The following is an 89787-nucleotide window of genomic DNA, read 5'->3' on the forward strand; positions in this document are numbered from 1 at the left end:
AGCCGTTTTAAAGGTCTTCGTTCGTTGGCAATTTATGGCGGACAAGATATTGGTCGCCAAATCCGTGGTCTTAAGAAGAAACCACAAATTATTATTGGTACACCTGGACGTTTGCTTGACCATATCAACCGTAAAACCATTCGTTTGGATGATGTTCAAACTGTTGTATTGGATGAAGCAGATGAAATGCTGGATATGGGCTTTATGGAAGATATTCAGACAATCCTCAAGCTCGTTCCTGAAGAACGTCAAACTATGTTGTTCTCGGCTACAATGCCTCCAAACATTCAACGTCTTGCACAGCAATTCCTGAACAACCCGCAACACGTCTCCGTTATTCCGAAACAAATCAGTGCTCCGCTGATTGATCAAGCATATGTTGAAGTACCTGAACGTCAAAAGTTCGAAGCGCTTAGTCGTTTGATTGATATGGAATCACCTGAGCTTGCAATCGTGTTCGGACGCACGAAGCGCCGGGTTGATGAGCTTGCAGAAGCTTTGCAAAAACGTGGATACTCTGCTGATGGATTACATGGTGACCTGTCTCAGAACCAACGTGATGCTGTAATGCGTAAATTCCGTGATGGCAGCATTGATGTTCTGGTAGCTACTGACGTAGCGGCTCGTGGTTTGGACGTATCCGGCGTTACTCATGTAATTAACTTTGACTTGCCGCAAGATCCAGAAAGCTATGTACACCGTATCGGTCGTACTGGTCGCGCTGGTAAAGAAGGTACAGCTTGGTCTTTCGTTACTCCACGCGAAATGGATCACCTGCATTTGATCGAACGCGTTACTCGTCACCGTATTACTCGTAAACCATTGCCAACTATGGCTGAGGCTATTGAAGGTAAACAACGCGTAACAGCAGAACGTTTGCTTGAAATGGTTGAGAACGGTGAATTGAATGAGTACAAAGGTATTTCTATTCAATTGCTTGAGCAATATGATTCCGTTCAATTGCTGTCAGCTGCAATGAAGCTTCTGACTGGTGATAAGAAGGATTCTGCAATTGAATTGACTCCTGAAGATCCAATCCGTGCTAAACGTCGTGGTGGTAAGAACGACATTCGCAGTGGCCGCAAACCTAATGGTGGTTACGGTGGTAACCGTGGTACTTCCGGTGGCAGCACTGGTGGATACCGTGGAAACCGTGACAACAACGGTGGCGGAAGTCGTGGTGGCTACAGCAGCGGTGGTAGTAACTATGGTAGTGGCAGTGGCGGTTATGGCGGTGGCTATAAAGGCAACCGTGATGGAGCAGCTAGCCGTGATGGTGGAGCGAACCGCAGTGCGGACCGCAAACCATCTACTCGCCCAAGCAGCACAAGCACGCGTCCAGCAAAACGCGAAGATTTCGATAATTAATACTTGATCAGAACCCGCGGGTGATGATTTATCAAAATACAAAGAAGACGAGATGCCGAATAGCGGTTCTCGTCTTCTTTTTGCTGAAATATAAGGGTGTTTATTGAATTAGCAGCTTATTTAAATGAAAGTACGAGTGATGATAACTAGCAGGATAAACAATACGAGGATCGTACCAGTGGAAGTCCAGCCGCCGTAGCCAACAGGTGAGGACATATAATAACCTCCTTTAGAATGTGGTGATTTTGGAAATTCTTATGGTCACAATCCCAATATATGGACTTTATAGACTTAATGTATAGACGATGACCTAGAATTCAGAAAGTTGGGCTATGGAAAAGAGTAGGTCAAATGAGGTATAGTTAAGATAAGCAGTATGCAAGAGACAGAGGAGGAAGGGAATTGGAGTTTAAAGGAGCAATGGGTGGTTTATACCGCATCACAGAATGGATTACACGTATCGCAGCTAGTAATATCTTATGGGCACTATGTTCCGCCCCGTTTTTATTTTTTGGATTGATGAAATTGATGATGCTTGGGACAAGCTCAGGTGGAGTAAATGAGCAGCTCACATTGAACTGGGCTATGGGGATTCTGGCGCCATTTACAGTATTTCCTGCTTCGGCGGCTTTATTTACCGTTGTGCGCAAATGGGTTATGGGGAACACGGATGTAGGAACTTTTCGTACGTTTTTTCAGGGGTATAAAGAGAATTATTTAAAAAGTATGCTCGGTGGAATTATCTACACATTGATGTTCGTTATTATGTACGTCGATGTAACGGTTTACATGACACAAATGCCTAACTTCAGAATTGTTGGTATTTTGATGTTAGTGCTCATGATTATTTTATCGGTGTCCATGTTTAACTTCTTTTCTATTGTCGTTCATTATCAAATGAGCTTTAAACAAGTGATGACTAACTCAATATTGCTGACTATAGCACGTCCAATTCGCGTGTTCTCAACTTTGATTGCAGCTGCAGTGCTAGCTTATATTGGTCTTAGATATCCAGCACTGTATTTCATCTGTATTCCAACGTTGATTGCGATGGCTGCTTTCTTTAACTTCTATGCTACCTATAATAAACTGCAACTGCAGGTGGAGCAGAAGAAACTGAAAGAGGAAGAAGAGCGAGAAGCTGCTTTGAACAATCAAGAGGATGACGACGATGACGATGATGATTTTGAAGACGATGTTGAGGATAAAGATGTAAAACGTATTTAACAAAGACGAGTATTAAGCATTGGAAATCGTCAGTAATTTAATTCCAGTGTAAAATAAAGCGCATACAGGTTTACTTTTTCGTTAAAACGCAATATAATAATAACAAATCCTGCGATGTTCGTTACGGTTGCTCGTTGTTTTGAACCAATGATAATGTCTTGGGAGATCTACACGAAGCGCAGCTGAACAGCCCTGTCTATATGACTTGGGGAATTCAAAAACGTTTTCTGCGATCACCCACCTGCTCTAGCAGGTTCAGAAGACACTGTAGCCGGACGGCATAAGCGGGTTTTCTATTGTTTAGGCCAAAGCGCCCTGTATCCCGTGAAAGTTGGGAACGGGCGCTTTTTTGTGTGTCTGGAACAAGGAGAAAGTGAGTAATACCCTTTTGTTCCTGAGACAAGAGTGTTACACTTAGAATAATGAACTTGGGATTTGTAGAGGGGGAAGAATTTTGTCGTTAAAAAGAACCTTGGTCGGTTTATTCCGTAGTCATGATGGAACAAGCGACCGCGCAAAAGATCCGACATTAAAAACGCGTTATTACAATCTAACGAAAGACAAAGCTTGGGAGGAAGTTTCATCAACGCTTAAGAAGATTCCTGGATTCAAGGTGCTTCATGAAGTGGAGTCAGTAGGTGAGATCACTCTGGAGAAGAGAACGGCATTCGGCCGTACACTGGACATTACTGTCTCTGTGCTCAATACCACACCTGTACGTTGTGGCGTAGATATGTACTCTGCATCAAGAGGTTCGCTAGGTGATTTGGGTGCTAATTACCGTGTCATTCAGCGGTTATATGCGTCCTTGGACAAAAAATTAGGAAAATACAAAGCAGACTAATTTTCAGAGATTCTTACTAAACCTTCTTACTTAGGGATTGTATGAATGCGTTTACGCAAATGTTGACTGCTCTGGATATTATCGATAAATCTTTCTATTACAAAAAAAAGCGGGAGAAGGATGGACCTTCTTCCGCTTTTTTCAAAATATAAGAAAGTATAAGTTCTACACCTATACTTTATGTCTTATATTTCTCGCATAAACACTTTGTCGCCCTTGTAAGGACGACAAAGGCATTTATGCTTGCAGTGATAAGTAAGTATTGTCGAAAATGGCCGCTAACTTGCTGTTCTAGAGAATTAGAGCAAGCTCTTCACAGCAGCTATAGCATCTTCGTAATTAGGGTGCTCAGTCATTTCACTCAAATATTCAACATAGGTGAGTGTGTTGTTCTTGTCTAGTACAAAAATAGAACGCATATCTAACCGGAATTCTTTGATTAGTACGCCATAAGCTTGTCCGAATGAGGCTGCTTTGTGATCGGATAGAGTGATTACGCGATCGATCCCTGCAGCGCCACACCAGCGGGCTTGAGCAAATGGTAGGTCCATACTTACCGTGAGGATAACTACATCGTCACCTAGCTCTGCAGCTTCGCTATTGAACCGGCGGGTCTGTGCATCACATACACCAGTATCTAGAGAAGGTACAACACTGATCAGCTTGATTTTACCGGCATAATCACTAAGAGACACTTCTTCCAGTAGATTCTTACTTAGAACAAAATCAGGAGCGGGATCACCAGCTGTAAGCTTGGGTCCTACGAGAGTGATGGGGCTGCTTTTGAAAGTAGCTACGCCTGTTCTTTCTTGCGTCATATCCTTGTTTTCCTCCTCGAATTGTAATATTGGCTCTTACTGCCACAATAAATTATAATCTTATTTACAGGGAGATGTCCAACAGAGCAAGATATAAATGTAAAGGGATGGGTGTAATGATATTTATTCGGTATGAAAATTGGAAAAGTTATCTCCGGTATTACCCAGTAACATGTCTTCTCATTGTAGCTAATGTGATTATGTTTATGCTCATGGCGTTCAATGGTGGATCCACCAATATACAAACACTTGTTGATTTTGGTGCTATAGTTGATGTTAGCCCGTATAAAGAGGAACTGTGGCGTTATGTGGCGGCTATTTTTTTACATAATGGGTTTTCCCATCTATTCTTTAATAGCTTCGCTCTACTGGTATTTGCACCGCCTCTGGAGCGCCTGCTTGGCTGGTGGCGATATGCAATTCTTTATGTGGTAGGTGGAGTTCTTGCGAATTTTCTAACGATTGCAATCAGCAGTCGCTCAGTATTAGAGGTAGGTACGGTCTCGGTAGGTGCTTCTGGAGCAATCTACGCCGTCTATGGCGCATTTTTATACATTGCTGTTATTCAACGGGCGATGATGGACGAAGGCTCGCGAAAGACGTTATACGGTTTGCTTGTAATCGGGATCATTATGTCGTTTGCAACACCAAATGTGAATTGGGTTGCGCATATCGGAGGCTTGGTTTCTGGCTTTTTCCTATATGGACTTATTATTCGTATATTTAAAAAAAGCCTAAGACAGGGGCGATGATGGAGTGGAGCTAAGACAGCTGCAATATTTTCTAAAGGTAGCCCAAAAAGAACATGTAACAAGAGCGGCGGAGGAACTTCATGTAGCGCAGTCTGCGGTAAGCCGTCAGATTCATCAATTGGAGCAAGAGCTTGGGGTTGACTTGTTCATGCAAAAAGGGCGTAATTTGCAGCTTACGCCGGTTGGACAGCTCTTTTGCAAGCGGGTGGATAGTATTCTTAAGGAATTGGAACATTCGGTAAATGAAGTGCATGAATTTCTAGATCCGGAACGTGGAGAGATTCGTATAGGGTTTCCTCACAGTCTTGGAACGCATCTTATCCCGACTATCGTTGCAGAATTCCGCCAGCACTATCCCCATGTTAAGTTTCGCTTTAAGCAGGGCTCTTACCCTTCGCTGATAAAGGACGTATTATCTGGAGAGGTGGATTTAACGTTTATTTCGCCTTTTCCGGAAAATGATGAGCATGTCTCTGGAGATATTGTTATGACTGAAGAGTTATTTGCAATACTTCCTCAGAATCATCAGCTGGCAGGAGAATCTGAGATCCGACTGGAACAGCTTCAAAATGAAAAGTTTGTTCTATTCAGTCAAGGTTATTCTTTGAGACCGATCGTTTGGCAAGCGTGCTTGCAGGCGGGATTTCAACCACAGATTGCATTCGAAGGTGGGGAGACTGATACCATACGTGGTTTAGTGGCGGCAGGGATGGGTGTAAGCCTTCTGCCGGAGATGGCGTTCTATCAGACGAATCCTCTCCAGCCAGCTCAGGTAAGGGTTGTGGAGCCTGCTGTGACGAGGACGGTTGGTTTGATTTACCGAACAGATAGTAAGTTGCCGCTGGTTGCACGTTCGTTTCGGACTTTTTTGATATCCTATTTTAAAGCGAGGCAAAATAATACCCCGGTTGGCTCTTAGCCTTCCGGGGTTTCTTTTTGTGCTGTATTTTTGTATTAGTCGCGGTTACCTAAAAAGACAGTAATCAAACGAAGCAGTTCGAGTAAGGAGACTAGCGCGGCGGCAACGTACGTTAATGCAGCTGCGTTTAGGACTTTGGCTACTCCGCGTTCCTCTTCGTTACGAATGTAGCCTTGCTCTACCATGACTTGACGTGCCCGGTTGCTGGCATTGAACTCAACTGGGAGTGTCACAAGCTGGAAGGCAACAGCGGCCGAGAAGAAAATGATACCAAGGCCTACAAGATTAAAGTAACCGAATATAAATCCTGCCATAAGCATGAATGGTGCTATACCTGATGCAAAATTAACTACTGGGAACATCCGGTGACGTAGTGTTAACATAGGATAACTTACTTTATGCTGAATGGCGTGACCCACTTCGTGACAAGCGACTGAGACTGCTGCGATAGAACTCTCATAATAAACAGGCTCTGATAAGCGTACAACTCTGTGAATCGGATCATAGTGGTCAGAAAGCGTACCTCTTACAGGCTCAATCGGAACATCGTGAAGTCCATTTGCGTCGAGCATGCGTCTAGCTGCTTCATATCCTGTCAGACCGTTTAAGTTGGCCACCTTGGACCATTTGCTGAATGTCCCTTTAACTCTGAACTGGGCCCATAATGAAAAAATAAAAGCGATAATTACTAATAGATACATTCCCATAGCTGCATTCCTCCACTGTATTGTAAATATGGTATTTACATTGGCGGTCCTTGCGTAAGCAATAGAAGCCGAATCGCCTCCATGCAGGCCACTCCTTGTGGGAGTAAGTTAGAGAGCGCGCGTCTGGCCTGTCCCGGCTTCAGACCGCTTATAATGGGTTCAAGTGCCTTTACTTCACGTTCTAGTCGTTGCATATGCTGCTCAAGCTCGACTAATTTATCGGATACGTCAGTTTCAGGAGTAGCCTCGCTCCATTTGCTCATCATGGATTTGATTTCTTCCAATGAATACTTGTCATGCTTTAATTGATTAATACGTTCTAAGTCGACCAAGGTTTCATGACTGTAAAGTCGGTAATTTTTGGTGCTTCTTGACTCTGGGGAGATTAACCCCAATTTCGTGTAATAATCAATGGTGCGCTCACTGATGTGAGCAGCCTTAGCTAATTCTCCAATTCGATATAGAATCATATCCCCATGCTACCTCGCCTCACTAATCGAATTCGACTGTCCATAAAGGATAGTCGTCTCCTATATTGGTGGTTTCTATTATGCTATCTGTAATGATAACAAACTGGAAACCATACAGTCAAACGTCATACTTTCATAAAGTATATGCATTAAAGAGAGGTTAATTCATGAAATGAAATGCGTTGTTTATATACAATACACTCAAACTCCATGTGATATCAAATTTGAACCGATTATGCTCATTAATAAATCCTAACTATAAACATGACATTTAATGTTATGTTTATTGGAGAATTAATAAGGATAATTCGATAAAAAAGTAATATTAGAGCGGATCTTTACGTAGTTATTTCAATGAATTCATAGCTGTATGGGCCTAAAATACTGAGATAGTCCAAGTGTACTATGGAGAATTTGTGAGTTTGGTGAAAATAAAATAAAAACATTACCAAAAATAGTCTTGTCAATTTACCTGACTTCTGATTATAATGACATTAAGAGTTTCACGCTTTGTTAGAAAATATAACATTGGGGAGTGGGGTAAAAATGAAAAAGAAATGGTTGATGATGTTACTGGCCATGATTACGCTGATGGTTTATCCGGTAAGTGCTTTTGCGGCGGACGGTCCAACAAATGCAGATTTGCAGGTCGGATTGGATACCGCGTTTACCTTCCTGGCATTCATCTTAGTTTTCTTTATGCAAGCAGGGTTCGCGATGCTTGAAGCAGGATCAGTTCGAATGAAGAATGCAGGTCACGTAGCCGGTAAGACGGTACTGACACTAGCCATTGCGAGTGTATGTTTCTGGGCCGTTGGCTTTGGACTTGGCTTCGGTAACGGTAACGGCTTCTTCGGTACTACAGGCTTCTTGTATGGCGGAGATTCAACAGCATCTTCATTTGAATCACTTGCATTTTCTGATGTTACTTTAAATGTTAAATTCTTGTTCCAAATGGCGTTTGCAGCAGTTTCCTTAGCTATCGTATCTGGAGGCATGGCAGAACGTGCAAAGATCAGTGTGTACATTATATTCGGAATTTTATTCTCAATTGTAATTTATCCTGTCGTAGCACACTGGGTATGGGGCGGCGGCTGGTTGGCTGAGCTGGGAATGCAAGATTATGCAGGTTCTACGGTTGTCCATCTTACTGGTGCCACTGCAGCGGTAGTAGCAACCATATTACTTAAGCCACGACTTGGTAAGTTTAATAAAGAAGGTAAACCTGTTATTATTCCAGGTCATAACCAAGTATTTACTGTACTCGGTGTGATTATCCTCTGGTTTGGTTGGTTCGGATTCAATCCAGGTAGTGCTTTGTCCCCAATGGGAGGTTTCTTCGGTCACGTAGCATTAACCACTAATATCGCAGCAGCAGCAGGCGGTTTGGCGGCATTAATTGCTTCTTGGTTGTATTTTGGTAAATCTGATATTCCAGCAATGCTGAATGGTGTTCTAGCTGCATTGGTTGCGATCACTGGTGCATGTGCTTACGTTGAACCATGGGCGGCAATCATTATTGGTTTAGTAGCGGGTGCGTTCACATTCATGACTTCCCAATGGCTGGAACGTGCAGGACTTGATGATCCAATCTATGCTTTCTCGGTACATGGTATTGCGGGAATGTGGGGCGCGGTTTCCACGGGTCTATTCGCTGCACCGGATCTTATTACTAAAGGTGCTTTGGTAGGGGAAGCCGGATTGTTCTACGGTGGAGGTTTCCACCAGCTGGGTGTTCAAGTGCTTGGGGTAGTAGGAACATTTGCTTTCGTAGCCGTGCTTTCATTCATTATCTTATATGTAATGAAGGTAACAACAGGACTTCGTGTTACGGAAGAAGAAGAATTGATGGGCCTAGATATCAGTGAGCATGGTACTTACGGATACCCTGAACAAATGAAATTAATTGCAGAATCGGAATCCAAAACCCTTAAACAATAATATGAATCCTCAGATAGGGAGGCGGACCGTGTGGCTTCGATGGAGTTAACAGACGGGTATGATGAAGAAAGCTTTAGTACCATCGTTTTAGCCGGTTCGCCACAGGAACTTAGGGAGAGGCGAATTGCCTGCCAAAGTATTCTACTGGAACAGTTGAATGTAATTCCGATTGAGGAATGGATGTTTCGTGTGAATACAATGCATGATCTTATTGCAGAGACTGCAGTACTAATATGTGAGGCGCAGATGAAAGAGGCGGGCTATGGCCCGCCTCCCTGTGCTTATTCATTTATTGTGTTTGGCAGTAGTGGAAGGCAGGAAGCTACACTGTGGAGCGATCAGGATAATGGTTTGATCGTTGAGGGTGAACCGGATGGGGAGAAGAATAGATACTTTGATTTTTTTGGAATGATGTTATCCGATCTGCTTGAAGAAGTGGGATATGAGAAATGTGCAGGCAAGGTAATGTGCTCCCAAGGGATGTGGAGGAAGACGTTATCGGAATGGAAGGAGCAGCTGAAGGAATGGAGAACCCAGTTGGAATGGGAGCCAATTCGGTATCTTATCATTTCTTCAGATATGCGTCATGTTGCGGGAAGTACGGAGTTATCAGCATTGTGGCAAGAGGCTTTCTATGAGGGTTTTATTGACAATGAGGAGTTGTCTGTGGCTGTTCTTCGCAATACAGTCCGCCATAAAGCGACTTTAAATCTGCTGGGACAGGTGTTAACAGAGCGCTTTGGGGATTATGCAGGTGGATTTGACATTAAGTATGGAGTCTATATACCGGTAGTGAACATTGTTAGACGCTTATCGTTATTGCATCATATTAGAGCTAGCTCGACCTTAGAGCGAATTGAAGAGCTTGAAAGACTTCACAAATATCAACATCTGGATGATATTCGGCGAGCTTTCTTATTGGCGATGCGGATGCGAGTGAACACGCCATTTAGTGTCCAGAATGGCTTGTTAATCAGCAGTGATTATATTGCTGAGAGTGAACTGAAGAATAAGCAGCTATTGTCTGAGCTGCGTGAAAGCCTGCTGCTTGTTAGACGCCTTCATCGGGCGTTGCAGCGTCAGCTCCGCTCAGCGGAAAGGTGGCGAACATGAGGGAGCCAAGCAAGAATGGAGGATTCTGGAACAACCTGAGACAAGGTGGAATGCCGTCGGCAATCGCTTCGATGAGAGGGGGAGAAACTGCTCATCAGACTGCGCAGCAAATGGCCTACATCCGATCTCTCATGCGTGAGAAGCGTCGTCCTGAGGTGCTGCGTACTCCGCTGTCTGAACTGGAGACGGTTATATTTGATTTAGAGACGACGGGATTTTCTCATCAGCATGGAGATGAAATTATGTCGTTTGGTGCAATTAAGGTTGTTGGAGAGGAAATTAAGGAAGATGAATGCTTTTACACCTTGGTGAATTGTCAGACGGCAATTCCAGAAGATATTACGAGGTTAACAGGGATAACGGAAGAAATGACACAATCCGCCCCTTCCTTAATTGATGGCCTTCATAATTTCATGTCCTTTGTGGGGCAAAATGTGCTAGTGGCACATGCAAGCTCGCATGATAAAGCTTTTCTCAATGCCGCGCTATGGAGAACTTCTAAAGTTCAGCTTACACACCGGGTGCTGGACACGATGATGCTTGCACGTTGGCTTGAGCCGCAGCGAAATAACTATACACTCGATGAACTGTTATTTGTCCATGAAATTCCGATTCATGGACGTCACAATGCATTAGAGGATGCCAAAATGACAGCCCGGCTGTGGGTGGCTTATCTTCGCGAAATTTCGGAGCGGGGCCAAGTAGATACCTTAGGCGATTTATATGCTTATTTAAGTAGAACGTGAAGCGGGGCTTGAGATAGTTCAGGGAAAGGGAAAGATGTTCCTTGTTCATTTGAATACCGCTCAATATAAAATCCATTCAGAAATGGAGAGCAGCTATCTTCAGGTCTGGGAGAACCAATAAGGTAGACCTTAAATTCAGGTCCAAGTGCTGCTAATCCTTTATAATCGGCAACCGAAGGTATAGGTTCTGAATTTGGGTGGGAATGAAATAAACCGATGAGTGTCGGCTCATTGTAAAGAACATGAATCCATTCTTCAGGGTGGGGAGTGAATGTGTGCAGCGGGTCTGGCGCTACGTTGCGCATAGGTACGTAAGTATCGATGAGCATGCCACCCGCTGCGGCAGCACCCAGCAGGACTCCGCATGCTTCATGCGGGTAACTGGACAGCAAGTGCTTCCCCAGTGCTTGCTGTACGGAATATTTCAGTCTTATAGGCTGGACATTTCCCTGTAATGCTGCCATTTGTTCACCCCTCTCTCTTCATTAGGGTTTCGTCGCTGACGATACCCTCTTTTTATTTTTCTTTTTGTCTAAAAAATGGATGGTTTGAAATTGAAGTTAATGAGGGTACAATAGTAGAAAACTATTCCATTCGAAAAGGAACAGATCCCTATGAAAGCAGTAAATAAATTGAATATCACGATAGTGATTCTTATTGTATGTGTAGCTGTGTTTGCGGTGTGGCATAATCGTGAGCCGAAGGCTACCGCTGTTTTTGGACAACAAGATGAGCCGCCAATGAAAATAGGACCTAAGGCTGGACTGCTCGCTCCCTCATTTTCACTCCAAGGAACGGATGGGACTACATATGTAGTTGACGGGCCGCGAGAGAAGGCAGTCCTCGTTAATTTCTGGGCTTCATGGTGTGATCCCTGCAAGGAGGAAGCTCCGGAGCTTAACACCATGGCCACTAAGTATAAGGATGTTCTAGATATTTACGGTATTAATGTGAGTAGTCAGGATTATAAACCCAATGCAGAACGTTTTATTAAGAAATACGGTCTTGTGTTCCCGGTTATGTTTGATGTGAAAGATGAGGTGTACAGCAAATATAACGGGGCAGTATTTCCTACCAACGTGCTTATTGACAAGAATGGAGTGATCTCAGAGATTATTCTGGGCATTCTTAGTCCGGAAGAGCTGGAGAAAAAAATTATCAAGCTTACCGAATCATAAAGGATCTACACCAAAGAATTATAAAAGGCCCCCTTCATTACAGTTAAACTGTTGAAGGGGGTTCTTCGTCATATGAATGCTTATGAAAGGTATGAATTAATGATTTACCAGGCCTCTAGGTTCAGTACTTCCAGACTGTTCATTTTCCAGCGAGAGTTGATTCAGAAGTGCGTAGCGCATACTGTCAACAAGCGCTTCCCAGCTGGCTTCAATGACGTTACTGGAGACGCCTACCGTACTCCAAGTGTCTGTGAAGTTCTTGGATTCAATCAATACCCGTACTTTCGCAGCAGTCTGATCCTGTTCATCTATAACACGGACTTTATAGTCTGATAGATGCATTTCCTTCAATTGCGGGAAGTAGGTCTGCAGCGCTTTACGAAGAGCGTTGTCGAGTGCATTGACCGGACCGTTACCTTCAGCAGCGGTATAAAGGTTCTCATTGCCAACCTTCAGTTTAACGAAGGCTTCAGATACAACTGGATGCTCTGCGGTTTTTTCGACTAACATCTTGAAGGATTCAAAGGTAAAGGTTTCATTCATCTCGCCGGTAGCTTCCCGAAGCAATAGCTCCAGCGAGGCATCAGCACCTTCGAATTGATACCCCTGATGCTCCATCATTTTGATCTTCTCGATCACCCGGCGAGCTTGCTCGCTGCTTGGATCCAAATTCAAACCCATATCTTGCGCCTTGGAGAGCACATTGCTCTGTCCAGCCAGTTCAGAGACCAGCACACGTTGTTTATTCCCGACAAGCTCAGGAGCGATGTGCTCATAGGTCCGTGAATCACGCATGATGGCGGAGACATGGATTCCACCTTTGTGTGCGAAAGCTGCATTTCCGACATAAGGTTGATTTACCGGCAGATTAACATTGGCAACTTCACTAATATAGCGTGCTGTGTTCGTAAGCTGCGGTAAAGAATCACCAGGAATACAGTGGTATCCCATTTTGAGCTGAAGGGTAGGGATGATGGAACATAGGTTGGCATTGCCGCATCGTTCGCCGTAACCATTAATGGTACCTTGAACTTGCCGTGCTCCAGCACCGATGGCGCTAAGTGTATTAGCTACCGCCAGCTCACAGTCATTGTGAGTGTGAATTCCAAGATTTGCTCCAGGTAGCTGCCCAGCCAGAGCGGTAACAATCTCATGAATTTCAAAAGGCAATGTTCCACCGTTGGTATCGCACATTACAAGCCAATCTGCTCCGGCTTCCTGGGCTTTGGACAGAACGGCTGCTGCATATTCAGGATTGTTCTTGTATCCATCAAAGAAATGCTCGGCATCAAAAATTACTTCAAGGCCTTTGCGTTTCAAGTAGGATATGGAGTCGCCAATCATGGCGAGATTCTCCTCAAGCGTAGTCTGTAATGCAGTGTGTACATGAAAATCCCAAGATTTTCCGACGAGTGTAGCAGCAGGAACTCCTGCATCAATCATACGTTTTAAATTGTCATCGTTTTCGGCCAAGGAATTCTTCCGCCGTGTGCTGCCGAACGCTGTGATTTTGGCGTTCAGATGAAGCTCCTTGACTCTTTTAAAAAATTCAATGTCTTTATTGTTGCTTCCCGGGATGCCACCTTCAATATAGTGCACACCCAGATCATCGAGCTTCTTGGCAATCTTCAGCTTGTCGTCAGCCGACAGACTGATGCCTTCACCTTGGGTGCCGTCGCGTAATGTAGTATCGAAGATGGAGATGGACTTAGACATGAGTGTCCTCCTAAAAGTTTTGTAAGCTTCGTCTTCCGGATTCACTTCGTGCAAAACTCACATCGGAAGCATTGGCAAGGGAAATGAATTTATACATTATAGCATTTTTACGCGGGAATGTAACAAAGAACTTTACAGCCTCTTAAGTTGACCTAACCGCAGCGGAGAGGTATTCTAAATTGGACAATAGAGACCCTGAGGATAAGAAGGTAGATATTGTGCAGAATGTTGATCAGTATTATCCAACGAGTGGCAGGGTTATCCTGCATGTGGATATGAATGCTTTTTATTGCTCGGTACATGAGGCAGAGGATCCTGACCAATTCAGAGGTAAGGCTACTGCGGTTGCGGGTAGCGTTGAATTACGGAAAGGGATTATTGTTACTTGTTCGTATGTCGCCCGCAGATTGGGGATCTCGACGGGTATGCAGGTTCAGAAGGCGCTTCGTATTTGTCCATCGCTTATCGTTATTAAGCCGGACTTCCATTTATACCGCAAATATTCTAATGCGTTTATGCAGATTGCTTATAGCTATACACCATTACTGGAAGCAGTGTCGATAGATGAATGTTACTTAGATATAACTGGCTCTCGACAATTCGGTACGCCTATGGAAATTGCGGAAACTATTCAGCGCCGTATAATGGAAGAATTGGGCTTGCCATGCTCCATTGGTATTGCTCCAAATAAGCTCCTGGCGAAGATGGCTTCGGATTTAAAAAAGCCAAATGGTATTTCGGTGCTGCGGCTGCGGGATGTACCTAAGATTTTATGGGATAAGCCATGTAATGAAATGTTCGGTATCGGTGGAAAAACGGCAGAGAAGCTCCGTAAGCTGGGAATTTACAGCATTGGTCAATTAGCGGCGTCTGATGAGAAAATGCTGGTTGAGAATTTTGGAGTTATGGGCTCATGGCTAAAGCGTGCAGGGAACGGCATCGATCATGGGATAGTAAATCCTGAGCGAGAGCAAAGTAAGTCGATCGGACACACCACTACACTGCCGCGGGATGTTATTGGCCTTGCTGAGGTACGCCCCATTTTGCTGAATCTAAGTGATCAGGTAGCGCGGCGCTTGCGAAAGCAAGGGCTTGTGGCTTCAGGTGTGCAGCTTACCATTCGGACACCGGATATGAAGACCATTACTCGTTCGCGGCAGCTTGAGGCGCCTTCAGAGAGTGGAGAAGATATCTACAAGTCTGTCTGTGATCTTTATGTTCGACATTGGAATGGTGAGAAGCCCGTTCGACTGCTTGGTGTGACCTTGCAAGGATTGATCGCTAAAGAGGATTCTGCAATTCAGCTGGATTTGTTCGATTACGAACAGCAGCCTAAGAAAGAGTCACTGACCAAGGCCATGGATATGCTTCGCAATAAGTTTGGTGAAAATGCAGTTTTGACCGCTGGGATGTTAAGTGACACCCATTCTGCAAGGCTACGTAATCATAAGGAACGAGGCACCTCACTGCAAAAGGATAATCTGTTGTCTGTTGAGTCAGATAAAGATTGATAAAACGTGTCGAAATTGATACTATAGAATGCGTCAGAAATGCAAACGTATTGAAAATCAATTGAAATTGTATTCTTTTTATATTAATATGAGAAAAATAAGACGCTGGTTCAACAGCGCAGCATTGCTTAACGGGAGGCAGAGAAAAAAATGGCTAAGTACACTTGGGTCGAAAAAGACACTTGTATCGCTTGTGGTGCATGTGGCGCAACGGCTCCTGATATTTTTGATTACGATGATGAAGGTTTGGCAGAAGTTATTTACGAAAATGACAGAAACTGCGGTGTGACAGCGATTCCGGACGATTTGTTTGATGATCTCCAAGATTCCTGTGATGGTTGCCCAACCGACTCCATTAAAATTGCGGACGAACCTTTTAACAAAGAAGGTTAATTACTCGATAAAGAGTAACGTGCGACACCAGATAAAGACATCTTCTGCGAACATTTTGTTCGGTTAGGGATGTCTTTTTTGCTGTGTCTGACCGATATTAATAAAGTAGGAATTATAAACTCTCGGAGGTTCCGATGAAGAACTCACAGCACCTCAAAGCATATGTACAGATGCACCCTGATAACAAAATGGCATGGTACTTGCTGGGGAAGGAATACTATAAGAACGGTCAACATGGAAAAGCTAATTATTGCTTCAATCAGGCTGGTGAAGTGTATGAGGCTTTCGAGCATAGTAAAGTACCTGCTGAAATGCTGCGCGAATACGAAGATGGATTGCTGCAAGCGAGTCGCCAGCGTGAGCGCGGCCAACAAAGATTGAGATACATATCACTGGCGCTAATGCTTCTTATACTTTTAATGGTACCTTCAGCAGTGGCTCCGGGTATTGGTGTTACTGAAGAACAAGAAGTCCTTCAAGACACGGCAGCTCCAGAAGTCAAAGATCTGCCAGATCCAAAAGACTCCGTCCAAGAGCCAGTTATTGAGGCGAAAAAAGTGATGTATACAGCGCAAGAAAATGCAACTGAGGCTTCGCAAGGAAAGTTAATGGCGAAAATGCTAATGCGTAAAGAACCTTTTGAAGCTGCTGCGTTAGGGATGGAGCGAGAGGGGAAATGGCTGCTCTGGAAAGAAAAGCTTCCGCTAAATTTCACACTGCAAAAGAATGGAAAGGGACGGCTGGTATATCAGTCTTACGATCCTAAGGAATGTGCATGTGAGCCGCCAGAGCAAGGGCAACTCGCCAAGGATGGAGCAGAATGGCAGGGTGACCAAGAGGAGCTTGCCACACTATGGAGTGCAATTCGGGCTTATCAAGATGCTAAAGGGAAGCTTCCAGATACATTAGCGGATTTGACGGGATCTTTTCCTGAGAACTGGATAGGCGGGACGACAACCGTCATGAAGCGGGAATTCAGCCCTCTTAAAGCGGTGGCTAAGAACAAGATGGCACCGGGAACAGAAGACATAGCGGAGCCTTCAAGCTCATCTAACGATGGTGTGAGGACTATACCGACAGCATTAAGTGTGAGTGGAAGTGTTGCGAGTGACGTTCCTTTTTTTGATCAGCCGCTGAGGGTCGTTGTGGATAAACAAAATCATCGGTTGGCGGTAGTCAGCGGTTCTATTATTCTACGAAATTATGCGGTAGGACTTGGCGGAGATAAGACACCAGAGGGGAATTTCGTGATTACAGATAAAGTCGTCAATCCAAATGGTCGAGATGATGGGGATTTCGGCAGCAGAGGGCTTCAGCTTTCGGACAGTAATTATGCTATTCATGGTACGAATGAGCCTGACAGTGTTGGTAAGGATGAATCCCTTGGATGTATTCGAATGGGCCGAGAAGATGTGGAGGAGCTCTTCGCGCTGATTCCTAAAGGTACAACAGTAGTGATTAGTAAAGGGGTTCTGCCTGAAAAGCAGCTTGTGCCGGCTAAACGCTTCAGCTCTACTGCTAAGCATGATCAGACCAACCCCCACAAAGTATACCACTGGCTGAATTAGTTTCCTGCAACGATAAACAGAACGATGATTAGAAGAATTAGTAAAGTTAAACTGACGCCAATCCACATTAGCGCTTTACGGTTAACTTCTTCTTTCTTTTGCTGCAAAGTTGGTGGTTTACGTTTAGTAGACATACTGGGCATACCTTCTTTCTCTCTTAATCGCTGATTACACCTATATTGTAATGCGTTTACAACAAAATTACTATACTCTACGTTATGTACTCAATATACTCGCACTGTAAAATACTTTTCTTTTGTTCAAGAAAAGGCTAAAATTAAGAAGAAACCTACAGAAACGGGTAGACACGTGGATTAGTGAAGTACCCCTTAAGGAGCGAGAACGGTGTTGTATCGTAATTTTGGTAAACCAATTTTTTTCAAGATTGATCCCGAGAAGGCTCACCATCTCGTCATAGGTGGATTGGATAAATCGTCATCAGTGCCAGGTGGAAGCGCGGCGCTACGTTTAATGTACGGAGTTCCTGAAACGGCGGATTTAGCGGTTGATCTGTTTGGCACGCATTTCCCGACGCCAGTTGGACTTGCTGCAGGTTTAGATAAAAATGCCGATGCGGTAGTCGGATTCTCTTCGATCGGGTTTGGATTTATGGAAGTGGGCACGGTTACCCCTAAGGGTCAACCAGGTAATGATAGCCCTCGTTTGTTCCGTCTTCCTTCGGATGAAGCGCTGATTAATCGAATGGGCTTCAATAATGAAGGGGCTGATGCTATGGCACAGCGTCTGAAGAAAATAAAGAATCGGAGAATTCCTATAGCAGTTAATATTGGCCGGAATAAGATAACTAGTAATGAAGCGGCTCATGAAGACTATCGTCAGTGCATCCGTACGCTTTATCCGTACGGTGATTTTTTTGTGGTCAATATTAGCTCGCCGAATACACCTGGTCTTCGCAATCTCCAGCATGGCAGTGAATTATCGTTCCTGCTGGCTCAAGTGAAGGAAGAAATGGAGATTCAGCGTAAAGCGACCGGGATTACCAAAAGCTTGTTGGTTAAGATAGCACCAGACGTAAGTGATGAAGAGCTGGAGTTTATGGTTCAGACACTGACAGAAGCTGGTATGGATGGTATTATTGCTACGAATACTACATTGAACCGTGATGGACTTAGTCATGAAAAGGCTAATGAGACGGGGGGCTTAAGCGGCAAACCGCTGCGGGACCGCTCAACGGAGATCATTCGCAGTATTTATCGCCAGACGGAAGGAAAGATGCCGATCATAGGATCAGGCGGCATATTCACCAGTCAGGATGCGTATGACAAGATAAGAGCAGGTGCGAGTCTGGTCGAAATTTATACAGCTCTCATCTACGAAGGACCGGAGGTTAACCGCAAATTGCATGCCGGATTACGGCAGCTATTACGGCGGGATGGATTCAGTCATATCTCTGAAGCAGTGGGCGCTGATCATCACTGAAGGAGACGAAAGGACAGGAGGACGAAGGCGATGGACGGCAGGGACTGGGGAACTTTTTTGCTTCCATATGAACAGACTGTGGAAGAATTGAAAGTTAAATTCAAAACAATGCGTTCGGAGTTGAAGAAAAGAGAGGAATACACGCCGATAGAATTCGTAACGGGGCGTGTAAAGCGGCTGTCAAGCATTCTGGAAAAGGCTAAACGGCTGAATGTGAAGATGGAAGATCTGGAGACGGGGATTGAAGACATTGCAGGAATTCGGATCATGTGCCAATTCGTGGAGGATATCCGCAGAGTGGCCGAATATATCCGGGCCCGTAAGGATCTTGAAGTACTCTATGAGAAGGATTACATCACTAATTATAAAGAGAGCGGCTACCGCAGCTTCCATATGATTATTAAATATCCTGTGCAAACAGCGCTTGGCCAGAAAATTGTGCTCGCGGAGATCCAAATTCGTACGCTAGCTATGAATTTCTGGGCTACCATAGAGCATTCCCTGAACTATAAATATCGGGAGAGTCTACCCGATGAAATGCGTGTTCGACTAAAGACGGCAGCTGAAGCAGCATCGATCCTCGACAGTGAAATGTCCAGTATTCGGGAAGAGATTCTGGAAGCACAGAAGACATTCGAGGAAAACTCGAATATGACCACTCAGATTCTCAAGGCCATTCATCAATTGTATTTCTATCACTTGGTGAATGAGGCTATAGATACGCAGGCTCGCTTTAACGAAATATGGCAGGTTCAGGATATGGAAGCGATGAAGGAACTTCTTGATCATGTGCGGGGACTTCTTTCCGCAGCTAAAAAGGATAGTTTGCCGGATGGCTTATGAACCATTGTACTTGGAATACCTAGTGTACTTTAATCGTGACAGGGATTATTTCGAATGTCACGAGGTACTCGAAGAACTGTGGCTTGCCCAGGAACGAAATCCTTTGTACAAAGCACTTCTCCAAGTAGCGGTAGGGTTATACCATTTTCGCAATCAGAATGTGCGCGGTGCAGCTATTATGCTGAGTGGTGCTTCTGCCAAACTGGAGGAATATCCAGCAGCGACACTCGGCATTAATCTGGCGAAACTCGTGGAGGAAGTGAAAGATTATGTTCGGCGCTTAGCATCATATGATGAGCGGCCATTTTCTTATTACGATCTGACCATAGAGATTGTTGATCCGAGTCTAGCGGACCAAGTGGAGAATGCAGCTGTAGCTATCACACCGAATAACCCTCAACGACGTGGTCCTCAGAGACCGACATCCTTTCATCGTAAGTAAAAGATCCTCTATATATGAGTATTGTATAAGGGACACCCGTAGGGGTGTTCCTTGAATCTTTAAACACCTAAATTTTTGCAATACTATCAGGAGGACGGCATCATGGCGGCACAATTGCCCAGTTCTTTCAGCGAGCGTATGATGGACATGCTGGGAACAGATTATAATCAATTTGCGGATTCTTATAAGGAAACCCCATACGGAGGCGTCCGTGTTAACACCTTGAAGATTTCCGTGGAGAGCTTAAAGGCTCTTTCTACTTTAGGACTGGAACCCATTCCTTGGTGTCCGACAGGATTTTATACAGAGAATGGGGTTAGACCTGGTAAACATCCTCACTACCACGCAGGTTTGTATTACATTCAAGAGCCGAGTGCGATGGCACCTGTGGAATTGCTTAATATTGAACCAGGTGATCGTGTACTTGATTTATGTGCCGCCCCTGGGGGGAAATCTACGCAGATTTCAGCCAAGCTGTTAGGTGAAGGATTGCTGGTTAGTAATGATCTTCATCCAGAACGGACTAAAGCTCTAGCTAAAAATCTGGAGCTGTATGGGGTTCGTAATGGTATTGTTTTGAACGAAAGTCCAGATCATATCGCGGCTGCATTCCCGCTTTTTTTTGACAAGATCTTGATTGATGCTCCCTGCTCTGGTGAAGGGATGTTCCGTAAAGATGAAGACATGGTGAAGCAGTGGGATTCAGGTACACCTGCCAAATATGCTTCCATGCAGCGGGATATTTTACGTTCTGCTGCAACAGCATTGGCACCGGGAGGTACACTTGTCTATTCCACCTGTACCTTTGCTACAGAAGAAAATGAGGAAATTATAGCGGAGTTTATTTCTGAACATCCACAGTTCTCAGTGGTAGCGGTAGGAGGTACAGGCTCATTCGCTCCTGGCTTCGGAGAACTCTCAGGTACAGCAAGACTGTGGCCGCATAAGGTGAAAGGCGAAGGACATTTCATGGCTGTATTGCAACATGGGGGAACTAAGCGCTCAATGGAGGAACGTGATCACTTAGAGGTCAAGTTAAACGAATCTGCAAGAGCAAGAACTACTACTCCAAAAAGTGCAGCACACGTTAAATCATCCAATAAATCAGAAGGAAGACGGGGGAAAGAAGGGAAACCCTCTCACAAACCTACTGGTGGCGCTGACCGTGGTCGGCAAGTTTCAGGTGACGAGCAAGCTTTGACTGCGTATGGAAATTTTGTGCGAGATCAGCTTGGTTGGGAACCGCAAGGATATCCGGTTCTGTTCGGTGACCATCTGTACATTTCTCCACTTCCTAAGGAAAGACTAAATGGATTAAAGACGATCCGCCCGGGATGGTATGTAGGACAAATCCGTAACGGAAGATTTATTCCAGGGCATCCAATGGCTACAGCTTTGCATCCGGAAGAAAGCTGCCGAAGTGTCTCACTCTCCAGTACGAATCATGAAGCTATTTCCTATCTTAAAGGAGAGACGTTGTCGATTTCTCAAGAACGTCTCTCTATTAGAATAGGAAGTGCCCAAAAGGGATACGTTCTGGTCTGCATTGATGGCTACAGCGCAGGCTGGGGGAAGTGGCAGGATGGCATACTCAAGAACGAATATCCCGCAGGCTGGAGGTGGATGTAACAATGAGCCAATCAGGTAAGCCCGCCAAAAAACAACGATTAGATAAAGTGTTGTCCCATATTGGAGTGGGGTCGCGCAGTGATATCCGTAAACAAGCTAAACAAGGCTTAATATTGGTGAACGGGACAGTGGTAAAAGATAGTGGGTACCATGTGGATCCTTATGCCGATAAAATAGAGGTAGGGGGAGAGGTTGTTACCTACCGTGAATTCATATATCTTATGATGAACAAACCCCCGGGTGTCCTGTCAGCTACGGAGGACAAGCGGGATCGGACAGTTTTGGATCTTTTAAAGCACGAATATGCACAGTTTGAACCGTTTCCTGTAGGAAGGCTAGATAAGGATACTGTGGGACTGCTGCTGATCACTAATGATGGGAAGCTTGCCCATGAATTGCTGTCGCCACGTAAGCATGTCCCGAAAACGTACGAGGCAACCATCGAGGGCGATGTAGACGCGGATGATGTCGCGGCTTTTGCAGCAGGGGTGGAGCTGGAAGATGGCTACGTTACTTTACCTGCACACTTAACCATTCTTGGAAGAGAGCGCGGCAGCAAAGTGATTTCCCATATTTCACTTATCATCACTGAGGGGAAATTTCATCAGGTGAAGCGTATGTTTCAGGCGGTAGGCAAAAAAGTCACTTTTCTGAAACGTGTATCTATGGGAGAATTGAAGCTGGATGAAAGTCTGCCGCTTGGAGCTTGTCGGGAACTGACGTTAGAGGAACTGGCACTCTTAGGCGCAGATGGGTCAGAAGGATAGTAGAGAAAATGATATATAAATTGATATATATATATTGAATTTGGAAACTTGGGATAAGAGAAGGGAGAGACGGAGGGGAATTTTGGAACTGTAAGAGCGATAGCGACCGCCTTTGTTTCCGGATTTCATCCGCTTTTAAACGGTATAAATTAAGAAATCTGGAAACAACAGCGGCTGGAAGTCCAAACATTCACCATAGTTGCGACTGACACTTAACACAAAAAGCCTCAAGTTCAATTATATATAGAAAAAGAAAGACAAGGATGGTGGAGTATGAGATACAAACTGATTGCACTAGATGTGGACGGTACGCTATTAAATGATGATCACCACTTAAGCTCTGAGAATAAGGAAGCTATTGCTGAGGTTACACGTCTTGGCGGTCAAATCGTATTGTGTACGGGACGCAGTCCACAGAACTCGATTCCTTTCATGGAGGAAATGGGGCTGACTGGTTACGTGCTTGGTCACAATGGAGCAGCGACGGTACGAGTGGAAGATCGAGAAGTGCTGCACCAATATGGTATGGATGCACGTGGTCTTGACCCCTATATTGACTATTGCCGTAAGCACAATATTCATTATGATGTGAATACTGCTTTTGATATGTATGTTGATAATGTAGAGAATCTGACTAAAGAAGCTAATTATATGTATGAGCACTTCCGTATTGTGCCAGCGACGCTGCCCGCATGGGAAGATTTCCGTGAACCGGTTGTTAAGTTTACTGTATTTACACAGCCAGAAATCCTTGACGAAGCTGAACGTGAATGGCGTACTTGGGCTCCTGAGTACAATATTTTGCGGAGTGGTGAATTTTTCGTTGATTTGATGCATCCCGAATCTTCTAAGGGAAACGCATTAAGAAATCTCGCTGTGAAGTTGGGAATTCCGCAAGAAGAAGTCCTCTCAATCGGTAATTATTTTAATGATATTTCTATGCTTACCTATGCGGGGATGGGCGTGGCGATGGATAATTCTCCTGTAGAGGTAAAAGCGGCAGCGAATGCTGTTACGGGTTCGAACAATGAGCATGGTGTGCGTGATGCGCTCGTTAAATATTGTTTATCCTAATAATGGAAAGCATAAGGCGGACTTGAGTCCGTTCTATGCTTTTTTTGTTATGAAGGAAATAAAAGAGATACATAACAGAATTGATTCTATCCAAAAAATAACCCGCCCTTAGGATTAACTAAAAAGGGCGGGACAATAGATTAACTTCCTGTATTAAAGTTTAATTTCCTCGTTCCGGCTAGGAGCGCTATATTTATAGATACCAGGGTTCAGTTCGATTTTTTCGTCGAAAGGAATATCTTTGTAGCTATCAATATTAGTTCCTGTAGATATCATGCCCTTAGGTGTAATTTCAGGCACCACTTCTTTGCCATTAATCCGTAACGTAGTTTGGTTAACGCTTTTGAAGTGAGGAGATTTGGATGATGATTCAACAATCAAATTTTCGCCTTCAGTATAGTACGTGAATTCAATGTCTAATCCATCGACATCAAGTGAAGTGAACTGTTTTTCTTCTTTAGGTTTGTTTATTGTGATCCAATTCTTACTGGTATCACGTTTCTCAATGACAGCATCCTTTAATATAAGTTTCATTGGAACATCGGACCAGTTGTTATACCATTCCGGAGATTCAAATTGAAATAAATGCTGGTAGCTTTCGGAATGATCTCCTTTCAAATTCCAACCCCCAGTGATTGTTTTATCACCTATAACCAACTGAGCGGTATTATAGTGGACAATTCCTTTTTTAAGCGAATCATTTTCATCTATTAGAATTTGGATATCCAAAGGGGTAACCACTAGCTGATCTAAGGTTATACCGGTCTTTTCTTGAAATTCAGGACTGTTATACAGTTTCTTAGTGTAAATCGCCTCACTTGCTTTTTGTCCATCTGCTTTAAAATCGAACTTCCATGTACCTGAAATACGTTTCGCTTCTTCAATGTAACTAAAATGAAGACTAGCTTCCTTCCAATCTGATTCAGTTATATTGAAAACCTGTTCAATAAATAAATCCGATCCTTCGTTAGGCATGATGGTTGGAATTGCCTCATTCTCTTGACCTGCAGTACTAACTACCAAATGTGGGTTACCCCGTCCTAAGTCAGATGGTGATGCAGCGACTTTGTAACGGATAATGGTTTGATTGGAAACATGTCGAACGGATTCGATTTGAATGCTTGGATATTGCTTAACTCCAGTATCGATTGTATCCCCTGCTTGATGATTAGATTGTAAGGGAATATTCTGATTACGGTAAAAAATGAGATTCCGTGCTTCAAACTTGTAGTCCTTTTTATCATCCTTTAATGTATCAGGTGTCTCATATACTCCAATGAGTTTCTGGCTTTCAGGATCGTATTCTAAATAACCGTATACCTTTGCCTTGGCACCGGATTCACTAGTCATGGTGTTTTCCTCTGTAGCAAATCCAGTATATTGGGATAGATCAGATTTAGTATCAAGTGATAACAGCATTTTCATTTTTTCTCCGTCAGTTACAACACCGTTCAAATTCATTGTTACTCCTGAACTGGAAGCTTGAAGATTATACTGTTGACCGATGCCGTTATTTAATGCATTGCTCACACTTCGCCCACCAATTTTATCCCAATTAATCGTCATACTAGCGAATACAGGAATGGCGACAAGTAAGAGGCAAGAGAAGACGATGCTGATAGGAACAACCTTTTTATTAGGCCTAGGAGTATTCTGGGAGGCATTCAGATTTCTTTGACGTTTATATGCTTCTTGTTCAATGGTAGTCCACATCAAATCATAATCCGGTCGGGGAATATGTCTATCTTTTTCAATATACAGATTCATTACTACTCAGCTCCTTTAGTTGAGTTCCACCCATTCTATTTAGTATTTTAAGTCCCTTGTTCAGTCTGGATTTTACAGTTCCTTCGGGTATGCTCATAACTTTAGAGATCTCGGGTACAGTCAATTCGTTTATAAAACGAAGGACTACTACCATTCTGATTTTGTCGGGAAGCTGACTGTATAACCCTTGTAATTCTTTTTTAGTTTCCTGTCGATCCAACCGTTTTTCTACAGGGTTTGATTCCTCAGACCTGGATAGTAAATAATTACGTACTTCTTTCATCCACCCCGTCTTACGCCTTTTAATCACACTGTGGCACTCATTCGAAGCAATTCGTAAAATCCAAGATTTCAAGTTTCTTACCTTAGACTTATCCGCTAAGATAACCTTTACAAATACCTCTTGGCAAATATCCTCTGCATCTGCCTGATTTTTCATTAAGTAGTAACAAAAATAATATACTTGTTCTTTATAGAGCTCGAAAATTTCTCGGTCACACATTTTGCTGCACCCCCTGTCTTTGCTGTTCTCATTAATAAGACTTATAAGCGTATGTAATCGTTCATTTTTCATTTTGAGTGAAGTATTTCTTCTGAGCATCATAGCGAATTTGAATGGAAGATAAGTCGTTTACAGGTAATTATAACCATGATAAAATTAGCGGTGGGACATGCGTCCGTAAGCTAATTAAAACTAATTGAATGTCCGCGTTAAAGGTAAAATCATCGAAAGATGATGACACAAAGCCATGGGTCTAAAGCCTTTCTACAGAAGGAAATGATCGCCAGGCCGCCATAGGGATGTCTTATGAAGCATAAAGGATAGCTCTAAGAATATGTAGTCTATTTTGAGCTCTTTTATTATTTCGATCTATACGGCGTTACATTATCGCAAGGGGCTGAAAGGGGAAGTACATGAAAAGTTTTTTCAAAACAATAGGCACTAGTTTGGCAGTAGGTGCTTTATTGCTGTCCGGAACGATCGGATGGATGTCTAATCCTGAAGTCGTGTCTGCAGCTACCACAACAGCAGTAACCGCGGATCAAATGATTAGCAAAGTAACGGCGGCCTCTAAAGCAATAAAGAATTTTCACTTAGATGTGATCAAAAAACAGGATATTCAGAGCGGTGGGGTACGTATCAGCAACACTAACACACTGAAGCTGGATATTAATCGACTGCCGAATTTTGCTGCAGCTGGCACCGTTGATAGTAGTCTTTTAGAAACATCGTACAGTCTATATGCCAATGACAAGGAGTTTTACTATCTTGTAGACGGAAGTGAACTGATCGATGAATCTGAAGATGAAGGTTACGACGATGACGGTGAGCCAATCGATCCTGATGCGCAGTATTGGATTGGACTGGAGAAGATGGAGTGGGATTCTTTTTATTCTAAAGGTCAATACGATCCTGTTTCCATGCTTGATTCGGTAAAAAATTATAAAAAATCTATGAAAGTCAGCACTGCCGGTGCTCAGACCGTCCTGCAGTTCACGGTAACCGATCCGACAGCAGCTAAGGGAATAATCAAACTCTATGACCAGGAGAACCTCTGGGATGGTGAGACTGTTCAACCTAAAAGCGTAACTTGGAAATTATTCGTCAATACTAAGACCTGGCAAACGGAAAAGCTGACAGTCGATCTGAGTTATGTACTGACAAGTGACGGAGAAAAAGATACATACAACACGAAAATCGAAGCTAAATATTCCAAGAATAACAAAGGTACAACCATTGTAAAACCGGCCGAACTAGAATAATAAGGTCGATTTCATATTGAGCAAAAAGCGCTGTTCTGTAGAACAGCGCTTTTTGCTGTATTCTCTATTTTAATAACGTTTCTATTCCTTCTTTAAGATTGTTGTCGTATGTTTCAACATTCGATTCATGAGATTTCGCCGCTCTGTTTTTATGTCGGTGGCGCTTCTCTTTAATGCGTCGCGGATGGGGATGATCTCTGTAATTTTCCTGCCGCTTTTTATTCTTCGATCTACACAAGTCGGGATGTAACCTACGTTAGTTATACTCGTGTGTCCTTTTTCATCCTTCTTTATTTTAAGCGTAAGAATGATACCGCTTTGTGTATAAGGAATATTCATTAGTTTAGTCGAAACAAAATTCCCCAATGAGTAAATAACGAATTGTTTTTTTCCACGAAGCGCTAACGGTTGAAGAACATGTGGGTGAGACCCCAGTATGATGTCGGCGCCATTTTTAAAGAAGAGATTGACCAGCTCTTTTTGCCTCTTGTTTGGAGTGTAACGATATTCGCTTCCGAAATGCAGATAAAGCAAGACTAGATCGACTTTCTTTTTTAAATCTCGAATCTCCCGAATGATCTTGGGCGTAGATATCCGGTTAACCAGCCATGGCTTACTCACTGGTACAGGAATTCGGTTGGTTCCTGCTGTGTAGGAGAGGATGCCAATCGTAATTCCTTTGACGTTTTTAATAAGCGTTCTCTTGGATTCTTCTAATGATTTAGCTGTTCCCGTGTGGTCGATTCCATTACGGTCCAGAACTCGTAACGTCCGAACCAGACCCGGGGCACCATAATCCATGCAATGATTGTTGGCCGTTACTAATACGTCGAATCCGGCTTCCTTAAGTGCAGGGGCCAGTTCGTCTGGACATTTGAATATCGGACCGCCTGATCGGGGACTTTTCCGGCATTCGGGGCCACTTCCAGCAAAGGTGGTTTCGAGATTGCCAATCGTCAAATCAGCCTGTTTCAGATAAGGAGCTACTTTTGCAAACAGGGGGCTGAACGAATAGGTTCCGTCAGGCTGTTTAGCATCCGAAATAATATAACGTTTGACCATTAGATCTCCCACAGCAGCTATTTGTATTTCAGTCATGGATATCCACCTTTTTATTATTTTCATTAGGATATGGCATAAAGTTGTTATGGGTTATTCTTTCTTTAAGGCGAAGTGCAAACATTTGTGTGGCTTTTTATTTAAAATGTGACCCAACGCATAATCACTTTATTTAGATCGTCTAAATTTAAGGTGTTCATTTTTTTCAAACTTTCATAATTTGATTCAAATCCTCTTTTTTGTTTGGCAGCCATAATAAAATAAGGTTGTTGATAAACATTATCAATCAAACATTGGAGGTTAAAGAAATGAGTACACAATTCAAAAAAATCGCCGAGGATACTTACTGGATAGGCAAAATCGATAACCGCCAGGTTCCATTTCACCGCCTGATTCTGGCAAAAGGAACTACCTATAATTCTTATTTATTAAAAACAGGTAAACCAACTGTCATTGATACCGTAGATATGGAATTCGGACGTGAATATGCCGAGTGTCTGGGTGAAATGATTGATCTTCTAGATATCCATTACATTGTAATTAATCATACAGAGCCTGATCACTCTGGTGGACTGGCAGCTCTCGCTGCCAAGGCTGCAAATGCTACGATCGTATGCACCGAGATTGCTGTTCCCGAATTGCAGGAAATGTACAAGCTTCATAGCCGGAACTTCCTGGTGGTTAAAGACGGAGATAAGCTGGATATTGGCGGGAAAACGCTGCTGTTTAAAGAAACACCGTATCTCCATACCGCAGAAACGATGATCACCTATTGTATCGAAGATCAAATCTTATTTCCTTGTGATATTTTCAGCACGCATGTTGCGGTGGAGAATCTATTCAGCGATGAAGCCGGGTTTGATATTACGGAAGATTTCCAGGGCTATTACGCAGCAATTATTCATCCTCACAGAAGATATGTAAGAACCCTGTTAGAGGCTGTTAAGGATCTTGAGATCCGGATGATCGCTCCTTCCCATGGGTTTGTGATCCGGAAGGACATACGTAAATATATCGGGATGTACGCCACATTGAGCCGTAAAACGACGCAAGGAAAAAAGGCAACCATCGTATATACCACCATCAAAAACAGTACCAAGAAGATGGCCAAAATCATACAGGATTGCTTGCAGGAAAATAATATAGAGACAGAGGTCTGGGATGCAGATAAAAGTAGTGCCACTGATATTCTGAACAGCATAACGTCAGCGGACGCGGTCTTTATTGGCAGCTCCACTAAATACGCGGACATGATTGGGAACCTGGAGAACATTTTGAAAGAATTGCACAATATGAATCTGGAAGGTAAACTTGCTGCAGCCTTTGGCTCCTACGGCTGGAGTGGTGAAGCCGTTGAAGTCATTCAGGATTATCTGAATGGAACAAACATGACGGTGCAAAGCACATCTGAGGTTATTAAAACCACGGGGATGACACATGTAGAGTTCCCTGTACGAATCAGATTTTCCCCGAAAGAGCCTGAGAAAGTTCAAAAAATTAAAAATGCGGCTGAATTTGTTTCGGATTTGCTGCTGAGTTCATTTTAGGGAGGAGGAACATAGGATGACAAAACATTACGTTATTGTTGGCGGAGGAGTAGCCGCCGTTCATGCCGCCAAAGCCATCCGTGATCAAGACGCAGAATCGGAAATTTCGATCCTCGGGGAGGAAAGTCAACTGCCCTATAACCGGATTAAGCTGACCAAAGGGCTGTTTACCGACCTGCACAGTGAGAAGGTGCTGATTAAAAAGGAAAAATGGTACCGCGATAACCGTATCTCCGTAAAAACCTCGACCCGAATCCGTTCTGTCCACCTGGACCGGCAAATAGTTGTGACAGAAGATGGGCAGAGTGTTTCTTATCATAAGCTTTTATTGTGTATGGGAGCGAAGAATCGTGCACTCTCCCTTGAGGGCTTCGCCCTGAACAATGTTCATACCCTCCGGGATATGAACGACGCGGACAGATTGAAAGAAAACCTGCAGGATGGCAGCCATGTAGCCGTAATCGGTGGGGGAGTGCAGGGAATCGAAACCGCTTGGGCGCTGCATGAAGCTGGATATCAGGTAACGGTGATCGAAGCTTTTCACCGGTTGATGGGCAGACAGCTTGATGAGAAATCCTCACAGCTCCTTAAAGAGAACCTTGAACAAGCAGGGGTGAAGGTTATTCTTCAAGCAGGTGTGGCGTCTATTACTGGAACAGCGTTTGTTACCGGAATAACATTGGACGACCAATCTCATTTTTCTTGTGAACATGTAGTCTACTCCATTGGTATTGTACCGAAAACGGAATTGTTAAGTGGCTCGAATATACAAGTCCGGCAGGGTATTATCGTAAATGAGTATATGCAAACAAATGATCCGCATGTGTACGCAGCCGGAGATGTGGCTGAAGTTAACGGGCATGTGGAAGGACTGTGGGGCGGAGCGATTGAGCAGGGCCGGATTGCCGGCAGTAATATGGTTGCCAATCTGACTGCGTATCGTAGAGCTGTTCCGGTTACCTTATTTAACGCCTTTGGCATCTCTTTATTTTCGATAGGCAACGTGGATGAACGGTATTGCGATACGGTGGTAAGCGGAGAAGAAAATGGGGCGTATACGCGTGTCTATGTGAAAGATAACACAATGATTGGTGCGATATCCTGGCAAGGGGCAGCTGCTTCTCTGGGGTATAAAACCGCTGTGGAGCAAGGCATCCCCCTTATGGGGGTCGATGTTAACGGGAGTAGCATAGTGGAAATTATGGCTGAAGTTCAAACCAGATTGAACTAAACTATTAACTTTTTAGGAGATGACAAAGATGAAAAAATATATCTGTCTACCATGTGGTTACATTTATGATCCGGCAGTAGGCGATCCCGATGAGGATGTTGTTGCAGGCACTGCATTTGAAGACTTGCCTGAAGATTGGGTCTGTCCGGTATGCGGTGAAGATACCAGTCATTTTGCGCCGGTTGAAGACAAAAAACTTCTGTATCCTAAAGGAAAATAGGAGTTGTACAAAAAAATGAACAACAGGGGGACAGTTATGAAGGAGTATTCTTGCCAATACGCTGCTGAACCTTGTACCCGCAAGGTGCCTATTTTTGCTGCGTTAAGCGATGACGATCTCTCCCGGATCAGCGCCATGATTAAGCATCGTAAGTTCACTAAAGGTCAACCTTTAATTCTGGAAGGGGCGCTGTCAGATACGCTCTACATTATTCAGCGAGGGCATGTTAAATTATCCAAAACAACTCCTGAGGGCAAAGAACAAATTTTGCACATCTTGACGAACGGAGACTTTTTCGGGGAACTGAGTATTTTTAACAGCGATGAGTTGAGTAACTTCAGTGCTTATGCTCTGAAAGACACTAACATTTGCATGCTGACCCGAACGGATATGGAGCGGCTGATGAGGGATAATCCGGATATTTCGCTCAGGCTACTGAAGAGTGTGACCAAAAGACTAGCCCATACGGAAAATCTGGCGCAAAGCCTGGCAACCAAAGATCCCGAAATACGAATTGCTTATATGATCATGGAACTCAGCGACAAATATGGTAAGCAGCGTGGCGCTCATATTCATATTGACCTTCCGTTGTCTCGTGAAGAGCTGGCCAGTTATGTTGGGGTCACCCGCGAAACCATTAGCAGAAAATTCTCAAGGTTTGAAGATTCAGGTCTTATTGAGCTAATCGGAAACAAGCAAATGCTCATTATAGATCCAGCCGGTTTGGAGAGTTATATGGGGTATTAAAATAGTAATTAAAAATCTAAAATGATAAAGCGGCATTTCTACCATAGATTATGGTAGAGATGTCGCTTTTATTTCAGGGGCTCGCTTGAATTGCAGCTCGATTATTACTGGTTATACCCTAAAGAAAACACAAGCTCACTCATAGAAACTCCATATTGCAAGCGCTTTATTGTAGGTAGAATGAGGTTAGATTCATTCACTATTCGAGGAAATGGAGGAAAGCTGATGCCACATATTGAGATTAGGATGTACGAAGGCCGAACGAGTAAGCAGAAGGAGGAGATCGTTACTGTATTCACGCGGGAGTTATCCCGAATTATTGAACGGGAGGAACAGTTTATTACCGTCGAATTTCAAGAAATTCCCTTAGATGAGAATGCTCCAGCGAACCTGCTGAAAAAAGGACCTATAGGAAACGGTTATGAAGGCTAAGTTAACCGGGATTGACCTTATTAACTACAAAGCCGACACTAGAAGGTCCCTGCTATCAAACATGTGGAAATTCAGAGCGCTTTATGTGATCGCGATCCCCGGGATTTTGTACTTTATCATTTTCAAGTACTTGCCGTTGGCCGGGTCAGTGATTGCGTTTCAGAACTACAACATTTTTAAAGGCTTTACAGGCAGTGAATGGGTGGGGCTTGAGCACTTTAAGACCATGTTTCAATACCAAGATTTTGGAAGAATCTTAAGCAATACGATCCTGCTAGGCTTGTATGATCTCTTATTTGCCTTTCCGGCTCCGATAATGCTTGCGCTCCTGTTAAATGAACTACGGCTTGTGTTTTATAAACGTTTTTTGCAAACAGTGGTTTATATGCCCCATTTCTTATCCTGGGTAATTGTGAGCGGCATCGCCTTGGGCATCCTCTCCCCTGGAACGGGGATTGTGAATCAAGTTTTACAAACCTTCGGCTTTGAACCGATTTATTTTCTTGGTGAAAATTCATACATCCGCACGATTTTGATCAGTTCCGGTATTTGGCGAGATTCCGGGTACGGTACGATTATTTATCTGGCCGCGTTGGCAGGAATAAACCCAGATCTTTATGAGGCTGCTGAAGTAGACGGAGCCGGACGCTGGAAACAAACCTTAGCCATTACGCTGCCGTCTCTGATACCGACAATTATGATTTTGTTCCTTCTCCATATCGGGAGATTTCTTGATCTTGGCTTCGAGCGGGTATGGGTATTCCTGAACGCGCTTAATACTGGGAACGGGGAGATTCTGGACACTTATATCTATAAGGCGGGGCTGCTGTCTCAGCAATACAGTTATACAACAGCAGTGGGGCTATTCAAGTCGGTAGTTGGACTCATTCTGGTGCTCATCGGCAACATTTTGAGCAAAAAAACAACCGGTGAATCGCTGTATTAATCGCTCTTTATGGAGGTAGGGATGATGAGAGTACGCTATACTCGCGGCCAGAATCTATTTAATGTGTTCAATCTATTGTTTCTAACCGCTCTCGCTTTGGCTATGTTTCTGCCGTTTCTGAATGTGATTGCCCAGTCCTTTAGCAGCTCTGAAGCAATTATTAATGGCAGGGTAGGCTTGCTGCCAAAGGACTTTACGGCGATCAATTATCAGTACGTTTTCAGCGATCATTCCATTTGGCGGGCGTTCGGTGTCTCCGTCTATATTACGGTGCTGGGCACCGCTATCAATCTGATTGCGACAGCGTCTCTCGCTTATCCGGTGTCACGGCCGGAATTCGTAGGACGCAAATATATTGTCATGATGGTATTGTTCACTATGGTATTCAGTGCCCCTCTTATTCCAAACTTTATCCTGATCAAAAATTTGGGTCTTATGAACTCCCTTTGGGCACTTATGATTCCGGGCGCCATCAGCGCTTTTAACTTTTTCGTGATGAGAAGTTTCTTCATGCAGCTACCTCAGGAGCTGATAGATTCCTCCAGAATCGATGGGTGTGGTGAGCTGCGGATCATTGTCAATATGGTACTGCCATTATCCAAACCGGTAATGGCCTCATTGGGGATTTTCTACGCCGTAGGGCACTGGAATACGTACATGAGCGCTCTGTATTATATCAACAAGCCTTCTTTATGGCCTCTGCAGGTGATGTTGAAGAAGCTCTTCGAGACGGACGATATCAGCATTGATCCGGCTTCCTCAGTTTATAGTTCTTTGGCCCACACCTCACCTGAGGGCATTAAAATGGCTGTTATCATTGTCGCTACTATTCCGATTATCATGATTTATCCGTTTCTTCAACGCCATTTTGTTAAAGGAATGATGGTCGGATCCGTCAAATCCTGATCTAATATAGTGTGGTAGAATAGGAACGCGTTAAGCGAGACGAATCGGAAGGTGGTATCCATGGATGAGATGTGTATTAATCGTAGACGACGAGCCCATGATTCGAAAGGGACTGTCTATCATGATCCAGCAATGCAGCGAGCATCCGTATAATATCAAACTTGCTCAGAATGGCGAAGAGGCAATTCAGCTCATTATGGAGGAACAGCCGGATTTTCTTTTTACAGATATCCGCATGCCCAAAGTCGACGGACTGGAGTTATGCCGGCGGTTGTCGGAGATGGAAACGGATATTCAAACCGTTGTTATCTCAGGTTACGGTGATTTTGAATACGCCCGCCAATGTGTGTCTTATGGAGTGAAAGAATATCTCCTGAAGCCCGTGAGCAAAGTGAACCTTCAAAATGTGATCGCCAAACTGGAAGCGTATAGAAAGAAGCTGGAGAGTTTTGTTTCTGTCGCTAAGATTGATGAATGGGTCATGCGTATGGATGATGCCATCTGGACCTTGGATAAAGAGAGGTTGTACCTTGTACTTCAGGAATGGGAAACTGACTTCCTCCAGCGCAAGATGAGCCGAAGTCAGCAAAAAGAGCTTTTGGAAGAGGGCTACGCCTTGCTCGTGAAGAAGCTCCTTGTCAATTCGGTCATACCCGGTAAAAGCGTGTTAGACTTGTCCGCAGCAGCTGGACCTGAACAGTTATTCCACTGCTTCGCAGAAGCGTCAGCAACTATATTGGAAGAACTCCGTAGAAAGCGCAAGGGCAAAGCGAAGGATCCGATAGAGGAAGCTAAAGCATTCATCGAAAAGCATCTCGCTCAGGAAGTATCGCTCGAGGAGGTGGCGGAAGTACTTGGTCTAAATGCCTCTTACTTCAGCCAGATGTTTAAACACTCGACGGGAGAGACCTTTGTACATTACCGCATCAAACGTAGGATGGAGAAGGCCAAAAGGTTGCTTGCCGATGCAAGCTTTCGGATAACCGATATTTCCTATGAGGTCGGGTATGCAGACCATCCCCATTTTACGAAGACATTTAAGAAGTTTACCGGGCTGGCTCCTTCTGAGTATCGCAACCAGCTGGGGATAGATTGATGAGAAAAAGTCTGTCGAACAAGTTGTTTGCCTCCTTTTTGACCGTTATTCTTCTTTCCTTGTCCATGGTTGGATTTATCTCCTATTTTCAGGCTTCGGCTGAGCTGGATAAATCTTCAGAGAAGTCCATTGCCCAAGTCATCCGAAGCGCGTCCTATCAAACGGATTTGTATTTGCAAAATTATGAAAAGGCTAGCGACTCCATCCTGTCTTACAATCAAGTCAAAGAGTTCCTGGATATGGACCCGGAGAATAGCTACTCCTACTATCAATATACGAATGATATTCAGAAGTATTTGTTTCGGTCTTTGTTTATTCTGTATCCCCAGATTAATCTGATATACGTTATCGGTGAACATGGCAAGGCCATTAGCGATGATAACTCAAATCAAGCGCATAGCCTGAAGTTTCATCCGCAGGAACGTTACCGCTTCTTAAGCGAGCATACGCCGGAGAGCGGCCGCATCACCATTCTCAACACGAATGTGATGAATGAAGGGGATAAGAACATTATTACGATGGTCCGCCGGATCAGAGGACTCGCTTCCTATCGCCCGAAAGGTATAGTAGCCATTGAATTTAAGGCAGAGGATCTGGCCCGCATATGGGAGCCTCTTGATCTGGGACAGGGCGGGTCCTATTTTATCATGGACGAATTCGGCAAGCTCCTATATCGGGCAGAAGGAAACAAAAACTATTCTGAGTTATCTGCTGAGCACATTCAGAACGTATTTCAACACCCAAATGATTCTATCGTGGAAAAGGTAGACGGGAAAGAGTATTTGTTCGTGTCGAGAAAATCCGATTATTCCAATTGGCAGCTTGTAGTATCCATACCGGTTGGCGAGCTGCGCAAGCCTATTTCTACCATTCGTACGACCACACTGGTGGTGGGAGCTCTTACGCTTGTTGGCACACTATTGCTTGCCATCTGGTTCGGACGATCCATCACGAAGCCGATCCTGATTCTTAAGGAAGGGATGAGGGAGACGGAAAAAGGCAGGTGGCGCAGGCTTGAGATGAACGGCCGTCAGGATGAGTTGGGGGGATTGATGCGCAGCTACAATCTCATGGTGACCCGGTTGTCCGAAATGATTGAGCGGGTATACGAAGCGGAGCTTACCACCCAGAAGGAGGCTCTGGAGCGTCATCAGGCTGAATTCCAAGCACTCCAGCTGCAGATTAATCCACACTATCTATATAACACTTTAGAGACTATTAAATGCTACGCGGTCGTTCAGGATTCGGATGAAATTACAGAAATAGTGGAAGCTATGGCATTTATGCTGCGCTACTCTATCCAAACCAACCTTGAGGAGATCAGGATTGCCAATGAGCTTAATCATGTTCTGAGCTACATGACGATTCTCAAACACCGGATCGGCAGGGAGTTCGAAATCGACGTTGTGATTCCACCGACGCTGCTACTGGCTAAGATGGTCAGGCTGACACTTCAGCCCTTGATCGAAAATATTTTTCAGCATGCGTTTCCTGAGGGAATTGAAGACAGGCATTATATTCGAATTGACGCCAGAATTGAGGGAGATCGGTTTCTAGTTTTCATAGAGGATAACGGAGCAGGGATGTCCCATGAGCGGCTTGTTAAACTTCGTGAGAAGCTGAATCTGAATCAGCTGGCGGATACGGAAGGAGACTCCCTCTATCATACCGGTGGGATCGGGCTCATGAATGTGCACCGGAGAATTCAAATGGTGTTCGGTGAACAATACGGATTAAGCGTCGAAAGCGTGGAGAATGAAGGTACTCGGTTGATCTTATCCATGCCTGCGGAGTGAGAAAATAGATGTGTTCAGACAAGACTATTACTAGGAGGAAATTAGCAATGAAAATTGACTTAACGGGTAAAATTGCGCTTGTTACAGGGTCCAATGCAGGGATAGGCCGGCAAATCTTGCAGACCTTGGCTGCTTCCGGCGCAAAAGTAGTTGTAAACTATTTGCTTGGTTCTGCGGAGGAGACGGTCGAAGGAATCCGTCAGGCCGGAGGAGAAGCTTATGCTTTTCAGGCAGACGCAACAAGTCCAGCCCAACTGGACAATATGGTGAAGGAAATAGAGGAGCATTTTGGCGGAACCATCGATATCCTCGTCAACAATGCGGGCGGTATGATCAATCGGGTCCCCAATACTGAAATGAACGAAGAACATTACAATAAGGTAATGGACGTCAATTTTAAATCATGCGTGTTTGCCTGCAAAGCTGTAGCAGCGGGAATGATTGCCAAGAAAAGCGGAAAAATCATTAATGTATCTTCCCTCGCGGCTCATGACGGCGGCGGACCGGGGGCTTCCGTTTATGCAGCAGGTAAAGCTGCAGTATGGTCTTATACCAAGGGACTTGCCAAAGAGCTGAGTCCTCACGGAATTAATGTAAACGCTATCTCTCCCGGATTTATCGGTCAGACCGCTTTCCATGCCACCTTTACCGCGGATGCGGCAAGACAGGCGACGATTGCGAAGATTCCGCTGGGCCGGGAAGGTGTCCCACAGGATGTGGGCAATGTGGCACTCTTCCTCGCTTCAGAGCTGTCGGATTATCTGACAGGCGAAATTATTGAAATTAATGGAGGCTTGTTCATGCGATGATGAACCTTAAGGAGAAAGCAGATACTTTTTCCTGGGTTGGTCTCGAGGTGGATAAATTGAAAATGGAGCTGGAACCCTTCTGGAAAGAAGAGATTCTGCTCCCGACAGAACCCGGTGGTTGGTGGCACCAATATGTGTGTCCCCAGCATCATACTGAGCTAATCTTCGATGCTATGGAGCGCAATGCGGTTGTCTTTGCTTGTCCGAAGGGCTGCAAGCTGGAAGGTGAACCCTACCGGGGAGCATGGTTGGTATACCGGCATCAGGCGATGGCGCGATATGCACTGCATGCTGCCGCGGTATTCGCCGCAGACGGGGAAGACTTCTATAGCGGCTTAGCCCAGAAGATTCTTGTCGGATATGCAGAGCAGTTCCCCTTGTATCCAGTACATCCCGATGCTCAACCCTGGATGCTCAGTGGCCGTGCCTTTCATCAGGCGCTGACAGAGGCTATCTGGTCCACCACGCTTATTCGGGCCTATCTGCTGCTTGTGGATCATGGAGTAACGTTCACTGGGGAGGAAGAGGTAAAGCTGCAAGTGTTCTTCTCGATGCTGGAGGAGAGTATGGAGCAATACCGCCACATCCTCATTTACGAGAATAAGAATGCAGAGAACAATTATACCGCATGGCTGAACGCTAGCCTGGCTTGTGTATATGCCGCCAAAGGTACCAGAGAAAAGCTTGCTTCTTTGCTGGAGGGAGAAGGCGGATTTTATCATCATCTGTCCATTGGCGTGAAGCCAGATGGTTTTGAATTTGAAGGCAGCACGTACTACCATATTTTTGTATTGCGGGCTTATCTCATAGCAGCCGAGATGTACGGGCGCTTCGGGGTTGACCTCTATGCTGCCAAAGGAGATCAGGGACAATCCATCCGTGGCATGTTTCAGTTGCTGGTAGAGCTTAGCGGCGATAACGGGGAGCTTCCAGCCGTGCATGATGGTCCTTATGCGCGCGTTCCTTTCGCCCGAGAAATTGCTGAAGTATTTGAAATAGGTATTGCGGTTTACAAAGACCCGAGTCTCCAGCCAATACTGGCGAATGCTTATAGGTATCTATATGGACAGGAATTAAGGACTGGTCTGGAGGCAGTGTTGTATGGAGCAGGTGAGAGTAAGGAACTTCAGACCAGTTACAGAGTGAGAGACTCTGTCCTACTGCCGGATTCCGGATTCGCCGTGCTCCGCCACCCGGGCAATCCGTTGTCCGTTCTGGCGGATTTCGGAGAGCATGGCGGATCACATGGGCATTTCGACAAGCTTCATATTACGATTATGCACCGATGGGGGGAGGTTGCTCCCGAGCTGGGTATGGTTCCTTATGGATCTGTTTTGCGCAAGGAATGGTATTCCGAAACCGCGAGCCATAACACGGTCACCATCGGAGGCTGCTCCCAAGCTCCACATACCGGAAGCTGCTGTCAATTCCGCCAGGAAGGCAACGCTACGTACTTATGGATTCGCTCAGACGGCGCCTATGAAGGAGCTGTTCTAGACCGGCATCTTGTTTTGGCCGACGGTTGGCTGCTGGATTGGTTTCATGTTGAGCAGGTGACGGAGCGGAGTCAGGAAGTAGACTTATGGTTTCATCCGACGGGACATTTGCTGTTACCGTTCGACCCTCACCGTGTCCAGAAGGATTCTCCGACAGTCCTTGGACTGGAAGCGGGTTATGGCTCAGTAGAAGTACTGTCCGCAATGAAAAATGAGACGGAATGTACGTTAAATACGGAGTGGAATATCCGTTATGATGGAGTGAGCACCGGCCGGGAGTATGAACTATCCACGAGTACTCTACTGGCGCCCAGCTCCACTATGTATGAAATCCGCACACCGGGTAATGCCGAAGATCCGAGTAGATTGCTAAGAGGCGTTATGCTTCGGCACAAAGGTCCGTCGGTTGAATTTATTACGGTTTATCGGGACGGTCACGAACCTGCTGTACTGAAGCTAGTGAGTCAGGTGGGCGAACCGCCCCGAATCCAGATAGCAACAACTGGGCAAGTAGTGGTCTATTGCCTTGACCCTAAAGAGGGACTGATTCAGGAAGAGTCCCGGAATACGGAGGAGTAGAGATGTTAGAACCTTTATTTCAACCTACCAGCGGCGTACTCGACCTGTCATATGGGCCAGATGAAAATACAGATGTTGGAGAGAATCCTCCACGGTTTACTTGGATGCCTGCATGTCTGGAAGAGAGTATGTATGAGCTGCAGATCTCCTCAAACACTGGATTTGAGTCTGAAGGTACGTTGACCTACAGTAGAATTCCCTATAATTTGTTTACCCCGGATAAGCCGTTGGCGCCCGGCTCGTATTATTGGCGATACAGTCTTATCGGGGATAATGATATCCGTTCCGAGTGGAGTAAAGTAAGAGCTTTTGTGGTGGAGGATGAATTGCCGCTAACGCCACTGCCTTCCCGAACAGAACGATATTCAACTGCTTCCGCCAACCATCCGCGGCTTTGGCTTCAAGCGGAGCAACTTCCGTCTTACCGGGAAGTTGTCCGCCAAGACCCCATTTCAACTGGCTGGGATGACTTCCTGAAGCATTCCGTTCTACCCTGGACAGAGCGCGATCTTATTCCAGAACCTGCACCGTATCCAGATAATAAGCGTGTCGCCAAACTATGGCGGCAGATGTATATGGACTGCCAGGAAGTTTTCTATGCTGTCCGGCATCTTGCTATAGCTGGAGTTGTGTTGGAAGACGAGTCGCTTATCGCCAAAGCTAAAGAGTGGCTGCTTCATGCTGCAAGCTGGAACACGGATGGTACCACCAGCCGGGATTACAATGATGAATGTTCCTTTCGCATAGCCGGAGCGTTGGCATGGGGCTATGATTGGCTTCACAGCTCTCTGACGGAAGAAGAACGCCTTAAGGTAAGGCAAGCGCTACTGCGAAGAACCGGGCAGATCGCTTTCCATGTCATCGAACGTTCCCGAATCCATCAAGTTCCTTATGACAGCCATGCGATCCGCTCTTTATCCTCTGTGCTCGTTCCCTGTTGTATTTCCATGTTGGGCGAGGAGGAGAAAGCTCAGGAATGGCTTGATTATACGCTGGAGTATTTCTCCGCCATGTATACCCCATGGGGTGGCAAAGATGGCGGGTGGGCGGAAGGTCCGATGTATTGGACCACTCAGATGGCGTTCGTTACGGAGGCGCTCAATTTAATTCGCAAATACATGGCAATCAATTTCTATGACCGTCCTTTCTTTCGCAAAACCGGTGATTTTCCGCTCTATTGCTTCAGTCCTGATACCGTGAGAGCCAGCTTCGGCGATCAATCTTCGCTGGGAGATCCGGTCAATCTCAAGACGGGCTTCAATATCCGCCAATTTGCCGGTTTAACCGGAAATGGGCAGTACCAGTGGTATTTTGAGCAAACTAAGGAACTGAACCCCGACACCCAGATGATCTTCTATAACTACGGCTGGTGGGATTTCCGGTTCGATGAGATAGTTTATCGCACAGATTATCCGCAAATTTCTTCAGAGCCACCGGTGGCTGCAGAACCTCTGAAGTGGTTTCAGGATGTGGGATGGGTCGCCATGCATCATCGGATGGAGGATCCGCAGGAACATATCATGCTGTTGGCCAAGAGCAGCCGTTACGGCTCTGTGAGCCATAGCCATGGGGATCAAAACGCCTTCCTGCTGCATGCCTTCGGCGAGCCTTTGGCTATTGAAAGCGGCTATTACGTTGCATTCAACAGTACGATGCATATGCAGTGGCGCAGGCAGACCCGCTCCAAGAACGTAATTCTTATTGACGGCAAAGGCCAATATGCTGGCACGGACAAGTCGAAGAACATGGCAGCCTACGGCAAGGTGTTGAAGGCGTACAGTACGCCCGGAATCAACTACACGCAAATGGATGCCACCGAAGCCTACCGCGAGAATGTACCCTATATCAAGCGGTATGTGCGGGAAATATTCTTCTTTGATAGCGCTTACTTTGTTATCACAGATAGTGTCGAGCTGGAACGTCCGGGAAAATTGGATTGGCTATTTCATACGCTGTATCCCATGAAGTTGAAGGATCAATCCTTTAAAGTAAATGGTAAAAAAGCTCAAATGGAAGGCAGATTTGTCTATAGTTCCTCGGGAGAAATGGCACTTAGTCAAAGCAATCAATTTACCGATGTAGATCCGAAAGAATGGGAAGGGCTGCCCGAGCATTGGCATTTGACTGCATCTACCCAAGAGGCTGTAAGTCATCGGATCGTCACTCTTCTGATTCCCCAAAAAGCAGGAAGCCGGGATTACGTATCGTACTTTATGGACGATCAGGACCATGGGGTTCATGTCTACTTTACGAATCAGGGAATTACCCACCGGGTTGAGATCCCAAAAGCTTATTAGTCTTAACATATCTTCATTTTACGTATACACCCCATTGTACAAGGAGAGGGTTATATTATGAAAAAATGGATTGGCATCTGTCTGGCTACCGTAATGGGTGCTACCGTTATTGCAGGTTGCTCGAACAAGGACAAAGAAGAGACTGCCGGAGGTTCGTCAAATACGCCGCAGAAAACTGAATTCTCGATCTCGATGCGGACGCTGGCTTTTAACTATGTTGAGAAATCCCCCGACTTGAATAAGGACAAATGGGTGAAAAAGCTGGAGGAGATGACAAACACAGACTTGGATATAGTGTTGGTTCCTCATAAAGAGTTCGAGCAGAAAATGGTGCAGATGTTCGCCACTAATGATATTCCGGATGTCGTTCAAGGCTCGGGCGGCGTAAATGGCAAGGAAATGGCTGGTTCCGTTGAAGCTGGTGTGTTCATGCCCTTGGATGATCTGCTGCAGCAAAACGGCCAGAACCTTTTGAAAGTAATCCCGAAGGAAGCTTGGGAGAACGTCACCTATCAAGGAAAAATTTACGCAATACCGGAGTTTCTGTCCAATCCATCCCGCCGTGCGACTTGGATTCGTAAGGATCTGCTGGATCAAACCGGCTTGCAGGTTCCAAAAACGGTTGATGAGTACTTGAATGTGTTACGTGCCTTCAAAAAGCTGGGGATAGAGAACCCTTATATGGGCCGTCAAGATTTCAAATATGCTGATGCGTTCTTTGGCGCTTATGATGTTTTTCCGTACCTGACTATGTTCGAGGAAGTAAATGGCCAGATTCAGCCGAAGTTTATGGATAGCGAAAATATGATGAAGGCGTTACAAACCTACAACACCATGTATACAGAGGGTTTGATCAACAAAGAATTCGCTACTATCAACCCGACCAACTACAAGAATGCGATCCTCTCAGGCAAAGCCGGTATGTGGACGATGAATGCAAACGAACTTCTACAATGGGAGCAGCAATTGAAGGCTTCAACGCCATCCGCCAAGCTGGAGATTATTGCTTCGCCAGTTGGACCTGACGGAAAAGGGGGTTCCTATTTGTACGGCTCCGCTACGCGCACCTACTTTATCAAAGAGGGGACGAAGAATGCTGCGGATATTGTGAAATTTTTTGACTGGATGCTGAGTGAAGAGGCAGAAACCTTCTTTACCTTTGGGATCAAGGATGAAACCTATAAGGAAGAGAACGGCAAAATCGTATACACTTCTCCTACGGATTCCGTTGCTGTAGATGAGGAGCGTTACCGTCAGTCTTTCCTCTGGTTAGTGCAGGATACTACGTATAACAAGGGTGCCCTTAATACGACAGAAGAAGGCAGAAGCTTGATCAATGTATATGATACTATTCTGGCTAATGAAGGCCGTGATGGAATTCAATTCGACCCGCGGCTTGATGCCTTGGTAAAGAATCCAGACATTGCACCTAACTCGGACACTGCTCCTCCGGTGCTGCTGACGCATATGGTAAAGATGGTATATGGGAAGGAGCCTATCAGCGACTGGCCGAAGGTTGTAGAAGAGTGGCTTTCCAAAGGCGGCAACGATGTCATCAAAGAAGCTACAGAAAAGTATAATAACAAAGTAGGCGTTACCATGCCACGCAGATAAATTTACCTTCCTGAGGAGCTGACGGTTAAACCGGGCTCCTCTTAAGGTTATAGAAGACGCAAACCATACATATTGAAGTGAGATCAGTATAGAATAGTTAAATATAAAGTTGACCTTCCAGTTCGTTAGATTTTGTTGTAACAATAGTACTGAAAAGGTATTATTAATAAGCAATATATTACATTTTTGAGAATTGACATGGCTTTTCATAGAATACTAGAGGAGTGTGAATGATGTTATCAACTACAGAGCTTAGCAAGCTGCACGAAGCGAATTATAGGGAGGACCGTTTAGAGGCACTTAATCATTTTTATGAGGATCTCTGTAATAAGAAAGTAGCAGATGGCTATATTTATTCTCTTAGTCGTTATGGAAAAATATTTGCTAATGGAGCGGGGGGACGCTTCAGTTACGAAGAAGATAGCGACCAAGAATTAAAAACGGATACAATTTTTCGAATCGCTTCTATTACCAAGCTGTTTACGGCAACAGCGATCTGGCAGCTGGCAGATGATGGCAAAATTTTTATGGGACAACCAGTTAGTTCTATTCTTCCGGAGTTTGATGCCGATCCTTTTAAGCCGATTACAATTGCTCATTTACTGACTCATACCTCCGGCATCGCACCTGATCATGGCACTATAAGTGATACCTACTATAAAAGTGCATGGTGGTATATTTATGAATCAGAGCTTGGAAAAGAAAACTGGATTAAAGCTGGACTTTCCTATGGCATTCGTTTTCCGGTAGGGACTCAATGGATGTATTCATCGTTCGGATACGTGGTTCTTGGTGCAATTATTGAGAAAATAACAGGTGTTTTTGCAGAAGATTACATAATGGACAACATTGTAAAACCGTTAGGCATGACAGATACTTTCTTTGATATACCGCCTGAGAAAGCTGGTAGGATCGCTATTCGTTCGGAAGAAGCCAAGGAATATCTTCTGAAGCTGCAAAACGGGGAAATTACGGATGAAGAACAAAGGTCTGAGGAAGAAATCAAGACTCCCGGAACGGGTGGGGGACTGTATTCAACCGTTAATGATCTACAAAAGTTCGGAATCATGCTGCTTAACCATGGGGAATACGAAGGTGGTCATATCTTAAGTCGGATGGCTGTTCAGAAAATGACCAAGCGGTTCAATTCTGAAAAACTTCCAAACTACGCATGGGGAGATGGAGGAGCGGATAGACCATACGGTCTTGGGCCAGACCTTCGATATAATGAAAGTACATCTTATTCTGAAGGCACTTTTTTTCACGAAGGATGGGGGTCTTGTTCTTTGGTCGTTGATCCGGTAGAAAAGCTGATTGCCGTTTGGTATATCCCTTTTCATAAAAATATATGGGACGGTAGAGGGATTTTCGGTACAAACAATGTGATCTGGTCCGGACTCGAATAAGAATAAGATTATATGTTGTGAGATATCAAAGATAGGCAGGATGTGACTTATGTTTGAGAAGATAAAGCACCGCTTTCGCGTTATGAGAGCGGTTGCTTTTGTTACTTATAAGGAATGGAGTGCGTACAGAACGCATTCGATGGTTTCTATTTTTGTAGGCCCGGTATATTTTTTAGTGCAGTATTATATATGGAGCGCTGTTTATAGCGGAGAATCCTCTATTAACGGGATGTCGCTCTCTCAGATGCTCTCTTATTTTTGCGCTACGATGTTGATCAACTACTTGACCATGGATTTTGCCGATTGGAACTTGCAAATGCTCATTCGCACCGGGAAATTCATTACGTTCTCTTTAAGACCAATGAATCATATGTTCTATGCATTGTCTCAGAAGGCAGGGCATAGGGTACTTGGGCTTCTATTTGAATTTATACCCTGCTTTATGATCTTCTTGTTTATTTTTCATATTGATGTTTTACCCGCAAATTTACTATACGCAATGCTATCGATAGCTATGGCGTTCATGATGAATTTTTTCATCCACTATAGTATTGGAATGGTGGCCTTTTGGATGGTGCAATCCTCCAGTATTCGTAACTTTTTCAGTCTTTGTGAGGGGATATTCTCAGGATCACTGATTCCATTAGTCTTTTTTCCAAAGTCCTTACAGATGGCTTCCTTTTTCTTACCGTTTCAATATACGACCTTTCTGCCTGCAATGGTCTATACAGGTAGCTATACTTTAGCTGATATAACCTTACCTATTCCCCAAGTTTTGTTGCTGCAGCTTGTAGCCGTTATTATTGCCGGAATAGTCTGCCGGGTGTTGTATGCGGTATCGCTTAAGCATTTTACGGGGGTGGGCGCATGAAACGTATGTATCTAATATACAAAACTTGTATGAAGGCGAATATTGCTTCTGCGATCACCTATCGCGTTAATTTTATTCTTAATAGCCTTATCATGCTCATAGGGAATGTATTGTTTCCCCTAGTAACGGTGTTCATCTATAATTCGAATGCTTCATTTGAAGGATGGACCTTTAAAGAGGCACTATTAATTCAATCCGTTTTCATTTTGTCTACGGCTTGTGCCGGGATTTTTTTTAACGGAATCATGTGGAATACGATGTCCCATGTAGTGGAAGGAACGCTGGAAGTGGTATTAATTAAACCAACCTCGAGCCTTTTTCTGCTGTTGGCCAGATCTTTTGAGTTCGAAAGTATCGGGCTTTTAGGTGGAGGAGTAGTCATGTTCGTTTACGCACTTAGCGGAATCGATGGGATGACCTTCAGCTCTTGGTTATTGTTCCTGTTATTGTTTGGAGCAGGGCTGCTTGTCATGTTTGGCGTGGCGCTCATTGTTGCAGCGATTTCCTTCAAATGGGTGGCGAATTCCCGCTTGCCGGAGATGTTTGAGAGCATTAAGTCTTTTGGACGCTATCCAGGGACGATTTTCCCTAAAGCAGTCGTAGCCGTGAGTTCTTTTCTTTTTCCGGTTTCCATGATTGCTTACTTTCCTGCATCTACACTGCTTGGACGATGGGAAGCTTATTTTTTTATAGCGATTATCCCTTGTGTGTTATTTGCGGCCTTCGGAATTTGGCTCTATACGTACATGCTTCGTAGTTACAAAAGTGCCGGAGGATGAATTTGTATGAAGGAGAATTACATTGGACATTATTACCGTCAAGAATTTAACTAAGCAATATGAAACGTATCACCGTGGACAAGATGCAAAAAGCGTATTTAAAAGTCTGTTTCACCGTGAAAAATCGATTATCACCTCTGTAGAAGATCTTTCGTTCAGTGTTGGAAAAGGAGAGATCATTGGCATTCTGGGGCCAAACGGTGCAGGTAAATCTACGACTATTAAAATGCTGACAGGCGTTCTCTATCCTACATCAGGAGAAATAAATGTTCTAGGATACAACCCTCATAAGCAGAAAAATCAATATGTAAAGCAAATCGGAGTGTTGTTCGGACAGAAATCGCAGTTAATATGGGACATTCCTCCTTTGGATAGCTTTTATATGAACAAGGAAATTTATGATATTCCTACGAATGACTTTCGTACAAGACTAGATCGATTTGTAAGTATGTTTGAGATTGGTGATATTATCACTAAGCCTACGCGCACCCTATCACTGGGAGAACGAATGAAATGCGAGTTTATTATGGCAATGCTTCATTCTCCGCCAGTGGTTTTTTTGGATGAGCCGACGATCGGGCTGGATGTTATAGCTAAACAAAGAATCAGAGAATTCATTAAGCAAATGAATCAGGAAGGCACCACATTTATTCTAACGACACATGACTTGGAAGATGTGGAGCGTTTGGTGCAAAGAGTACTAATTATTCATCAAGGTAAAAAAGTATATGACGATAAGTTCTCCGAACTTCGACTTCATTTAGGCGCTAAAAAAGTGGTCAGGCTTTCTGCAGCTTCAACGATTGGAGATATTGACCTGCCTGGGACTCTGATATCGGAAAGAATATCGGACTACGAAGTGGAATTAGAGATCGATACCGAGCAGTGTAAAATGGGTGAGTTTCTTCATATTCTTAGTGAAAAGGTAGAGATTCTTGATATATCCATTAAGGAGATTCAAATTGAAAAGATCATCAGCTCCATTTATGAGATGGATATGGGATAATATTTTCAAGCTTGAGAATGGATCATTTGCAGATTCAGATCTAGCATTGACCATAACTTTTCAGTAATTTCTTTTGCAGAACAAGGATTACTATGGGTAAACCACCATTCAATCACTCCGACAGTTGCCGAACTCAAAAATTGTACGGATATATCCTTACTTAACTTATCTAGGTTTAAATTGTTTTCTAAGAATTGTGTTTTGATTTGATTATTTATCATATCTTGTAATTGGTTTCTAAAGGAGAGCAAAGCTTTGTTTTTTAATAAAGTCTTATAAAAGAGAGCGTTTTCCTCCAATTGTTCCAGCGTGCGGAGTAATGATGCCTTAGAGGGATTAGGGTCGGTTTCATCCTCCACTGCGGAGCAGCTTTCGATTAGTTGCTGGAGCTGAGCCGCTAGGCATTTATCCATCAGATCATATTTATCCGCATAATGGGAATAAATCGTTCCGCGGTTTACATCAGCGCGCTCTGCGATTTCGTTAATCGTTATTTTTTCAAAATCTTTTTCAGCCATTAGTTGAATTAATGCATTCATGATGGCTGTTTGGTTTTTTTTAATTCTTCTATCCATGGTAATACTCCCTTTTTATTAAACAATGTATTGTATTTTGTTGAAAAATCAACAAAACCGATCAAACTAACGATTGAACCCTACCGGAGATGTGATAATCTGATTTTATCGAACAGATGATCGAAATTCAACAAATGTCTAAAAAGGGATAGAGGAGTTAGATATGAGAATATTAGTTTTCGGAGCGGGAGTTTTAGGCAGCTATCTTGCACATGTCCTGGTGCGTGGGGGAAACGATGTCACAGTGCTTGCCAGAGGGAAGCGTGCAGAGCAATTGACGAAAGACGGTCTTGTACTTCGCCATTATTTTCAATGTAAAAACACTATAGATTCTGTAAAAGTCATCTCAGAGCTTCAACCGGATGACCACTATGATCTTATTTTTGTTGTTATGAAATACAATGATTTTCCGGCCGTATTACCTATTTTAGCTAAAAATCAGAGTCAGAATATAATTCTTGTGGGTAATAATGGCGATGCTCACGAAATGCAAAAGGATCTTCAGGAAATGAGCGATGTAAGAAAAAATATACTCTTTGGATTTCAGCTTAGCGCAGGAATTCGTGAAGCGAGCGGTCGAGTTATCAAAATACATGCAGGTGGGCAAATGGTACTTGGCAGTCTTGACGGTGAGATCCCAATAAAACTCTTACTGGAAAAAGCGTTTGAGAACGCTAAGTATAAGCTAACTTATCATGAGGATATGGATGCTTGGCTCAAAAGTCATATCGTGCCTATAGTGGCTTTGAACTCCCTTAATTATCTTCATGACGGGGATTTGAAAAAGGTATCTAAAGATAAGAAGCTATTAAAACAAGCCATTTCAGTAATGGACGAAGGGTTTCAAATGATGGAGAAGCTAGACTATACGATCACTCCAGCAGGTCAAGTTGACTTTATTCGAAAACATAAACAGGGTGTATACTATGGTCTGAAAATAATTCATAAATTACCCTTTATGAAATTTGTAGATGGTTCTTTCAGCGAAATTGCAGCTTTGTTTAATTCGTTTGATAAGTTGAAACAACAAGCAAACATTGCGACGCCCCAGTGGGATCAACTTCAAAAACAAGCGATCTCGAAGTATAATGCAAAATAATCTTTTTTGGGAGGTGTACAATCGATGACTATATATTTTATACGGCATGGAATAGATGATGAAGGCTATCGTGGGGGTTGGAGTCAACGTGGACTTGTAGTAGAGGGCTATAGACAAGCCGAACGACTTGGTTGTTATCTTAAGGAAAATCAGTCTAGCTTTAACATCACTCGTATCCTTAGCAGTGATTTGCAGCGTGCGTTAGATACAGCAAATGAGATCGCCAGAGCGCTAAGCTTGCCTGTTGAAAGCAGTCAGTCTTGGAGAGAAACGAACAATGGTGTAATCGCTGGAATGCCCCATGAAATTGCAAATGAACGATACCCGGGTCTCTATTTCTCAGAATTAAGAATGGATGAGAGATTTCCAGGAGGAGAGAGCCCACAGGATTTTTTTACGCGAATTAATACAAGTTTCTCAAAACTATGTAATGAACTGGAGAGTACTGATCCAAAAGAAAATGTAATTGTGGTTACGCATGGTGGCGTAATTAATATTATTTATCATATTTTAAAAGGGCTAACGTGGACCAATAAGAATGCCCATTTCCCGACTTCATATACAAATATTCATAAAATAGAATATCAAGTAGATAAGTGGGTAGTTACAGCTGAAAATCTTACGGAACATATATCAAGTGATCAGGCTGCTGGTTTGTCCAATTGATTGGGAGGTACAAATATGGGATTATTGAATGCACTGATCGATCAAGCCAAGAACCCGAGAGGATTCGTGGGGAATATCATGATCAAGATCATGAACCGGGCACATTCCAGCATAACAACGTGGGGGCTTAAAAAAATAGAAGTGATGAACAACGCACCTATTTTGGACATAGGCTGTGGTGGCGGTCAAACTATACATATGCTTGCAAAACATAATAAATATCAGGAAATCTACGGCATAGATTATTCTCAGCAAGCTGTGGAGACATCCAATCAAAAAAACAATAAGGCTGTTGCCGCAGGTAAGGTGAAGATTAGTCAGGGAGACGTATCGGCTTTACCGTTCAATGATGGATTTTTCGGGACGATCACGGCTATTCAGACGCATTATTTCTGGCCAGATCTTGAACAAAATATAAGTGAAGTGTTTAGGGTGCTGAAGACAGGCGGAACGTTTGTTATTATTTCTGAGGTCTATAAAATCAATTATCACATGAAACAATACACAAAAAACGAAGAGATAGATCAGTTATTTCGGAAAGTTGGCTTTCAAACGGTAAATATTCACGAGAATAACAAATGGAGATGTTATGCTGGAAAGAAATAAAGCGGCCGCACCGCCCTACAAAGGACGACACAGCCGCTTTAATTTCACCGTCTAATTAGCCGGATTGGTATTAAACGAACAACGAACGGGAAATGATTACGAGCAAGATAAAAAGTACCAAGATCGCTCCAGTCGAAGTGAAGGCTCCTCCATGAAATTCACCCATGTTAATTCCTCCTTACCATATGTCTTTGTTCTCAAGTGCTGCGGCGGGTGTCGCAGCTTTCTGAGATAATGACATCATATGCCAAAGTGGACTGGATGTACTGGTCTATGGCCTATTGCTCGTCAATATGGGCTTTTAAGATGCGAAGTCCTTTAGGAAGATGATTCTTAAGTTGGCCTGCACTTGCTTTGCCCCAACTTATCGGCAATCCATCTAAAGTTACAAGTGTCCATCCATGTAATTCCACCGGCACTGGTAAGCTTTCTCCCCGGAGCCAAGCATGTATTTCCAGCCCCCCACTACTGAGATCAAAACTACGTGTTACTTGTGTGTGCTGAATCGCCATCGCTAGGGCGTGAGCGGGTTCAATCCGATTTTTCTTCAAATGGGCAATATGTAGCCCGGCACGAGGAATACGCAAACCATCCAGCAGCCCAATATGGAGGTTGCCATTAAAGGATTCAGGCAGTAAATATAGGGATTCTCCGAACAGCAGAGGGACGCCTTGATATGAGAAACCAGGAAGCTCTAACGAAGCCCAGTCTTGGAATAACTGGTATGCATCGCGAACGGAAGAATTTATTTTTGGGTTGCTTTTGCTTCGACGCTTTTTGGTGCTGCGTTTGACGTCATCGTTAACGTTGTTTTCGGTAACACTGTGCTTACGTAGGAGTGCAACAAAGTGGCCTTCGCCTTTTTCTAAATGTGGCCAAAGGCGCTTGTGGGTAAGTAACTCCATATCGGGGTAACGATCCGTCAATCGGGCAATGATCTCCTCATTCTCTTGACGGTTAAAGGTGCAAGTAGAGTAGGCTAGAGTCCCCCCAGGCTTAAGCATAAGGTAGGCGTCTTGCAGGATGTCCCATTGTCTCGCCGCACACATAACCACATGGTCAGGAGACCACTCTTGAACGGCATTTGGATCTTTTCGAAACATGCCTTCTCCTGAGCAAGGAGCATCCAGCATAATTCGGTCAAAAGCAAGTGGAAAGCGCGAAGACAGCTGCTCTGGCGTTGCACAGGTTACGAGGGTATTCTTAATGCCTAAACGTTCTACGTTCTCTGCAAGAATTTTTGCGCGCTCTGGATGGATTTCATTAGAAATTAAGAGGCCTTGTCCTTGCATTAAACCAGCGATATGCGTAGTTTTACCCCCTGGAGCTGCTGCAAGGTCGAGGACGGTTTCACCGGGTTTAGGTGCCAGCAGTTCAGCTGCGGACATTGCGGAAGGCTCCTGAATATAATATAGTCCAGCAGCATGGTAAGGGTGCCTGCCTGGTCGAGCGGGCTCTTCATAATAATAACCATCAGGGCACCATGGGATAGGTTTCAGATCAAACTGTGAGACTGTGCGTTCTACTGCGACTTGACATGAATCTGAGATACTTTTCAATGGATTAAAGCGAAGTCCCTGCGTTCGTGGAGCTGAATAACTTTCTAGAAAAGCATTTGCCTCTTGCCCCAGCATTTCTTGTATATATGCGGTGTAAGAGGCAGGCAGCTGTTCTTCCTTCATAGATCATTCTCCTTTTTCTTAGTTGCTGTTTCATGTTTATACCGATAAAATCAAGGTATGGGGAACGTAATCGTACCTGGAATTCTACATATACACAACTATATCATAATTGCCAAGTCTTACTGTACGTACGGCAATTGTAAAGGGGATGTACCATATGAATTTGCTGCAAGCGCTCTTCTTTCCACCGGAGCAACCCGGTGGTGTATCGTCCATGATCCCTTATCTTCAGGAAAGGTTCCGTTCAAGCCGCTGGGAGATGGATTTGTTTTGGTTACCTAAGCGGATTCGCAACAAGGGACATGAAGAAGTCATATTCGAGACCTTTGATTGGACCCAGTTTGGGGAAAGTCAGATCGTTCAGAAATATATTCAGACCTACCGTGATTATCTATGGTGGACTAAACTACGAATGAGCAAGACATATGATCTTATCCATTCCCATCATCCAATTGCTGGTTTAGCAATGAAAAAAGTATTTCCAAATACTCCGTTAATTCAAACCTTACATTCCAGTTATGAGCGAGAGTTGATTCTGAATGGAGCTATTTCTGAAGGTGGGCTGGAACATCAGTTTCTAGTTTCGCTATACCGCGAACTTGAGCATGTTAGTGATCGGTTAATGACTGTGTCGCAAGCTTTTGCAGAGTATGTGGCGCCTTATATTCTAGATCCTTCTAATATAGGAGTAATACCGAATGGTTTTGATGAGAAAAGGTTTAAGCCAGTCCCGCATGACAACGCTGTACCACAGCTAGTGACTGTGACACGTCTAGTTCCAGCCAAAGGAATTGATACTTTACTCAAGGCCTGTGCTGAGCTTAAAAATCGCGGCCATGAATATGTACTGCATATTATTGGAGATGGACCTTCCCGTGCGGATTTGGAAAACATGGCTAAGCAATTAGGGATTTATAATGAAACAATTTTTTATGGATATACGCTCCATCCGGAAGAATTCATGCCTTTCTTTGATATTTTCGTGCTGCCTTCTCGAGCGGAGGCCTTCGGATCGGTGTTTGCAGAAGCAGCGCTTAGCTGCTTGGCTTTAGTTGGGACGAATGTAGGCGGGATACCGGAGCAGATTGAAGATGGTGTGAATGGCCTGCTCGTCAGTCCTGATGATGAGATTGCTCTTGCTGACGCTTTAGAGAAGGTGATATCTGATCCGGCTTATCGTTATGAGCTTTCTCGTTCAGCTTGGGATAAAGCGAAAAGCTTGTACTCGCTGACTCGTGTCGCTAATGAACTTAAAAAGACATACTTACAGTATCCCTCAGGAACGAAGGGGTGAGCAGCTATGATTCCATTTCGATTTCTACATGCTGCTGACTTACATCTGGATAGCCGTTTTGCTGGGCTGGCGCATATTTCGCCAGCCATTCGTTCTTATTTACGTGAGTCAACCTTCGCCGCCCTTGGGCGGCTTGTCCGCGTTGCCATCCAAGAGAATGTTGATTTTATCGTCATCAGTGGAGATGTATACGATGTTTCTGACGCTTCCTTACAGGGTCAACTGCGATTTCAGGAAGCACTCAAGGAACTGGGTCAGCAAGGAATACACGTGTTTCTGATCCATGGCAACCATGATCCACTTGACGGATTGCGTCTGACTACAGAAATGCCCAGCCATGTAACCGTGTTTGGAGGAGAGAAGCCAGATCTCGCTTCGGCTTACCGTCGCAAAGATGGTCAAGAAGTGGCTATTGTTAGTGGAATCTCCTATCCGACTGCGAAAGTTACGGACAACACTGCAGTAACCTTTTCTCGAAAGGCTGGCAGCCGTCTGTTTCATATTGCTATGCTGCATGGGAATGTAGACGGTGATTTACTGCACGAGACGTATTCTTCTTGCAGTCGTAGGGACCTTATCGAACGGGGTTTTGATTATTGGGCACTTGGACATATCCATAAACGTAGTGTATTGCATGAAAAACCGGCAATTATATACCCGGGCAATATACAAGGACGTAGCATTAAGGAAACCGGACCAAAAGGTTGTTATGTTGTGGATGTTGATGAGGCTGGAAGTGCTACGCCCCATTTTCATGAGCTTGATTATGTTCGCTGGCAGGTACGGGATCTGTCCATTGAGGGATTGAGTAATGAAGCAGAATGGATACAAAGGGTAGAGCAGGTGATTGACGATATCAGGGAGGAACTCCCGGAGCTGATGTCAGTGGTCAGATTTCGTCTGATCGGACGCGGGGACGTACATAAAGTATTAGCTGAAAAAGGAGCGGTAGAGGATCTGCTGTCTGAACTCCAGCGCCGTGAGGCGGTACGTGCTGAGCGTAAAGATTATAAGGGACTTGTCTGGGTGGAAGGATTCGCTGTAGAATCCGGGTTAGCTATTGACCGTGAACGGTTATTAGAGGAGGATAGCTTTCTTGGAGAAATGCTGCGAATTACAGAGCGTACGGAACATTCAGCAGAAGCGCTTGAAGAATTAATAAACAGTGCGCTTAAGCCGCTCATGGAGAATCAGGAGCTGCGACAGCTGCTCTCGGTTACAAGTCTAGAGGAGAAGCTAAGTTGGCTTCGTAGTGCAGCAGAACAGGGAATCACCATGCTCGGTGGAATGGAGGGTGCTCCAGAAGATGAGAATTGAACATTTGCAGATCCATGGCTTCGGACGTTTGCATAACCGAGAGATTGAACTATCGGAAGGAGTTACTATACTCTATGGACGTAATGAAGCAGGAAAAAGCACGACGTTACAGTTTATTCGCTCCATGCTGTTTGGAATTCCAAGTCGTGGTAACCCTACGGAGAGGTATGAACCTATGCAAGGCGGATTACATGGGGGAATACTGAAAGCACGTGATAGTAATGGTGCCCTGTGGACCATTCGTCGCCATACAACTGGTGGTGAAGGCTCAGGAAGAAATGAGAAACTGAACATCACGGTTAACCATCCGAATGGAACAACGCAAGAGCTAGGACAAGCTGAAATGGAGCGTCTTTTGCTTGGTGGTATCTCTCGGAGCATGTTCCATCAATTGTTCGCGGTCTCTCTCGATGAACTGCAGGAGCTTGCTGCGCTTCAATCAGAAGAGATGGGCAGCTTTCTCTTTCACGCGGGTATGGGCGGTGGTGGAACGATCATGCGTGCGGAACGCCGATTGGTACAGGAAGCTGAGAAGCTGTATAAACCTCGGGGCAAGCTACAGGAAGCTGCTAAAATCGTTCAGGCTATTGAGAAACTAGAGCGTCAGATGGCGGAGAGCCGCTCTTATCTTCCACGTTATAACGGTAATATAGCAGCATTAAAGGTTACGGAATCTGAGCTAGATCAACTGGAACAACAACGTAAGCTTACTGGAGACAAGCTCGTGATGCTTCGCAAAGCTCAGGATGTTCGTGAATTGTGGTTAAAATGGAGCGATGCGCAGCTCGAGCTGCAGGACCTGCCAGCGATTACAACCTTTCCTGAAGATGGAGCGATTCGCTATCAGGCACTTGAAGGTGAAATTCGGAATGCTCAGGGAGCAGTGACTCGTTATGAACGTCTGCAAAGTGAGCTTACGGCTGAGCTGGAGCAGAATCCGCCGGATGCATTGTTAACAGCGCAAGGGCCTGCCCTGGAGCGGCTGGATCGCCATCGGAGCAGCTATGAAAACCTGCGAGCGGAAAGACAGCGGCTAGAAGGTGAATTGACCGCGCTGAATGAGCATTTGCAGCGAATTCTGCGAGGCATTGATGTCAGCTGGAGCGCGGCAGAGCTGACTGCATTTTCGGGTGCAGCGGCGGATCGTGAAGCTGCACGGAGGTTTGCGGCGGCGTTCGCAAGTTATGATCGCCGCATGGAAGCGGAGGGCGCAGCGCGGCAGACGCTGCGTTCCCGCTTGGCCGCTGCCTCAGCTTCGCTGCAGGCAGCAGAACGGGCGCTGGCGTGTGAACACGCAACCGGCGCCGAATCTTTTGCGCAGCTGGCTTCGCGCAGCGCCCGAGAAGTGCTGCAGCTGTGGGACGAGCTGCAGCAGGCGGCCGAGCGCTGGCGCGAAGCGCAGCTCAGCGAAGGGCCGCAGCGCGGCCCTGGCGCCGGAAGTGACGGCCCTAGCGCGCAGCGGATGGCCGCGCTCTACCGGCGCCTGCTGTGGGCAGGGGCAGCACTAACCGTGCTGCTGCCCACAGCGCTGTGGCTGACCGGTGCTCCGCCGGTCAGTGCAGTGCTCGCGATCGGCCTGCTTGGCGCGGCCGATCTGGCCCTTTGGGCCGGCCTCAGCGGAGCGCGCCGGCCGGAAGCGTCCCCGCCAGGGAGTGGCGGGGACGTGGGCACAGCCGCAGCCGAGATGCTGCGGCTGCGGGGGCAGCTGCTCTCCGGGGCGGAGCCGGAGAGCGCCATGCCGGGGCGGCGATCGGCCGCCCCGGGGTCCAGCCCTGACGCAGGCGGGCTGGAAGCCTCCATGAGGGAGCTTCGCAGGCTCATGGAGGCTTGGTCCGCTTGGCGGCAGCGCATTGAACGCTATGCCGCCGAGCGGGATGCCTGCCGCACGGAGCTGGAGACGCTGGCAGGCCAAGAGAAGCTGCTCGCGGAAGAAATGAGCCTGGCAGAGACGGCTTTTACGCAAACTGCTGAGCACTATGAAGAATGGCTGCGTGAGCGCAGATTGCCCGAAGGGTTGTCTCCGGAAGGGTTGCCGGATATCTTCGCTATGGTGGAGCAGGGGAACGAACTGCTGCGCCAAGAGAATAAGCTCTCTTTACGTCTGAAAGAGCTGGAAGATGAGTGTAACGTGTTCGAGGAGGAGCTGCTTGCTCTCATTCATGAATCAGGTACTGATCCTTTAGACGAGTCTGGTGTAGCGGCAACTAGCTTTGATATGGATCCGCACGATGGACAGCGACGATCTGCACTAACTTTACTAAGCTGGCTGGAACTTCGAAAAAGAGCTTGGGATGAACTGAAAAAGGACCTGGTTCGCCGGGAAGGCATTCAGTCACGGTTACAAGAGCTTCTGGAAGCGCTTAAGGAGAGCCATAGGGTATTAGGTGAGTTAAGAGAACAGCGTGACCACCTGTTGGACGAAGGCGGAGCAACAGGCGGGGAGGATTTCTTAAGGAGATCGGCTGCTGTACAGCGGCGTAGTGAGCTGAATAAATCCATTCGCCAGTGGGAGCTAGCCATGTTTGGAGGCTGGGAGGATGAGCGAGTTAACGCCTTGCAGTTATTATTAGATCATCATGATGCTTCAGCACTCCAGAAGGAACGTACGGCAGCTGAAGAGCTAGCTGAACGGGAAGAAGAACTGTGGAACACCCTGCTGGAGCAACGAGGAAAGCTGCTTCAGGAAAGGGAGTATTTGAAAGAGCGTTGTATGGAGGACTCTGTTATTCAGCAATTGGAAGAGCAGAGAGCTGCTCTGCGAATCGTGGCTGATAAGTATGCGGTAGCAGCATTAACTGCTGAATTAATCGGAAGAACCCGCCGTATTTATGAACAGGAGAAGCAACCGCAGGTACTTTTGCTTGCATCTGACTATTTCTCCAAGCTGACCGAAGGGGAATACAAAAGAGTAGTTATGACTCTAGGTCATAAAGAACTAAAAGCGGAACACAAAGATGCTGGACTGCTGGACAGCGGTCTGCTCAGCCGTGGGACGGCAGAACAGTTGTACCTTTCCATCCGCTTGGCACTTGCAGAGACGATGTCTCGGCAAGTATCGCTGCCACTGCTGTTCGATGATCTATTCGTCAATTTTGACGAGGCTCGTCTTCATGCTGCGCTTTCACTGCTTGGTGAACTGTCGGTCTCCCGCCAGATTGTGATGATGACCTGTCACAAGCATGTGGCGGAAGCGGCAGCACGAATCATTCCAACAGCAGCAGTTATTTCCGTGTAACTGTTTTTATGGATACAAGGCTGTTCCCTTTTCCACTCGAACCCGATGAAGAATCGCTACGTGGTGGAGTAGACCATGGCGTACGTAGTAGCATGACAGCCCAGACCATCGACAAAGCTCCGAAGATCGGGTAGAACACGGAGAGTAGAGAGCTAAAGCCAAATTGGCTCAGTAAATAACAGACCAACATCAGAATCGGCGTAATCAATGCGGGTTTAACTGGAATTCGTTGTTTAAGCTGCATGGTGACACCATAAATGTCGGCGACAAAAGTGCTAAAGATCTCCAAAAAGATTAGCAACAAATATATAGTTTGTACTACAGTACCCAACCGGATGGCGATGTTGCCCATAGGGATTTCAAATTGGAGAATATCAGGCATCTGGGAGCTCATCGCGAAATGTGCGGCGATCAACATAAAGCCGATTCCGGTACCACCAATAATACCGCCCCAGACAAGAGATTTTTCTTCATCAGTATGTCGAGCCATGGGAACTAATACGGCTTGAGCCATACCTAGATTGAAGGCGGTGTAGAGCAGCGGCGACATCCAAGCGCCAAAGATAGTCCGATCCGTTTCTAGGAATAAGAACCGCTGAGCTCCTGGAATTTGAAAGGTATTAAAAATAATGATGAGTGACAGCGTAAGCATTAATGGGACGATCAGACTGTTCATTTGCAGAATACCGGAAATTCCCCGTTTAAGCAGAAAATAAGAACCAACCAGCGTGAGTATTAGCCCTGTTTGATAATGAAATCCAAGATGCTCTTGAAAAATAGCGCCCGCGCCTGCAAGCATAATACTATTGACACCGATTAAGATGACCATCGTGAACAAACTGATGGTGCTTCCGACTTGGTCGCCGAAGAGGTGTCGGTTAAAGTCTTCATAAGACTCTGCTTCTATGCGCCGAGCGATGACCATCATTTTCGTACCCAGCCATATAAACAGTATAGTAGAGAGCAGGATGGTCAGGACTGCCCAGTGTCCGTAACGAGTGAAGAATTTTAATATTTCTTGTCCGGTGGCGAATCCGGCTCCTACAATGGTGCCAATGTAAGTGAATGCGATCTGTAATGTTCGGACATGTGATTTCATGGCTCCCCTCCTAATAGTTTTAAGAACAAAAGAAAAATCATAATGCGTGCTATGCAGGATTGCCTTGTGCACTCTGTATAGTACAGGTTATGATGAGGATCAGTAGGACATGACTTCCGTGATTCATTTGTACGGAACGTCTGCGATTATAAAGGGTATTGGAGGTTCAAAGTCATGGAAGTGTTGAAACAGCGGATTTTGGAGGAAGGTGTCGTCGTTTCGGATGAAGTGCTGAAGCTTGATGCACTGTTGAATCATCAGGTAGATCCGCAGCTTACGATGGAAATGGGACGGGAGTTTGCCGGGAGGTTTGCGGACTGCGGAATTACACGTATTGTGACCGTGGAATCCTCGGGCATTGCCGTGGCATTTGCCACCGCATATGAGTTAAAGGTGCCGTTAGTTTTTGCACGTCGCAAAAAAACACTGTTAGCAGATCCGGACGCACTTTGTGAAAGAGTTCCTTCTTTTACGAAAGGTATTGTAACCGACATTATGTTGTCTCGCCAATTCATCTCTCCAGAAGATAAAATCCTCTTTATCGATGATATTATTGCTAATGGTGATGCAGCACGTGGATTGATTAAGATCATCGAGCGCTCTGGCGCTGAGCTGGTAGGTCTTGGCGTTGTAGTGGAAAAAAGCTTTCAGGCAGGAGCCCGGACGATCAAAGAACAAGGCATCCGACTGGAGTCACTCGTAAGAATTACTTCTCTTAGTGGAGGCACCATTGAATTTGGGGAATAACCCGTTTTTGAGATAAGAACAGGCCTATTTTTCAAACAACTGCTTTTCACCCTATAGATTTTCCTTTATAATAAAATCAGACATAGGGAGGAGGCGTCACAATGGGGAAAGAACCGGTGACTGAGCAATTTTTTATTGATAAATTAACCGAGGCCAAGGATCACTTCGAGCGTGCGCTGGATTGCAAACACACGGAATTCGACGATCTGTATCCCTATATGATTGAACATCCTCAGTTTTTTTGGTACAAACGCTATGTAGCTTGGTCAGAACTTTTGACAATCAAAGGTTTATGTGAGGAACTTTCCTTCCCTTGGAGGGAGAAATTCACAACAAACCAAGTGGAGTATCTGGAGCAACGTGTGATGTCCGCTAAAGTTCTTGATTTCTGGTTCGAGAAGAATGAAGCGCTGATATAAGAATGCTTTAGTAGACATGCAATTGGTCAATTACTTATACGAGACCCAGATGGTTTTTCATTTGGGTCTTTTTTCTGGATGAAAATAGGATAAGCTATACAGAGGGAGGAATTCATGATGATTAGCGATGAACAATTGGATGCATACCGAATTTCCGGCGAGAAAATTCGTGTGGTGCGGGACGGCATAGAAAGTAATGATGTAAAAGGGATTGTTCTGGCTTGGGATGATTCGCAGGTGATGATACGTCGTCAGAATAGACGAGTAGTAAAGCTAGATCGGAATTATTTATTCCAACCCTTCAGCGAACCAAGGAAAGAACCTGATAATATATAGTTTCCGCAGCAAAAACAGCTCCTTACCCAAATCGGGTGGGGAGCTGTTCTGCTTACATATAAGCCTCTGACGGATTAAATACTTAAAGCTAGCTGGGAGTCACTTTCTTCTCTGGAGAGTATGGAGAGCTCTGTGGACAGTCCGAGATACGCACGCATTCGCAGCATCATCTCTCTACGGAATCCTGGCCATAATATATTCATCTCACCTTGATATCCTCTACAGGAGTACAAGGCCTCGACTCCTCGTTGATCTTGGCGAACGGTTGTGATCTTCAGATCATGTGAGCTCAATTCACGCGTAACCTCTTGAAGCATTAGTGAGGTTTTCTTAGTGGCACCAGACAAGAGCTCCATATAAAGCTGAGGGGTCTTAAATAGACCACTTTTGCTGATTACACGGCAGTCACGCTCGAAAACTTTATGAATAAACGTTAGCAGCAAATAGCTTCTGACAAGGGACAGTTCTTCTTTAGTAACATCTTCATCAACAATGGATGTCTTCAACTTCGTAGTCGCCATTATAAATCACCTCATTTATATTATGCGAACTTTTGTTCTCATTATACCTTATATTCGGAATTAAAAGCAATAATTATCCATAAAATAATGATCGATAAGAAAAGCTGGAAAATATATTGACGCTTTAATCTCAGCATGGTATGATCTATCTTGTGACCGCAAGTTTGATATGTAGTCATTATGATGTGCGGTCGTGGCGGAATTGGCAGACGCGCACGGTTCAGGTCCGTGTGGTAGCAATATCGTGGAGGTTCGAGTCCTCTCGACCGCATCACAAGAAACTCCCTTGAGAAATCAAGGGAGTTTTTTTTGTGAATATAATTAATCGAAGGTAACTTTAGCATACTCGTATCTAGATCGATAAATATCGAATTAACCCTAATAGAGCGAAGGCGAGCAAAACTGTTCCAGCACCAATGCCTGTAATTGCACTGTTTGCGACCTTAAGTTTTTTAGATATGAACAGTGATACGATAGAGATTGCAACCAGAAGTGCTGCTAAAAGGTATAAACTGAAATCGTTAAACACACTTTTTAAGCCAATAAAATGAATCCCTACTATAAAGGCAATCCAAGGAGCAACATAATCATTATACTTACATTTCATCAATATAGAAGCTCCAGCACCAGCCAACAATAATTCAATATAGACAGAAATTAGATAATTATCAAAAGAGGTCTTGTCATTTAATACGGAGGGAGCATCCCAGTTCGTCACACTTAAATAGACACCAATCAAGCAGACGAGAAGGGATACACCAGAAGCTATGCCAATATATTTTCGCCAGCTGGATCTGGGGTTTTCTTGTGCCCAACCAAACCAACTAAAACTAAACATACCGAATATAGAAGCATACATGACGTAATCCCTCACATAATCCATACAATACCCCCTATAAATATTAACAATATTCCAGGCAGAGTCTTATACTGTAGACTTCCGAAGCATCCAGAACGATAAGAGTGCATACAAGACCGTCAAGGGCATACTCCACAAGGCAAGTTCAAATGCGGTATGGCTAGCCAACCAATTAAATACATCTACCCACCACTGATAATATGTCATTAACAATCCAGCGACACTGTACAGAATAAACATGACTGCCGCGAAAATGAATAGGCCGCTTCTACCAAATCTACGGAAGATGCTGGATATAACAAATCCCCAATAAAACATATGCAACAAGATCATGAAATAGATCCACAGCTGCTCTAGGACGGTACCATCATTCAAGTATGGTAGGTGAAAATAATGTAGCTGCACACCCCATCCAGATGTTAATTTGGTTTCTATAATAGATAGCAGGAACAGAAGTAGTGAGAAGCCGGCACTTGTTATAACGGCCATCAATGATGTGCCGAAGAAATAATCTATCCTCCGTAGGCTTAAGCCCAAGGCAAAGGGGAAAGTCTGTACTAAAATGATGATACCTATGACAAACATATAAATAAAGATTGAGACTAGGCCGCCGGTATACATTGGTTCTTGCAGGAAAAAAGCTATGACAAGATTAACCAAAAAGCTGGACAATAATATAATCCAAGGCATAAACAACCAAAACCATTTATCCTTATAGTGCATTTTTAATATCCCTGTCATTTGGTTCATTGCACTGCAACTCCCTTCTCTTGGGATTTTCTGTTTGTAAGATGAACAATTAACTGTTGTAAAGATATCGGGGAGATCTCCAGACCAAGCATCTCAGCACGTGATAGATCTGTTGAGTTTAAGCCAATAACAGTGGCAGAAAGTAATCCGCCAAAGGATTCACGAGAGATGATCTCTTTACCGGTGATTAAATCTTCGACCTTCGCAGCCGCACCGATAACTTTAGCAGCCCGCCCGCGAAGAGCTTCAGCATCCTCATTGATAATCAGCTTACCGTTGTCGATAACAATGACATGCTCTAATAGCTGGCTTACCTCGTCAATTAAGTGTGTAGACAAGACAACTGTTCGCGGATATTCTGAATAATCCTCAATTAGTCGATCGTAAAACAGGCTTCTTGCTACAGCATCGAGACCTAAATAAGGTTCGTCAAAAATAGTCAGCGGAGCGCGGCTCGCCAGGCCTACTACAATGCCCACCGCCGAGAGCATTCCTCTGGACAGCTTCTTTATTCTTCTTTTTAAGGGGAGATTAAAGTCCTTGATTAAGGAGTGGGCGTAGTCCCGATCAAAGTTAGGGAAGAATAACTCGGATACCTCTAGAACATCGATAATACGGTACGTATCCGGATACTTTTGGCTTTCCTTAATAAAGCAAATCTGATTGAGTACGCGGTTATTCTCGTAGGGATGTTCCCCGAACACCTTCAAATCACCGCTTGTAGTAAATAACTGTGCTGTGATCATGTGCATGATCGTTGTTTTTCCTGCACCATTTCTACCAAGCAGGCCATAGATTTTATTCTTTTCTAAAGAAAAACTAATGTCTTGGATGACGGTTACCTTTCCATACGACTTGGTCAGTCCCTTGATCTCAACGACTTCATTCATGACCGATTATCTCCCCTCTGAATCATCTTCGTTAATTGATCCAACGTAATTCCTAATTTCTCTGCTTCACGGATCATAGTTACAACATATTGCTCATAAAATTGCTCTTTTCTCTTTTCCATCAATACTGTGCGCGCTCCAGAAGCTACAAACATGCCGATACCTCGCTTTTTGTATAAAATTCCTTGGTCGACAAGCAAATTCACACCTTTCGCAGCCGTCGCCGGATTGATCTGGTAAAAAACAGCAAATTGATTTGTTGAAGGAACCTGTGATTCCTCCAAGAGTGTTTCTTCGATGATGTCATTTTCTATGCGTTCGGCGATCTGCATAAATATCGGTCGAGTATCATCCATTAAGCTTCCCATGTATTCACCGCCATGTTCATTGGTTAGTTAGTTATGTAATTAACCATACATGCAACAGACCTATTTGTCAATCATTACTATGTGGATTTTTTGATCCTTTGAGCCCAAATCCAGTGAATTGGCGTATCAGTATAAATAAAAAGGCAGTTCGGATTCACACCGAACTGCCTTTTATTTTATTTGGATGTCTGCTATGATTTTGTCCTATTAGAAAACAAGAGAAGGGTGAAACTATGAATGAATATGGTCCGGATTTATTTAAAGGTACGGCAGTGTACTATTCAAAATATCGACCGCAGTATCCTTCATCCCTTATTCGGTTCTTAATTCAGAAGTTTTCGCTTAACGGAGAAGGCCGTCTGCTTGATTTAGGGTGTGGTACGGGTCAGCTGGGACTAAGATTTAGTGATTGGTTTGAAGAAATGATAGGTGTAGATACGGAAAGTGGAATGTTGGAAGAGGCTAATCGTCTATCAAAAATCCATAGGGTTGATAACGTTAGTTGGATGCTTGGTAGAGCAGAAGAGTTGCAGAACGTCTGGGGTTCCTTCCGTCTTACCATCCTAGCCAAAGCGTTTCACTGGATGGATAGATCGTCTATTCTTGAAATCCTATACCACAGTTCGGACAATAATGGCGGTCTAGCAATTATTGATACTTTTAATGTAGGGCAAGAGCCATTATCTTGGCAGCTTAAGGTAAATGAAGTAGTGAAACGCTGGTTAGGTAACGAAAGAATCGCAGGAGACAGCATCTATACTCATCCTAAAGAAAGACATGAGGATATTGTTGCGCGATCTAGCTTTAAGGATGTGGAAAGATTGATTTTACCGAGTTATTCAGTGACATGGACGGTGGATTCGATTCTTGGCAATTTGTATTCCACTTCCTATGCTTCAAAGCGCTTATTTGGAGATCACTTGGAACGATTTGAAGCGGATTTGAAATCTTCTTTATTAGAAATTGAGCCTACGGGTAAATTTACTGAAGTGTTATCAGTTTCTGTTATCACAGCTTTAAAGAAGGAAGCAAAATCACAATAAAAATCTTGCATTGATCTCACCAGAGCCCGCTGTGTTAGGGGGGAGTTTCAGAGAGAATGTGTTCTTTTTTAGTATGGATTTCACTTGCTTAGGAGTTAGTGAGGGATTTCTCTGTAGCAATTGAGCAATAACACCAGAGACTATAGGTGTTGAGACACTGGTACCGGACAGCACAAAGTAATTTTTAGCGATCCGCAAGTAAGGAAGCTCGCGATCTAGCTTGGAATGAGGCGCACGAAGAGAGATAATGGTTTCGCCAGGAGCTACGAGGTCTGGTTTCTTTCGCCCTCCCGGTGCAGGTCCGCGGCTTGAATACGAGGTAATCCGGTCGTCCTTTTGTGTGAGCGTGCGACGGTCATCCACTGCACCTACGGTAATTGCAGAAGGACTAATACCAGGAGATTCTATCGTCCTGCGTCCAGGGCCGCTATTTCCAGCTGCTATCACAACAGTGAGTCCAGCCTTTATTGCTTTTTCTACGGCTTGGCACAACGGGTCGTCAGAACAAGGTGAATTTACCGTACCCCCTAATGACATCGAAAGGATACGTAGTTTTAGTCGCTTTCGATTCGCAATACACCACTCAATTCCTTTAATGATCGTGGAGTCATATCCGTCACCATTTTTATCAAGTACTTTAACACCAACGATCCCTGCCTTTGGAGCAGGGCTTTTGTATTTTCCTTTACTCATCCATCCGTTGCCTGCCGCGTCCCCTGCAATATGAGTCCCATGGCCGTTATCGTCGTAGGGAAGTTTTCTGTGATTGATAAAATCTTTAAAAGCTACGATACGGTTACAGGGCTGAATCAGATCAGGGTGCCTATACACTCCTGTGTCAAGAATGGCAATGTTGATTCCTTTTCCCGTAAGTCCCTGTTTCTTTTGGACGGATGAAGAACTGATGGATGGTGTCGCTATATAAAGTGATGTTTTTTTAATTCCGTCAACATAGATTTTATCGATTCCATGCCAACTGCACATCTGTTTCAGACAGTTCATCGAAACTCGTGATGATACAGAATTTAGTATGGGGAGATGATGTTTGATAGGAAAGTCGTGTGATTCTAGATGTTTTTGTAATGACTTCAGCTGTGCTGGGGTCATTTTTTGTTTGAATTTGATAATGATAGGAATTTTAGCGGATGTACCGCGACTGACTTGGGAGTGTTGAATTCTTTTTCTTAGCGCCGTATGGATTCTTGAACTATATTGCTCTGGCCAAAATTGTCGGCTCATTTATTAATGGATCACCTCACAAGTGCATTATATGCACCACTAATCCAGTGGGTACGAATCTATGAATCTAGGAATAAAGTACATTTCTAGAATAGTAGGTAAAAGTGAGGTCAAGCATTCCAAATCTTGCATCTAATATCGTATCCTAAAAAGAAAGTGGTGAAAGAAAATGGCAATGATTAAGAAGCCAGTCAATAAGCAAGCCGTTATGGCGGCCAAAGCCCTCGCGGCAAAAAGAGTGAAAGCAGCTGCAACCCGGAAGAAACGGAGAATCAGACAGACATTGGACAGATTTATTGTTCTCGCTATTGGTACAAATGCAACTGGAACACCTAAAGACACTACAGGGTGGACCGCTTCATTATTGAGAACTGGAAATCCAGCTATAGTTGCTGATTTCGATGAATTTGGTGTAGCTAGATTCCCAACAGTTAGCACACTAACAACGGTGCCGTATCTTCTCACATTAAGAGATGAGAACGGAAATGCTATAAAAAGCTTTAATGTACCGTCAGATCGAGAATTCTATGTAGCTAGGTTCTAAATTTGGACTAGCTTAGTTATACTCAAGTTAACAACAGCACGTGTCGATCCTATATCGCCGCGTGCTGTTTTATTTGTCTTATTTTAGATCATGCAGATTTTAACCATACTTGAATCTCATAAACCCACTGAAACATTCCGGTGAAAATGACTGTCTGGATGACAAATGGAATCTCCGTATTATATTCGGCTTTAGCATATGCAGCGATATTCTGCATCGTTTCCATTATCTGCTCCTCCGAGCAATAACCATAGAGATAAATTCCTTTAGGTAATATTGAAATACAGCCGGCCTGTTCAGGGTACTTCTCACAAACTACAAAAAAGACAGATGGATTCTCGCTAGGCTCCAAAGTAGTCAAAATATTGTGAATATGGCTTCACCGATTTTTAATATTATTTCCTGTATAGGGATCTTAATTGCCATTGGAGGAAACACATTAACCGCTATTAGTCTGGGAGAGCAGAACAAGGGGAAAGCCAACCACTACTTCAATAATGCTTTTTACACACTGCTCATGATAGCCGTAGTTATTTTCATAATGGTAGTTTTTTTTCCTCATGTACTGGCTAGAATAGTTGGAGAAAATTCAGTGCTTTTTCCTATGGTTGGTAATTTACTGAGTGTAGTCTTGAATATCATCTTGGATTTGATTTTTATCTGCGTTTTCGATATGGGGATTACCGGTGCTGCTTTGGCATCCGATTTTGGCGATTTTACGGTATGCCTTGTTGATGGGGAATTTCTTTATCCTTCCTTTAATGTTTGGTAACATCGGCTTATGGCTTTCCTTTGTAGTGGCAGAGATAATCTGTGTCGTGGTAAGCTATGTTTGTTTGAGGAAGACAATGCAAAAGTGGAGTATCAACCAGTAACAGCAGAATAAAAGAGGAGTTTTGAAGTGAAAAAGTGGTACAAACTTGATAACGCAGCAAAACTATTTCCATCCGTTACAAATACAAAAAACACTTCTGTTTATCGGATCTCAGCGGTTCTGACAAATCCTGTAGATGTGGATGCGTTACAGCAAGCCGCCGATACGGTATTCGACAGATTTCCGATGTTCACTGTGAAGCTTCGCAGGGGTGTGTTTTGGAATTATTTAGAGTCTAGCACGGATAAAATTGTGATCGCTGAGGATCAGCAGTATCCTTGTCGCAACATTGATCCAACTACAAACAATGGATATTTATTTAAGGTTTTATACTACAAAAATAGAGTCTCTGTTGAAGTGTTCCATGCGCTTACGGATGGTAATGGGGCTGTGGAGTTTTTAAAATCACTGCTGTACTATTATCTAATGTATATGGGACATGAAATTGACACTGAGGACCGGATTTTACTCGCTGATTCAGGAGTGGATATCCATGATATGGAGGATGCTTTTCGCAGATACTACAAGGATTGTTATGTTGAATCGGTTAGAAACAGCCGAGCGTACCACATTAAAGGTACCGCTTTCGAACAGTTCGGAAATAACGTGGTACACGGGGTCGTAAGTGCCTCCCAATTGAATGCCCTCGCTAAGCAAAAAGGAAGTACGATCACTGCTTATTTATCCGCATTACTGAGTTATTCTATTTATCAAACAAGAATTAAATATAGCAAAAGTAATGCTCCCGTGGTTATCGCAGTGCCTGTCAATTTGCGCAAAGCATTCCCTTCACGTACTCTTCGTAACTTCTTTGGCGTAGTTAATCTTGGCGCGCGAATTACGGAAGATACCACACTGGATGAATTAATTTTTAGAATGAATGAGATGCTGAAGTATAAAACGGGGAAAGAAAATTTGCAAAATATCATTTACAATAATGTGGCGCTTGAACGGAACAAAGCTACGTTGTTTGTCCCGTTATTTTTGAAGAACTGGTTCGTGAATTTAGGGTTTCATATGCTTGGGGAAAGTAAAAGAACACTGACCTTGTCCAATATCGGCAATATTATGTTGCCACAGCAAATGTACAAGCACGTAGAGCTAATCGAGGCATTAGTCTATCCATCCAATAAAAGCCCTATGAACTGTGGGATCAGCTCAGTCAATGATAAGCTGGTGATCACGTTTACCAGAAATATAGTGGAATCCGATATATTGCAATATTTCTTTTCGACCTTAGCGGGTGAGGCTGGACTTGAAGTTAAAATCTACTCAAACGATTGGGGGATTAGCGAATGACCAAATGTATTCGTTGCAACGTGACGGTTGATAATCAACATTATCGTTGTCCACTATGCTCCAAGCCAATTAAGATCAGGGGAGAGAGCACGACAGAATACCCGTCCTATAAAGAGATCTATCAGGAAACCAAACCATTTACGGTAGCTAAATTGTTCCTCTTTATGACTATATCTGCGATCGTGCTTTCGATTACAATTAATGCGTTGACCTATCATATCAATCCGAGAATATGGTCAATTATCGTAAGTACAGGTCTTATCTATGCGTGGATCGTTGTTAAAGATACCATTTTATCTAATAAACATATTGGCAGGAAAATTTTATACCACTATGTCATGTTGTCCATTTTCCTTTTGGTGATCGATATATTCGTTGGTTTTAGGGGATGGTCTACCAACTATGCAATCCCACTGTTTGGAGTGGCAGCTACATTTATTATGACTGTGCTCGCAATTGTTCAAAAATCATTATGGCGTCATGATATAGGCTATATTTTATCGATGTTCTTTATTAATTTATGTCCTATGCTTCTGTTTGTATTTAATTTATCTCATGTCATTTGGACCAGTGTTTTCTCTATCGTATACTCACTCCTAACCATTATTGGGATGATAATCTTTTCTGACCGGAAATTTATAAGCGAAATCAGAAGAAGATTCCATTATTAATAATCGAGATAGATTTATTCCAATCTATAATTAAATATTTAGGTTTATTATGCATATTAACCACGTCCTTTGGATGTGGTTTTTTTGTGGATTTAAGAAAGTGAAGGGTTCATACGACACCAGATTCCTATTTTTCTACAAGAAAGGTTGTCCTTTTTAATGGGATGTTTAAGGCATTTTGGCTAGTTTAAAATTAAAATAAAATTCTTGACACTTCCTAATGATAACCATTATCATAGGAATGGTAGATGAAAATGAAAATCATTATCACTACTTAGAACGTATAATTATACATACTCGGAGGGATAGAATTTGAAGAAATTATTAGTACTTCTGGTTGTTGCAGCGCTTACTGCAATGACTGCATGTTCGTCCACCAATACAGCGGACAATCAAACCAAGAATGAAGCCGTAACGAATACAGCTGCTAATGAAACGAAAGAAGCAAATGCAGCGAATACAACAGAAGCAGCGAAAACAGCGGATGCTGGAAAGGAATACAATCTGGAGAATGATGGTGTAGATGAAGCATTGTTCAATGAAGCATTAAGCCAGTTTCCAGCCACAGTTCCACAGCGAATTGTAACTACATCTGTACCATTAACAGAAATGCTCTATTTGCTTGGAATCACACCAGTTGGGGTGCCAACCTCCACCAATCCAATCCCTGCTGATTTTGAATCGATAGATAAAATTGGTTCGCCAATGGCACCGGATCTTGAAGTAGTAACAAAGCTTGAGCCAGACTTGCTGCTGGGAGCAGAATCGCTTCGAAGCACGCTGGATAAGACACTGGAAGGCATGGATTTGCAAAAAGCATATCTACGCACAGAATCCTTCGAGGATTTAAAGCTTAGCCTTAAAGTATTAGGTACTTATTTTAATAAAAAAGATGAGATGAATGCGGCTTTGAGTAAGATTTTGGATAAAGAAAATGAGTTAAGTAAATTAGCCGAAGGAAAAGAACTGCCGAGCGTGATGCTCGTTATTGGAACCTCTGATTCCTTCATGGTTATGAGTGAGAAATCTTATCTAGGTAGCTTGGTGAAAAAGCTTGGCGCTGATAACATCGCTACTTCTGTACTTAAAGTTACAGATACTTACTCTCCTATTAATATGGAGAACGTCGTAGCCGCTGATCCTGACGTCATTCTTGTATTGGCTTCAGGTGACCACGGAGCGACAAAGGACAAATTTAAAAAAGAAATAGAGAAAAATGAAACTTGGACGAAGCTCTCTGCTTATAAAAACGATAAAATCCAGATTTTAGATTACAGTGTGTTCGGCGTAACCTCGATCATTAACGCAGAAACAGCCCTAACTGAAATCGCAAAATACTTCTATGAATAATTAAAGGAGACAGCAAGTGATAAATACATCTCGTAGCAGAATAGTTGTTATTGTAACGGTTCTATTAGCGCTCGTTGCAGCGATTATTGCCATCGGATTAGGCTCTGTTTTCATTCCGGTATCAGACATACTAAGCACAATCTTTGGTTCATCGTCTAAGGCGGTGAATGCCACCATCATATGGGATATTCGATTGCCACGTGTGTTACTGGCGATGATCATCGGAGCGAATATAGCGATCTCGGGCGCACTGCTGCAAGCTGTGATGGGTAACCCACTTGCTGATCCTGGATTGACGGGTGTAACTAGTGGCGCGGCTGCATGTGTTCTTGTCATAATGCTTGCTGCACCACAGTATACTGAGTTCATTCCGATTGCCGCTTTTGTTGGAGGGCTAATTGCTGCCGGGATTGTATATGCATTAGCGTGGAGACGAACCGGTATTTCACCGATTACTATTATTTTATCTGGTGTTGCTGTGAATGCGCTTTGCGGAGGATTCATTGGACTATTAACAATCATGTACAGCGATAGACTCCCTGCAGCGGTTCAATGGCTTAACGGCAGTCTTGCGGCAAAAGGGAATAATGCGTTAATGATGGTCTTCCCATATGCGATTGCAGGTTGGATCTTATCGTTCTTTGCTATTCGTAAGGCAAATATCATTCGTCTGGGTGATCAGGTGGCTTCGAATCTGGGTGAAAATGTGAACCGAATTCGTATCCTGCTCTCCTTGCTGGCAGTATTTCTAGCGGCTATTTCTGTAGCAGCCATTGGAATGATCGGATTTGTCGGTCTAGTTGTACCTCATATGGCGAGATTGCTCGTGGGTTCAGATTACAAATATCTTTTACCGATGAGTATGGCTCTAGGTGCATTGGTTCTGTTAATTGCGGATACAGGTGGACGTACCCTGTTTGCACCCCTAGATATCCCTGCAGGTATCCTTATGGCTGTGATTGGCGGACCATATTTTCTATACCTGATGAGAAAGAAGGCGTTCTAACATGTTTACTGTCGATTCCATTTCGATTCGGTATGAGCAGAAAAGCGTGATTAACAACTTCTCTTTTTCCGTAAAAAAGGGTGAGATCGTCTCCATCATAGGACCGAACGGCTCCGGTAAATCCACTTTGCTCAAAGCGGTATCACGTCTAATTCCTTATCATACGGGTACGGTCATACTCGAGGGTACGGATCTGAAGACCATGAGCGCCAAACAAGTCGCACGAAAAATGTGCATGCTGAGCCAGAAGAATCAAGCGCCGAGTGATATGACTGTGATTGATCTGGTCTCGTATGGCAGATATCCACACAAAAAGTGGTTTGAAAGATTGAACCAAGAGGATATGGACATTGTTCATTGGGCCCTTGAAAAGACACATTTAATGGAGTTTAAGGACCGAGCCGTAGCTTCATTGTCAGGTGGTGAATCACAGCGTGCCTGGATTGCAATGGCTTTAGCGCAGCGTCCACTCATCATGTTGCTTGACGAACCAACCACGTACTTGGATATTTCGCATCAGCATGAAGTGCTTGAGCTTGTTCGCGAGTTAAATCAAGACATGGGCATGACCGTAGTGATGGTGCTGCATGATCTCAATCAAGCTTCTACTTATAGCGATAGTATCGTTGTAGTGCAGGCGGGTGAGAAGGCGATGTATGGCACACCGAATGAAGTCATGACAACCGATATGATAAGGGATATATACCGGATGGACTCGGAAGTCCAGTATGTTCCCACAGAGAAGAAACCTCGTATTCATTTGTTGAGTACTGTTCGATAGAATCATAGTGTGATTACACAACCTATTCATGGAGGGATTTTAAATGAAGAAGCCTGTAGATGTAGAGAAAAATAAAGAAAACTACTTGCAATTTATTAATAAACGTAAGAACCTGATTTTGAGTTTGATCGATGATGAAGGTAAGCCCTTTATTAGTTATGCGCCTTTCGTAAAGAAAGACGGCAAGCTGTATATCTATATTAGTAAAATCGCAGAGCACTATGGCTATATGGAAAATAATGATTTTGTGGACGCCTTTCTAATTGCGGATGAGTCTGAAACAAACAATAAATTTGCAACTGAGCGTGTGCGCTGGAGTTGTACCTCAAGCAATATCGGAAATGATGGATATGAGGATATCTTTGAATTGTTCAATGCTGACCATGGTGAGGCCATGCTGAAATTGCTGCGCGGACTGGATTTTTCACTGTTCGAACTAACTCCGTTGAAGGGGCGTTATGTTGTAGGTTTTGGGTTGGCGTTCGATATTGATGTAGATGCGAATGTATTTAATCACGTTGTTATTGATAAGAAGAAAGACGAAGAAGCAGCTGTACAAGGGAGCAAATAGCCGATGACTATTACTTCAGTACTGCCCATCTGGCAAGCGGTTCAAGAGCGATTTCATAAAATGGTGAAGGCATTGCCGGAAGAAGATTTAAATCTTAAATTAGGGAATTCATCCATCGGAGGTTTGATTTCTCATAATGCCGAGGTAGAATTTATGTTTGCAGAGTGGTTCTTTGGTAGACCTAAACCTCAAGCCGATGACGCAGCTTATACTACATTAAGTGAACTGGTGGATCTGCTGTCTGCTTCCAACGAGAATCTGATTGCTGCGATGCGGGAGCTTCCGGAAGATGCTTGGCATGTAAGCGTAGAGTCGTCTTTTGGCACATCTACTCCGCTTGAAGCGGTAGGAAGACTTATGTATCACACAGGTATTCATGCCGGACAGATTTCTCTAATACAGAAAAATGCGGTTCGAAGTGAAGTGTTGTAGGTAGAAGAGTAGACATGGGGAAACGGCAGAAATGCCGTTTTTTTTGTGTAGATAAGGAGTTTTAAATTGATCCCGATTAATTATTGGCTCTATTTTGATACCCTCTGTATTATCTGGATTTTGGTATAATATAGGGAATTCCAAGGGGGCGTAGATCATGACGGAGTACTTGCGAGGTCAAATGGCCAAGATGGCAAATGTGAATATGGAAACACTGAGGTATTATGAGGAACTGGGTCTAATTAGTACACCTTTACGATCGGAAGCCGGCTACCGTCTTTATTCTGAAGAAGCGCTAAGTCGACTTACGTTTATACATAATGCTAAGCAATGTGGATTCACCCTAAAGGAAATAAAAAAGGCATTGTTAAAATCGGAAAGCAGTGGCATTAGCATAGATGATTTTGTGAAAGTTGTAGATAAAAAAATGGATCGAGTCCGCAATGAAATTGCAAGGCAGGAGATAAAGCTTGCTTCTCTCGCAGACTTGAGAAAAAATATATTAGCCAAGGATAAACATCCTGGAGTACAGTCAACGCTAGAAATCCTAAAAATGGAATCTTAACTTGACCTTGTAGTGACCTACAGGCTTTACACTTTGAGTTGAAAAGACCTGTAGGAGGGATTATCGATATGGAAAAGACGAGTATAGAACAGCTTGCAGCGATCAAAGATTACCTGAAACAAAGCAATCGGTTTGAAAGTAAGTCTGTAGAGCATATCCGACAAGAAATGGTTGAGGCGACTGCGAATATGCCTAGTCATACGGATGTTACAGTCGAGCGGGTCAGGGTTGGGCCATTAAGCGGAGAGTGGACCATTCCTGTGGAAGCAGCTCCACCTGATGATAAAGTGATTCTTTATTTTCATGGTGGTGGTTTTGTTTCAGGAACCTGTGAATTTTATCGGGATCTAGCAGCACGAATTGCAAAGGCGAGTGGCATGAAAGTGCTAATCATTGAATATCGCCTTGCACCCGAGTATATCTATCCCGCCGCTAATGAAGATTGTATAGGGGCTTACCGGTGGTTGCTTGCAAATGGATATTCTGCCAGTGATATCGTGTTTGGAGGAGACTCTGTTGGAGCCAGCCTTGCGCTGATGACACTGATTACTTTGAGGGATGAGGGGAGCGAGTTACCAGCAGGTGCTTTTTTTATCTCGCCGCATACAGATCTTGTTCATTTGGATGGTGAATCGTATCAGAGTCGTGCGGAGCTTGATCCGACAGGTAGCTTGGAAGGGAATAAACGGATACTTGAAGCATATGTAGGTACTCGAACCGAGTGGGCTTCAATATTATCGCCGTTAAGAATGAATTTGCAGGGATTGCCTGATTTACTTGTTCAAGTAGGCAACCATGAGGTGCTATTAAGCGATTCAACGAGGTTGGCTGAACGGGCGAGTGGAGCGGGTGTTCATGTGGAACTGGAAATATGGGATAATATGTGGAGTGTTTTTCATTTCTTAGCGTATATGCTCCCAGAAGCAGAGCAGGCGATTTCGAAGATTGGTAAGTTTGCTAGAGCGAAGCTGGACGAGTGAGTAAGTAGATGAAAGTAAGGAACCTTCTTGAGAAATCAAGGAGGTTTTCTGTTGTTGGGGTATGGTAGGTACTCAGCGGCTGATGAGAATTGGATACCAAGCGTGGACCTAAGTTTAATAAATTAGTGCACGTATATACTGATATTGATTCTACAAATGACAAAGTAAGATTATTGTCAGTTCGTTTTTGAATATTATATGCTATGATAAGTAGCATCAGAAATAGAGCGAGGGGAAATACCAATGTCGAATGATCTTCCATTATCTAAAGAAAACATTTTGGATGCGGCTGAACAAGTACTCCGGCGTTTTGGCCCGGATAAGACTTCAGTTGTTGATGTAGCGAGGGTACTGAAGGTTAGTCATGGTACGCTATATAGACATTTTTCCAGTAAAGCAGCTTTGCGCGAATCGGTAACCGAAAGATGGTTGCATCAAAATATTTTAGCCCCATTGAAGGACGTTACTGAGCAATTTGATGGGAATGCCAAAGAGCAGCTACGTCTGTGGTTAGATACTCTAATTCACAGTAAACGGAGCTATGCTGTAGATGATTCCGAAATGTTTGCTATGTACGCCTCCGTAACTTTAGAAGCCGTAGATATGATTACCCAACACGTAGATCAATTAATTGGGCAACTCGCACGCATTCTTGAAAAAGGTATACAAACCGGGGAGTTTAAAGCATTGGAATCAGAGGTTACGGCAAGAGCTATTTTTAATGCAACATCACGATTTCATCATCCTGCTCACGCGAAAGAGTGGCAGTCGGGTTCGATTGATCAGGAGTTTGCCTCTGTTTGGGATTTGATGCTTTCCGGAATTTCGTCATAAATTGTTATAGCATATTTCATAATAGAAAAATGATGGACTAAACCTTTTGATGAAGATCGGAAGGTTTTTTTGCGTCTGGAGAACAATTATATCGAATGACAAAAAATAATAATTGTCACTTGTTATTTGCGAGTGTTCGATTTATAATCAGACCAACAAGAAAGGCAAACGAATAGGAGGAATAAATGATGGATCAGAATTTGGTTGGAAAAGTTGCATTAGTGACTGGAGCTTCGAGAGGTATGGGACGGGAAATTGCGGAGAACTTGGCGTTACATGGTGCGAAGGTTGTTGTTAATTATGCAAGCAGTCCAAGCAAGGCAGAGGAAGTTGTGAACGAAATTAAGCAAAAGGGTGGAGAAGCTATCGCTATCCGAGCGGATATCAGCCAAGTGGCAGAGCTAGAACAATTATTCCAAGCCACAGTGGAAGCTTATGGACAAATCGATATTCTCGTTAACAACGCAGGCGTTATGATCACAAAGCCGATTGCGAGTATGACGGAAGAAGACTTCGACAAACAGTTCGCTATCAATGTGAAGGGTACCTTTTTTGCTTGCCAGCAAGCGGCTAAACATATGAGTGAGAACGGACGGATCATTAATTTCTCGACATCGGTTACAGGCCAGATGTTCCCAACCTACAGTGTTTATGCGGGAACAAAGGGAGCAGTGGAACAATTCACTCGTCAGCTAGCTAAAGAATTTGGACGAAAAGGAATCACGATTAATGCGGTTTCGCCAGGTCCTGTTAATACGGAGCTTTTCACAGTTGGGAAGTCAGCTGAAGAGATTGCGAATGTTGGGAGTATGAATTCTTTTGGACGCTTGGGTGAGCCTGAGGATATCTCGAGTGTAGTGCTGTTTCTAGCCAGTAAGGAATCACAGTGGGTTACGGGCCAGACGATTCGTGTGAACGGCGGATTTATTTAAGACAAAAGCCTATAGCATCTTTTTTTATAGCCAGTCTGAAGCAACACTCCTTAGAATAAAAGAATATACAAAAAGAGGAGTGAAACCATGACGCAGATCATATGTTCACCGACTAAATATATTCAGGGGTATGGCGAGATTCGTAAGCTGGGAGATTATTGTTTGCAGCTGAGCGCAAAAAGAGCATTTGCGATTGTAGATCCTTATATTTTTTCCATGTACAAGGAGGATATCTTACACAGCTTTGAAGTGAACGATATTCCCCTTATGATGCGCGAATTCAAGGGTGAGTGCAGCCGTAATCAGGTGGATGAGATAGTGCTAGAACTTGGCCTGAAGGACGCTGAAGTTATCTTAGGAATCGGTGGCGGCAAGACCCTAGATACGGCAAAAGCACTAAGCCACATGGCGGATCTCCCGGTAGTTATTGTACCCACAGTGGCCTCGACGGATGCACCTTGCAGCGCTTTATCAGTGTTGTATACGGACGAAGGTGACTTCGACTGTTACCTTCCATTAAAAAGAAATCCTGATATGGTGATCGCAGATATCGATATCATCGCTAAAGCCCCTGCAAGATTACTGGTGGCTGGAATGGGTGATGCTTTGTCCACCTATTACGAAGCAAGAGCTTGCCGTCAATCAGGAGCGGTTACTCATGCAGGCGGGACTAGCACAATCGCAGCGTTCTCTTTAGCACGTGCTTGTCTGGACACACTTCTTGCTGAAGGTGAATCCGCACTCCTGGATGTAAAACAGGGGATCACCTCTTCTGCAGTGGAACATATTGTTGAAGCTAATATTTACTTGAGCGGCGTTGGGTTTGAGAGCGGTGGGCTTGCTGCAGCCCATGCTATTCATAACGGACTGACCCTGTATGAGGAATGCAGGAATGTGCTACATGGTGAGAAGGTTGCCTTTGCTACGATCGTGCAGTTGGTCTTGGAGAAGGCTTCAGAAGATGAGGTCGCTCAGGTCAGTGCTTTCTGCAAAAAAGTCGGCCTTCCCGTTACACTTAAGGAGCTTGGGATTACCAGTAGCGATATGGATAAATTAATGGTGGTGGCAGAAGCTAGCTGCTCCCAGGATAGCCCAATGAAGAATATGCCATTTGAAGTTCAATCTGTGGATGTGCTGGAAGCAATCCTTGCCACAGACAAGCGCGGGCATTAGCAACAGCTCGATTGTAAATTTTTGCGAACCCTCCCCGTACATATTAAACCTTCGTGAACCAAACAATGAGAACAATTGTTTAAGACGAAGGAGGCGTTCCTCTTGATGAAGGACAGTCGAAAGGTTAAACGTTACTTACTGAATTGGCTTGCTGTTGCTGCAGTATTGATTACCACAATTGTTCCGGCTACGCCGACTGTCTCTGCTGCCACGTCTAAAGACAACGCTACAAATACGCAGCTTGAAGAGAGTGCACCAAAACGTGATAAGGTCGCTATCATTATTGACGATTTCGGCAATGGCATGAAGGGGACAGATGAAATGTTCTCGTTACCGATAAAGCTTACTGTAGCCGTCATGCCTTTTTTACCTACATCCGTAAAGGATGCCACCCGCGCACATGAACGCGGAGATGATGTTCTGGTTCATTTGCCGATGGAGCCGCGCCAAGGTAATCCTAAATGGCTTGGACCAGGAGCCATATTGGCCAAAATGTCCGATGAGGAAGTGCGACAAAAGGTTGAGGCAGCACTCGATAATGTTCCTTATGCGATCGGGATAAATAACCATATGGGTTCGAAAATTACCGGAGATGAGCGGATTATGGCAGTGATCTTATCTGTATGCAAAGAACGAGGATTATTTTTTGTAGACAGCAAGACCAACTACCGTTCCGTTGCTGGCAATATGGCTTATCGTATGGGGTTGCCACGCGTAGAGAACCATATCTTTTTAGATGACACACATACAGCAAGTCATGTTCTGAAACAAATGGGTCTCGTCAAAGACATGGCGAAGGATCAACGATTTTGTGTAACGATTGGTCATGTTGGTGTATTTGGGAAAGAGACCGCCGCAGGAATCCGCAGCGGTATTGAACAGATGAAAGACAATGTTGAGTTTATAGGGATTTCTGATCTGGTTAAAAACGAGATGAAATGGAGCTCCCAACTTAAACTTCCATAAGATAAGCTACAATACCATCAGCGATGGCTTCAGCGATTTGTTGCTGCCCTTTAGGGGTGCATAACTTTGCGCGGTCAGTCGGACTGCTTACAAAACCCGCCTCAACGATAACAGTTGTGGCGGTTATTTTATTGAGTAAATAAAAGGGTTTGCCTGGTCTTGGATGAGCTTCGACATCGTAAAGATTGTTTAGCTGATGCTGAATGGACTTAGCAAGCATGAAGCTACGACCCTCTTGACGGTACAATACAAGTGGACCATGTTTGGAAGGGGAAGGCGCCCAGTTAATATGGATGCTTACCACTACAGTAGCAGGTAATGTCTCAGCAAGTTCTTTACGCTGTGCAAGATCCCGAAGATGTCGAGATTTACTACGCAACCAGCGGTTCTCATCACTTGGGGCATAATCTCCATTGCGATTTAAAGCAACGTCAAAACCATCGCTACCCAGAAGTAGAAATAATCGACGTGAGATATCTAAGGTGATATCTTTTTCAAGAATATTACCATAGGAAGTTCCACCGTCGATGCCTCCATGTCCCGCATCAATTAGGATCATACGGTGTCCGTGACCTAATAAATGCTGACGGTCATCCTTCATCACGGGTTTCTCTGGTGTCGCGGAGGCTAAGGAGCTGCCCATAAACAACATTAGTAGTCCTAGGGTAGTTAGAGTGATTCGAAAGCCGCATAGAACAGCTGCTGTACTGGGAAAGGGTTGTTTTCTCCAGTTGTTCAAGTGAAACGCCTCCTTGCAAGTGAATAACGTCTTCTGGATTCTTTGTTAGATTGTGCTTTAATAGGTAAACCTATTCGACAAATCAGAAGTCTGTAGTTTAGATCCAAGTGGAGTGGTGCACACTAAGACCATGGAACGGATGCTGATAATCTGAATTCACTTACATTTTTAGGAGGTGTTAAAATGGCTTCCGGTGGCGATGAGCTTGTAAAGTATATAACGGAGAAGGTAGTCGTATATATCGAGGATCCGCGTGCCATTCATGCTCGTAGAGCGGCTACGAAGCAGCCGTGGTCACAGAAATGGTTTGGCATGCTCCCGCTTGGGTGGTCTATCTGGCGAAGCAAGTGGAGTCATGGCAAAAAAGAATAAAGGTATAAATAGCAAATAACCTTCCAGTGCCATTATTCATGGGTGGCAGTGGAAGGTTATTTGCATTTGTTTAAATATAAGAATTTATATGCTTACGTTATAAATTATCCTTCTATTTCTCACATAAACACTTACCGTCCTCATAAGGACGCCGAAGGCGTTTATGCTTGTGTTAACGATTATATCCGAGTGCTTTGGTCGTTCTGTCTGGCAGCTTATGCAGTGTTCCATTATTTTGTAGTGCAGTGAGTGGTAAGTATCGTTTTCCTTCAGGGCCTGAGGCCGCGTATACGGTAGTTTTATTGTTCTCAGCTTGACCTTGAGAAGGCTGCCAGCTCTGATAGCCTGTAATCATAAATGGTGCCCCGACAAGGTCGTTTCGTCCAGCAGCTTGATAAGCGATGCTTTCTTTAGGTCTGATCAGAAGTGCGATATTGTCACCGCTCACTGTAGTTAGTTTAGGAGCGGTCAGCCAAAGGATATCTTCGTAAGGATCATCTGACCCTCCACTATTGAAGGCCGATAGCGGTGATACGTCAGGATTAAGATTAGTAATTACATCTGTTGCTGGAGGCTGCTCTTTAAGGACTTCTTCTGCCTTGCTCAGTGTCCAAGGTAAAATTTGCGGTACGGAAGCATTGATGTAAACCGTCTTTTCGTCAATGGTTATTTTCCAGACCGGTAGAAGTGGTGCATATAAAGCAGTAATGTTTATTGTTCCTGAAAAAGATGATGTAATGAGACCTTTCTGCACCAAAAACTGGCGCAGATCATTTAAACTGTATGGGAGTCCGTAAGTGCCGGCTCCATATTCACTTAGCATATATCCGCCTGTATCTGTGGCAGAAATGATCATGTATCCAATCCGCTCTTCACCCTTCATTACATTTACAAGCCAGCCATGTGTACCTGGACCAAGGGGATAATATTCTATCCTTGCATCCTTCCAGGCTGTAAATGGAGCTTCTGCAGCGAGCTTGTTCAATGTAGCCTTAGCGAATTCTTGGACCGTACTGGGTGAAGGTAAGGTACTCATCTTCAATACAGGAATTGCATTCTGCGTGACTGACTGGATCACACTTACTCTGGCCAGCGCCAGCGCTGAAGGGGAACCAGAACTGGATACAAACAGTCCAAAGCTTAGAAGCAGGAGGAGGCATCCTTGACCCGCAAGTTTCAGCCTCCGCCGCAAACTTATTTTCATGGCGTCGATCACCTTTCTTTGTTAAGAAATGTCAGGAAAGTTAAGCTTTACTCTATTGTAGTGGACAGGCTATAAAAAGGCTGTTGCTTGCTGTCGCGCTTGAAGGCGGAAGTTCTCTTGTTTTTTTGCCTGCTTTTAGCGAGTAGGGTCGCATTCTATAGACTTCGCAAATGAAACAGTCCGTAGGTTATCGCAGAAACTGCAATTTGCGGTTCATATTGCCAAATGGTCTCCTGTCGACGACGGTTATACTGCTCTTGAGTGCCTAAACGTTTTTCTTCATCAGGCTCTTTCAGCAGCTCTCCGTAATAAATATCAATGATAGCCAGCTCGATTCTAAGACGCTCACGTGCCTGTTCTGCCCAAGTGTAATCGAGTTCGGCTAGATGAGAGGTAAGATGAGCCTCTAATAAATCTGTAGCGGCTGTCACTGTTAATTCATAAGGCTGAATATGGACGTTTTCTGGTAAACGGGGGATCATCTCCCGCGAGGCTATCTTAGCGTTAAAGTCATCAATGATGGTCCCTTTTGTCAGCGATATTCCAAGATAATGCAGTTCTTCCCTTTTCAAATCGCAGCTCATCTCCACTTTATAGCAGACGCCGAGCCACGGTTCATAGGCAGCAGAGAAGAGTGTATTCCGCTGCCTGCTACCGGGATCTTCAAATAAGTAAAGGCATTTCCCTTCATCTTGGGCTGCGCTCCAAATTTGCTGCAGGCGCTTGCTACCATAGATGATATCTTCACGTCTTATCATACCGGGCCCAATTCGGGGCAATGCAGGTACAATACCGAAGTAGCGGGCTAGGATGCTATCTTCTGGATTTGAGGAGGGGACATGAACCACATTAGATTCAGGTGATGTTGGATTCAATAGATCTGCGCTAGCCTCAGCATCTGTTGTGGCGCCCATCGCTGGGTTTCCGGTAATTGGCGGATTCAATGCTCCGATGCTGCGATTTACCGTTGGCGGAACTTCTATAGCTGCCTGGCTATCGTATTTTTCCGGATCAAATACAAAAGTGAAAGAGAGTGTCTCCGGATCAACACCAGTACGCTCCACGAATCCCCAATAATAAGGTCGATCTGTAAGCATTCTGTCAGCTCTTGGCGATAGCTTTACAGTTACGTGAATGGGCGATACTTCAATAATGGAGCATTCTGTCGCCTCCAGATAATCCATTACATGTTTACGTACTTCCTGTGAGTTGAGGGTCATGTCGAAGTCTCACTTTCCTTTTTAATACCCTGAGTCAACTCACTTAGGGATTCACCGATATGATCTAACTCATGTCGCAGCTCTTCATCGGAGCGGGATTCGAGCATGATTTTGTATAAACTTTTCTCCAGCGATTCTTTCTTCTCAAAACGCTCCAGAATCACATCCAGCCCGCCAATGACCATTTCGAACATATTGATCTTCTCGTGTAGCAGATGCAGAATATGTTCTTCAATCGTGCCCTGTGTGGACAAATTATAGATAACCACGTCATTTTCCTGACCTAACCGGTGCACCCGCCCAATCCGTTGTTCTACTCTCATGGGATTCCAAGGCAGATCGAAGTTGATCATATGGTGACAGAACTGCAGGTTAATGCCCTCACCACCCGCCTCAGTAGCGATCATGACTTGAGCACGACCGCGGAAGAGGTCCATCATCCAGTCCTTTTTACCACGATTCATCCCGCCGGAATAAGAAACACACATTAGCCCATGTTCGCGGAAATACTGAAGCAAATATTCTTGAGTCGCGCGATACTCCGTAAAAACGATGACCTTTTCATTCATTTCTTGAATGAGAGATAGTGTTGTTTCGGCTTTGGTATTGGTCTTAACCGTACGAAGTGTCTGCAATAGCTCCATCATCCGATCGCGTTTCGGCGAATCAGCAGGCAGCTTCTTGATCAGATTAACTAAAGTGATGAAGACGGCATCCCTACTGCTGCACACCTCACGCTGAAGCGTTACCAAGGAAAGCATGCTGCTAAGATTGCCGCCTGATTCCTGATACTGATCTTTAACAAAAGAAGTGACAGCGTCATATAATACTCTCTCTTCCTGTGAAAGAACTAGCGGAATATTACGGACTTTTCGTTTCGTAAAATTAACTGGACCTTCGCCACGCCGATTGCGGATCATCACCTTCGATAGCTCGTCCCTTAGCTGACCTTCATTCTTAGGTTGGCGTTTATCAACGACGAAATTCGAAGCAAAATCACCCTGATTTCCTAATTGCCCCGGTTTCAGTAAAGTGATCAAATTAAATAGCTCGCCCAGATCATTCTGAACGGGAGTAGCGGTTAGGAGCAGGCAATATTTTTTGCGTAATTGCTGTACAAATAGATAATTGGTCGATTTCTTGTTCTTCAGCTTATGCGCTTCATCAATAATCAACATGTCATATTCATTTTCCAGCAGCATCTCTTTATGAGGATCGCGCTTCGCGGTATCCATAGATGCGACGACAATCGCATTCCCCCAGGAATAAACTTTTTTCTGTGCAACAGCAGAGATGCCAAACTTGGCATTCAGCTCGCGGACCCACTGCAATACGAGGGAAGCGGGTACCAGAATAAGCACTTTAGAGACTAGACCGCGGACAAGATATTCCTTGAGTACAAGTCCTGCTTCAATCGTCTTTCCTAGTCCAACCTCATCTGCAAGAATCGCGCGGCCCGACATCTCAAACAAAACCTTATGCGCGGTATCGAGCTGATGAGGGAGCGGGGATAATCCGGATAAATGCTTCATGCATTGCAGCTCATCGAAGCTGGTTACTAGACCCGTTTGTTCACCTTGCACAGCAAGCTTGGACAGACGGTAGTCTCCCCACGGACCACCTTTATCTAGTTTGAGTTCTAGATCCTGCAGCCAATTCCGGTCAAAAGAAAGAGGAACAGGCAGTATAGGCGCTGACTTTCCACCTTTGTGAGGTAGAGAATTACGGAATAATTGCGTCATGGTACAGCCTCCTCAGGTGCTATTTCATATCATCATTCGTAGGAGTAGTATGCTCTTAAACAAGAGAATTCATAACCTTCTATTTTTCTTGATAGCCTTTAAAAAAGAGAGTAAAAGCGAGAAAACGCGGCAAGGTTTGCGATATTTCGGCTGCTTGACTCTATTTTCGAAAAAGACCTTCGATACAATATGTGGTATAGTTTAAAAGCTGACGCACACAATATATTGTGACAAAAGCATGAAAATGTGATTTTTTTAAAGTGCGTAGCTGCTATTTGTTATTGACAAGATGAACTTCCTACATACACCCGTAAGACGGAAGATAAGTGTAAGGAAGTTTTTGTTGTGGGTCACAAAATGTACGCCCACACCTGAACTGGAACTAATATTTACTACATTGCGGGAGGTTTTTCTATTGGGTAAAGTGGAACGGAAGCAACGCCTTGAAGGGCTAAGTGAAAAAATATTTTTGGATCGTTATGCTTGGAAGGATGCCGACAGCAATAATGCTAAAGTGGGCGATGTTGTACTCGTTCTAACAAAAGATGATCCGAAGTTTCCCACGAAGGAAGTCGGAGAGATCGTAGAACGTAACGGCAGAATCGTAACCGTGAAGACGCGCAGCGGCGAACTTGTGAAATCAGATGTTGAAAAGCTGACGCTTAATATAGAAAAAACACCAGAGGAAATGTGGGATCGTCTGTCTACAGCTATGGCTTCTGTGGAGAAGACGCCTGAGCTTCAAGAAGAATGGGCGGGTAAATTCCGTTCGATTCTGGATGATTGGAAGCTCGTACCGGGTGGACGAATTGCTGCTGGTGCAGGCGCTAGTGAAGAACTAACCCTGTTCAACTGTTATGTAATTCCTTCTCCAAAAGATAGCCGTGGCGGCATTATGGAAACGTTGGCTGAAATGACAGAAATTATGGCTCGTGGTGGCGGTGTAGGGATTAACCTATCCTCTCTACGTCCACGCCGGGCAATTGTGAGAGGTGTTAATGGTTCTTCCAGTGGTTCTGTATCTTGGGGCGGTCTGTTTAGCTATACCACTGGATTAATTGAACAAGGCGGTAGCCGTCGTGGTGCACTTATGCTCATGATTAATGACTGGCATCCAGATGTGGAGGACTTCATTACCGTAAAGCAAACGATGGGTCAAGTTACGAATGCGAACCTTTCGGTATGTGTGAGCAATAGCTTTATGAAGGCTGTAAAAGAAAATCTGGATTGGGATCTCGTATTTCCGGATACTACAGATCCAGAGTACAACGATGTGTGGGATGGCGATCTAGACAAGTGGAAGGCTGCGGGCAAAAACGTTATTCATTATCGCACCGTTAAAGCGCGTGATGTGTGGCGCACCATTATTGAATCCGCTTGGAAATCCGCTGAGCCAGGCGTTGTGTTCATGGAATACTACAATCAGATGTCCAACAGCTGGTATTTTAATCCGATCATTTGTACGAACCCATGTGGGGAGCAAGGACTGCCAGGCTGGGGAGTCTGCAATTTGTCTGCTGTGAACCTGTCCAAATTCTACGATGAGAAGAATCATGATGTAGACTGGGAAGATCTCGCGACTACGACGCGTTATTCCGTACGTTTCTTGGACAATGTCATTGATAAGACGCCTTATCATTTCCCGGAAAATGAAGCGAATCAGAAAAACGAACGCCGTGTAGGTCTCGGAACGATGGGTCTTGCTGAGCTGATGATCAAATTGAACATCCGTTACGGTAGCCCGGAATCTTTGGCGTTTCTGGACAAGCTTTACGGCTTTATGGCTCGTGAAGCGTACCTTGCTTCTGCAGAGATTGCTGGTGAGAAGGGATCCTTCCTAGCTTTTGACACAGAGAAATATTTAATGAGCGGCTTTATGAAAAATATGCTCGAAACGTATCCAGAGGTTGGTGAAGCGATTCGCAAACATGGCATGCGTAACGTTACAGTGATAACACAAGCACCTACAGGTAGCACAGGTACAATGGTAGGCACCTCGACTGGTATTGAGCCTTATTTTGCCTTTAAGTATTTCCGTCAAAGTCGCCTTGGCTACGATGAACAGTTCGTTCCAATCGCCCAAGAATGGCTTGAATCTCATCCAGGTGAAGAGCTGCCAGATTATTTCGTGACTTCGATGGATTTGTCAGCTAAGGATCATATTCGTGCGCAAGCAGCGATTCAACGCTGGGTAGATAGCTCGATTTCCAAGACAGCCAACTGCCCGTCTGACTTCACAGTAGAAGAGACGGCTGAGCTATATGAAATGGCTTTCGATTTGGGCTGTAAAGGCGTTACGATCTACCGTGATGGTAGCCGTGATGTACAAGTTCTGCAAACCTCGAAGAAGGAAGATGCAGTAGAAGAGGTAGCTCCAGCAGTTGAAGTTGCAACGACTCCTGAAGCAAATGTTGTAACGGCAAGCCCAGCACCTCAAGCTCCTACTAAAGAGCTGGATAAACAATACAAAAAACGTCCGCAGGTTCTGCGCGGCGCAACCTATAAAATCAACACACCTTTTGGTATGGCGTATATTACGATCAATGATCTAGATGGCACACCGGCAGAAATCTTCCTGAATGTAGGTAAAGCAGGTTCTGATGTCTTTGCGATGGCAGAAGCACTCGGTCGTGTCTGCTCCTTGTTCCTCCGTTATGGAGATCATGGTGAGAAGGTAGAATTGTTGATCAAACATCTGAAAGGTATCGGCGGATCAGGTGCAATCGGCTTCGGTGCGAATCGAGTAGAATCCATTGCAGATGCTGTAGCTAAGGCATTGGAGACTCATGTACTGAATAACGCTCATGATGATCATTTGCCTGCACCGATTGCAGCAACTTTGGAGCTAGAAGATTTCAATGAAGCTTTAAATGCGGAGTTGAAAGCGAGTGTTCCTGCGGCAACGTCTACCGATGATAGTCATGGTGCGCATAACCACACTAGCGCTTCACGTGATCTTTGCCCCTCCTGCGGCGGCGCCTCGCTGATTAATATTGAGGGCTGTAAGACTTGTGGCAATTGCGGGTATAGTCGCTGCGGGTAAACGGTAGAGCCAATAAATGTTTTATGGGAAAACTTATGATTTTTCATTTTAAATGAGAAAAGTTCGTTTTAAACGAGAAAAAACTTCACCATGCAATAGTATGTATATATATACATGCTATTGCAGCAAGTTTCACGTCTTTACTTAGAAAGTCGGCAAGCCATTACTTAGGGTTTACCGGCTTTTTATTAATAACATGACAGGCTAAAGGGCAATCAATTCGGGTTTCGATTCTTCACTATTTTGCAGCTGGTTCTCAGCATCACGAAGTAACATCCAAGAATAAAAAATAGTTAAAGAATGAGCCGATTTGTTGGCTTTAAAATGTTTGATTCCTCTTCCGTTAAGGATATTGACTTATTCGAATTGCAGATCTGATATAGTTTAAGACGTTTGAAAATATCCACTATCTGTGCCTGTGTACTTCGGGCATCAAACCCAAAAAACTAAATTTAGAGAATTATGTTAAATTAGAATTCTATTATAAAATCCTTGAAGAATGACATCATAACTGGGATGGTATCAATTTTATTCTCACTGTCAATCTAGAAGGAATAATTTGCCTCGTAGTCTTTGATGTAAGTAAAATAAAATGTTATTGAGTAGCCTCTCGTAGCTTTGAGAGCGTTTAAGACGCTTCAAAAGGTATTCGAAACTTATGTAGAGGATTATTTGGATAATGTCGTATTTATGATAGTTGTATTATAGGTTGTCACTAGTGTCCCTCAAATTAAAAAGGCGACATTTTGTTCGATTTTGAACGAAATGTCGCCTTTGCTTTTATACTTTTACTTCGATTCTTTCATCAAATTAATGATTCGCTTGAGACTAACAGAAAATATCGCCATAGCGCCTTGCATCTGCATGCCAATTAGACCCGAGGAAGATGCAACATCATATCCGTGTCTATGTTTGAGTTCACTATTTTTTGCCTCAATTTTATAACGCTCTTTCGGAAGAGGGGTTTACTATTAATTTTCGCCTTAAAATTCCCGATGATTACATTATAAGGATATTTAGTGTTTTAGTTAAAATTAATCCATATAATTTCAGGGGTGGTATATAGGTGCTTGAAGTAAGAAGAAAATCTCGATGAAGGGTGATGATACCATTAGAGCATTAAGTGAACGAATGGAAAAGGGGGACGAAAGATGAAGTCATTCAAGACAGGGCTACAAGCCATTCTTTATGTAATACTGGTGGTTGGACTGCATCTGATCTTAATCTATTTTTTAAAGATAAGAATAGAGGGATGGGGAACGGAGTTATTATATACCTCATTTAAGGTGTACTTTATACCGCTGTTATTATGTTTAATTAATTCTTTTTTGCTTATAAGGACTCTTAGGATAAAGGACAATACCATTTGGTTTTTGGTAACGATGTTATCCAGCCTCTTACTTCTTTTATTTTTCAATGCAATACAAGATGACACTAATAGTGATGAAGAAGTTTTCATTTCTATTTTATCTTCACCGAAATATCAATTGGAAATGCTCTTTCTACTTCCTTGGTGTATTTCTATTATACAATTTATCTTAACTCTATATTATCTAATCAAAATAAGAAAAAATCTAATCGCTAGAAATAATAAAGGGGGAATCTAATATGAAAAGAATATTTTCATTAAGCATAATTATTACAGTTTTTGTTTCTTTATTTAGTCCAACTGGAAAGCTCCAGTTAAATTAAACTTCCTGACTACGGTCAGGAAGTTTTCTCTTTTAAGAAAAAAATGGAATTAAAACTCTAAATAAAAAAGCACTTTGAATAAGAAAATACCAATTGTTTAGTATGTGAAGAACAAGTATCATCCGGGATAATAGCCTTAAGATATAACTAGATATAGTAAATATAAGTTATACATATTAAGCCTGCCATGGTATCCTTAACTTAAAAGAGACGTGTAT

At 44.0% G+C, this 89787-nt stretch carries 89 protein-coding genes, 1 tRNA gene, 1 other RNA gene, 1 pseudogene and 1 riboswitch (1 of these 93 cut by a window edge); of the genes and pseudogenes, 66 read left to right on the forward strand and 26 right to left on the reverse strand.

Annotation, left to right across the window (positions count from 1 at the left end; all coding sequences use genetic code 11):
* Positions 1–1368, forward strand: partial view of a DEAD/DEAH box helicase gene (locus tag MKX60_RS30580; protein WP_076283171.1) — the 3' portion only. The gene continues 279 nt to the left of window position 1, outside the view; only the last 1368 of its 1647 coding nucleotides appear in the window; the start codon falls outside the window, past its left edge; it ends in the stop codon at positions 1366–1368.
* Positions 1369–1488: 120 nt separating this feature from the next.
* Here MKX60_RS30580 and MKX60_RS30585 read toward each other — a convergent pair whose 3' ends face one another.
* Complete coding sequence (locus MKX60_RS30585; protein WP_042186834.1) at positions 1489–1584, reverse strand: hypothetical protein; 96 nt, start codon at positions 1582–1584, stop codon at positions 1489–1491.
* Positions 1585–1770: 186 nt separating this feature from the next.
* On the opposite strand from MKX60_RS30585, the gene MKX60_RS30590 reads away from it, so the two are divergent.
* The 3 genes from MKX60_RS30590 (at position 1771) to MKX60_RS30600 (ending at position 3439) form a co-directional block, all read left to right on the forward strand.
* On the forward strand, positions 1771–2595 hold the full coding sequence (locus tag MKX60_RS30590; protein WP_076283170.1) for a YesL family protein: 825 nt from the start codon (positions 1771–1773) through the stop codon (positions 2593–2595).
* Between the two features lie 103 nt (positions 2596–2698).
* Positions 2699–2890, forward strand: a non-coding RNA gene (gene ssrS / locus MKX60_RS30595) — 6S RNA.
* A 159-nt stretch (positions 2891–3049) separates the two neighbouring features.
* The gene (locus tag MKX60_RS30600) at positions 3050–3439 is read left to right on the forward strand and encodes a DUF1499 domain-containing protein (protein ID WP_042186839.1); all 390 of its coding nucleotides are present in this window, start codon (positions 3050–3052) and stop codon (positions 3437–3439) included.
* 299 nt (positions 3440–3738) lie between these two features.
* Here MKX60_RS30600 and tpx read toward each other — a convergent pair whose 3' ends face one another.
* Positions 3739–4257 carry a thiol peroxidase gene (tpx, locus tag MKX60_RS30605; protein ID WP_042186841.1) on the reverse strand — a complete coding sequence of 173 codons (519 nt, stop codon included), beginning with the start codon at positions 4255–4257 and terminating at the stop codon, positions 3739–3741.
* A 116-nt stretch (positions 4258–4373) separates the two neighbouring features.
* Here tpx and MKX60_RS30610 point away from each other — a divergent pair, with 116 nt between their 5' ends.
* Both MKX60_RS30610 and MKX60_RS30615 read left to right on the forward strand, forming a co-directional pair.
* Positions 4374–5009, forward strand: coding sequence for a rhomboid family intramembrane serine protease (locus tag MKX60_RS30610; protein WP_339246907.1), 636 nt, complete (start codon positions 4374–4376; stop codon positions 5007–5009).
* A gap of 4 nt (positions 5010–5013) precedes the next feature.
* A complete protein-coding gene (locus tag MKX60_RS30615) occupies positions 5014–5928 on the forward strand; it encodes a LysR family transcriptional regulator (RefSeq protein WP_042186843.1) in 915 nt (304 codons plus the stop codon).
* Positions 5929–5963: 35 nt separating this feature from the next.
* Here the strand turns inward: MKX60_RS30615 and MKX60_RS30620 are convergent, their stop codons facing one another.
* Both MKX60_RS30620 and MKX60_RS30625 read right to left on the reverse strand, forming a co-directional pair.
* Entirely contained in the window at positions 5964–6635 is a 672-nt protein-coding gene (locus MKX60_RS30620) for a zinc metallopeptidase (RefSeq protein ID WP_042186846.1), read from the reverse strand.
* A gap of 35 nt (positions 6636–6670) precedes the next feature.
* Complete coding sequence (locus tag MKX60_RS30625; RefSeq protein ID WP_042186848.1) at positions 6671–7105, reverse strand: MerR family transcriptional regulator; 435 nt, start codon at positions 7103–7105, stop codon at positions 6671–6673.
* A 546-nt stretch (positions 7106–7651) separates the two neighbouring features.
* Between MKX60_RS30625 and MKX60_RS30630 the strand changes: the two genes are divergently transcribed.
* Genes MKX60_RS30630 through MKX60_RS30640 form a run of 3 tightly spaced genes read left to right on the forward strand, consistent with a single transcriptional unit; the run spans position 7652 to position 10905 of the window.
* Entirely contained in the window at positions 7652–9046 is a 1395-nt protein-coding gene (locus MKX60_RS30630; protein WP_042186849.1) for an ammonium transporter, read from the forward strand.
* 39 nt (positions 9047–9085) lie between these two features.
* Positions 9086–10159, forward strand: a complete 1074-nt coding sequence (locus tag MKX60_RS30635; protein ID WP_340974808.1) for a DUF294 nucleotidyltransferase-like domain-containing protein — start codon at positions 9086–9088, stop codon at positions 10157–10159.
* On the forward strand, positions 10156–10905 hold the full coding sequence (locus MKX60_RS30640) for an exonuclease domain-containing protein (protein WP_340968695.1): 750 nt from the start codon (positions 10156–10158) through the stop codon (positions 10903–10905). Before MKX60_RS30635 ends, MKX60_RS30640 begins: the two co-directional genes overlap by 4 nt.
* On the opposite strand, the gene MKX60_RS30645 is transcribed toward MKX60_RS30640, so the two are convergent.
* Positions 10887–11369 carry a M67 family metallopeptidase gene (locus MKX60_RS30645; protein ID WP_149643955.1) on the reverse strand — a complete coding sequence of 161 codons (483 nt, stop codon included), beginning with the start codon at positions 11367–11369 and terminating at the stop codon, positions 10887–10889. The genes MKX60_RS30640 and MKX60_RS30645 overlap by 19 nt on opposite strands.
* Positions 11370–11519: 150 nt before the next feature.
* Here MKX60_RS30645 and MKX60_RS30650 point away from each other — a divergent pair, with 150 nt between their 5' ends.
* Complete coding sequence (locus tag MKX60_RS30650) at positions 11520–12083, forward strand: TlpA family protein disulfide reductase (protein WP_076283167.1); 564 nt, start codon at positions 11520–11522, stop codon at positions 12081–12083.
* Between the two features lie 96 nt (positions 12084–12179).
* On the opposite strand, the gene cimA is transcribed toward MKX60_RS30650, so the two are convergent.
* Positions 12180–13799 carry a citramalate synthase gene (gene cimA / locus MKX60_RS30655; protein ID WP_341061990.1) on the reverse strand — a complete coding sequence of 540 codons (1620 nt, stop codon included), beginning with the start codon at positions 13797–13799 and terminating at the stop codon, positions 12180–12182.
* Between the two features lie 179 nt (positions 13800–13978).
* Here cimA and MKX60_RS30660 point away from each other — a divergent pair, with 179 nt between their 5' ends.
* From MKX60_RS30660 to MKX60_RS30670, 3 genes are all read left to right on the forward strand, one after another.
* Positions 13979–15310, forward strand: coding sequence for a DNA polymerase IV (locus MKX60_RS30660; RefSeq protein ID WP_371915713.1), 1332 nt, complete (start codon positions 13979–13981; stop codon positions 15308–15310).
* 150 nt (positions 15311–15460) lie between these two features.
* Positions 15461–15703 (forward strand): ferredoxin, encoded by a 243-nt coding sequence (locus MKX60_RS30665; RefSeq protein WP_042186857.1) that lies wholly within the window; start codon positions 15461–15463, stop codon positions 15701–15703.
* 134 nt (positions 15704–15837) lie between these two features.
* The gene (locus MKX60_RS30670; RefSeq protein ID WP_341061991.1) at positions 15838–17271 is read left to right on the forward strand and encodes a L,D-transpeptidase family protein; all 1434 of its coding nucleotides are present in this window, start codon (positions 15838–15840) and stop codon (positions 17269–17271) included.
* Here the strand turns inward: MKX60_RS30670 and MKX60_RS30675 are convergent.
* Entirely contained in the window at positions 17268–17405 is a 138-nt protein-coding gene (locus MKX60_RS30675) for a hypothetical protein (protein ID WP_167348489.1), read from the reverse strand. The two genes, MKX60_RS30670 and MKX60_RS30675, sit on opposite strands and share 4 nt — an antisense overlap.
* Positions 17406–17616: 211 nt before the next feature.
* On the opposite strand from MKX60_RS30675, the gene MKX60_RS30680 reads away from it, so the two are divergent.
* The 6 genes from MKX60_RS30680 (at position 17617) to MKX60_RS30705 (ending at position 23466) form a co-directional block, all read left to right on the forward strand.
* On the forward strand, positions 17617–18711 hold the full coding sequence (locus tag MKX60_RS30680) for a quinone-dependent dihydroorotate dehydrogenase (protein WP_076298537.1): 1095 nt from the start codon (positions 17617–17619) through the stop codon (positions 18709–18711).
* Positions 18712–18741: 30 nt separating this feature from the next.
* On the forward strand, positions 18742–19554 hold the full coding sequence (locus tag MKX60_RS30685; protein WP_042126350.1) for a GTP pyrophosphokinase: 813 nt from the start codon (positions 18742–18744) through the stop codon (positions 19552–19554).
* The gene (locus tag MKX60_RS30690) at positions 19544–19996 is read left to right on the forward strand and encodes a DUF309 domain-containing protein (RefSeq protein WP_076283163.1); all 453 of its coding nucleotides are present in this window, start codon (positions 19544–19546) and stop codon (positions 19994–19996) included. The genes MKX60_RS30685 and MKX60_RS30690 overlap by 11 nt, the downstream gene beginning before the upstream one ends.
* A 102-nt stretch (positions 19997–20098) precedes the next feature.
* Positions 20099–21625 carry an RsmB/NOP family class I SAM-dependent RNA methyltransferase gene (locus tag MKX60_RS30695; protein ID WP_341061992.1) on the forward strand — a complete coding sequence of 509 codons (1527 nt, stop codon included), beginning with the start codon at positions 20099–20101 and terminating at the stop codon, positions 21623–21625.
* A 2-nt stretch (positions 21626–21627) separates the two neighbouring features.
* Entirely contained in the window at positions 21628–22392 is a 765-nt protein-coding gene (locus MKX60_RS30700; protein WP_341061993.1) for a pseudouridine synthase, read from the forward strand.
* 273 nt (positions 22393–22665) lie between these two features.
* Positions 22666–23466 (forward strand): Cof-type HAD-IIB family hydrolase, encoded by an 801-nt coding sequence (locus MKX60_RS30705; protein WP_042186870.1) that lies wholly within the window; start codon positions 22666–22668, stop codon positions 23464–23466.
* 153 nt (positions 23467–23619) lie between these two features.
* Here the strand turns inward: MKX60_RS30705 and MKX60_RS30710 are convergent, their stop codons facing one another.
* Together MKX60_RS30710 and MKX60_RS30715 are read right to left on the reverse strand one after the other, a co-directional pair.
* Positions 23620–25233 carry a DUF4179 domain-containing protein gene (locus tag MKX60_RS30710; protein ID WP_341061994.1) on the reverse strand — a complete coding sequence of 538 codons (1614 nt, stop codon included), beginning with the start codon at positions 25231–25233 and terminating at the stop codon, positions 23620–23622.
* Positions 25217–25735: an RNA polymerase sigma factor gene (locus MKX60_RS30715; RefSeq protein WP_076298534.1), complete on the reverse strand. Its 519-nt coding sequence runs from the start codon at positions 25733–25735 to the stop codon at positions 25217–25219. The genes MKX60_RS30710 and MKX60_RS30715 overlap by 17 nt, the downstream gene beginning before the upstream one ends.
* A 204-nt stretch (positions 25736–25939) precedes the next feature.
* Positions 25940–26031: riboswitch (cyclic di-GMP riboswitch) on the forward strand.
* 117 nt (positions 26032–26148) lie between these two features.
* Between MKX60_RS30715 and MKX60_RS30720 the strand changes: the two genes are divergently transcribed.
* Positions 26149–26997: a DUF6612 family protein gene (locus MKX60_RS30720; protein WP_341061995.1), complete on the forward strand. Its 849-nt coding sequence runs from the start codon at positions 26149–26151 to the stop codon at positions 26995–26997.
* Positions 26998–27078: 81 nt separating this feature from the next.
* On the opposite strand, the gene MKX60_RS30725 is transcribed toward MKX60_RS30720, so the two are convergent.
* Entirely contained in the window at positions 27079–28095 is a 1017-nt protein-coding gene (locus MKX60_RS30725) for a CapA family protein (RefSeq protein ID WP_341061996.1), read from the reverse strand.
* Positions 28096–28364: 269 nt separating this feature from the next.
* On the opposite strand from MKX60_RS30725, the gene MKX60_RS30730 reads away from it, so the two are divergent.
* From MKX60_RS30730 to MKX60_RS30810, 17 genes are all read left to right on the forward strand, one after another.
* On the forward strand, positions 28365–29603 hold the full coding sequence (locus MKX60_RS30730) for an FprA family A-type flavoprotein (protein WP_341061997.1): 1239 nt from the start codon (positions 28365–28367) through the stop codon (positions 29601–29603).
* A gap of 16 nt (positions 29604–29619) precedes the next feature.
* Entirely contained in the window at positions 29620–30834 is a 1215-nt protein-coding gene (locus MKX60_RS30735; protein ID WP_341061998.1) for an NAD(P)/FAD-dependent oxidoreductase, read from the forward strand.
* 28 nt (positions 30835–30862) lie between these two features.
* On the forward strand, positions 30863–31054 hold the full coding sequence (gene rd / locus MKX60_RS30740; protein WP_149643966.1) for a rubredoxin: 192 nt from the start codon (positions 30863–30865) through the stop codon (positions 31052–31054).
* A gap of 36 nt (positions 31055–31090) precedes the next feature.
* Positions 31091–31801: a Crp/Fnr family transcriptional regulator gene (locus tag MKX60_RS30745; protein WP_341061999.1), complete on the forward strand. Its 711-nt coding sequence runs from the start codon at positions 31091–31093 to the stop codon at positions 31799–31801.
* A gap of 225 nt (positions 31802–32026) precedes the next feature.
* Complete coding sequence (locus MKX60_RS30750) at positions 32027–32233, forward strand: tautomerase family protein (RefSeq protein WP_149643967.1); 207 nt, start codon at positions 32027–32029, stop codon at positions 32231–32233.
* Positions 32223–33179 (forward strand): ABC transporter permease, encoded by a 957-nt coding sequence (locus tag MKX60_RS30755; RefSeq protein ID WP_341062000.1) that lies wholly within the window; start codon positions 32223–32225, stop codon positions 33177–33179. Before MKX60_RS30750 ends, MKX60_RS30755 begins: the two co-directional genes overlap by 11 nt.
* A gap of 21 nt (positions 33180–33200) precedes the next feature.
* Positions 33201–34085, forward strand: coding sequence for a carbohydrate ABC transporter permease (locus tag MKX60_RS30760; protein WP_143759319.1), 885 nt, complete (start codon positions 33201–33203; stop codon positions 34083–34085).
* A gap of 64 nt (positions 34086–34149) precedes the next feature.
* Entirely contained in the window at positions 34150–35181 is a 1032-nt protein-coding gene (locus MKX60_RS30765) for a response regulator transcription factor (RefSeq protein WP_076283151.1), read from the forward strand.
* On the forward strand, positions 35181–36977 hold the full coding sequence (locus MKX60_RS30770) for a sensor histidine kinase (RefSeq protein WP_076298529.1): 1797 nt from the start codon (positions 35181–35183) through the stop codon (positions 36975–36977). Before MKX60_RS30765 ends, MKX60_RS30770 begins: the two co-directional genes overlap by 1 nt.
* A 47-nt stretch (positions 36978–37024) precedes the next feature.
* Positions 37025–37786 (forward strand): SDR family NAD(P)-dependent oxidoreductase, encoded by a 762-nt coding sequence (locus tag MKX60_RS30775; protein ID WP_076283149.1) that lies wholly within the window; start codon positions 37025–37027, stop codon positions 37784–37786.
* Positions 37783–39861, forward strand: a complete 2079-nt coding sequence (locus tag MKX60_RS30780; RefSeq protein ID WP_341062002.1) for a heparinase II/III domain-containing protein — start codon at positions 37783–37785, stop codon at positions 39859–39861. The genes MKX60_RS30775 and MKX60_RS30780 overlap by 4 nt, the downstream gene beginning before the upstream one ends.
* Positions 39862–39863: 2 nt before the next feature.
* Positions 39864–42158, forward strand: a complete 2295-nt coding sequence (locus tag MKX60_RS30785; protein WP_341062003.1) for a DUF4962 domain-containing protein — start codon at positions 39864–39866, stop codon at positions 42156–42158.
* 57 nt (positions 42159–42215) lie between these two features.
* Positions 42216–43772 carry an extracellular solute-binding protein gene (locus MKX60_RS30790; protein WP_341062004.1) on the forward strand — a complete coding sequence of 519 codons (1557 nt, stop codon included), beginning with the start codon at positions 42216–42218 and terminating at the stop codon, positions 43770–43772.
* Between the two features lie 230 nt (positions 43773–44002).
* On the forward strand, positions 44003–45178 hold the full coding sequence (locus MKX60_RS30795; protein WP_341062005.1) for a serine hydrolase domain-containing protein: 1176 nt from the start codon (positions 44003–44005) through the stop codon (positions 45176–45178).
* 49 nt (positions 45179–45227) lie between these two features.
* Positions 45228–46049 carry an ABC transporter permease gene (locus MKX60_RS30800; protein WP_339802453.1) on the forward strand — a complete coding sequence of 274 codons (822 nt, stop codon included), beginning with the start codon at positions 45228–45230 and terminating at the stop codon, positions 46047–46049.
* Positions 46046–46828, forward strand: a complete 783-nt coding sequence (locus MKX60_RS30805) for an ABC transporter permease (protein ID WP_339270278.1) — start codon at positions 46046–46048, stop codon at positions 46826–46828. The genes MKX60_RS30800 and MKX60_RS30805 overlap by 4 nt, the downstream gene beginning before the upstream one ends.
* A gap of 22 nt (positions 46829–46850) precedes the next feature.
* A complete protein-coding gene (locus MKX60_RS30810) occupies positions 46851–47834 on the forward strand; it encodes an ABC transporter ATP-binding protein (RefSeq protein WP_341062006.1) in 984 nt (327 codons plus the stop codon).
* A gap of 5 nt (positions 47835–47839) precedes the next feature.
* Here MKX60_RS30810 and MKX60_RS30815 read toward each other — a convergent pair whose 3' ends face one another.
* Entirely contained in the window at positions 47840–48409 is a 570-nt protein-coding gene (locus tag MKX60_RS30815) for a TetR/AcrR family transcriptional regulator (RefSeq protein ID WP_341062008.1), read from the reverse strand.
* Positions 48410–48572: 163 nt separating this feature from the next.
* Between MKX60_RS30815 and MKX60_RS30820 the strand changes: the two genes are divergently transcribed.
* The 3 genes from MKX60_RS30820 to MKX60_RS30830 are packed head-to-tail and all read left to right on the forward strand — an operon-like array spanning position 48573 to position 50780.
* The gene (locus tag MKX60_RS30820; RefSeq protein WP_341062009.1) at positions 48573–49508 is read left to right on the forward strand and encodes a ketopantoate reductase family protein; all 936 of its coding nucleotides are present in this window, start codon (positions 48573–48575) and stop codon (positions 49506–49508) included.
* 24 nt (positions 49509–49532) lie between these two features.
* Positions 49533–50174: a histidine phosphatase family protein gene (locus MKX60_RS30825; protein WP_341062010.1), complete on the forward strand. Its 642-nt coding sequence runs from the start codon at positions 49533–49535 to the stop codon at positions 50172–50174.
* A 15-nt stretch (positions 50175–50189) separates the two neighbouring features.
* Entirely contained in the window at positions 50190–50780 is a 591-nt protein-coding gene (locus MKX60_RS30830) for a class I SAM-dependent methyltransferase (RefSeq protein WP_076283139.1), read from the forward strand.
* 70 nt (positions 50781–50850) lie between these two features.
* Here the strand turns inward: MKX60_RS30830 and MKX60_RS30835 are convergent, their stop codons facing one another.
* Together MKX60_RS30835 and MKX60_RS30840 are read right to left on the reverse strand one after the other, a co-directional pair.
* On the reverse strand, positions 50851–50946 hold the full coding sequence (locus MKX60_RS30835; RefSeq protein ID WP_197069771.1) for a sporulation protein YjcZ: 96 nt from the start codon (positions 50944–50946) through the stop codon (positions 50851–50853).
* A 112-nt stretch (positions 50947–51058) separates the two neighbouring features.
* On the reverse strand, positions 51059–52462 hold the full coding sequence (locus MKX60_RS30840; RefSeq protein WP_341062011.1) for an RsmB/NOP family class I SAM-dependent RNA methyltransferase: 1404 nt from the start codon (positions 52460–52462) through the stop codon (positions 51059–51061).
* Positions 52463–52619: 157 nt separating this feature from the next.
* On the opposite strand from MKX60_RS30840, the gene MKX60_RS30845 reads away from it, so the two are divergent.
* From MKX60_RS30845 to MKX60_RS30855, 3 genes are read left to right on the forward strand one after another with little or no spacing between them, the layout of a single operon-like run.
* Complete coding sequence (locus MKX60_RS30845; protein ID WP_042186889.1) at positions 52620–53756, forward strand: glycosyltransferase family 4 protein; 1137 nt, start codon at positions 52620–52622, stop codon at positions 53754–53756.
* 6 nt (positions 53757–53762) lie between these two features.
* Positions 53763–55073 (forward strand): metallophosphoesterase family protein, encoded by a 1311-nt coding sequence (locus MKX60_RS30850; RefSeq protein WP_341062012.1) that lies wholly within the window; start codon positions 53763–53765, stop codon positions 55071–55073.
* A complete protein-coding gene (locus MKX60_RS30855) occupies positions 55063–58308 on the forward strand; it encodes an AAA family ATPase (protein ID WP_341062014.1) in 3246 nt (1081 codons plus the stop codon). The genes MKX60_RS30850 and MKX60_RS30855 overlap by 11 nt, the downstream gene beginning before the upstream one ends.
* On the opposite strand, the gene MKX60_RS30860 is transcribed toward MKX60_RS30855, so the two are convergent.
* Positions 58295–59407, reverse strand: coding sequence for a YkvI family membrane protein (locus tag MKX60_RS30860; RefSeq protein WP_341062015.1), 1113 nt, complete (start codon positions 59405–59407; stop codon positions 58295–58297). The two genes, MKX60_RS30855 and MKX60_RS30860, sit on opposite strands and share 14 nt — an antisense overlap.
* A gap of 174 nt (positions 59408–59581) precedes the next feature.
* Between MKX60_RS30860 and MKX60_RS30865 the strand changes: the two genes are divergently transcribed.
* The 3 genes from MKX60_RS30865 (at position 59582) to MKX60_RS30875 (ending at position 60909) form a co-directional block, all read left to right on the forward strand.
* Positions 59582–60154: a xanthine phosphoribosyltransferase gene (locus MKX60_RS30865; protein ID WP_076283133.1), complete on the forward strand. Its 573-nt coding sequence runs from the start codon at positions 59582–59584 to the stop codon at positions 60152–60154.
* Between the two features lie 101 nt (positions 60155–60255).
* Positions 60256–60573 (forward strand): hypothetical protein, encoded by a 318-nt coding sequence (locus MKX60_RS30870; protein WP_036689410.1) that lies wholly within the window; start codon positions 60256–60258, stop codon positions 60571–60573.
* 117 nt (positions 60574–60690) lie between these two features.
* Entirely contained in the window at positions 60691–60909 is a 219-nt protein-coding gene (locus MKX60_RS30875) for a hypothetical protein (RefSeq protein ID WP_042186900.1), read from the forward strand.
* Between the two features lie 74 nt (positions 60910–60983).
* On the opposite strand, the gene MKX60_RS30880 is transcribed toward MKX60_RS30875, so the two are convergent.
* Positions 60984–61430: a hypothetical protein gene (locus MKX60_RS30880; RefSeq protein ID WP_042186902.1), complete on the reverse strand. Its 447-nt coding sequence runs from the start codon at positions 61428–61430 to the stop codon at positions 60984–60986.
* Positions 61431–61617: 187 nt separating this feature from the next.
* Here MKX60_RS30880 and MKX60_RS30885 point away from each other — a divergent pair.
* A tRNA-Leu gene (locus MKX60_RS30885) sits at positions 61618–61701 on the forward strand.
* Positions 61702–61782: 81 nt separating this feature from the next.
* On the opposite strand, the gene MKX60_RS30890 is transcribed toward MKX60_RS30885, so the two are convergent.
* Genes MKX60_RS30890 through MKX60_RS30905 form a run of 4 tightly spaced genes read right to left on the reverse strand, consistent with a single transcriptional unit; the run spans position 61783 to position 64297 of the window.
* Positions 61783–62313, reverse strand: coding sequence for a hypothetical protein (locus tag MKX60_RS30890; protein ID WP_341062016.1), 531 nt, complete (start codon positions 62311–62313; stop codon positions 61783–61785).
* Between the two features lie 42 nt (positions 62314–62355).
* Entirely contained in the window at positions 62356–63039 is a 684-nt protein-coding gene (locus MKX60_RS30895; protein ID WP_042186907.1) for a hypothetical protein, read from the reverse strand.
* Positions 63036–63929, reverse strand: coding sequence for an ABC transporter ATP-binding protein (locus tag MKX60_RS30900; protein WP_341062017.1), 894 nt, complete (start codon positions 63927–63929; stop codon positions 63036–63038). Before MKX60_RS30900 ends, MKX60_RS30895 begins: the two co-directional genes overlap by 4 nt.
* Positions 63926–64297 (reverse strand): GntR family transcriptional regulator, encoded by a 372-nt coding sequence (locus tag MKX60_RS30905; RefSeq protein WP_042186911.1) that lies wholly within the window; start codon positions 64295–64297, stop codon positions 63926–63928. The genes MKX60_RS30900 and MKX60_RS30905 overlap by 4 nt, the downstream gene beginning before the upstream one ends.
* Positions 64298–64530: 233 nt before the next feature.
* Here MKX60_RS30905 and MKX60_RS30910 point away from each other — a divergent pair, with 233 nt between their 5' ends.
* The gene (locus tag MKX60_RS30910) at positions 64531–65340 is read left to right on the forward strand and encodes a class I SAM-dependent methyltransferase (protein WP_341062018.1); all 810 of its coding nucleotides are present in this window, start codon (positions 64531–64533) and stop codon (positions 65338–65340) included.
* On the opposite strand, the gene MKX60_RS30915 is transcribed toward MKX60_RS30910, so the two are convergent.
* Positions 65332–66342: a S8 family peptidase gene (locus MKX60_RS30915; protein ID WP_179086651.1), complete on the reverse strand. Its 1011-nt coding sequence runs from the start codon at positions 66340–66342 to the stop codon at positions 65332–65334. The genes MKX60_RS30910 and MKX60_RS30915 overlap by 9 nt on opposite strands.
* Positions 66343–66748: 406 nt before the next feature.
* Here MKX60_RS30915 and MKX60_RS30920 point away from each other — a divergent pair, with 406 nt between their 5' ends.
* Positions 66749–67123 (forward strand): hypothetical protein, encoded by a 375-nt coding sequence (locus MKX60_RS30920; protein WP_076298521.1) that lies wholly within the window; start codon positions 66749–66751, stop codon positions 67121–67123.
* An 88-nt stretch (positions 67124–67211) separates the two neighbouring features.
* Here MKX60_RS30920 and MKX60_RS30925 read toward each other — a convergent pair whose 3' ends face one another.
* The gene (locus MKX60_RS30925; RefSeq protein ID WP_179085713.1) at positions 67212–67349 is read right to left on the reverse strand and encodes a hypothetical protein; all 138 of its coding nucleotides are present in this window, start codon (positions 67347–67349) and stop codon (positions 67212–67214) included.
* Between the two features lie 147 nt (positions 67350–67496).
* Here MKX60_RS30925 and MKX60_RS30930 point away from each other — a divergent pair, with 147 nt between their 5' ends.
* The 14 genes from MKX60_RS30930 to MKX60_RS30995 all read left to right on the forward strand — a co-directional run bounded on the left by MKX60_RS30930 (position 67497) and on the right by MKX60_RS30995 (position 79557).
* Positions 67497–67895 (forward strand): MATE family efflux transporter, encoded by a 399-nt coding sequence (locus tag MKX60_RS30930; protein ID WP_341062031.1) that lies wholly within the window; start codon positions 67497–67499, stop codon positions 67893–67895.
* Positions 67896–68024: 129 nt separating this feature from the next.
* Positions 68025–69296 carry a hypothetical protein gene (locus tag MKX60_RS30935; protein ID WP_042186921.1) on the forward strand — a complete coding sequence of 424 codons (1272 nt, stop codon included), beginning with the start codon at positions 68025–68027 and terminating at the stop codon, positions 69294–69296.
* Complete coding sequence (locus MKX60_RS30940; RefSeq protein WP_341062019.1) at positions 69293–69967, forward strand: DUF6320 domain-containing protein; 675 nt, start codon at positions 69293–69295, stop codon at positions 69965–69967. Before MKX60_RS30935 ends, MKX60_RS30940 begins: the two co-directional genes overlap by 4 nt.
* A 312-nt stretch (positions 69968–70279) precedes the next feature.
* Positions 70280–71317 carry an ABC transporter substrate-binding protein gene (locus tag MKX60_RS30945; protein WP_341062020.1) on the forward strand — a complete coding sequence of 346 codons (1038 nt, stop codon included), beginning with the start codon at positions 70280–70282 and terminating at the stop codon, positions 71315–71317.
* A 16-nt stretch (positions 71318–71333) separates the two neighbouring features.
* Positions 71334–72323: a FecCD family ABC transporter permease gene (locus tag MKX60_RS30950; protein WP_341062021.1), complete on the forward strand. Its 990-nt coding sequence runs from the start codon at positions 71334–71336 to the stop codon at positions 72321–72323.
* Position 72324: 1 nt separating this feature from the next.
* Positions 72325–73104 carry an ABC transporter ATP-binding protein gene (locus tag MKX60_RS30955; protein ID WP_076283124.1) on the forward strand — a complete coding sequence of 260 codons (780 nt, stop codon included), beginning with the start codon at positions 72325–72327 and terminating at the stop codon, positions 73102–73104.
* A gap of 43 nt (positions 73105–73147) precedes the next feature.
* The gene (locus MKX60_RS30960) at positions 73148–73675 is read left to right on the forward strand and encodes a HugZ family pyridoxamine 5'-phosphate oxidase (protein ID WP_149643990.1); all 528 of its coding nucleotides are present in this window, start codon (positions 73148–73150) and stop codon (positions 73673–73675) included.
* A 3-nt stretch (positions 73676–73678) separates the two neighbouring features.
* Positions 73679–74107: a DinB family protein gene (locus tag MKX60_RS30965; protein WP_076283122.1), complete on the forward strand. Its 429-nt coding sequence runs from the start codon at positions 73679–73681 to the stop codon at positions 74105–74107.
* 157 nt (positions 74108–74264) lie between these two features.
* Entirely contained in the window at positions 74265–74672 is a 408-nt protein-coding gene (locus MKX60_RS30970; RefSeq protein WP_076283121.1) for a MerR family transcriptional regulator, read from the forward strand.
* A gap of 68 nt (positions 74673–74740) precedes the next feature.
* The gene (locus tag MKX60_RS30975) at positions 74741–75652 is read left to right on the forward strand and encodes an alpha/beta hydrolase (protein WP_076283120.1); all 912 of its coding nucleotides are present in this window, start codon (positions 74741–74743) and stop codon (positions 75650–75652) included.
* Between the two features lie 243 nt (positions 75653–75895).
* Positions 75896–76486, forward strand: coding sequence for a TetR family transcriptional regulator (locus MKX60_RS30980; protein ID WP_076283119.1), 591 nt, complete (start codon positions 75896–75898; stop codon positions 76484–76486).
* Between the two features lie 188 nt (positions 76487–76674).
* Entirely contained in the window at positions 76675–77418 is a 744-nt protein-coding gene (locus MKX60_RS30985; protein ID WP_076283118.1) for an SDR family oxidoreductase, read from the forward strand.
* 87 nt (positions 77419–77505) lie between these two features.
* Positions 77506–78591, forward strand: a complete 1086-nt coding sequence (locus tag MKX60_RS30990) for a glycerol dehydrogenase (RefSeq protein WP_076283117.1) — start codon at positions 77506–77508, stop codon at positions 78589–78591.
* 105 nt (positions 78592–78696) lie between these two features.
* Complete coding sequence (locus MKX60_RS30995; protein WP_076283116.1) at positions 78697–79557, forward strand: divergent polysaccharide deacetylase family protein; 861 nt, start codon at positions 78697–78699, stop codon at positions 79555–79557.
* Here MKX60_RS30995 and MKX60_RS31000 read toward each other — a convergent pair.
* The gene (locus MKX60_RS31000) at positions 79544–80296 is read right to left on the reverse strand and encodes an N-acetylmuramoyl-L-alanine amidase (RefSeq protein WP_256721567.1); all 753 of its coding nucleotides are present in this window, start codon (positions 80294–80296) and stop codon (positions 79544–79546) included. The two genes, MKX60_RS30995 and MKX60_RS31000, sit on opposite strands and share 14 nt — an antisense overlap.
* Positions 80297–80479: 183 nt before the next feature.
* Between MKX60_RS31000 and MKX60_RS31005 the strand changes: the two genes are divergently transcribed.
* Entirely contained in the window at positions 80480–80668 is a 189-nt protein-coding gene (locus tag MKX60_RS31005) for a YqzE family protein (RefSeq protein ID WP_076283115.1), read from the forward strand.
* 172 nt (positions 80669–80840) lie between these two features.
* Here MKX60_RS31005 and MKX60_RS31010 read toward each other — a convergent pair whose 3' ends face one another.
* The 3 genes from MKX60_RS31010 to MKX60_RS31020 all read right to left on the reverse strand — a co-directional run bounded on the left by MKX60_RS31010 (position 80841) and on the right by MKX60_RS31020 (position 84834).
* A complete protein-coding gene (locus tag MKX60_RS31010; RefSeq protein WP_341062024.1) occupies positions 80841–81872 on the reverse strand; it encodes a hypothetical protein in 1032 nt (343 codons plus the stop codon).
* 155 nt (positions 81873–82027) lie between these two features.
* Positions 82028–83092, reverse strand: coding sequence for a YqhG family protein (locus MKX60_RS31015; protein ID WP_341062026.1), 1065 nt, complete (start codon positions 83090–83092; stop codon positions 82028–82030).
* The gene (locus tag MKX60_RS31020; RefSeq protein WP_341062027.1) at positions 83089–84834 is read right to left on the reverse strand and encodes a DEAD/DEAH box helicase; all 1746 of its coding nucleotides are present in this window, start codon (positions 84832–84834) and stop codon (positions 83089–83091) included. The genes MKX60_RS31015 and MKX60_RS31020 overlap by 4 nt, the downstream gene beginning before the upstream one ends.
* A 415-nt stretch (positions 84835–85249) precedes the next feature.
* Here MKX60_RS31020 and MKX60_RS31025 point away from each other — a divergent pair, with 415 nt between their 5' ends.
* A complete protein-coding gene (locus tag MKX60_RS31025; protein ID WP_341062028.1) occupies positions 85250–87877 on the forward strand; it encodes an adenosylcobalamin-dependent ribonucleoside-diphosphate reductase in 2628 nt (875 codons plus the stop codon).
* Positions 87878–88665: 788 nt separating this feature from the next.
* On the opposite strand, the pseudogene MKX60_RS31030 reads toward MKX60_RS31025, so the two are convergent.
* A pseudogene (locus MKX60_RS31030) lies at positions 88666–88830 on the reverse strand (IS5/IS1182 family transposase); the annotation flags it as partial.
* Between the two features lie 198 nt (positions 88831–89028).
* On the opposite strand from MKX60_RS31030, the gene MKX60_RS31035 reads away from it, so the two are divergent.
* Positions 89029–89484 carry a hypothetical protein gene (locus MKX60_RS31035; RefSeq protein WP_341062029.1) on the forward strand — a complete coding sequence of 152 codons (456 nt, stop codon included), beginning with the start codon at positions 89029–89031 and terminating at the stop codon, positions 89482–89484.
* Positions 89485–89787: the final 303 nt, after the last annotated feature.

This window comes from Paenibacillus sp. FSL R5-0914 (assembly GCF_038004525.1).
Lineage (GTDB): Bacteria > Bacillota > Bacilli > Paenibacillales > Paenibacillaceae > Paenibacillus_AQ.

What these genes read in the sequence shown, in the direction of transcription:
- MKX60_RS30585 (WP_042186834.1), bottom strand. Translation starts at nt 1,584, where the DNA reads ATGTCCTCACCTGTTGGCTACGGCGGCTGGACTTCCACTGGTACGATC.
- tpx (WP_042186841.1), bottom strand. Translation starts at nt 4,257, where the DNA reads ATGACGCAAGAAAGAACAGGCGTAGCTACTTTCAAAAGCAGCCCCATC.
- MKX60_RS30610 (WP_339246907.1), top strand. Translation starts at nt 4,374, where the DNA reads ATGATATTTATTCGGTATGAAAATTGGAAAAGTTATCTCCGGTATTAC.
- MKX60_RS30620 (WP_042186846.1), bottom strand. Translation starts at nt 6,635, where the DNA reads ATGGGAATGTATCTATTAGTAATTATCGCTTTTATTTTTTCATTATGG.
- MKX60_RS30625 (WP_042186848.1), bottom strand. Translation starts at nt 7,105, where the DNA reads ATGATTCTATATCGAATTGGAGAATTAGCTAAGGCTGCTCACATCAGT.
- MKX60_RS30630 (WP_042186849.1), top strand. Translation starts at nt 7,652, where the DNA reads ATGAAAAAGAAATGGTTGATGATGTTACTGGCCATGATTACGCTGATG.
- MKX60_RS30635 (WP_340974808.1), top strand. Translation starts at nt 9,086, where the DNA reads ATGGAGTTAACAGACGGGTATGATGAAGAAAGCTTTAGTACCATCGTT.
- MKX60_RS30640 (WP_340968695.1), top strand. Translation starts at nt 10,156, where the DNA reads ATGAGGGAGCCAAGCAAGAATGGAGGATTCTGGAACAACCTGAGACAA.
- MKX60_RS30645 (WP_149643955.1), bottom strand. Translation starts at nt 11,369, where the DNA reads ATGGCAGCATTACAGGGAAATGTCCAGCCTATAAGACTGAAATATTCC.
- MKX60_RS30650 (WP_076283167.1), top strand. Translation starts at nt 11,520, where the DNA reads ATGAAAGCAGTAAATAAATTGAATATCACGATAGTGATTCTTATTGTA.
- cimA (WP_341061990.1), bottom strand. Translation starts at nt 13,799, where the DNA reads ATGTCTAAGTCCATCTCCATCTTCGATACTACATTACGCGACGGCACC.
- MKX60_RS30665 (WP_042186857.1), top strand. Translation starts at nt 15,461, where the DNA reads ATGGCTAAGTACACTTGGGTCGAAAAAGACACTTGTATCGCTTGTGGT.
- MKX60_RS30670 (WP_341061991.1), top strand. Translation starts at nt 15,838, where the DNA reads ATGAAGAACTCACAGCACCTCAAAGCATATGTACAGATGCACCCTGAT.
- MKX60_RS30675 (WP_167348489.1), bottom strand. Translation starts at nt 17,405, where the DNA reads ATGTCTACTAAACGTAAACCACCAACTTTGCAGCAAAAGAAAGAAGAA.
- MKX60_RS30685 (WP_042126350.1), top strand. Translation starts at nt 18,742, where the DNA reads ATGGACGGCAGGGACTGGGGAACTTTTTTGCTTCCATATGAACAGACT.
- MKX60_RS30690 (WP_076283163.1), top strand. Translation starts at nt 19,544, where the DNA reads ATGGCTTATGAACCATTGTACTTGGAATACCTAGTGTACTTTAATCGT.
- MKX60_RS30695 (WP_341061992.1), top strand. Translation starts at nt 20,099, where the DNA reads ATGGCGGCACAATTGCCCAGTTCTTTCAGCGAGCGTATGATGGACATG.
- MKX60_RS30700 (WP_341061993.1), top strand. Translation starts at nt 21,628, where the DNA reads ATGAGCCAATCAGGTAAGCCCGCCAAAAAACAACGATTAGATAAAGTG.
- MKX60_RS30705 (WP_042186870.1), top strand. Translation starts at nt 22,666, where the DNA reads ATGAGATACAAACTGATTGCACTAGATGTGGACGGTACGCTATTAAAT.
- MKX60_RS30710 (WP_341061994.1), bottom strand. Translation starts at nt 25,233, where the DNA reads ATGAATCTGTATATTGAAAAAGATAGACATATTCCCCGACCGGATTAT.
- MKX60_RS30715 (WP_076298534.1), bottom strand. Translation starts at nt 25,735, where the DNA reads ATGTGTGACCGAGAAATTTTCGAGCTCTATAAAGAACAAGTATATTAT.
- MKX60_RS30720 (WP_341061995.1), top strand. Translation starts at nt 26,149, where the DNA reads ATGAAAAGTTTTTTCAAAACAATAGGCACTAGTTTGGCAGTAGGTGCT.
- MKX60_RS30725 (WP_341061996.1), bottom strand. Translation starts at nt 28,095, where the DNA reads ATGACTGAAATACAAATAGCTGCTGTGGGAGATCTAATGGTCAAACGT.
- MKX60_RS30730 (WP_341061997.1), top strand. Translation starts at nt 28,365, where the DNA reads ATGAGTACACAATTCAAAAAAATCGCCGAGGATACTTACTGGATAGGC.
- MKX60_RS30735 (WP_341061998.1), top strand. Translation starts at nt 29,620, where the DNA reads ATGACAAAACATTACGTTATTGTTGGCGGAGGAGTAGCCGCCGTTCAT.
- rd (WP_149643966.1), top strand. Translation starts at nt 30,863, where the DNA reads ATGAAAAAATATATCTGTCTACCATGTGGTTACATTTATGATCCGGCA.
- MKX60_RS30745 (WP_341061999.1), top strand. Translation starts at nt 31,091, where the DNA reads ATGAAGGAGTATTCTTGCCAATACGCTGCTGAACCTTGTACCCGCAAG.
- MKX60_RS30750 (WP_149643967.1), top strand. Translation starts at nt 32,027, where the DNA reads ATGCCACATATTGAGATTAGGATGTACGAAGGCCGAACGAGTAAGCAG.
- MKX60_RS30755 (WP_341062000.1), top strand. Translation starts at nt 32,223, where the DNA reads ATGAAGGCTAAGTTAACCGGGATTGACCTTATTAACTACAAAGCCGAC.
- MKX60_RS30760 (WP_143759319.1), top strand. Translation starts at nt 33,201, where the DNA reads ATGATGAGAGTACGCTATACTCGCGGCCAGAATCTATTTAATGTGTTC.
- MKX60_RS30765 (WP_076283151.1), top strand. Translation starts at nt 34,150, where the DNA reads ATGAGATGTGTATTAATCGTAGACGACGAGCCCATGATTCGAAAGGGA.
- MKX60_RS30770 (WP_076298529.1), top strand. Translation starts at nt 35,181, where the DNA reads ATGAGAAAAAGTCTGTCGAACAAGTTGTTTGCCTCCTTTTTGACCGTT.
- MKX60_RS30775 (WP_076283149.1), top strand. Translation starts at nt 37,025, where the DNA reads ATGAAAATTGACTTAACGGGTAAAATTGCGCTTGTTACAGGGTCCAAT.
- MKX60_RS30780 (WP_341062002.1), top strand. Translation starts at nt 37,783, where the DNA reads ATGATGAACCTTAAGGAGAAAGCAGATACTTTTTCCTGGGTTGGTCTC.
- MKX60_RS30785 (WP_341062003.1), top strand. Translation starts at nt 39,864, where the DNA reads ATGTTAGAACCTTTATTTCAACCTACCAGCGGCGTACTCGACCTGTCA.
- MKX60_RS30790 (WP_341062004.1), top strand. Translation starts at nt 42,216, where the DNA reads ATGAAAAAATGGATTGGCATCTGTCTGGCTACCGTAATGGGTGCTACC.
- MKX60_RS30795 (WP_341062005.1), top strand. Translation starts at nt 44,003, where the DNA reads ATGATGTTATCAACTACAGAGCTTAGCAAGCTGCACGAAGCGAATTAT.
- MKX60_RS30800 (WP_339802453.1), top strand. Translation starts at nt 45,228, where the DNA reads ATGTTTGAGAAGATAAAGCACCGCTTTCGCGTTATGAGAGCGGTTGCT.
- MKX60_RS30805 (WP_339270278.1), top strand. Translation starts at nt 46,046, where the DNA reads ATGAAACGTATGTATCTAATATACAAAACTTGTATGAAGGCGAATATT.
- MKX60_RS30815 (WP_341062008.1), bottom strand. Translation starts at nt 48,409, where the DNA reads ATGGATAGAAGAATTAAAAAAAACCAAACAGCCATCATGAATGCATTA.
- MKX60_RS30820 (WP_341062009.1), top strand. Translation starts at nt 48,573, where the DNA reads ATGAGAATATTAGTTTTCGGAGCGGGAGTTTTAGGCAGCTATCTTGCA.
- MKX60_RS30825 (WP_341062010.1), top strand. Translation starts at nt 49,533, where the DNA reads ATGACTATATATTTTATACGGCATGGAATAGATGATGAAGGCTATCGT.
- MKX60_RS30830 (WP_076283139.1), top strand. Translation starts at nt 50,190, where the DNA reads ATGGGATTATTGAATGCACTGATCGATCAAGCCAAGAACCCGAGAGGA.
- MKX60_RS30835 (WP_197069771.1), bottom strand. Translation starts at nt 50,946, where the DNA reads ATGGGTGAATTTCATGGAGGAGCCTTCACTTCGACTGGAGCGATCTTG.
- MKX60_RS30840 (WP_341062011.1), bottom strand. Translation starts at nt 52,462, where the DNA reads ATGAAGGAAGAACAGCTGCCTGCCTCTTACACCGCATATATACAAGAA.
- MKX60_RS30845 (WP_042186889.1), top strand. Translation starts at nt 52,620, where the DNA reads ATGAATTTGCTGCAAGCGCTCTTCTTTCCACCGGAGCAACCCGGTGGT.
- MKX60_RS30850 (WP_341062012.1), top strand. Translation starts at nt 53,763, where the DNA reads ATGATTCCATTTCGATTTCTACATGCTGCTGACTTACATCTGGATAGC.
- MKX60_RS30855 (WP_341062014.1), top strand. Translation starts at nt 55,063, where the DNA reads ATGAGAATTGAACATTTGCAGATCCATGGCTTCGGACGTTTGCATAAC.
- MKX60_RS30860 (WP_341062015.1), bottom strand. Translation starts at nt 59,407, where the DNA reads ATGAAATCACATGTCCGAACATTACAGATCGCATTCACTTACATTGGC.
- MKX60_RS30865 (WP_076283133.1), top strand. Translation starts at nt 59,582, where the DNA reads ATGGAAGTGTTGAAACAGCGGATTTTGGAGGAAGGTGTCGTCGTTTCG.
- MKX60_RS30870 (WP_036689410.1), top strand. Translation starts at nt 60,256, where the DNA reads ATGGGGAAAGAACCGGTGACTGAGCAATTTTTTATTGATAAATTAACC.
- MKX60_RS30875 (WP_042186900.1), top strand. Translation starts at nt 60,691, where the DNA reads ATGATTAGCGATGAACAATTGGATGCATACCGAATTTCCGGCGAGAAA.
- MKX60_RS30880 (WP_042186902.1), bottom strand. Translation starts at nt 61,430, where the DNA reads ATGGCGACTACGAAGTTGAAGACATCCATTGTTGATGAAGATGTTACT.
- MKX60_RS30890 (WP_341062016.1), bottom strand. Translation starts at nt 62,313, where the DNA reads ATGGATTATGTGAGGGATTACGTCATGTATGCTTCTATATTCGGTATG.
- MKX60_RS30895 (WP_042186907.1), bottom strand. Translation starts at nt 63,039, where the DNA reads ATGAACCAAATGACAGGGATATTAAAAATGCACTATAAGGATAAATGG.
- MKX60_RS30900 (WP_341062017.1), bottom strand. Translation starts at nt 63,929, where the DNA reads ATGAATGAAGTCGTTGAGATCAAGGGACTGACCAAGTCGTATGGAAAG.
- MKX60_RS30905 (WP_042186911.1), bottom strand. Translation starts at nt 64,297, where the DNA reads ATGGGAAGCTTAATGGATGATACTCGACCGATATTTATGCAGATCGCC.
- MKX60_RS30910 (WP_341062018.1), top strand. Translation starts at nt 64,531, where the DNA reads ATGAATGAATATGGTCCGGATTTATTTAAAGGTACGGCAGTGTACTAT.
- MKX60_RS30915 (WP_179086651.1), bottom strand. Translation starts at nt 66,342, where the DNA reads ATGAACTGTCTGAAACAGATGTGCAGTTGGCATGGAATCGATAAAATC.
- MKX60_RS30920 (WP_076298521.1), top strand. Translation starts at nt 66,749, where the DNA reads ATGGCAATGATTAAGAAGCCAGTCAATAAGCAAGCCGTTATGGCGGCC.
- MKX60_RS30925 (WP_179085713.1), bottom strand. Translation starts at nt 67,349, where the DNA reads ATGGAAACGATGCAGAATATCGCTGCATATGCTAAAGCCGAATATAAT.
- MKX60_RS30930 (WP_341062031.1), top strand. Translation starts at nt 67,497, where the DNA reads ATGGCTTCACCGATTTTTAATATTATTTCCTGTATAGGGATCTTAATT.
- MKX60_RS30940 (WP_341062019.1), top strand. Translation starts at nt 69,293, where the DNA reads ATGACCAAATGTATTCGTTGCAACGTGACGGTTGATAATCAACATTAT.
- MKX60_RS30955 (WP_076283124.1), top strand. Translation starts at nt 72,325, where the DNA reads ATGTTTACTGTCGATTCCATTTCGATTCGGTATGAGCAGAAAAGCGTG.
- MKX60_RS30960 (WP_149643990.1), top strand. Translation starts at nt 73,148, where the DNA reads ATGAAGAAGCCTGTAGATGTAGAGAAAAATAAAGAAAACTACTTGCAA.
- MKX60_RS30965 (WP_076283122.1), top strand. Translation starts at nt 73,679, where the DNA reads ATGACTATTACTTCAGTACTGCCCATCTGGCAAGCGGTTCAAGAGCGA.
- MKX60_RS30970 (WP_076283121.1), top strand. Translation starts at nt 74,265, where the DNA reads ATGACGGAGTACTTGCGAGGTCAAATGGCCAAGATGGCAAATGTGAAT.
- MKX60_RS30975 (WP_076283120.1), top strand. Translation starts at nt 74,741, where the DNA reads ATGGAAAAGACGAGTATAGAACAGCTTGCAGCGATCAAAGATTACCTG.
- MKX60_RS30980 (WP_076283119.1), top strand. Translation starts at nt 75,896, where the DNA reads ATGTCGAATGATCTTCCATTATCTAAAGAAAACATTTTGGATGCGGCT.
- MKX60_RS30985 (WP_076283118.1), top strand. Translation starts at nt 76,675, where the DNA reads ATGGATCAGAATTTGGTTGGAAAAGTTGCATTAGTGACTGGAGCTTCG.
- MKX60_RS30990 (WP_076283117.1), top strand. Translation starts at nt 77,506, where the DNA reads ATGACGCAGATCATATGTTCACCGACTAAATATATTCAGGGGTATGGC.
- MKX60_RS30995 (WP_076283116.1), top strand. Translation starts at nt 78,697, where the DNA reads ATGAAGGACAGTCGAAAGGTTAAACGTTACTTACTGAATTGGCTTGCT.
- MKX60_RS31005 (WP_076283115.1), top strand. Translation starts at nt 80,480, where the DNA reads ATGGCTTCCGGTGGCGATGAGCTTGTAAAGTATATAACGGAGAAGGTA.
- MKX60_RS31010 (WP_341062024.1), bottom strand. Translation starts at nt 81,872, where the DNA reads ATGAAAATAAGTTTGCGGCGGAGGCTGAAACTTGCGGGTCAAGGATGC.
- MKX60_RS31015 (WP_341062026.1), bottom strand. Translation starts at nt 83,092, where the DNA reads ATGACCCTCAACTCACAGGAAGTACGTAAACATGTAATGGATTATCTG.
- MKX60_RS31020 (WP_341062027.1), bottom strand. Translation starts at nt 84,834, where the DNA reads ATGACGCAATTATTCCGTAATTCTCTACCTCACAAAGGTGGAAAGTCA.
- MKX60_RS31035 (WP_341062029.1), top strand. Translation starts at nt 89,029, where the DNA reads ATGAAGTCATTCAAGACAGGGCTACAAGCCATTCTTTATGTAATACTG.